The 86754-nt window shown below is 59.1% G+C and carries 74 protein-coding genes and 1 pseudogene; 46 read left to right on the plus strand and 29 right to left on the minus strand.

Features of this window, described 5'->3' with window-relative positions:
• Positions 1–276 precede the first annotated feature (276 nt).
• Positions 277–1389: an N-6 DNA methylase gene (locus NAV33_RS19890; RefSeq protein WP_255983291.1), complete on the minus strand. Its 1113-nt coding sequence runs from the start codon at positions 1387–1389 to the stop codon at positions 277–279.
• A gap of 120 nt (positions 1390–1509) precedes the next feature.
• On the opposite strand from NAV33_RS19890, the gene NAV33_RS19895 reads away from it, so the two are divergent.
• Together NAV33_RS19895 and NAV33_RS19900 are read left to right on the plus strand one after the other, a co-directional pair.
• Positions 1510–3213, plus strand: coding sequence for a hypothetical protein (locus NAV33_RS19895; protein WP_255983293.1), 1704 nt, complete (start codon positions 1510–1512; stop codon positions 3211–3213).
• A complete protein-coding gene (locus NAV33_RS19900) occupies positions 3210–4043 on the plus strand; it encodes a hypothetical protein (RefSeq protein WP_255983295.1) in 834 nt (277 codons plus the stop codon). Before NAV33_RS19895 ends, NAV33_RS19900 begins: the two co-directional genes overlap by 4 nt.
• Before the next feature lie 368 nt (positions 4044–4411).
• Here the strand turns inward: NAV33_RS19900 and NAV33_RS19905 are convergent, their stop codons facing one another.
• The 4 genes from NAV33_RS19905 to NAV33_RS19920 all read right to left on the minus strand — a co-directional run bounded on the left by NAV33_RS19905 (position 4412) and on the right by NAV33_RS19920 (position 7861).
• Positions 4412–5782, minus strand: coding sequence for a transposase (locus NAV33_RS19905; protein ID WP_255983297.1), 1371 nt, complete (start codon positions 5780–5782; stop codon positions 4412–4414).
• A gap of 263 nt (positions 5783–6045) precedes the next feature.
• Positions 6046–6369 carry a protealysin inhibitor emfourin gene (locus NAV33_RS19910; protein ID WP_255983299.1) on the minus strand — a complete coding sequence of 108 codons (324 nt, stop codon included), beginning with the start codon at positions 6367–6369 and terminating at the stop codon, positions 6046–6048.
• 9 nt (positions 6370–6378) lie between these two features.
• Positions 6379–7437, minus strand: a complete 1059-nt coding sequence (locus tag NAV33_RS19915; RefSeq protein WP_255983301.1) for a M4 family metallopeptidase — start codon at positions 7435–7437, stop codon at positions 6379–6381.
• A gap of 103 nt (positions 7438–7540) precedes the next feature.
• A complete protein-coding gene (locus NAV33_RS19920) occupies positions 7541–7861 on the minus strand; it encodes a hypothetical protein (protein ID WP_255983303.1) in 321 nt (106 codons plus the stop codon).
• 232 nt (positions 7862–8093) lie between these two features.
• Between NAV33_RS19920 and NAV33_RS19925 the strand changes: the two genes are divergently transcribed.
• The 4 genes from NAV33_RS19925 (at position 8094) to phnE (ending at position 11459) form a co-directional block, all read left to right on the plus strand.
• Complete coding sequence (locus tag NAV33_RS19925; RefSeq protein WP_255983305.1) at positions 8094–8945, plus strand: putative selenate ABC transporter substrate-binding protein; 852 nt, start codon at positions 8094–8096, stop codon at positions 8943–8945.
• A 62-nt stretch (positions 8946–9007) separates the two neighbouring features.
• Positions 9008–9868, plus strand: a complete 861-nt coding sequence (locus NAV33_RS19930; protein ID WP_255983307.1) for a phosphonate ABC transporter ATP-binding protein — start codon at positions 9008–9010, stop codon at positions 9866–9868.
• Positions 9862–10695, plus strand: a complete 834-nt coding sequence (locus NAV33_RS19935) for a PhnE/PtxC family ABC transporter permease (protein WP_255983309.1) — start codon at positions 9862–9864, stop codon at positions 10693–10695. Before NAV33_RS19930 ends, NAV33_RS19935 begins: the two co-directional genes overlap by 7 nt.
• Positions 10692–11459, plus strand: a complete 768-nt coding sequence (gene phnE, locus NAV33_RS19940; protein WP_255983311.1) for a phosphonate ABC transporter, permease protein PhnE — start codon at positions 10692–10694, stop codon at positions 11457–11459. Before NAV33_RS19935 ends, phnE begins: the two co-directional genes overlap by 4 nt.
• A 6-nt stretch (positions 11460–11465) precedes the next feature.
• On the opposite strand, the gene NAV33_RS19945 is transcribed toward phnE, so the two are convergent.
• Positions 11466–11783, minus strand: a complete 318-nt coding sequence (locus NAV33_RS19945) for a DUF2288 domain-containing protein (RefSeq protein ID WP_255983313.1) — start codon at positions 11781–11783, stop codon at positions 11466–11468.
• Between the two features lie 201 nt (positions 11784–11984).
• Between NAV33_RS19945 and NAV33_RS19950 the strand changes: the two genes are divergently transcribed.
• The 5 genes from NAV33_RS19950 to NAV33_RS19970 all read left to right on the plus strand — a co-directional run bounded on the left by NAV33_RS19950 (position 11985) and on the right by NAV33_RS19970 (position 17150).
• Positions 11985–13103 carry a branched-chain amino acid ABC transporter substrate-binding protein gene (locus tag NAV33_RS19950; RefSeq protein WP_255983315.1) on the plus strand — a complete coding sequence of 373 codons (1119 nt, stop codon included), beginning with the start codon at positions 11985–11987 and terminating at the stop codon, positions 13101–13103.
• 402 nt (positions 13104–13505) lie between these two features.
• Complete coding sequence (livH, locus tag NAV33_RS19955) at positions 13506–14429, plus strand: high-affinity branched-chain amino acid ABC transporter permease LivH (RefSeq protein ID WP_255983317.1); 924 nt, start codon at positions 13506–13508, stop codon at positions 14427–14429.
• Positions 14426–15682, plus strand: coding sequence for a high-affinity branched-chain amino acid ABC transporter permease LivM (locus NAV33_RS19960; protein WP_255983319.1), 1257 nt, complete (start codon positions 14426–14428; stop codon positions 15680–15682). The genes livH and NAV33_RS19960 overlap by 4 nt, the downstream gene beginning before the upstream one ends.
• Positions 15679–16446 carry a high-affinity branched-chain amino acid ABC transporter ATP-binding protein LivG gene (gene livG, locus NAV33_RS19965; protein ID WP_255983321.1) on the plus strand — a complete coding sequence of 256 codons (768 nt, stop codon included), beginning with the start codon at positions 15679–15681 and terminating at the stop codon, positions 16444–16446. The genes NAV33_RS19960 and livG overlap by 4 nt, the downstream gene beginning before the upstream one ends.
• Positions 16447–16448: 2 nt before the next feature.
• Positions 16449–17150, plus strand: coding sequence for an ABC transporter ATP-binding protein (locus tag NAV33_RS19970; RefSeq protein WP_255983323.1), 702 nt, complete (start codon positions 16449–16451; stop codon positions 17148–17150).
• Positions 17151–17250: 100 nt separating this feature from the next.
• Here the strand turns inward: NAV33_RS19970 and NAV33_RS19975 are convergent, their stop codons facing one another.
• Genes NAV33_RS19975 through NAV33_RS19990 form a run of 4 tightly spaced genes read right to left on the minus strand, consistent with a single transcriptional unit; the run spans position 17251 to position 22063 of the window.
• Positions 17251–18507, minus strand: a complete 1257-nt coding sequence (locus tag NAV33_RS19975; protein ID WP_255983325.1) for an OprD family porin — start codon at positions 18505–18507, stop codon at positions 17251–17253.
• A gap of 49 nt (positions 18508–18556) precedes the next feature.
• Positions 18557–19264, minus strand: coding sequence for a sulfite exporter TauE/SafE family protein (locus NAV33_RS19980; RefSeq protein WP_255983327.1), 708 nt, complete (start codon positions 19262–19264; stop codon positions 18557–18559).
• Positions 19265–19296: 32 nt separating this feature from the next.
• Entirely contained in the window at positions 19297–20682 is a 1386-nt protein-coding gene (locus NAV33_RS19985; RefSeq protein WP_255983329.1) for an amidohydrolase family protein, read from the minus strand.
• 31 nt (positions 20683–20713) lie between these two features.
• Positions 20714–22063, minus strand: a complete 1350-nt coding sequence (locus NAV33_RS19990; RefSeq protein ID WP_255983331.1) for a uracil-xanthine permease family protein — start codon at positions 22061–22063, stop codon at positions 20714–20716.
• A 243-nt stretch (positions 22064–22306) separates the two neighbouring features.
• Between NAV33_RS19990 and NAV33_RS19995 the strand changes: the two genes are divergently transcribed.
• Positions 22307–23338 (plus strand): substrate-binding domain-containing protein, encoded by a 1032-nt coding sequence (locus NAV33_RS19995; RefSeq protein ID WP_255983333.1) that lies wholly within the window; start codon positions 22307–22309, stop codon positions 23336–23338.
• A gap of 209 nt (positions 23339–23547) precedes the next feature.
• Positions 23548–24903, plus strand: coding sequence for an 8-oxoguanine deaminase (locus tag NAV33_RS20000; RefSeq protein WP_255983335.1), 1356 nt, complete (start codon positions 23548–23550; stop codon positions 24901–24903).
• A gap of 1 nt (position 24904) precedes the next feature.
• On the opposite strand, the gene NAV33_RS20005 is transcribed toward NAV33_RS20000, so the two are convergent.
• Complete coding sequence (locus NAV33_RS20005; RefSeq protein ID WP_255983338.1) at positions 24905–25411, minus strand: nucleoside 2-deoxyribosyltransferase; 507 nt, start codon at positions 25409–25411, stop codon at positions 24905–24907.
• A 32-nt stretch (positions 25412–25443) separates the two neighbouring features.
• Positions 25444–26535 (minus strand): calcium:proton antiporter, encoded by a 1092-nt coding sequence (locus tag NAV33_RS20010; RefSeq protein WP_255983340.1) that lies wholly within the window; start codon positions 26533–26535, stop codon positions 25444–25446.
• Positions 26536–26948: 413 nt separating this feature from the next.
• Here NAV33_RS20010 and xdhA point away from each other — a divergent pair, with 413 nt between their 5' ends.
• The 4 genes from xdhA to guaD all read left to right on the plus strand — a co-directional run bounded on the left by xdhA (position 26949) and on the right by guaD (position 33404).
• On the plus strand, positions 26949–28388 hold the full coding sequence (gene xdhA / locus NAV33_RS20015) for a xanthine dehydrogenase small subunit (protein WP_255983342.1): 1440 nt from the start codon (positions 26949–26951) through the stop codon (positions 28386–28388).
• Positions 28381–30774, plus strand: a complete 2394-nt coding sequence (gene xdhB, locus NAV33_RS20020) for a xanthine dehydrogenase molybdopterin binding subunit (RefSeq protein WP_255983344.1) — start codon at positions 28381–28383, stop codon at positions 30772–30774. Before xdhA ends, xdhB begins: the two co-directional genes overlap by 8 nt.
• A 337-nt stretch (positions 30775–31111) precedes the next feature.
• Positions 31112–31945 (plus strand): xanthine dehydrogenase accessory protein XdhC, encoded by an 834-nt coding sequence (xdhC, locus tag NAV33_RS20025; RefSeq protein WP_255983346.1) that lies wholly within the window; start codon positions 31112–31114, stop codon positions 31943–31945.
• 154 nt (positions 31946–32099) lie between these two features.
• The gene (gene guaD / locus NAV33_RS20030; protein WP_255983348.1) at positions 32100–33404 is read left to right on the plus strand and encodes a guanine deaminase; all 1305 of its coding nucleotides are present in this window, start codon (positions 32100–32102) and stop codon (positions 33402–33404) included.
• 327 nt (positions 33405–33731) lie between these two features.
• Here the strand turns inward: guaD and NAV33_RS20035 are convergent, their stop codons facing one another.
• Positions 33732–34487: a GntR family transcriptional regulator gene (locus NAV33_RS20035; protein ID WP_255983350.1), complete on the minus strand. Its 756-nt coding sequence runs from the start codon at positions 34485–34487 to the stop codon at positions 33732–33734.
• A 366-nt stretch (positions 34488–34853) separates the two neighbouring features.
• On the opposite strand from NAV33_RS20035, the gene NAV33_RS20040 reads away from it, so the two are divergent.
• Positions 34854–36200, plus strand: a complete 1347-nt coding sequence (locus NAV33_RS20040) for an NCS2 family permease (protein WP_255983352.1) — start codon at positions 34854–34856, stop codon at positions 36198–36200.
• A gap of 187 nt (positions 36201–36387) precedes the next feature.
• Complete coding sequence (locus tag NAV33_RS20045; RefSeq protein ID WP_255983354.1) at positions 36388–37014, plus strand: LysE family translocator; 627 nt, start codon at positions 36388–36390, stop codon at positions 37012–37014.
• A gap of 252 nt (positions 37015–37266) precedes the next feature.
• On the opposite strand, the gene uraH is transcribed toward NAV33_RS20045, so the two are convergent.
• Positions 37267–37620: a hydroxyisourate hydrolase gene (uraH, locus tag NAV33_RS20050; protein WP_255983356.1), complete on the minus strand. Its 354-nt coding sequence runs from the start codon at positions 37618–37620 to the stop codon at positions 37267–37269.
• A gap of 349 nt (positions 37621–37969) precedes the next feature.
• Here uraH and puuE point away from each other — a divergent pair, with 349 nt between their 5' ends.
• From puuE to NAV33_RS20085, 7 genes are all read left to right on the plus strand, one after another.
• Positions 37970–38902 carry an allantoinase PuuE gene (puuE, locus tag NAV33_RS20055; RefSeq protein WP_255983359.1) on the plus strand — a complete coding sequence of 311 codons (933 nt, stop codon included), beginning with the start codon at positions 37970–37972 and terminating at the stop codon, positions 38900–38902.
• Entirely contained in the window at positions 38899–39414 is a 516-nt protein-coding gene (uraD, locus tag NAV33_RS20060; protein ID WP_255983361.1) for a 2-oxo-4-hydroxy-4-carboxy-5-ureidoimidazoline decarboxylase, read from the plus strand. Before puuE ends, uraD begins: the two co-directional genes overlap by 4 nt.
• Positions 39415–39453: 39 nt before the next feature.
• Entirely contained in the window at positions 39454–40449 is a 996-nt protein-coding gene (gene alc / locus NAV33_RS20065; RefSeq protein ID WP_255983363.1) for an allantoicase, read from the plus strand.
• Between the two features lie 187 nt (positions 40450–40636).
• Positions 40637–41161 (plus strand): ureidoglycolate lyase, encoded by a 525-nt coding sequence (locus tag NAV33_RS20070; RefSeq protein ID WP_255983365.1) that lies wholly within the window; start codon positions 40637–40639, stop codon positions 41159–41161.
• 137 nt (positions 41162–41298) lie between these two features.
• Positions 41299–42579, plus strand: a complete 1281-nt coding sequence (locus tag NAV33_RS20075; protein WP_255983367.1) for a urate hydroxylase PuuD — start codon at positions 41299–41301, stop codon at positions 42577–42579.
• A gap of 203 nt (positions 42580–42782) precedes the next feature.
• Complete coding sequence (locus NAV33_RS20080) at positions 42783–44132, plus strand: nucleobase:cation symporter-2 family protein (RefSeq protein WP_255983369.1); 1350 nt, start codon at positions 42783–42785, stop codon at positions 44130–44132.
• Positions 44133–44261: 129 nt separating this feature from the next.
• Positions 44262–45812: a cation:proton antiporter family protein gene (locus NAV33_RS20085; protein ID WP_255983371.1), complete on the plus strand. Its 1551-nt coding sequence runs from the start codon at positions 44262–44264 to the stop codon at positions 45810–45812.
• A 356-nt stretch (positions 45813–46168) separates the two neighbouring features.
• Here NAV33_RS20085 and NAV33_RS20090 read toward each other — a convergent pair whose 3' ends face one another.
• Positions 46169–46438, minus strand: coding sequence for a hypothetical protein (locus tag NAV33_RS20090; RefSeq protein ID WP_255983373.1), 270 nt, complete (start codon positions 46436–46438; stop codon positions 46169–46171).
• Between the two features lie 38 nt (positions 46439–46476).
• On the opposite strand from NAV33_RS20090, the gene NAV33_RS20095 reads away from it, so the two are divergent.
• The gene (locus NAV33_RS20095) at positions 46477–47301 is read left to right on the plus strand and encodes an outer membrane protein OmpK (RefSeq protein WP_255983376.1); all 825 of its coding nucleotides are present in this window, start codon (positions 46477–46479) and stop codon (positions 47299–47301) included.
• Positions 47302–47465: 164 nt separating this feature from the next.
• On the opposite strand, the gene NAV33_RS20100 is transcribed toward NAV33_RS20095, so the two are convergent.
• The gene (locus tag NAV33_RS20100; protein WP_255983378.1) at positions 47466–49397 is read right to left on the minus strand and encodes a methyl-accepting chemotaxis protein; all 1932 of its coding nucleotides are present in this window, start codon (positions 49395–49397) and stop codon (positions 47466–47468) included.
• A gap of 223 nt (positions 49398–49620) precedes the next feature.
• On the opposite strand from NAV33_RS20100, the gene NAV33_RS20105 reads away from it, so the two are divergent.
• A complete protein-coding gene (locus NAV33_RS20105; protein ID WP_255983380.1) occupies positions 49621–51081 on the plus strand; it encodes a sensor domain-containing diguanylate cyclase in 1461 nt (486 codons plus the stop codon).
• 6 nt (positions 51082–51087) lie between these two features.
• Here NAV33_RS20105 and NAV33_RS20110 read toward each other — a convergent pair whose 3' ends face one another.
• Entirely contained in the window at positions 51088–51915 is an 828-nt protein-coding gene (locus NAV33_RS20110) for a substrate-binding periplasmic protein (RefSeq protein WP_255983382.1), read from the minus strand.
• Positions 51916–52176: 261 nt separating this feature from the next.
• Here NAV33_RS20110 and NAV33_RS20115 point away from each other — a divergent pair, with 261 nt between their 5' ends.
• From NAV33_RS20115 to NAV33_RS20125, 3 genes are all read left to right on the plus strand, one after another.
• Positions 52177–52797, plus strand: a complete 621-nt coding sequence (locus NAV33_RS20115; protein ID WP_255983384.1) for a TetR/AcrR family transcriptional regulator — start codon at positions 52177–52179, stop codon at positions 52795–52797.
• 173 nt (positions 52798–52970) lie between these two features.
• Positions 52971–55031: a putative bifunctional diguanylate cyclase/phosphodiesterase gene (locus NAV33_RS20120; RefSeq protein ID WP_255983386.1), complete on the plus strand. Its 2061-nt coding sequence runs from the start codon at positions 52971–52973 to the stop codon at positions 55029–55031.
• Positions 55032–55100: 69 nt separating this feature from the next.
• Positions 55101–55787 (plus strand): spermidine synthase, encoded by a 687-nt coding sequence (locus tag NAV33_RS20125; protein WP_255983388.1) that lies wholly within the window; start codon positions 55101–55103, stop codon positions 55785–55787.
• 142 nt (positions 55788–55929) lie between these two features.
• Here the strand turns inward: NAV33_RS20125 and NAV33_RS20130 are convergent, their stop codons facing one another.
• Positions 55930–56772 (minus strand): E3 ubiquitin ligase family protein, encoded by an 843-nt coding sequence (locus NAV33_RS20130; protein ID WP_255983440.1) that lies wholly within the window; start codon positions 56770–56772, stop codon positions 55930–55932.
• A gap of 44 nt (positions 56773–56816) precedes the next feature.
• Positions 56817–57389 (minus strand): LemA family protein, encoded by a 573-nt coding sequence (locus tag NAV33_RS20135; RefSeq protein WP_255983390.1) that lies wholly within the window; start codon positions 57387–57389, stop codon positions 56817–56819.
• 186 nt (positions 57390–57575) lie between these two features.
• On the opposite strand from NAV33_RS20135, the gene NAV33_RS20140 reads away from it, so the two are divergent.
• The 7 genes and pseudogenes from NAV33_RS20140 to NAV33_RS20170 all read left to right on the plus strand — a co-directional run bounded on the left by NAV33_RS20140 (position 57576) and on the right by NAV33_RS20170 (position 68976).
• A complete protein-coding gene (locus tag NAV33_RS20140) occupies positions 57576–58916 on the plus strand; it encodes an imelysin family protein (protein ID WP_255983393.1) in 1341 nt (446 codons plus the stop codon).
• A gap of 176 nt (positions 58917–59092) precedes the next feature.
• A pseudogene (locus NAV33_RS20145) lies at positions 59093–60507 on the plus strand (di-heme oxidoredictase family protein).
• 42 nt (positions 60508–60549) lie between these two features.
• A complete protein-coding gene (locus NAV33_RS20150; RefSeq protein ID WP_255983395.1) occupies positions 60550–61623 on the plus strand; it encodes an imelysin family protein in 1074 nt (357 codons plus the stop codon).
• 2 nt (positions 61624–61625) lie between these two features.
• A complete protein-coding gene (locus NAV33_RS20155) occupies positions 61626–62720 on the plus strand; it encodes a DUF1513 domain-containing protein (protein ID WP_255983397.1) in 1095 nt (364 codons plus the stop codon).
• Positions 62721–62841: 121 nt separating this feature from the next.
• Entirely contained in the window at positions 62842–64467 is a 1626-nt protein-coding gene (locus NAV33_RS20160; RefSeq protein WP_255983399.1) for a methyl-accepting chemotaxis protein, read from the plus strand.
• A 284-nt stretch (positions 64468–64751) separates the two neighbouring features.
• Positions 64752–65906 (plus strand): efflux RND transporter periplasmic adaptor subunit, encoded by a 1155-nt coding sequence (locus NAV33_RS20165; protein ID WP_255983401.1) that lies wholly within the window; start codon positions 64752–64754, stop codon positions 65904–65906.
• Between the two features lie 28 nt (positions 65907–65934).
• On the plus strand, positions 65935–68976 hold the full coding sequence (locus NAV33_RS20170; protein ID WP_255983403.1) for a multidrug efflux RND transporter permease subunit: 3042 nt from the start codon (positions 65935–65937) through the stop codon (positions 68974–68976).
• A gap of 75 nt (positions 68977–69051) precedes the next feature.
• Here NAV33_RS20170 and NAV33_RS20175 read toward each other — a convergent pair whose 3' ends face one another.
• The 5 genes from NAV33_RS20175 to NAV33_RS20195 form a co-directional block, all read right to left on the minus strand.
• The gene (locus tag NAV33_RS20175) at positions 69052–69282 is read right to left on the minus strand and encodes a hypothetical protein (RefSeq protein ID WP_255983405.1); all 231 of its coding nucleotides are present in this window, start codon (positions 69280–69282) and stop codon (positions 69052–69054) included.
• 324 nt (positions 69283–69606) lie between these two features.
• Positions 69607–71256, minus strand: coding sequence for a chaperonin GroEL (groL, locus tag NAV33_RS20180; protein WP_255983407.1), 1650 nt, complete (start codon positions 71254–71256; stop codon positions 69607–69609).
• A 57-nt stretch (positions 71257–71313) separates the two neighbouring features.
• Entirely contained in the window at positions 71314–71607 is a 294-nt protein-coding gene (locus tag NAV33_RS20185) for a co-chaperone GroES (protein ID WP_255983409.1), read from the minus strand.
• Positions 71608–71860: 253 nt separating this feature from the next.
• Entirely contained in the window at positions 71861–72325 is a 465-nt protein-coding gene (locus NAV33_RS20190) for an FxsA family protein (protein ID WP_255983411.1), read from the minus strand.
• Between the two features lie 126 nt (positions 72326–72451).
• Positions 72452–73156, minus strand: coding sequence for a HugZ family protein (locus tag NAV33_RS20195; protein ID WP_255983413.1), 705 nt, complete (start codon positions 73154–73156; stop codon positions 72452–72454).
• Between the two features lie 105 nt (positions 73157–73261).
• Here NAV33_RS20195 and NAV33_RS20200 point away from each other — a divergent pair, with 105 nt between their 5' ends.
• Positions 73262–74020 carry an SDR family oxidoreductase gene (locus NAV33_RS20200; RefSeq protein WP_255983415.1) on the plus strand — a complete coding sequence of 253 codons (759 nt, stop codon included), beginning with the start codon at positions 73262–73264 and terminating at the stop codon, positions 74018–74020.
• A 101-nt stretch (positions 74021–74121) separates the two neighbouring features.
• Here the strand turns inward: NAV33_RS20200 and NAV33_RS20205 are convergent, their stop codons facing one another.
• On the minus strand, positions 74122–75126 hold the full coding sequence (locus NAV33_RS20205; protein ID WP_255983417.1) for a DUF481 domain-containing protein: 1005 nt from the start codon (positions 75124–75126) through the stop codon (positions 74122–74124).
• Positions 75127–75272: 146 nt separating this feature from the next.
• Between NAV33_RS20205 and NAV33_RS20210 the strand changes: the two genes are divergently transcribed.
• Both NAV33_RS20210 and NAV33_RS20215 read left to right on the plus strand, forming a co-directional pair.
• Positions 75273–75632 carry an MGMT family protein gene (locus tag NAV33_RS20210; protein ID WP_255983419.1) on the plus strand — a complete coding sequence of 120 codons (360 nt, stop codon included), beginning with the start codon at positions 75273–75275 and terminating at the stop codon, positions 75630–75632.
• A gap of 34 nt (positions 75633–75666) precedes the next feature.
• A complete protein-coding gene (locus NAV33_RS20215) occupies positions 75667–77367 on the plus strand; it encodes an AmpG family muropeptide MFS transporter (RefSeq protein WP_255983421.1) in 1701 nt (566 codons plus the stop codon).
• Between the two features lie 228 nt (positions 77368–77595).
• Here the strand turns inward: NAV33_RS20215 and NAV33_RS20220 are convergent, their stop codons facing one another.
• Complete coding sequence (locus NAV33_RS20220; protein ID WP_255983422.1) at positions 77596–78420, minus strand: mechanosensitive ion channel family protein; 825 nt, start codon at positions 78418–78420, stop codon at positions 77596–77598.
• Between the two features lie 82 nt (positions 78421–78502).
• Positions 78503–78982 (minus strand): YajQ family cyclic di-GMP-binding protein, encoded by a 480-nt coding sequence (locus NAV33_RS20225; RefSeq protein WP_255983424.1) that lies wholly within the window; start codon positions 78980–78982, stop codon positions 78503–78505.
• Between the two features lie 146 nt (positions 78983–79128).
• Between NAV33_RS20225 and NAV33_RS20230 the strand changes: the two genes are divergently transcribed.
• The 5 genes from NAV33_RS20230 to NAV33_RS20250 are packed head-to-tail and all read left to right on the plus strand — an operon-like array spanning position 79129 to position 84693.
• Entirely contained in the window at positions 79129–80094 is a 966-nt protein-coding gene (locus NAV33_RS20230; RefSeq protein ID WP_255983426.1) for a GGDEF domain-containing response regulator, read from the plus strand.
• Entirely contained in the window at positions 80094–81011 is a 918-nt protein-coding gene (locus tag NAV33_RS20235) for a putative 2-dehydropantoate 2-reductase (RefSeq protein ID WP_255983428.1), read from the plus strand. The genes NAV33_RS20230 and NAV33_RS20235 overlap by 1 nt, the downstream gene beginning before the upstream one ends.
• A gap of 42 nt (positions 81012–81053) precedes the next feature.
• Positions 81054–83069, plus strand: a complete 2016-nt coding sequence (locus NAV33_RS20240) for a sensor histidine kinase (RefSeq protein ID WP_255983430.1) — start codon at positions 81054–81056, stop codon at positions 83067–83069.
• Positions 83070–83084: 15 nt separating this feature from the next.
• A complete protein-coding gene (locus NAV33_RS20245) occupies positions 83085–83675 on the plus strand; it encodes a cob(I)yrinic acid a,c-diamide adenosyltransferase (RefSeq protein ID WP_255983432.1) in 591 nt (196 codons plus the stop codon).
• Complete coding sequence (locus NAV33_RS20250) at positions 83668–84693, plus strand: ion transporter (RefSeq protein WP_255983434.1); 1026 nt, start codon at positions 83668–83670, stop codon at positions 84691–84693. The genes NAV33_RS20245 and NAV33_RS20250 overlap by 8 nt, the downstream gene beginning before the upstream one ends.
• On the opposite strand, the gene NAV33_RS20255 is transcribed toward NAV33_RS20250, so the two are convergent.
• Both NAV33_RS20255 and NAV33_RS20260 read right to left on the minus strand, forming a co-directional pair.
• The gene (locus NAV33_RS20255) at positions 84690–85463 is read right to left on the minus strand and encodes an alpha/beta hydrolase family protein (RefSeq protein WP_255983436.1); all 774 of its coding nucleotides are present in this window, start codon (positions 85461–85463) and stop codon (positions 84690–84692) included. The genes NAV33_RS20250 and NAV33_RS20255 overlap by 4 nt on opposite strands.
• Entirely contained in the window at positions 85447–86574 is a 1128-nt protein-coding gene (locus NAV33_RS20260) for a DUF3182 family protein (RefSeq protein WP_255983438.1), read from the minus strand. The genes NAV33_RS20255 and NAV33_RS20260 overlap by 17 nt, the downstream gene beginning before the upstream one ends.
• Between the last annotated feature and the right edge of the window lie 180 nt (positions 86575–86754).

An 86754-nucleotide genomic window follows, 5' to 3' on the forward strand; every position in this document is an offset into this window, starting at 1 on the left:
AAAAGCGGACGTACTTGTCCACCTATCGATCCATTGCTGAGATTCGTAAAACGTTACAATTGAACAGAAATTATTCAATGTCTAGAAATCCTAGGCTGTTCAAATAGTGAACTCCAGCTATCGAGTAACTGCACGATTTGTACAAAAATTTCAGGTCGCTCTAAGCAACGCCAATGAGACCAGCGATATCCTGATAATCGTAGTGAGCGACAATTTAGAGCGGCCATCAGCAGAGCGATGCGGAGAAGCGCTTCACATGAAAAAGCAAGCTAAGCGCTAACGACTAGCTAAGATAGACGCCTGCCCACCCAGCTCAATAAATCCCCTAATATAAGTGCATAAATCCTGAGCAGTAATATACTTGGCACAAGTACCCCTAGCTTGAGATACAACATCTGGATAACAATTATCTATCCAATATTTTAAAAAGTTATTCGAGTCCACCCCATTGGAAAAACGGACTCTGAAAACACAATCCGATACGATATACTCCCCATCACTTACAACAGCACGCCCCACCACTCGGCTTCCAACGCGACCAATAAGAACATCGCCCTTAGATGCAATAACAGGTTTTTTACCTAGAATTACCGCAGAATCCAACGGCATGGGTATAACCCCATCTGCAGATTTAAAGAATCCTGACGTATGATAATACGGCAAACCCAAAGACCTACATTCTTTTCCTGAAAGATTTCCTCGCTTAGCCGAGAACCCATCATCACCCTCTAGTGACAAAGGGCGAGGACGCCCATGCAGACCAGAGCAAAACGCCTCCTGCATCCTAACAGAAACCTTTCCCGCCACATCGGTGTACGAAAATTCATGAGCACCGACTTCCTTTTTAAAGACAACAATATAGGTTTTAGCCTCTGTTCCTTTGAAAGCCCCAACCTCTACTTCCGAAACCGAAACCACACTACATAACTTTAGGAGTCGAGACCGAAATTTCTCCAGAACCGAAGAGCAAACCATTAACTCAGGCAAAATGAAGGCCATATATGATGATTCAGCCATCAGCCTGATATATTGCAAAATAAATAAAACTTCGCTTCGAACACGACGCCCTGAAAACACGTCCAACAAATCAAAATGCCGAAGAACACCGACATCATACTCAGATATTGTCCGCCATGAAAAAGGCGGATTACTAACAGCAAAATCAAAGCTCGAAAATCGACCTTCAAAAACAGTATCAAAATCTTCAGATAAAACGTCTATATTATAATGCTTACCCTGAAACCTCGATTTAAGTATCTTTATATTTTCCGGATCAAGCTCACATGTAGCAATCTTCACATCAGGCCAAATGCGAATAACAGGAAGCAAAAGGGCGCCCTCCCCAGCACTTAGCTCAATGCAATGCTGTGGAGAAATGGAAGGCAGCATTGAGATCAATCTTTCCCCAATGCGCTCTTCAGTGTAATATTGCTCCAATGACACAGTAACGCCCTCAAAAACATTTTGATAAAATACCAAGAAATGCTAGCCCTGTAAAGGAAACAGGAAATGAAAAGCACTCAAGAAGAACTAGATTTTAAAGAGCTGGAATCCCACGAGTTCGAAGAAAGAGCTGACTATCTTCCCGCAAGCTACATCAAGGACAGAACAGCTAAAGGGCAGTATTTCGAAGACATTCAAAAAAAGCTATTCCAAGTCGGTGCAAAATTACTAATTGGCCCGCGCGGCACAGGCAAGACTCACCACATGAGGCTTGCTTACATAAACTGCCGAGAAGACAAAAACAAGCCACTCCCAATATACGTATCTTTCAACCATTACCTTCGCCTAGAAACTTATCTCAACGAAACATCAAATGCCGTCGGAGTGTTCCATGCATGGGTACTCAGCAAAATACTTTTAGACTGCTTCGATAACTACAAAATCCAACCAGACCATACCGAGCTAGAGCCTAAGAAACTGCAAGAATTCATTGAGGCTGTTGAAAAGCAGCAGTATAGCTCCGTACATGACCCGATAGTACAAACTATTTCGGTAGAGAAAACTCAAAACTATATAGAAGATGCAATTCAAACCGAGGGGCGAAAAAGGGCAATTCTTCTCCTAGATGATGCAGCCCTCACTTTAACTCCCGATTACATGGTTGAATTCTTTGAGATTTTTAGAAGCCTGAAAACAGCTCATATATCTCCAAAGGCGTCCGTCTATCCCGGCACAACTCAATATGGGCCACGTTTCCATTTAGGACACGACGCGGAACCGATCCATGTCTGGCTTAGCGTAGAGAATCCTAAATACATCGAATTCATGTCCTCTCTTACAGAGAACAGGTTTGAATCCGACATAACCATTCCCCAGGAAATCTTGACCCTATTTAAATACGCTGCTTTTGGCATACCAAGAGCATACATCATGATGGTCAGGGAATATCAACAACAAAACTCAACCAGCACGCAGTCGAAATTCAATAAAGTAATTTCCGACCGAAAAAAATATATAGTCGCAGAATATTTATCCATTGGGGATAAGCTGAAGCAATACAAAGGTGTCATTGAACTTGGCAATGAATTTCTCAACAACATCGTATCCAATCTGAAAGAGTTCAATCACGCACGAATCGAAAGAGACGAAAATGATTTCGAGAAGGTCATTGCAGTAGGCGTTGCAGGAATACCTCCCAAAGCGGAGCGAATGATTAGATTTCTAATTGAAGCTGGTTTGATTTATGAAACAGATGACATATCACACGGCCCAGGAAGAAAACTGAGGAGATTCATACCTCACACCGTGCTCTTGCTTGAAAGCAGAGTCCTAACAAAGAGCCGAGGATTCAAAACTTCCGAGCTGCTAGAAATATTGAGCAAGAAATCTGCAAAACACCCATCAAGACCGTCTTTTGATTCAATAATTTCAAAAGACAGATTAGTCATGCTCAATCTTAACCTTCCCCCTTGCAGTTACTGCCATACTGAACGCATGACTGAAAAACAAAAATTCTGTCATGAATGCGGCAAGCCATTGGTTGATCATTCAACATTTAAAGAGTGCATGGCGAAGCCGCTTAATGAACTTCCACTAACGGACTTTCAAAAGAAAGCTATTGAGAAATATACAAGCTTTAAAACTGTTGAGGATGTAATTCGCTGCCAAGACCCAGCCAATGAATTACAAAAAGCACATAGGGTCAAGGCAGCCAGAGCTGAGGACATATACAGAAGAATCAACCAATGGATCAATGAGTTTCTTGTATGAAAAACAAACAGACCCCCTACAAGAGCCTGATCTCTGGCCATAGAACATCATCTAAGTTTGATTCCACCATCTATTTTAGAGAGGTCGAGCTAACTGACACATCTCCCATCAAACGGTTTATTAGTCAGCGTGAACTACTCACAAGAATTTTAGGCAGGGAAGACGACTCCTCCGAATGGAGGACAAAAGCTAATTTATCAATAATCGGTATTGTTTCAGGTGTAGAGTCCTATTTCCGTTCAATCATTAGGCGAGTCTTGATCTCAGATGATGACTCAAGAGCACACAGCTATAAAAATAAAGTTTCTTATGGGGCAGTTCTCTTCCATCTCTCACACCTGCTCCCAGAAGCCCTGCTTGAGGACTGCACCTTTGTAAGCAAAGAAACAATTGTAAAGAATACTAATAACTTCCTCGGACTAGCTATTAATCCACAGCAGATACCAGCCTTAGATGCAGCACTTGATGAGTTCGAAAAGGTTTGCCACCTACGACACTGCATAGCTCATCGATCAGGATTATTGGGATCGAAAAATGCAATTGAGCTCGGACTCGACAAATTCTCCACTTATCTCGAAAAGCCTATTTCACCGACACTTGATTCAGTTAACAACGTCTTTAACATTTGCCAAAATTTAGTCCTCGAATTTAACGACCAAATATTTGATCGCATTATCATTCGCTCAATACCAAAAGGCATATGGACAGGTGACCTAAGAAAAGATAAAAAAACCTTCACCCCCCTATTTGAAATATTTTCACCAACACCCAATGATCAAGATGAACTGAGAAAGTCTTATCGCAGCTTCACTAACCACTTCGGCATTTGAGGCTACGACTCAGAATGGTTGGACAGCAAAGCGTGCCCACCTACAAAAAATCATAAAGTGGCTCTGGCTACTATTAGGGTGTGTTTTGTACAAAATGCACAGCTCCGAAGAAAGACATCTATGGCTACCCCCAAGTTGAACGAGAGGCGTATCTGCTTGGCACAGTCAGACGCGTCCATTTTCACATACCGAAAGGCCGCTTTTGGCCGATTCTGTTGAAAAAGTAGGTTCAGCGGCAGCCGGCCGGTCAGGTGTACCTGCTGTCGAAGTGGCTGGAAGCCACTTCAAGTTGCCTTTCGGCGTTTCACTGAGCTTCCTTGCTCAGGTCTGAGGGTTAATTCGAGGGTTTCTGCTCGCCGCAGACGTACCTATCCCGTGAGCGGCGGCCCGTGAGGCAAAAGCTTGGCCATGCGTCGCAGGTTTTGGACGGTCGCGGCCAAGGTGAATTCGTCAGCCGCACCCGTCAGGCCACGGAGCCGCAAGCGGTCGAGTTTCATGATCCGTTTGAGGTGGGCGAAAAGCATTTCCACCTTCTTTCGTTCGCAGCGAGAGACGAGGTATTCCGGTGTTTTGGCGATGCGTCGGGCCACGTCGCGGGCAGCCTCATGGAGGCTGCGGACGATCTTCCGATTTGGCGTGTTGGGGCAGCACTTCGCTTTTAGTGGACAAGTGGCGCAGTCGATTTGGCTGGAGCGGTAGATGATGGTGTTGGCCTTGGTCACCCGCGATCTTTTCTGGGTGAAGGCGCGCCATTCACTGCGTAGCGGTTTGCCGGTTGGACAGCGGTATTCTTTGGCCTCCTGATTCCAGTGGAAGTCGTTACTGGAGAGGCTGTCATCCTTGCGCTCGGTCTTGTCCCACACCGGCACATGCGGCTCGATGTTCTTTTCTTCGACCATCCAGGCCAGCATCGGGGCAGTGCCATAGGCGGTATCGCCGATGAGGCGTTCCGGCGTGAGATCGAACTGCGCTTCGACACGCTCGACCATCGTCTTGGTCGAATCGACTTCGGCGGTACGGTGTGCCGGGGTCGCCTCCACATCCATGATCACGCCGTGCTCAGTGTCGATCAGGTAGTTTGTGGAGTAGGCAAAGAACGCCGGGCCGCCGGGCGCTGCTGTCCAACGGGACTGAGGATCGGTGAGCGAAACCTTCTTGGGAAGAGCTTCAGCCAGCGCCTCTTCATCAAGGGCTTCAAGGTACTCGCGCACTGCGCGGCTGCTGAGCTTTGGATCGTTCCAATCGACTTCATCACCAGCCATCCCACGTTGCCTGCTGGCATCCGCCTTGATGATGCTGGCGTCGACGGCAAAACCTTCACCCTTGACCAGGCCGGCCGCCATGCAGCGCCGCAGCACCTCATTGAACAACCAGCGGAACAAATCGCTGTCACGGAAGCGGCCGTGGCGATTCTTCGAGAAGGTCGAGTGATTGGGGACTTCGTCTTCCAGACCCAGCCGGCAAAACCAGCGATAGGCCAGGTTCAGGTGTACCTCTTCGCACAGTCGCCGCTCGGAGCGGATGCCGTAGCAGTAACCGACGACCAGCATGCGCACCATCAATTCCGGATCTATCGAGGGGCGCCCGATGGGGCTATAGAAATCCGCCAGATAGGCGCGCAGGTCACTGAGATCCAGGCACTGGTCGATGCTACGCAGGAGATGTTGGGCCGGGACGTGATCTTCCAGATTGAACGAGTAGAACAGGCGCTGCTGTCCTCCCGGTAACTGTCCCATCATGCTGTTCGCCCCCACGCTCGCTGACAGAGCAATTTTGCCAACAGCGTGGGGAGGCAGCTACTTTTCAACAGAATCGGCCGTTTTCTGCCTGTCGTGACCGGCTGCTTTGGGTCTTTGCAGCCTGTCGTGACAGATGACAACCGACCTAAATGGAGTACTGCTTGGACTCGTAGTACAGGTCGTCTGCGAGCCAAGCAACGCAAGGCATTGCGAAACGAATTCGCTTCCCACCGTATCGCTCCATTACAAGGTGGATGCCCCGCTCACGTTACCTCGCCCTTGTCCCACAGTCGCACCAGCTCACCAGGCGCCTGCTCTTCCGGCACTTGCAGGACCATTTCGTCGTCACGCTCGTTTTGCCTATAGCGCAGCTCGATCTGGTAATAGCGCCGATCACCCTGCCCGCTATTGCTGGCTGCCAATGGCAGACAACCTTCCAGCACGGAACAGATCTGCCCGCGTTGCTGCTCGTTGCAGTTGGAAAAATCGATTTGGCGCGGACGGCTGAGCGCCTGCAATGTCGCAAAGCCGCCCTGCCGCGAAAGTCGCAAGGTCGTGTCGTTGCCCAACGCCGGTAGCTGTTTCATGGAGCCTCCTCAGTTCTGAATCACGCCTACGTCCGCCCAGGCCTGTTCGACGGCCTGAACCTCGCCGCTGCCCGCGGCAAAACGAGTGACGGCGTTCTCAATGGTGAGCCGGGCGAACGCGGCGAAGTCAGCATCGTTGGCCAGACGACGGTCACACAAGGTGTCATACCAGATGCGCCCGGCCTTTTCCCATGCATAGCCACCCATGGCGGCGGCGACCAGATAGAAGGCGCGATTGGGGATGCCTGAATTCAAGTGCACACCACCGTTGTCGTCGCGGGTATCGATGAAGTCACGCATATGTCCAGGCTGCGGGTCCTTGCCCAGTAGCGGGTCATCGTATGCGCTGCCGGGATTGGCCATCGAGCGCAGTGCGTCGCCCTGAACCTTGTCGGTCAACAGCTCGGCGCCAATCAGCCAGTCGGCCAGATCTGCCGTCTGCCCGAGGCTGAATTGTCGGACCAGCACGCCGAACACATCCGACATTGACTCGTTCAGCGCACCGGACTGATTGAAATAAACCAGCCCAGCCTCGCTTTCGGTAACGCCGTGCGCCAGTTCGTGGGCCACGACGTCCAGCGACAGGGTGAAGCGATTGAAGATTTCCCCGTCGCCATCGCCGAACACCATCTGTGCGCCATTCCAGAAAGCGTTCTCGTAATCCACTCCATAGTGAACCGTGCCGACCAGCGGGAAACCGCGGTTATCGATCGAGTCCCGACCAAACACCTTCCAGAAAAACTCATGGGTCGTGCCGAGCGCATCGTAGGCCTCGTCAACTGCCGCATCGGCGACTGGCGGCTGGCCCTCGATCCGCGCCAGTACGCCGGGCAGAACCATCTGCTGCTGGGCGTCGTGAATACTGCGCCGCGGCTCGCCCGGCTGACCGCGCTCCGGCAGCACGCTTGCCATCGGCTGGCGATTCGGCGGGCCCGGATTGGGCAGTAGATTGCGTACGTGGCTCAGAGTCCCCAGCGCTCGCTCGCGCTGCCGCTGCGAGCCGTTGTCGATGATGCGGCTAAGGATGTAGGGCGGGATGAAGCCCTGGCGCGTGGTTGGATCAAGCATGGAGAGCCCCTTCAAACGACACGGGTGCGGCGTGCACCCATGCTCATCTGATCAAGTCCTGCCAGCTGCGTTTCCTGGTTCGGGATTCTTTTGCGCTAACAATTCAGCTGTCGTTCGCCGCATGACTCAGCTCGCTGGAGACGGGGTTGTTCTCCAGGGCATTGATAGCCTGATCCAATTGTTGAAGGCATAAGTCGATTGCCATCTGACGCAAAGCGTCTGGCCACTCGTGGTCGACAATCGGCTCGACCAGATCCAGGAAACTGGAATAGCCGACTAACATGCCGTGCTCGACCATTAAGTTTTTTCCGTCAGCAAGTATCGTCACCGGGTCGCGCGCTGTGATCATCGCGCCTGCAGCGAGCAACTCATCGATGTGCTTGCGAAGGGCGTGAAGCGTCCGTTTGTCTGGCTGTTGTTCCATAGCAATCGGCCATCATCCATGAAAGGCGGCGATTCTATGCAACCGAGAACTGAATCACAAAAAGATTTTTGTGACAGTCAGATTACGTTGTTTCTTTCGACCACCAACACCAAACCGCCCGTTCTCATTACGTCCCATTGACGATGACTAGCCAACGCGAAGCAATTTGCCCAGGCGCCCCTTTCTACCTCTATAATCCGCGCGCTTTCCGCTATTTAACCGGAGAACCACAATGTTGAAACGCACTTTGGCAGCCGTTACCGGCCTTGCCACTCTCTTCTGTATTGCCACTTCTCACGCTGCCGAGACCCTTCGCGTCTCGGCTATCCCCGATGAAGCCCCGACCGAACTGATCCGCAAGTTCGAGCCGCTGGGTAAATACCTCGAGAAAGAACTGGGCATGCCGGTGAAGTTCACGCCGGTTTCCGATTACGCTGCCGTGGTCGAATCTCTCGCCTCGGACCGCCTCGATCTGGCTTGGCTGGGAGGCTTCACTTTCGTCCAGACTCGTTTGAAGACCGGCGATGCGATCCCATTAGTGCAGCGCGAGCAAGACGAGAAATTCACCAGCAAATTCATCACGGCCGATCCCGAGATCAAGACGCTGCAGGACCTCAAGGGCAAGACCTTTGCCTTCGGCTCGGTGTCATCGACTTCGGGCAGCCTGATGCCGCGCTACTTCCTGATCAGAGACGGTATCGATCCGGAGCAGTTCTTCAAGCGCATCGCCTACTCCGGCGCGCATGACGCCACCGCTGCCTGGGTCGAAGCCGGAAAGGCCGACGCCGGCGTACTCAACGCCTCGGTCTGGGACAAACTGGTCGCCGCGGGCAAAGTCGATACGAACAAGGTGCGGGTAATCTCGACCACACCGCCTTACTACGACTACAACTGGACCGTGCGCGGCAACCTTGACCCGGCACTTATCGAAAAGATCAAGACGGCATTCCTCGCCCTCGACCCGAACAATCCCAAGCACAAGAAAATTCTCGACCTGCAAGCGGCGAGCCGCTTCATCGAAACCCGCCCGGAAAACTACGAAGGCATCGAGGAAGCTGCGCGCGCCGCTGGCCTGTTGAAGTGACCAGTACATCACTGCCCAAATCTGGCGCCGCAACCCGGACAGCACTGATCGAGTGCACATAAATGAGCCTCTCGATATCACGTTCGGGGTCGCTCGATTCTCGGGCGGCCGAGGCTGAGCGCACCTTGAGCCTGAGCGGGGTGGGCCATACCCACGCCAACGGCCACGTCGCGCTGCGCAGTATCGATCTGCAGATTGCCACGGGAGAGCGGGTCGCCATCATTGGTCCGTCCGGTGCGGGCAAGACCACGCTGCTGCGCCTGCTGGCCACGCATCTGCAGCCGAACACCGGCTGCCTGAGTCTGCTCGGCTACGAACCCTGGTCGCTGTCGGCAGCGGCACGCCAGAAACTTCGGACCCGGATCGGCCTGATTCACCAGGCACCGCCATTGCCGCCACGCCAGCGGGTGATCACATCAGTGCTAGCTGGGCGTCTGGGGCAGTGGTCGCTGAAGCGCAGCCTGCTTAGTCTGATCTATCCGTTGGACAAGCTAGGTGCTGCTGAGGCGCTGGGCAGACTGGACCTGGCCGACAAGCTCTACGAGCGCTGCGATCAACTCTCCGGTGGCCAGCTGCAGCGGGTCGGCATCGCTCGCGTGCTGTATCAGCGACCGGAGCTGATCCTCGCCGATGAACCGGTATCGGCGATGGATCCGGTACTCGCCGCCTATTCGCTGAGCGTACTCAACCGAGAAGCCATGCACCACCAGGCCACCCTGCTGGCCAGCCTGCACGCGGTGGACCTGGCGCTGGAGCACTTCCCACGGGTGATCGGCGTGCGCGACGGGGGCATCCTGTTCGACAAGGCCTCGGCCGAGGTGACGCCGGTCGAACTCGAAGCGCTGTACGCTAACGAACAACTGACCAACGATGCGGCTGCTCGGCCGGCGCTTAGTCAGACCCTACATATTCCGCGATGCTGAACCCCGCCTTTGCTCAGCGCGATCCTGCCGCCCGCTCGCGCCTGTTGCTGACGCTGCTGGCTCTGGCGCTGCTTTGGCCGGGACTGTCGTTAAGCGAGCTGGATCTCGGCGTGCTATTCGACGGCAGCAACGCCGATACCATGAGCGCGTTCCTGTCCGGATTCTGGCCACCGGCGCACGGTGAAGACTTTCTCCTGCTGCTATGGCGCGCGACGCTGGAGACGCTCGCCATTGCCACCGCAGGCATGGCGTTGGCTTTGTCCGTCGCCCTACCCTGCGCCTTGCTGGCGACTCGCGCTTTATCGATTTCCGCACTCAGCCGTGGCGGCCATCCGCATTGGTGGGCGCAGGCGCTGCGCTGGCCGGTGCGGGGCCTCTTGATCGTGCTGCGCAGCGTGCCCGAAATAGTCTGGGCGCTGCTGTTCGTCCGTGCGGTGGGGCTCGGGCCGACCGCCGGCGTGCTGGCGATCGCCATCACTTATGCCGGCATGCTCGGCAAGGTGTATGCGGAAATCTTCGAATCGGTCGACCCGCTGCCGACCCGCGCAATACTCGGCGCGGGCGGCTCGCGCCTGCAGGCCTTCGCCTATGGCGTGCTGCCACAGGCGACGGGCGAAATGCTGTCCTACACCGTTTACCGCTGGGAATGCGCTGTTCGCGCTTCGGTGGTAATGGGCTTTGTCGGAGCTGGCGGGCTGGGCCAGCAGATGGATCTGTCGATGCGCATGTTCGCCGGTGGTGAAGTGGCGAGCATGCTGCTCACCTTCCTGTTGCTGGTGCTGATGGCGGATCTGCTCAGCCAGTCGCTGCGCCGGAGATACGTGTGAAGGTCCTGTCGCGCTATGTCGTGCCGTTACTGCTTCTGACGGTAGTGATAGGCGCATTCGCCTTCTTGCAACTCGAAGTGAGCGCCCTGTTCAGCGCCGACGGAATCGGCCAGATGGCCGCGTATGCGTCGGGCTTTCTCAACCCGGACCTCTCGCCCAATCATCTTCGCGCTATCGCTTACGGTGCGCTGGAAACCCTGGCGATGTCGGCCATCGGCACGCTGCTGGCGGCGCTGCTCGGCCTGCTGCTGGCACTACCGGCGGGCGGTCGTTTCGGCCTGTTGGCCAAAGGCGGCTCGCGTTTGCTGTTGAACGGGTTGCGGGCGGTCCCGGAGCTGGTGTGGGCCGCGCTGATGGTGCTGGCTGCCGGCCTGGGTCCGAATGCCGGCACGCTGGCGCTGGCATTGCACACCGCCGGCGTGCTCGGGCGGCTGTTCGCCGAAGCACTGGAAAACACGCCGAGTGCACCCAGCGAAGCGCTGCGGTTATCCGGTAGCGGGCGTATCTGCGCGTTCTGCTACGGCACCCTGCCGATGCTTTGGCCACAGTTGCTGGCTTACACGCTGTATCGCTGGGAAAACAATATCCGCATGGCCAGTGTGCTCGGTTTCGTCGGTGCCGGTGGCCTGGGGCAGATGCTCTATATGAGCCTCAGCCTGTTCCAGGAAGCCCAGGCCTCGACGGTGATCCTCGCCATGCTGCTGATGGTGCTGGCCGTCGACGCCCTGAGTAGCTGGGCACGTCAGCGCTGGGTGCGTGGCTGACCTGAGTCAGTGCAAGCTGGGCTTCGCTGCCCGTTCCTGAACCAGCACCCACGGCGCAACCACGACAGCCCAGAGAGACGGATCGCGCGCCAGCCAATCTTGCGCCTGCTCGGGCTCAAGCTTGCCCATACGGCCTTCTGCCAGCCAACCCGCTACCTTTTCTCGATCGTCCTGCGCGACGGCCTGCGCCGCTTCGATCAAATCGAAGTCGCTGGCGACCCACAACAACGCTCCTCTGGCGAAGAACGGTTGCAGCTCTTGCCAGGTAATCGACGCGGTTTCGCCCAATAGCTTGGCATAGAGAGTGCTTGGATCTTCGCTCATGGGACTTACTCGTTAACGAAAGGGCGCAATGATAGCGTCCGAGCGAGCCTCATAAAAATGGATGGAATCCTGACTGTGCAAACAGGTGCTGACGCTTCTACACTGTGCCGGTACAGTTGCCGTACCGTTTGGGGATGTTTGCCTCTTAACGACACTGCAGCCCGCAGGATCCAAACAATAATGAATGCAAGTGGAGCGCATATGAAGACCACGCAGCGTCTTTCTAAACTTTTCATGGCTATCGCGTTGACAGGCGCAGCGAGCTATACGCTTGCCGCCGACACTATCAAGATCGGCTTGGCCGGCCCGGTAACAGGGGCTGTTGCGCAGTACGGGGAAATGCAATTCATCGGTGCCCAGATGGCCATCGAGCAGATCAACAAAGAAGGGGGCGTCAACGGACAACAGCTCGAAGGCGTGGTTTATGACGATGCCTGCGATCCGAAGCAGGCCGTGGCGGTTGCCAACAAGATCGTCAACGATGAAATCAGCTTCGTGGTAGGCCACCTGTGCTCCAGCTCGACCCAACCGGCTTCGGACATTTACGAAGACGAAGGCATTCTGATGATTACCGCGGCTTCGACCAGCCCGGACATCACGTCGCGCGGTTACGAGCTGATCTTCCGTACCATCGGTCTGGACAGCCTGCAGGGCCCGACCGCCGGCAACTTCATCGCCGATCACATCAAGCCTAAGAACGTTGCCGTCATCCACGACAAGCAGCAGTACGGTGAAGGCATCGCCACCGCAGTTAAAGAAACCCTGGAGGAGAAAGGCGTCAAGGTCGGTCTATTCGAAGGCATTAACGCTGGCGACAAGGATTTCTCTTCGATGATTTCCAAGCTCAAGCAGGAAGGCGTCGACTTCGTCTATTACGGCGGCTACCACCCGGAACTGGGCCTGCTGTTGCGCCAAGCCAAAGAGCGCGGCCTGAACGTGCGCTTCATGGGTCCGGAAGGCGTTGGCAACAAGGAAATCTCGGCAATCGCCGGTCCGGCTTCCGAGGGCCTGTATGTCACCCTGCCGCAGTCCTTCGATCAGGACCCGCGCAACCAGAAGCTGGTCGAGGCGTTCAAGGCCAAGAAGCAGGACCCGAGCGGCCCGTTCGTGTTCCCGGCCTATGCAGCCGTACAGGTCATTGCCGAAGGTATCGAGAAGGCTGGCAGCACCGACACCGACAAGGTGGCCGAAGCGCTACGCAGCAATACGTTCGACACGCCGACCGGTAACCTCTCGTTCGACGAGAAAGGTGATTTGAAAGACTTCAACTTCGTGGTTTACGAATGGCACCAGGACGGCACCAAGACCGAAGCCAAGTGAGCCGATAACCACCCAACCGAAGCCCACGGCATCCGCTGTGGGCTTTGTTTTAGCTGATCGGGGCTAACCCGGCCACAAGCAATGGGCCACCCCAGCAACACCTTCAACCAAGCGAGTGGCCTGCAGAACTGGCCCGCCTCGAACAGGTAAGTGCGCGATCCGCACCGAGCCCTTGGCGCTGCATTCTCCATGCAGCGTTTTCGAAGCAGGCCCGCATTGGCGGCCGAGCAGAACGTATGAAAAACGTAAGCGAGGCAGGCAAGACGAGGCAAAAACAGCCGAAGAAGCGCAGTTTAGGTTTTCTAAATGAGCATTCTGAGGCTGTTTTTAACGACGTATTGCCAACGCAGATAGTTTTTCAGCGGCCTGCTAGCACGGATGCAGGGTGTTCAGGAGACCGTAATGCCTGAGCTTTACCACTACTTCCAACAGTTGATCAACGGCCTGACCGTTGGCAGCACCTACGCCTTGATAGCCATCGGTTACACGATGGTCTACGGCATCATCGGCATGATCAACTTCGCCCATGGCGAGGTGTACATGATCGGCTCCTATGTCACCTTCATCGCCATCGTCGGGCTTACGATGATGGGGCTCGACTCTCTACCCATTCTGATGATCGGTGCGTTTGCCGCAGCCATGATCGTCACGAGCGCCTATGGGTACAGCATCGAGCGGGTCGCCTATCGGCCGTTACGCGGGAGCAACCGGCTGATCCCGCTGATCTCCGCGATCGGCATGTCGATCTTCCTTCAGAACGTCGTATTGCTGTCTCAGGACTCGAAGGACAAGGCCATTCCCAACCTGATGCCGGGCAATTTCATCTTCGGTGAAAGTGCCATGAACGGCGTGGTGATTTCCTACATGCAGGTGCTGATCTTCGTAGTCACCATCCTCGCCATGCTGGGCCTCACGATGTTCATCTCCCGTTCTCGCCTGGGCCGTGCCTGCCGCGCCTGCGCCGAAGACCTCAAGATGGCCAACCTGCTGGGCATCAACACCAATAGCATCATCGCTCTGACCTTTGTCATTGGCGCTGCGCTGGCGGCGATTGCAGCCGTACTGATCAGCATGCAGTACGGAGTCATCAATCCGCATATCGGTTTCCTGGCCGGAATCAAGGCCTTCACCGCCGCGGTACTTGGCGGCATCGGCAGTATCCCTGGCGCAATGCTCGGCGGCCTGGTACTCGGCGTTGCCGAAGCCTTCGGTGCCGACATCTTCGGCGATCAGTACAAGGACGTGGTGGCCTTCAGCCTGCTGGTGCTCGTTCTGCTGTTCCGCCCGACCGGTATTCTCGGCCGCCCGGAGGTGGAAAAGGTATGACTCGCAATCTGCGCACCGCCTTTTTCAGCGCGCTGCTGGTATTCGCCGTGGCGGTACCGATATTCGGCCTGAAACTCACCACCGTCGGCATCCGCCTCGAAGTTCATGGCAGCGACGCCAACACCTTCTGGATCATCGCCGCCTGCGCCGTGGCAATGTTCTTCTGGCAACTGTTCCGCCACCATCTGGCAGCAGGCTGGGCAGCCAGCCCCAACCTGCCGACGATTCCTGCCGGAGCCGGAAATTTCCTGACGCTACCGTCGACCCAGCGCTACATCATCATCGGGCTGATCCTGGTGGCGCTCGCCTGGCCGTTCTTTGGCTCGCGCGGCGCTGTGGACATCGCCACGCTGATCCTGATCTACGTGATGCTCGGCCTCGGCTTGAACATCGTCGTGGGCCTGGCTGGCCTGCTCGATCTCGGCTACGTCGGCTTTTACGCGGTCGGCGCCTATACCTACGCCCTGCTGTCGCATTACTACGGCTTCGGGTTCTGGACCGCCCTGCCCATCGCCGGCGCGATGGCCGCACTGTTCGGCTTCCTGCTGGGTTTCCCGGTACTGAGATTGCGCGGCGACTATCTGGCAATCGTGACCCTGGGATTCGGTGAAATCATCCGTCTGCTGCTGCGCAACATGACCGATCTGACCGGAGGCCCCAACGGTATCAGCGGCATCGAAAAGCCGACCTTGTTCGGCCTGTCGTTCGACCGCCGCGCCGCAGAAGGCATGCAGACCTTCCATGAGTTCTTCGGCCTGGATTACGCCTCCATCAACAAGGTGATCTACCTCTACCTGATTGCCCTGCTGCTGGTGTTGTTGACCCTGTTCGTGATCAACCGCCTGCTGCGCATGCCGATCGGCCGCGCCTGGGAAGCGTTGCGTGAGGATGAGATCGCCTGCCGTGCGCTGGGCATGAACCCGACCGTGATCAAGCTCTCGGCCTTCACTTTGGGTGCGAGCTTTGCCGGTTTCGCCGGCAGCTTCTTCGCCGCGCGCCAGGGCCTGGTATCACCGGAATCGTTCACCTTCATCGAATCGGCGATCATCCTCGCCATTGTGGTGCTGGGCGGCATGGGCTCACAGCTGGGGATAATTCTCGCAGCCATTGTGATGATCCTGCTGCCCGAGCTGATGCGTGAGTTCAGCGAGTACCGCATGCTGATGTTCGGCGCCATGATGGTGCTGATGATGATCTGGCGTCCGCAGGGCTTGCTGCCTATGCAACGTCCCCACCTGGAGCTGAAACGATGAGCCGCCCGATTCTTGAAGTACGCGGCTTGACCATGCGTTTCGGCGGTCTCTTGGCCGTCAACGGGGTGGGCCTGAGCGTACAGGACAAACAAGTGGTTTCAATGATCGGCCCCAATGGTGCCGGCAAAACCACCGTATTCAACTGCTTGACCGGTTTCTACCAGCCGACCTCGGGCGAGATACTGCTCGATGGCGAAGCGATCCAGGGCCTGCCGGGCCACAAGATCGCCCGCAAGGGCGTGGTCCGCACTTTCCAGAACGTTCGTCTGTTCAAGGACATGACAGCCGTTGAGAACCTGTTGGTGGCACAGCATCGGCATCTCAACACCAACTTCTTGTCTGGGCTGCTGAAGACCAAGGCGTTTCGCCAGAGCGAGCGCGAGGCGATGGATTTTGCCGCGCACTGGCTCGAACAGGTCAACCTTACCGATGTGGCCAACCGCCCGGCTGGCACGCTCGCCTACGGCCAGCAACGCCGCCTGGAGATCGCCCGCTGCATGATGACGCGCCCGCGCATCCTCATGCTCGACGAACCAGCCGCTGGCCTTAACCCAAAGGAAACCGAGGACCTCAAGGCGCTGATCGGCATGTTGCGCGACACGCACAATGTGACGGTACTGCTCATCGAGCACGATATGAAACTGGTCATGAGCATTTCCGACCACATCGTGGTGATCAACCAGGGCTGTCCACTGGCAGACGGCACGCCGGAGCAGATTCGCGACAATCCGGACGTGATCAAAGCTTATCTGGGGGAGGCGTAACCATGCTGTATTTCGAAAACGTCTCGACCTTCTACGGCAAGATCCAGGCACTGCATAACGTCGACGTCGAGGTCCGCAAGGGTGAAATCGTCACTTTGATCGGCGCCAACGGCGCCGGCAAGTCGACTCTGCTGATGACGCTTTGCGGTGCGCCGCAGGCGTCTACAGGCAGCATCCGCTTCGAAGGTGACGAACTGGTCGGCCAACAGACCTGCGACATCATGCGCAAGGACATCGCCGTGGTGCCGGAGGGGCGACGCATTTTTGCTCGCCTGACCGTGGAAGAGAACCTCGCCATGGGCGGCTTTTATACCAACAAGGCGGACTTTCAGGAGCAACTCGACAAGGTGCTGCTGTTGTTCCCCCGTCTGAAGGAACGCTTCCAGCAGCGTGGCGGCACCATGTCCGGTGGTGAACAGCAAATGCTCGCCATCGCCCGGGCATTGATGAGCAAGCCCAAGCTGTTGCTGCTCGACGAACCGTCGCTGGGGCTGGCGCCGATCATCATTCAGCAAATCTTCGAGATCATCGAACAGCTGCGTGAGGATGGCGTGACCATCTTCTTGGTTGAGCAGAACGCCAATCAGGCGCTCAAGCTGGCTGATCGCGCGTACGTGCTGGAGAACGGTCATATCGTCATGCAGGGCAGCGGTGCAGAACTGCTGAGCAACCCCAAAGTCCGCGACGCCTATCTGGGCGGTTGATCGAAGGGAACCGAAGAAGCCGGGCACACGCCCGGCTTTTTTTATGCTCGACGCCCCGTCCTGAATGGGTTTACACCTCACGCCTGTTTCAGGCTGCAAATCAGTACAGATCGAAGGGATAGCTGACAATCAGCCGGTTCTCGTCGAAATCGGTGTCGCCGAAATCACGCCGCACGCTGGCGTTGCGCCAACGCAGGTTGAGGCTTTTGAACGTGCCGCTCTGAATGGTGTAGGCGATATCGAAATCGCGTTCCCATTCCCGTCCATTGCGTACCCCGGGCGCCTCGATGTGGTCGCCATGGCCATAGCGGACCAGGGTCGTCAGGCCCGGTATGCCAAGAGCCGCGAAGTCGTAGTCGTAGCGCAGTTGCCAGGAACGTTCCCCGGCGAAGACGAAGGTATTGGCGAACATGTCGTTAGCCAAAGTGCTGCCCAAAGAGCGATCGATGGTGATCCAGCCGTCATCGCCGTACATGCGCTGCAAGCCGAGATAGAAGGTATGACCGCCCCGGTTGGCGGATACCAGCAGCGAAGCTGCCTGGTTATCCAAGCGGCCCGCAAGCGCGCTGCCATCCTCGCGTCCGTTAAACAGTCCCAGCGTGCCTCCTAGCAACCAGTCACCGATGCGCTCGGCGTGTTTGAGGCTGTAATAATCCTGGCGGTACACATCTTCCAGGTGAGCGGTCCAGGCTCCGATTTGGGTATCGTCGTCGAGGGCGTATTCAGCTCCCAGATAGTTGAAGCGGTCAGAGCGAGCATCAACCATGGTGCGACCGCCCACAGAGACGTAAAGATCCTCGCTATCTGCGGCGCTGCGCGGGCTGAAGGATCGGATCTGTCCCGCATGCAGGGTCAAACCATCCCATTCCCGTGAGGTGAGCATGCCGCCCTGGAATGTCTGCGGTAGAAGGCGGCCGTCGTTATAGCGAAGGATCGGCAGGCTCGGCAGCAGCTCGCCGATGTGCAGCTCGGTTTGCGACAGGCGCAGCTTGAGAGTCACGCCGAGACGGCCAAAGGTATCCGGTGCGCGGCCATCGTCATGGTCATAGGGAAGCAGTTCGCTACCCGTGCGGTCGGGGCTGCTATCGAGTTTGACGCCCAGCAGACCGAGCACATCCAGACCTACCGCCAGCGTGCCCGGTGAATAACCAGTCGAGGCTTTGAAGATGAAGCCTTGGGCCCATTCTTGGCGTTGGCTCTGCTGCGCACCTGAGTCGTGATAATCGCGATCGAAGTAGAAATTACGCGTCAGCAGCGAGACGTGCGCGTCGTCGCTCAGAGCGGTCGCGGCGCTGGCGTGCCCGGCAGCGGCGCACAGCAGGGCCACCCCGCGTATTAGGGAACTTGGACGAGACATGGTGGATTCCTTTATTGGGCTTGTTATGGAATGAGGCGGTGAGTCGAAGTCATTGCACGAGAAGCAATGCTCCCGAGACGAAGGCGAACAGCAGGACGAAGCGGCGCAGGCGTTGTTCATCAAGAATGTTTCGAGCCCAGTGGCTGGCTAGCAGGCCCACCGCCAGCGGTGCACACAGCCCCAACAGCGGCGACAACTGTTCCGCATGCAGATGGCCTCCGGCGGCCAGGACTACCAACGAAACAATCTCGCCAATCAGAAAGCACAGCGCTACCGAGCCGCGCAGCGTGGCTACGGGCGAATGTTGGTAAACCAGAGCCAGAGGCGGGCCGCCGATTCCGGTCGCGGTTTCGGTGATGCCGGTGATGAGGCCTGTGGAGACGAACGCGCTACGGCCCGGTACGAACGTAGGCGCCAGCCAGGTCGCCAGGCAGGCGGCAATCGTGGACACGCCGATGAGTATGTTGAGCTGTGATAGCGGCAGCCAGAACAACACCCAGACGCCACCGAATGTCCCGAAGATCCGCCCCAGTGTGATCCAGGAAGTACCTCGAAGATCGATGGCGTCTCGCTCCCGCCAAGCAATGATGGCGTTCAGCGGCAGCATCAATACCAACAGGCAGATGGGCAGCAGCTTCGGTTCCAGTAGCCCCATGACGGGAGCCACGACGAGGGCGAAGCCCATGCCCGTGGTCCCCTGAATGAGGGCGCCTGCGGCGACGGCAAAAGCAATGATGTAAATAGATTCGATGGGCATGGCAGTCCGGTACTTTTTAGAAGATGTAAGCGTCAGCGAACCAGCGGGCTGGGGTTCACTTTATGGATAGGGGCCTGCGCGACCACGTCCCTGGCCAGTGCATCCACTTCGCGCATGAGCGCGCGGGCGTCCCAATCGGTGGGCCAGCCTTGCCACAGACGCAAACGGCCTTGCACCACTACCGCCTGAATCTGGTCGCGGTTGACCAGGCGTACCAGTTCCCACGACAGATCCCAGGACGGGATCAGCTCGGGAACGTCCAGGTCGACTAATAAGAAGTCCGCCGCGAGCCCTGGAGCGATGCGTCCGGTGACGTCGTTCAAACCAGTGACTTGGGCGCCACTCTGCGTGGCCATATCGAGCCAGAGCGATCCGCCGCCGCAGACCGAGTCCCCCACGGCGATGCCATGAGCGAAGCGCTGGGCCGCTTCGGCGTAGTCCAGCAGGCGGAAGCCGTCACCGCGGGTGCCGTCCGTGCCCAGGCCGAGCGGAATTCCCAGCTCGTGCATTAGCAGTGCCTGGGCCACGGCATTGCCTTTCCAGGCGCTGGCGACCGGGTTGTAGCTCACCGCCGCACCGCTGTCGCGTAACAAAATCAACTCATGCGGGGTTAGCAGTGTGGCGTGAGCCAGCAGAGCAGCGGGGCCCAGCGCACCTGCTCGATGCAATTGCTCGAGCGGGCGTAGGCCACAGTGCTCCAGCGACCGCTCTACAGCGACCAGATGCTCGTTGACATGGGTCTGGAACACTCTGCCGGCTTCGGCGCACAGGCCATACACGGCGGCCAAAGTAGTGTCAGTCGCGATCTCGGGAATCGGAATGGCGAGAGATGGAGTAATCAGCGGATCGCTTTCCCATTGCGCCAGATGGCGTTCGGCCTGGGCCAGGATGGGCCCTGAGTCCAATATCTGCACGCCGCGTTTGTCATTACAGACTCTGGCTAGCACACAGCGAATTCCCGCTTCCCCGGTGGCCTTGGCTATAGCATCCAGCCCTTCTTCGGCGCGGGTTCCGGCATCGCAAACGGTGGTGAATCCGCCGCGTAGCGCCTCTAGCGCTGCGAGCTTGGCGGTGAGGTAAAGCAGATCTGCATTCAGGCTGCCCTCCAGCGGGACCCAGATACGCCGGAAGATTTCCGATGGCTCGCCGAATACCAAACCCTTGCCGAAACTCTGGCTGAGGTGGTGATGGGTATCGATAAACCCCGGCATCAGCAGCTGGCTGTCGAGATACAGCACCTGATGATCTGGATGCCGGCTCTGCAACAAGGGCAGCGGACCTACTTCGACGAAGCGGCCATCGGCCACCAGCACCGCCTGGCCTCTGCGAGGGCCTTCTGGAAGCAACAGCCATTGAGGCGCTAGCAACTGATTCGGAGCCAGCAACTGGTCGGGCTCGATTTTGGGACGATTGTTCATGATGGAGTCCATAACGGGTCTTAGAGATGACTTAGGGATTTGCCCGAGAGGGCTCGGCGGCAGGAACAGCGGGACGTTGGCCCACGCAGTGGAACAGGAAGTTCATCACCGCTGCGGTAAGGGCACCCATCGCAACGCCATTTCCCAGCAGGCTGGCGAGCCCGGCAGAAAAGTGGCTATAGACGCCGGGAACCAGGATGGGCAGCAGTCCCACTGCCAAGGCCACGGACACGACATACATGTTGCCGTGGTCGCGCAGATCCACCTTGCGCAGCATGTCGATGCCCATGGTGCCGACGATGGCGAACACCACCAGGCTGGTCCCGCCTACGACCGCTTCGGGCACGCCCTCGATCAGGCGGGCCAAGGGAGCCAGCAGGGCGAAGCCCAACAGCAGCAACCCGGAGACCGCCGTGACATAACGGGAGCGAACGCCGGTTGCTCGTATCACGCCGATATTTTCGCCACTGGTGATGATCAGCGAGGTGCCCATACAGCCGCCCAATAGCGAGGCCAAGGCATCGCCGCGAATGGTGCGCACTACATCGCGGTCTTTATCCAAGGGCTTGTCTACGGCCTCGCTGATGGCGACCGTCTGCCCCGTAGCCTCGACCATGGAAACCAAGCAGAAAAGCATCAGCGGCAGAGACGCCAGCAGGTCGAAGCGAGGCATGCCGAAGGGAAGCACAGCAGGTAGGCTGACCAGCGGAAACAGCGTCAGGCGAGTGGTATCGAACGCTCCCAGCGCCACCGCCAGTAGGCTCCCGCCCACCAGACCGAGAAGAATGGAAAGTTGACCCAGGGTTCCTTTCAGCAACCGCGAGCACAGCACGGTAAAACCAATAGTGGCGAAGGCGAGCAGGAGTTGCTGGGGCTCGGCGAACCCTTCGCTGCCTGGCTGGCCCACGATCAGACTGCCGGACAGCTTGACGAGGTTGACCGCCACCAGCAGGAGCATCGTGCCCACCACCACGGATGGAAAGAAGCGCAGCAAGCGTCGGAACAGCGGCAGCACCAGGAAATAGAACACGCCGGTCAAGATGACGGCGCCGGAGGCTGTGGCGGGACCGTTCTGCTGCGCGATGAGAATGAACAGCATGATGGGCGCGCCACCAGGCAGCATGATGAACGGCAGTCGCGCGCCGCAACCGCGTAAGCCCAGCGACTGCACCAACGTCCCAAGCCCGCATACCAAAAACGTTGCGCTCAGGAGTCGCAGGGTCAGATCGCTGGAAAAACCCAGAGCGGTCGCCATCAAAAAGACCGCGGCGATGGGCGAAGCCGCCATTACAAGTACGTGCTGCGCACCGAAGATCAGCAATTGCCGCCAGGGCAAGTGCTCGTTAACAGGTGTTACGGGTTTGCTGGTGTTTTCCATCATGACCCACCTCTTTGTTGCCGGCTGCACCGGCTGTTCTGATTGTTTTAGGGCGTTGTCTTGCTGAATTCTTCTGCACCGAAACGGTAAGAACCGGTGCCAAAAAATCGATTTGGCATTCTGCCCAAATCGATTTGGGTGAAACTTAGTCTGATCAATTGGACCTGTCAACTGAGGTGTGTCGACCGCTGGTCGTTCGGGCTGCTACTATCGACCGGCCTATGCCGGCGGTGCCGAGATTTGTTAATGCCCCACCCTTCTTCCGCTTCGCGACGCCTTACCATCGCCGATGTTGCTCAAGCGGCTGGGGTCTCCCGAACGACCGTTTCCCACGCGCTAAACGACAGGGGGCAGGTAGACCCTGAAACCCGAGCACGCATCAAGACGATCGCTGCGAACTTGGGCTACAGCCCGAATCTGCGGGCTCAGCGACTGCGCACCGGGCGCGCCAACTCCATCGCGTTGCTTTCTTCCATGCCGTTCGCTGTAGCCGGTGGGCCTTCGCGGCTGGGTTTTCTTATGGAAATTGCAGCCACGGCGACCGAGGCGGCACTACGTCAAGGTCTGGCCATGGTTCTGGTACCGCCTCTCGATGAGGCGCAGAACCTTCTGGATTCCCTGGATATCGATGGCGCAGTGATTATCGAGCCGGTGGCAGACGATCCGCAGGTAGAAAGGCTGCGTAAGCGCGGCGTAGCGCTGGTGTCCATCGGCCGACAGCCGGAAATGAATCCTCCTCTGGCTTATATCGATCTTCATGGCGAGGAGGCTGGCGAGCTCCTGCTGGAGCATCTATATGCGCAGGGAGCGCGGCGTATCGGGCTTCTTATCGGTTCCCAGCCCAGGCATTCCTATCTGGACATGAACGCCGCGTATCAAAACTTCTGCGCTGCTCGAGGGCAGATCCCCATCATCGAACACGCAGACGAGGCTGGTGGCGAAGCGGCTGGCCAGGCCGCCTGCCTGCGTATGCTGGAGGCACACCCAGACATGGACGGACTCTGTGTGCCCGTCGATGCTTTCGCGATCGGGGCGGTCCAGGCACTGCTGCAGCGCAAGCGACGCATACCTGAAGACGTGAAGGTTGCAACGCGCTACGACGGTTTGCGCGCACGCCAGTGCGACCCTCCCTTAACCGCACTGAACCTTCATTTGGAGCAGGTCGCCGCATTGGCCATCGACCTGCTATTTGAGCAGATAAACGGTGATGGCAAGCGGCTGCGAGTCGCAGCGCCTATGGCAAGCCTGGTACCGCGCGTATCCACCCAGACTGTGTGATGCAGCGGACGGCAACCGCGCCCGAGGATTGCACCCAGCGAAGTCCACAGCGCATCCCATCGCCTTTACTCGGCCCGGCATGGTGACAACCCGACCGCAAGCCATTAATGTGTTGCCCAGGTCTGGCCCCCGCTAGACGTCCCCTGGATCAGCAGACAGGGCATAACTGAGCTGGCTCATTTCTGAACTCAACTCAGGAGAAGCCGGCCATGACTGCCAGCCGTATCTGGATCAAGAATCCCCTCGCCATTTTCACTGCCAACGATCAGGACGCCTCAGGCGGACTGGTGATCGAAAACGGCGTCATCGTTGAACTGCTCGCTGCTGGGCAGACGCCAAACACTCCCGTCGAGAGCACGTTCGACGCCCGCGAGCACGTCGTGCTGCCGGGGCTGATCAATACGCACCATCACTTCTATCAAACCCTGACCCGCGCCTGGGCACCGGTGGTGAACCAGCCACTGTTCCCTTGGCTGAAGACGCTCTATCCGGTCTGGGCTCGCTTGACACCGGACCGACTCGCCCTGGCCAGCAAGGTTGCGCTGACTGAGCTGCTGCTCTCCGGCTGCACCACCGCCGCCGATCATCACTACCTGTTTCCGGGCGGCCTGGAAAATGCTATCGACGTGCAGATCGAGGCAGTCCGCGAGCTGGGCATGCGCGCCATGCTCACTCGCGGCTCCATGAGCCTGGGCGAAGCCGATGGCGGCCTGCCGCCGCAGCATACGGTGCAGACCGCCGAAGCCATTCTGGCCGACAGTGAACGCCTGATCGGCACTTATCATGAACATGGTGCCGGCGCGCAGATCCAGATTGCCTTGGCGCCCTGCTCGCCGTTTTCGGTGACTCCGGAAATCATGCGCGCCAGCGCCGCGCTGGCCGAACAACACGACGTGCGCCTGCACACCCATCTGGCCGAAACCCTGGACGAGGAGGAGTTCTGCCTGCAGCGCTTCGGCCTGCGCACCGTGGACTATCTGGACAGTGTCGGCTGGCTGTCCGAGCGCACCTGGCTGGCTCATGGCATTCACTTCAATGACGAAGAGATCGAACGCCTTGGGGCTGCCGGCACCGGCATTTGTCATTGCCCGAGTTCGAATATGCGCCTGGCGTCTGGCATTTGCCCGACCGTGGCCCTGGAAGCTGCTGGCGCGACCATCGGTCTGGGTGTGGACGGTTCGGCGTCCAATGACGCGTCCAACATGATTCTCGAAGCGCGTCAGGCGTTATACATCCAACGCCTGCGCTATGGTGCGGAGCAGATCACCCCTGAGCGGGTACTGGGCTGGGCGACGCGAGGTTCGGCGCGCCTATTGGGTCGGGACGATATCGGTGAGTTGAGTGTCGGCAAGCAAGCGGACCTCGCGCTGTTCAAGCTCGACGAACTGCGCTTCTCCGGCAGTCATGACCCCGTTTCGGCGCTGCTCTTGTGTGGTGCAGACCGTGCCGACCGGGTCATGGTCGGCGGACAATGGCGAGTGGTTGACGGACACGTCGAGGGACTCGACGTTGCGGGACTGATCGCCGATCACAGCCAGGCTGCGCGGGAGCTGCTGGCAGGCTGATTCAGCGGCGCAATGCTACTGTCAGCTGCTGCAAGCAATCATGCGGGGTTCCGGTGATCACGGTTACCGGAACCCCGAGCATCAGGTTGACCGGCAGGTCGAAGGCTTCCAACTGCAAGCCATCGCAATCGAAGCCGGGCAATCCACAGAGCTGCGGATGTTGGTGGCGAAGCCGTTCGGCGTAGCTGCCGGCTCCCTCCAGGTAACCAAAGACCGGTTTACCTCGGGCCACGGCATAGCCGACTTCAAAAGAGGTACCGCTGTCCGGCTCGCCGCCACGAAAGAAATTGAGGTCGGCCAGCACAGCATCGGCCTGTTCGAGCAATTCGAGATTGGCACGGTAGATCCAGGCGGCCTGCTCGCGCGTGTCAGTGATGTGTGCGGGCACCTGTTTGTCCAGCGGATATAGGCCAGTGAAGCCGAACTCCGCGCAAAGCGTCTTGAGCCGCTCGCCATGCTCCTGTGCGTCGGGGCGGAACACACCGGGACCGGCCAGGTAAATGTTCAATCCATAAGCTCCTGTTCGGGGCGCTGCAGCCGCTACAGCCCAATCAGCGACAGCATGATGAAGGTAGCGAACAACACGAAGTGGGTCATGCCCTCGATCGCGTTGGTTTCGCCGTCGTTCAAATTGATGGCAGCGACGATAAGGGTAATGAAGACCATCATGGTCTGTAGCGGCGTCATCGCCATCTGCAGCGGCTGACCATTGTAAAGCGCCAGCGCCTCCATTACCGGCACCGTAAGAATCACCGTAGACAGCGAGGCACCGAGCGCGATATTGACCACCGACTGCATGCGGTTGGCCAGCGCCGCACGCAGCGCGGTAAGGATTTCAGGGCTCGCTGAGATCGCCGCCACCAGCAAGGCCGCCACCATGGGCGGCGCGCCACTGCCCTCCAGTCCCACACCGAGGGTTTGGGCCATTACCTCGGCGAGTGCTCCGATGAGTACCACGCCGGCACACAAGAATCCGATCGCCAGACCAAGACTCGCTGACGCAGGTGGAACATCGGGGCTGTTTTTACGCCGACGCTTCTCCGGGTAGCTGTAGCTGAAAAAGTAGCTGTGCGCACCCACCTGCATACGAAGAAACACGCCGTAAAGCAGCAGCATCGCGCCAATGGTAAAGGCCGAGTAGAGATGCCAGTCTTCGCGTGGAATGAACTCCGGTACGACCATCGACACGCCCATGGCGGTCAGGATCATCACGCTGTAGGTCCGCGCCGAATCGTCGTTGTACGACTGCTCGCCATGGCGCAGGCCGCCCATCAGCGCAGCGAGGCCGAGAATGCCGTTGAGATCGAGCATCACGGCCGCGTAGATGGTGTCACGTACCAGCGTCGGCGAGGGCTCATGGGTCATCATGATGCCCAGCACGACGACCTCAACCAGCACCGCCGAAAGGGTAAGAATCATCGTCCCGTAGGGATCACCGACCTTTTCAGCGAGCACTTCGGCATGGTGCGCGACGCGTATCGACGCCAGTACGATGGTGGCGACGAGCACGCCGACGGCGGTCAATGCAATCACACGCCCGCCATGCAGCAGGCTGCCTTCGAACGTATAGGCAAGGACCGCGACGAGCAGCGCGACGACGAGAAACCTCTCTTCCTTCAGCATATGCAGCATCATCAATCTCCGGACGTTCACTGCCTCGACGCACCAAGCCGCGGCATATACGGGAACAACAAAAAAGAGACCAACAATCCGCGGGGACGTCCCCTATATCGAAGTGGAAGGGAGTTTCTGCTCTACAGTTTCGCTGCGAATCAGCCCTAAATTGGTCTCCGCGCTGCCGCTGGGATCGCCTACTCAGGGCAGACGCTTTATCGAGCCCACGCCTATCGCCGCGTGCGGCAATTCCTGCCCATGTGAGCCACACTGAACCCATCAGCAACCAAGCCGCAGCGGCGTGGGTCATCACCCCTGGTATGCGCCGCCGAGCACATTGACTTTTGAGTCAAGTATTTGTTGACCAGAAAGTCAGATAGGGCTAATTTCCTTCACCAGAGCCCAGAACAAAAACTCCCCGGAGGCCCTCCTTGATCCAGTTCCTACTCAATCGAGAACTGCGCCGTGAGCAGACACTCGATCCGAATACCACCGTGCTGAATTACCTGCGTGAGCATCGCGGTAAATCCGGCACCAAAGAAGGCTGTGCCTCCGGTGACTGCGGCGCCTGTACCGTCGTGGTCGGCGAGCTGGACGGCGATAAGCTGCGCTATCGCACGCTTAACTCCTGCCTGACGTTCGTCTCCGCGCTGCATGGCAAGCAACTGATTACCGTCGAGGACCTGAAGCATCAGGGCCAGCTGCATAGCGTTCAGCAAGCAATGGTCGATTGCCATGGATCGCAGTGCGGCTTCTGCACGCCGGGCTTCGTCATGAGCCTGTTTGCCCTGCAGAAGTCGGCGGACGGCTTCGACAACGCCGACACGCACGAGGCGCTGGCTGGCAACCTCTGCCGCTGCACCGGCTACCGGCCAATTCTCGAAGCCGCCGAGCAAGCCTGCTGCGGCAAGCAGCCGGACCAGTTCGACGCGCGCGAAGCTGAAACCATCGCCCAGTTGAAGGCCATCGAACCACGCGAAACCGCTGAGCTGAACAGTGGCGACAAGCGCTGCCTGTCACCACTGACAGTGGCCGATCTGGCCGATATCTACGGCGCCAATCCCGACGCCCGCCTGCTTGCCGGCGGCACCGACCTGGCGTTGGAAGTTACCCAGTTCCATCGCGAACTACCGGTGATGATCTACGTCGGCCATATCGCCGAAATGAAGAAAGTCGAAGTTACTGCCAATACCATCGAAATCGGTGCGGCCACTCCGCTGACCGATTGCTACGAAGTGCTGGCCCAGGAATACCCGGACTTCGGCGAGCTGCTGCACCGCTTCGCGTCTCTGCAGATTCGCAACCAGGGCACCCTCGGCGGCAACATCGGTAATGCCTCGCCCATTGGTGATTCGCCGCCCCTGCTGATTGCGTTGGGTGCGCAAGTGGTGCTGCGCAAGGGCATCAACAGCCGCACCCTGCTGCTGCAGGACTACTTTATCGATTACAAGGTGACGGCCCGCGAGCAAGGCGAATTCATCGAGAAGATCATCGTGCCGCGCGCCCAGCCGAACCGGGTGTTCCGCGCTTATAAGGTATCCAAACGCCTGGACGACGATATTTCCGCTGTGTGCGCAGCCTTCGACTTAAAGATCGAGGACGGCATAATCGAAGATGCCCGCGTTGCTTTCGGCGGCATGGCAGCGATCCCCAAGCGCGCCGCTGCATGCGAGCGTGCTCTGATCGGGGCGTCTTTCACTCACGAGGCCATCGAGCAAGCCTGCCAGGCGCTGGAGAAAGACTTCACGCCGCTTACCGACTTCCGCGCCAGCCGCGAATACCGTTTGCTGGTTGTACAGAACCTGCTGCGCAAATGCTTCCTTGAGCAACAAAGCCCGGAAGCCGAGACAAGGGTGACCGCATATGCATAAGCCAACCAAGACCCAGGAAGAACTCGCCGCCCTGTTCACTCAGGATCTCGTTAGCGGCGTGGGCAGAAACGTCAAGCACGACAGCGCGCCCAAGCACGTCACCGGCGAAGCGGTGTATGTCGACGACCGCCTGGAATTCCCCAACCAGTTGCATGTGTATGCACGCATGAGCGATCGCGCTCATGCCCGCATCGTCCGCATCGATACTGCGCCTTGCTACAACATTCCCGGCGTCGCCATTGCCATCACCGCCAAGGATGTTCCAGGGCAGCTGGACATCGGCGCGGTCATGCCCGGCGATCCGCTGCTGGCGGATGGCAAGGTGGAGTTCATTGGCCAGCCGGTAATCGCCGTGGCCGCTGACAGCTTGGAAACCGCGCGCAAGGCAGCGATGGCCGCGATCATCGAGTACGAAGACCTTGAGCCTGTGATCGACGTAGTCGACGCGCTGCGCAAGAAGCACTTCGTGCTCGACAGCCACACCCACAAACGCGGCGATTCGGCCGGCGCGCTGGCTACCGCCCCGCGCCGCCTGCAGGGCAACCTGCACATCGGCGGTCAGGAACATTTCTATCTGGAGACTCAGGTTTCCTCGGTGATGCCCACCGAAGACGGCGGCATGATCGTCTACACCTCGACGCAGAACCCCACCGAGGTGCAGAAGCTGGTCTCGGAAGTACTCGGCGTCTCGATGAACAAGATCGTCATCGACATGCGCCGCATGGGCGGTGGCTTTGGCGGTAAGGAAACCCAGGCCGCGGGACCCGCCTGCATGTGCGCGGTGATCGCGCACCTTACCGGGCGGCCAACCAAGATGCGTCTGCCGCGCATGGAAGACATGACCATGACCGGCAAGCGCCATCCCTTCTACGTCGAGTATGACGTCGGTTTCGATGACGACGGCTTGCTGCACGGCATCGAGATCGATCTGGCCGGCAATTGCGGTTACTCGCCAGACCTGTCCGGCTCCATCGTCGACCGCGCCATGTTCCACTCCGACAACGCCTATTACCTGGGCGATGCGACCATCAACGGTCATCGCTGCAAGACCAACCTGGCCTCGAACACCGCCTATCGCGGCTTCGGCGGCCCGCAGGGCATGGTCGCCATCGAGGAGATCATGGACGCAGTAGCGCGCGAGCTGGGCAAGGATCCGCTCGACGTGCGCAAGCGCAACTATTACGGCAAGACCGAACGCAACGTCACGCCGTACTACCAGACCGTCGAGCACAACATGCTTGAGGAGATGACCGCCGAGCTCGAGGCCAGCAGCGAGTATGCTCGCCGCCGCGAAGAAATCCGTGCGTTCAACGCCAAGAGTCCGATTCTCAAGAAGGGCCTGTCGCTGACCCCGGTGAAATTCGGCATCAGCTTCACCGCCAGCTTCCTCAACCAGGCCGGCGCGCTGGTACACGTCTATACCGACGGCAGCATCCATCTGAACCATGGCGGCACCGAGATGGGCCAGGGCCTCAATATCAAGGTCGCTCAGGTCGTGGCTGAGGTGTTCCAGGTCGATGTCGACCGCATCCAGATCACCGCTACCAACACTGACAAGGTGCCGAACACCTCTCCGACCGCTGCATCCAGTGGCGCGGATCTCAACGGCAAGGCTGCCCAGAACGCTGCGCAAACCATCAAGCAACGTCTGATCGAGTTTGCTGCACGGCATTACCAAGTCACAGAAGAAGACGTCGAATTCAAGAATGGTCAGGTCCGCATCCGCGACCAGTACGTCTCTTTCGACGAGCTGATTCAGCAGGCTTATTTCGGCCAAGTGTCTCTGTCGTCCACCGGTTTCTACCGCACCCCGAAGATCTACTACGACCGCAGCCAGGCACGCGGCCGTCCGTTCTACTACTTCGCTTATGGCGCGGCGTGCTCCGAGGTAATCGTCGATACCCTGACCGGCGAATACAAGATGCTGCGCAGCGACATCCTGCACGATGTCGGTGCCTCGCTGAACCCGGCCATCGATATCGGCCAAGTGGAAGGCGGCTTCGTCCAGGGCATGGGCTGGCTGACCATGGAAGAGCTGGTCTGGAACGACAAGGGCAAGTTGATGACTTCCGGGCCAGCCAGCTACAAGATCCCGGCAGTGGCCGACATGCCGCTGGATCTGCGGGTAAAGCTGGTGGAGAACCGAAAGAACCCCGAGGACACCGTGTTTCATTCCAAGGCCGTCGGCGAGCCGCCGTTCATGCTCGGCATCTCGGTCTGGTGCGCGATCAAGGACGCGGTGGCGAGCCTCGCTGATTACCGTGCCCAACCGAACATCGACGCCCCGGCGACGCCGGAACGGGTTTTGTGGGGCGTGGAACAGATGCGCAAGTTGAAGCGGGTTGCCAAGGCTGCGCCTGTATCGGCAACCGAAACCATCGCCTGACCTGTAGGAAGCGAGAGGAGCGCCTAGTTCCTGCACGCGAACAATCACCGAAGCGAAACGCTTCGCCAGCAAGCTGGCTCCTACAAAGCCAGGCAACACCCCGAGGTAGACAATGCTCTGCTTGTCCACCTCGGGCGCAACACGAATGTTCCGGTGTAAGACGCTTCGCCGTTTTCTACGGGGTGGCGATCACCGACGGAGTCGACCCGTAGGAGCGAGCTTGCTCGCGAAGTTTTTTGGTACTACGCCCAAGCAGCAACGGGGAAGGCCATATTCGCAAGCAAACTCGCTTTTACAAGAGAACAATCGCATGCCTCTAAGGCATCGGAGAACATACATGAACAGCTGGATCGACGCCCTCGCTGACCTGCAGCAACAAGGCGAACCTTGTGTGCTGGTGACCATCATTGAGGAGCGTGGCTCGACGCCGCGCAATGCCGGCTCGAAGATGGTGGTCAGCCGTGAACGTTTGTACGACACCATCGGCGGCGGCCACCTGGAATACAAGGCGCAGCAGATAGCTCGCGAAATGCTCGAAGATCGCGTGCGCGAAACCCGCCTGGAGCGCTTCTCCCTCGGCGCCAGTCTGGGCCAGTGCTGCGGCGGCGCGACAGTGTTGCTGTTCGAACCCATGGGTCAGCCACAGGCGCACATTGCCGTGTTCGGCGCTGGCCACGTTGGACGCGCATTGGTGCCGCTGCTCGCCAGCCTGCCGTGCAAGGTGCGCTGGATCGACTCGCGCGAAAGCGAGTTCCCGACTCATATCCCGGCAGGCGTCGAGAAAGTGGTCAACGACGAAGTGGTCGATGAAGTGGAGAACATGCCTGCCGGCAGCTATTTCATCGTCATGACCCACAACCATCAGCTCGATCTGGAACTGACCGCGGCGATACTCGAGCGCAACGATTTCACCTACTACGGGCTGATCGGCTCCAAGAGCAAGCGCGCCAAGTTCGAGCACCGCCTGCGCGACCGCGGCTTCCAGCCCGAAACCGTGCAGCGCATGCGTTGCCCGATGGGTATCGCCGAGGTGAAGGGAAAGCTGCCGATCGAAATCGCCGTGTCGATCGCCGGTGAGGTGATTGCCACCTACAACGCCAACTTTGGTGAGAAGACCGGCGACGGCGAAAAGCCCGTGCCGATGCTGGTCCCGGCTTCGCGCCGGTCCTAGAACCGCCTTGATCCGCCCCGTTTTTTTGTAGGAGCGAGCTTGCTCGCGAAGCCATACCGAGTAGAGCTTCGCCAGCAAGTTGGCTCCTACAGCAAGATTGCGCGCCGGGAATTCAGGCCCACACGACCTACACACAACGATTCCGAGAACCACCATGTCCCAACGCAAAGCCTACCGTGCCGCCATTCTTCACAGCCTCGCCGATCCGCGCGAGGTAGGCGTGGAGAAATCCTATGAATACTTCGAAGATGGCTTGCTCGTGATCGAAGACGGCAAGGTTGCTCAGATCGGCGCGGCGCAATCGCTGCTGGCCTCGCTGCCGACTGGCACCGAGGTGACCGAGTACCCGGATGCGCTGATCACGCCTGGCTTCATCGACACCCATATTCACTATCCCCAGACCGGCATGATTGCGTCTTATGGCGAACAACTGCTGGACTGGCTAAACACCTACACATTCCCCACCGAGCGCGCTTTCGCCGACAAGGCCCATGCGAGCGAAGTGGCCGAGGTCTTCTTGGGTGAACTGCTGCGCAACGGCACCACCACGGCGCTGGTCTTCGGCAGCGTGCACAAGGAATCGGTGGACGCCTTCTTCGAGCAGGCCGAAAAGCTCAACCTGCGAATGATCGCTGGCAAGGTATTGATGGACCGCAACGCGCCGGACTATCTCACCGACACCGCCGAGTCCGGCTATGCCGACAGCAAGGAATTGATCGAACGCTGGCACGGCAAGGGCCGCCTGCATTACGCGGTCACGCCTCGCTTCGCACCTACCAGCACTCCGGAGCAATTAGCGCTGGCCGGCAAGCTGTACAAGGAATACCCAGACCTCTACATGCACACCCACCTGTCCGAAAACCGCAAGGAGATCGAATGGGTGCGCGAGTTGTTCCCCGAGCAACGCGGTTACCTGGATGTCTACGACCACCACGGCCTGATCGGCGAGCGCTCCGTATTCGCCCATGGTGTGCACCTGTGCGACGACGAATGCAAGCGCCTGGGCGAAACCGGCTCGGCGGTAGCTTTCTGCCCCACCTCCAACCTGTTCTTGGGTAGCGGCCTGTTCGATCTGGCGAAAGTAGAAGGCCATGGCGTGCGCGTCGGCCTGGGCACTGATGTGGGCGCTGGCACCAGCTTCTCCCAATTGCAGTCACTGAACGAGGCCTACAAAGTGATGCAATTGCAGGGTAAGAAGCTGGACCCGTTCAAGTCGCTTTACCTTGCCACGCTGGGCGGCGCCCGGGCGCTTTATCTGGACGACCGCATCGGCAACTTGCAGCCGGGCAAGGATGCCGATTTCGTGGTGCTCGACTATAAGGCCACACCACTGATTGACTACCGCATGCAACAGGCCAAGACGCTGGAAGAGCGGCTGTTCGCACTGATGATGCTGGGTGACGACCGCGCGGTGAAGGAAACCTACGCAGCTGGTGTTTCAGTGCACAAGAAAGGATAAAGACGAAACAACGCGGGAGGCTGGATAGCTGAACGAGAAAGCCGCGGCGGCCGTAGGGCGGGAGAACAATCCCGTAGGGTGGGCTTTAGCCCACCGTGGCGGAGTACAAAGTGAATCGGTGGGCTGAAGCGGAACGCCGCCCGGCCCACCCTACTTTGCACTGTGATCATCGCCAAACACCGCGTCATCAAGCAGACCCACGCGGCGGGTGTCAGTACGCAGCAGTCACGTAGGGTGAGCTTCAGCCCACCGCAAACAGTCTCCATTCGTGCCGGAAGCCCACCCTACGCCACTAACCGCGAATGCTCGGCGCCCCGCATTCGAATCTCAGCGCAGTACGCGCGGCTTCTTCTTGCCAAGCACCAGATGCGAGAACACGGCATGCAGATCATCCGATGCGCTGTCTTCGTCGAGGTTGAGCTTGCTGTCGATGTGATCCATGTGGTGCATCATCAGCCTCACCGCTTTCGCACTGTCGCGGGCAGCGATGGCATCGATCAACTCGTTGTGTTCGTCGAAGGAGCAATGCGAGCGGTTGCCGCTTTCATACTGGGCGATAATCAGCGAGGTCTGGGATACCAGGCTGCGCTGGAAACTCACTAGCGGTGCATTCTTCGCCGCCTCGGCCAACTTCAAGTGAAACTCTCCAGAGAGCCGGATACCGGCACCGCGATCACCGCGAGCGAAGCAGTCCTGCTCGTCCGTCACCATCTGCCGCAACTCGGTCAATTGTTCGGCACCGGCGTGCTGCACAGCCAGTTCGGTGATGGCGCGCTCAACCAGCCGGCGGGCGAAGAAGATTTGTCGGGCTTCTTCGACGCTGGGACTGGCGACCACTGCTCCACGGTTGGGGCGTAGCAACACGACGCCTTCGTGAGCAAGCCGCGACAGCGCGCGCCGGATGATGGTGCGGCTGACCCCGAATATTTCGCCCAGCGCTTCTTCGCTGAGTTTGGTGCCCGGCGCCAGCCGCTGTTCGAGGATAGCGTCGAAAATGTGGGCGTAAACGATGTCGTCCTGGGTCCCGGTTCGGGCCTTGCCGTTTCGTGTCGGCTTTTTCAGAGGCTGCAACTGTTCGTTCATGGTGACTCGCGTCGGAAGTATCGGCAGACCCGAACTTTACTGCCTTTCAGCGCCTGGCTGGCAGTAGCCATTAGTGAAATAGCAAAATAAAGTGACTTAATTGTGCACAATCAAGCTTCTGACTACTATCGCCGCTCCGCTTTTACCTTGGCGCTGATCGAACCGGCTATCGCCAAAGCACATGAAGACTCACCTGAAAGACTGAATCTATGCAAATCAAGTTGCAATTCTTGTATACAAAAGCATAATCGCGTCAAGCCTTCCTGACCCTTCGGTCAACAAACCGAACAGGACGAGCCTCACCATCACCTGCCCTCGAGAGCGCCGCTCTGGGTGATAGACAACAAGAACGATGAGGAACACCTCGTGGATACCACCAAACAGGAACAGCAGACCCTCGGGCTGCAGCCGAAGAACGCGGGCTTGCTCGATCGATTCTTCAAGCTCAGCGTCCACCGCACCAGCATCAAAACCGAACTGCTCGCAGGCCTGACGACTTTTGTCACCATGGCCTACATCATCTTCGTCAACCCGAACATCATGGCCGAGGCCGGTGTCGACCACGGCGCCGCCTTCGTCGCAACCTGCATAGGCGCAGCGCTTGGCTGCTTCCTGATGGGCCTGTATGCCAACTGGCCAGTAGGTTTGGCACCGGGCATGGGCCTCAACGCGTTCTTCACCTATACAGTGGTCGGCGAGATGGGCTACAGCTGGCAGATCGCATTGGGTGCCGTGTTCATCTCCGGTGTGCTCTTCGTGTTCATGAGCCTGTCGCGAATCCGCGAGTGGCTGTTGAACAGCATCCCCATGAGCCTGCGCTTCGCCATGGGCGCGGGCGTCGGTCTGTTCCTCGGCCTGATCGGCCTGAAGACCGCTGGTATCGTGGTCGACAGCCCGGCAACCCTGATCACCATGGGCTCGTTCGGTGAACCCACCGCACTGTTGGCAGCGCTCTGCTTTCTGATGATCGCTGTGCTTAGCCACCGCAACGTGTTCGGCGCGATTCTGCTGAGCATGCTGGCTGTGACCGGCATCGGCTGGGGTATGGGCCTGGTTGAATTCAACGGTCTGGTCTCGATGCCGCCGAGCCTGGCACCGACGTGGTTGGCAATGGACATTGCCGGCGCACTGAACGTGACGATGGTCAGCGTGATTCTGGCGTTCCTCTTCGTGAACATGTTCGATACTGCCGGCACGCTGATGGGCGTGGCGCACCGGGCCAACCTGGTGGATGAAGATGGAAAGATCCAAGGGTTGTCTCGTGCATTGAAGGCCGATAGCACCTCGAGCGTGGTCGGTGCACTGGTCGGCTGCCCGCCAGTCACCAGCTATGTGGAAAGCGCCTCAGGCGTCGCCGCAGGCGGTCGCACAGGATTGACGGCCATCACGGTGGGTCTGTTGTTCCTCGCGGCGATGTTCTTCGCCCCGCTGGCCGGCATGATTCCCGCCTACGCCACCGCTGGCGCTCTGATCTATGTCGCGATGCTGATGATGAGCGGCATGGCTAATATCGATTGGAAGGACCATACCGACACCATCCCGGCTATCGTAACCGTGGTGATGATGCCGCTGACCTTCTCCATCGCCAACGGCATCGCGCTGGGCTTTCTGACCTATGCGACGCTGAAGCTGCTGACCGGGCAGCGTGACAAGGTATCCGTCAGTCTGTATGTGCTTTGTGTGATCTTTATCGCCAAGTTCGCCTTCCTTTAAGGCTGGCGAATCGATCGGCCCCATCGTTTCGGCGGTGGGGCCTTTTGACGTTTTGACCTACCGAACGTCTTCTTGCAAAGGCGAACGGCGGCACCTGCAATCCATGTGATCAAGACGATTACAGCGCGCATCATGACCAGCGCCAACGGAGAAACCCTGAAACACAACACTGCCGAGGAGCACTGAAATGAGCCTGGAAACCTGGTTGTTATTCGCGAGCGCAGCACTGGTGGTGATCCTGATACCTGGCCCGCTGTCGCTGCTGATGATCAGTAACAGCCTCAACTACGGGCTGCGCCGTTCCTGGCCCGCGTTCGTTGGGGGCGTCAGCGCGTCGATCTGCCTGCTCAGCGCGTCCGCGCTCGGGCTCGGCGCATTGCTGCTGGCATCGGAACAGGTTTTCAGCCTACTGAAGATCGTCGGCGCCTTCTATCTGTTCTATCTCGCCTGGCAGAGCTGGCAGGACTCGCGTCGTCCACAGAACGACCCCAGCGTCGCCACTACCGAGGTCAGCCCGCGCTTTCGCCAGTTGTTCTGGCGTGCGTTTGGACTGGGCGCTAGCAATCCCAAGGACATCTTGTTTTTCGCCGCGTTTCTACCTCAGTTTCTCAGTGCCGATCGGCCCTTCATGCCACAGCTGCTGGTGATGATCCTGACCTGGGCGGCGTTGGATTTATGTTGCAAGCTGGCTTATGGGCTCGGTGCCCATGGTGCGGCGCGTTACCTGCGCACCGGTAAAGGTCAGGTCTGGTTCAATCGCATCAGCGCCGCCCTGTTCGGCGGGGCCGGCACCGCGTCATTACTGAGTCGTTGAGCGTATTCCGCTGTTTGGCAGCGTTGTGCTATAGCCGCGACGCTGATCCCTCCCGTTTCGCGCGCAAGCTCGTTCCTACAAGGCGGATACCTGCGTCTGGAGTGAGCTCGCTTGCGAACAGCATTGCCATCAGCGCTTAAGTTTCGCCCAAAAAAAACCCGCCATCAGGGCGGGTCGAAGACTCAGAGAGTCAAGCTTTACGCATGGGAGCAGAAACCTGCCGCGTCGTTGTGTCGGCGACAGGCAAGCCGGTTAGCTACCGCGATAGGTCGAGTAGCTGTAAGGCGAAATCAATAGCGGCACATGGTAATGATCCTGCTCGGCACTGATGCCAAAACGCAGTACCACCACATCAAGAAATGCCGGTTCGGGCAGCTGCACACCGCGACCGCGATAGTAGTCGCCAGCGCTGAACTGCAACTGATAGACACCAGAACGGTATTCGGCGCCTTCCAGCAAGGCTGAATCGCAGCGGCCGTCGGCATTGGTCTGGCGCGTAGTAATCAGCTCGAGGCGCTCGCCGTCGACCCGATAGAGCTCGATGCGAATATTGCTGCCCGGGCAACCGTGGGCGGCATCCAGTACATGAGTAGTTAAACGTCCCATAGATTCCGGCATCGTGGCTTGCCGCCGATGCCTGCCTCCTCTTGTGATTGGTGTGGACCTGAATCGAGCATAGCACGCCAGCTAAAAGATTAAAGACAGTTTTTGATAAAATTGTACACAATTTCAAATCCGGACTAGAGAATCGCTCCTGCTAGCCTAAGCCTAGTTCAACGCTCAGCCCGCTAATATTGGTCGATGGCCATGGCTGGGTCGCACCACAGCAAAACCCGCTTGATAGATTTTCCTCGAAACGTCATTTACAAAGTGCAAAACGTTTTGTATACAATTACTCCATGGCGGGCGCACAGTAATCCACGGCGGCGACCCGAGATCGAATAAGGAATGACACGTGAGCGCCGACTACCCTCGTGACCTCATCGGCTATGCCGAAAACCCACCCCATCCGCAATGGCCGGGCAACGCCCGCATCGCACTGTCCTTCGTGCTCAACTACGAAGAAGGCGGTGAGCGCTGCGTATTGCACGGGGACAAGGAGTCCGAAGCCTTTCTCTCCGAGATGGTTTCTGCCCAGCCGTTTCAGGGCGTGCGACACATGAGCATGGAGTCGCTCTATGAATATGGGAGCCGGGCCGGGGTCTGGCGCCTGCTCAAGCTGTTTCGCAAGCACAACATTCCGCTGACGATCTTCGCCGTGGCCATGGCCGCGCAGCGTCATCCGGACGTGATCAAGGCAATGGTTGCCGACGGCCACGAGATCTGCAGCCACGGCTATCGCTGGATCGACTATCAATACATGGACGAAAACCAGGAACGCGAGCATATGCTCGAGGCCATCCGCATCCTGACTGATATCACGGGTGAACGCCCGCTGGGCTGGTACACCGGCCGTACCGGGCCGAATACTCGCCGTCTGGTGCGCGAGGAAGGTGGCTTCCTCTATGACTCCGACACCTACGATGACGACCTGCCCTACTGGGATTCGGAAAGTACGCAGGAACATCCGCATCTGGTGATTCCCTACACCCTGGATACCAACGACATGCGCTTCACCCAGGCGCAGGGCTTCAACAAGGGCGACGACTTCTACGAGTACCTCAAGGACGCCTTCGACGTGCTCTATGCCGAAGGTACAGAGGGCGCGCCAAAAATGCTGTCCATCGGCATGCACTGCCGCCTGCTCGGTCGCCCTGCGCGTCTGGCCGCACTGCAGCGCTTCCTCGAATACGCTCAGGGTCACGAACAGGTTTGGTTCGCCCGCCGTGTCGACATCGCCCGCCACTGGCATGACACCCACCCTTTCAAACAGGAACCTGCCGCATGAGCCGTTTTCAGACATTGCAGCCTTCCAGCCTCGACCGCGACGCCTTCGTCGCTGCCTTCGCCGACATCTATGAGCACTCGCCCTGGGTCGCAGAACAGGCGTACGACAAAGGTGTCGATGAAACGCTCGATGAGATCGAAGTGCTGCATCAGCGCATGTCGGACGTGTTGCTGAGCGCACCGCGCGATACGCAACTGGCGCTGATCAATGCTCACCCCGATCTCGCCGGGAAGGCCGCAGTGCGTGGCGAGCTGACCGCATCGAGTACCTCCGAGCAGGCCGGGGCCGGTATCCAGGAATGCACGCCGGAAGAATTCACCCGTTTCACCGAGCTGAACGACGCCTACAAGGACAAGTTCGGGTTCATCTTCATCATGGCGGTAAAAGGCAGTAACCGGCACCAGATCCTGGCAGCCTTCGAAGAGCGTATGCACAACTCCCCGGAGCAGGAATTCGCTCGCGCCGTCGCCGAAATCAACAAAATCGCCCTGTTCCGTCTGCAGGCGATGTAAGCAAGAGACCACTCAGACGACTCGAAGAGAAAAACACGTATGAAGAGCTACGCCGTACCTTTCGAAAAATACGTCAACCTGGCCGATGCCCGTCTGGGCACCAAGGCCATCTCCGTCACTGACGACTGGTTCGCCGACGTCAATCGGCTGTTCCAGCCGACGCCGGCCGTATGGAAGGAGGGCGTTTTCGATGACAACGGCAAGTGGATGGACGGTTGGGAGTCGCGCCGCAAGCGCTTCGAAGGCTTCGACCAAGCGGTTATTCGCCTCGGCGTGCCCGGCTCGATCAAGGGTATCAACATCGACACCAGCTTCTTCACCGGTAACTTCCCACCGTCCGCCTCGCTGGAAGCCTGCTTCCTCGCCGAAGGTGACCCAGATGACAACACCGTCTGGACCGAAATCCTTCCGGCCGTGGAGTTGAAAGGCAACAGCCATCACTATCACGAGATCGCGTTCGACAAGCCGGTCAGCCATTTGCGCTTCAACATCTATCCCGATGGCGGCGTGGCGCGTCTGCGTGTACACGGCATTCCGTTCCGCGACTGGAACACCGTCGGTGACAACGAGCAGCTCGACCTGGCCTCGGCGCTTAATGGCGGTCGCGCGCTGGCGTGCTCCGACGAGCATTTCGGCCGCATGAGCAACATTCTTAACCCGGGCCGTGGCATCAACATGGGCGATGGTTGGGAAACCGCCCGCCGCCGCACGCCGGGCAACGACTGGGTCATCGTCGCGCTGGGCACGCCCGGTGAGATCGAGCGAATCGTTGTCGACACCCTGCACTTCAAGGGCAACTACCCGGACAGCTGCAACATCCAGGCGGCGTACGTCAAAGGCGGCACCGACAGCCAGATCGAAACCCAGAGCCTGTTCTGGCGTGAACTGCTGCCGAGCCAAAAGCTGGAAATGCATGCCGAGCACGAGTTCAGCGAGCAGATCGCCAAGCTTGGTCCGATCACCCACGTGCGCCTGAACATCTTCCCGGACGGTGGCGTCAGCCGTCTGCGGTTGTTTGGCAAGGCGGTGAAGTAACCCGGCGACGCCATTTGGCGTAATAGCCGCCGAATCGGCCGTAGGGTGGGCTTTAGCCCACCAGCCCCGAAAGCTGGCTTAGCCCATATTAGCCACGGAGCCAAGGTGGGCTGAAGCCCACCCTACGGTCCTAACCGCCTCAACGACACCGCCCCCACAAATCAGCAATTCAGATAACGAGCACAGCATGCGCACACTCAAGATCGAACCGTTGACCAAGGAAGCCTTCGCCCCTTTCGGTGATGTAATCGAAACCGAAGGCAGTGAATATTTCATGATCAATAACGGTTCCACCCGCCGCTATCACAAGCTGGCGTCGGTAGAGACCGCGCAGCCGGAAGACCAAGCCATCATCAGTATTTTCGCGGCCGAAACGCTGGAAATGCCGCTGGTCATTCGCATGCTGGAACGACATCCGCAGGGCAGCCAGGCTTTCATTCCGCTGCTCGGCAATCCTTTTCTGGTCGTGGTCGCGCCACTTGGCGATGTACCTGTACCGGGTAACGTCCGTGCCTTCCGCAGCAACGGCAGGCAGGGCGTCAATTACCACCGCGGCGTCTGGCACCATCCGGTGCTGACGATCGAAAAGCGGGATGAATTCCTGGTGGTCGATCGCAGCGGTTCTGGCAACAACTGCGACGAGCATTTTTTCACAGAGGAAGAGCTGGTTCTCCTCGCCCCCCACCGGGACTCCGAACAAGCGACCGACTGATCATCGAAGGCCATCATCAACGCGGCTGCGAAGACAACCGACGCCGTGATGCGTACTTCAGAACAAGCGGAACCTTGCGAAGAGTCGAATAAGAAGAAACAGCGGTCGATACGCCGGCCGTGCAAGAGGTAATTATCGTGGAAGCACATCTGACCGAATGGCTGAACCTGAGTATTCGCTGGATTCACATGATCGTCGGCATCGCCTGGATCGGTGCCTCGTTCTACTTCGTCTGGCTGGAAAACAACCTCAACCGTGCCAATCCCCGCGACGGCCTCTCGGGTGACCTTTGGGCAATTCACGGCGGCGGTATCTACCACCTGGAAAAATACAAGCTGGCCCCGCCGCAGATGCCGGACAACCTGCACTGGTTCAAGTGGGAGGCCTACACCACCTGGCTGTCGGGCGTGACCCTGCTGATGGTGGTCTATTACCTCAACCCCACTCTCTATCTGATCGCTCCTGGCAGCGACATGGCACCCGCCATGGCAATCGCCATTGGCTTCGGCTCGCTGATCGTCGGCTGGTTCGTTTATGACCTGCTCTGCGACTCGCCACTAGGCAAGAAGCCAGCGCTGCTCGGCTTGGTGCTGTTCGTCCTGGTGATCTTCGCCGCCTGGGCCTACTCGCAGGTATTCAGCGGCCGCGCCGCGTACATCCACACCGGTGCGCTGATCGGCACCATCATGGTCGGCAATGTGTTCCGTATCATCATGCCGGCACAGCGGGCGCTGGTCGCCGCCATCGAGCAAAACCGCACGCCGGACCCGGTCCTGCCGGCCAAGGGCCTGCTGCGTTCGCGTCACAACAACTACTTCACGCTGCCAGTGCTGTTCATCATGATCAGCAACCACTTCCCGAGCACTTATGGCAGCCAGTACAACTGGCTGATCCTGGCTGGTATCTCGGTGTTGGCGGTTCTGGTACGTCACTACTTCAACACCCGCCACGACAGCAACCGCTTCGCTTGGGCGTTGCCTGCTGCAGTGGTAGGCATGATCTGCCTGGCCTTCGTCACTTCGCCGAACCGTCAGCCGACCGCTCCGAACCTGGCCCCCACCTCTCCTGAGCAAGCGAGTAAGGCCGCTCAGCAGGGCGCTGCCGCGCCGAACGATGTAAACGTTGAACAGGCCAAAGCCGAACCCGAAGCTGGCAATACAGAGTTCGCTAAGGTGAGTAGCGTGATCCACGAACGCTGCACGGTCTGCCATGCGGCCCAACCGAGCAGCCCGCTGTTCAGTGCTGCGCCGGCGGGGGTGATGTTTGACACCCCGCAGCAGATCCAGCAACAGGCGGCGAAGATTCATGCGCAGGCCGTTGCTAGCCAGATCATGCCGCTGGGCAACATGACCAACATGACCCAGGAAGAGCGCGATCTGCTCGGTGCCTGGATCGACAAGGGCGCGCCGATCGATTGATCGCCGCTCACCGGCCGCGCTTTCGAGCGCGGCTTTTTTTTGCCCTTTGATTTGCAACCCATCCACTCACGAATAGCCGAAGAGCAGTCACGAGAGCTGTAGCAGGACTCTATCCCGGTAGAACCACAACACGAATACCGGCCCCGCACGTTCAGCGGGGCTACCGCGACCATCCAATAACAAAAGCGTCCGAGGTGTTTTGCATGAACGATGTGAGCAAGCGGGAAGCCGCGCCAGCCACCGAGAAGCGACTTCCCTTGCTACAGATGTTGCTGGTGAGTTTCCAGCATGTGTTGCTGATGTACGGCGGGGCGGTTGCCGTGCCGCTGATCGTCGGCCAAGCGGCCGGACTTTCACGCGAGGAGATCGCATTTCTGATCAACGCCGACCTGCTGGTGGCGGGCATCGCGACCGTCGTTCAGTCCATGGGCATCGGCCCGGTTGGCATCCGCATGCCGGTGATGATGGGTGCCAGCTTCGCCGCGGTCAGCAGCATGGTGGTGATGGCAGGCATGCCCGGCGTGGGTATGACCGGTATTTTCGGCGCAACCATTGCCGCAGGCTTCTTCGGCCTGCTGATCGCCCCCTTCGTCTGCAAGATCGTGCGACTGTTCCCGCCGCTGGTGACCGGTACGGTGATCACCGCAATCGGCCTCTCATTGTTCCCTGTAGCGGTGAACTGGGCCGGCGGCGGTAGCGGTGCTGGCCAGTTCGGCGCCCTGCCCTACCTCGGCGTGGCAGCGGCGGTACTGACTGTAATTCTGCTAATCAACCAGTTCATGCGCGGATTTTGGGTCAACGTCTCGGTGCTGGTGGGCATGGCGCTGGGCTATGTACTGGCGGGCAGCCTGGGGATGGTCGACCTATCGGGGATAAACGCGGCGCCAGCATTTCAGGTGGTCACACCGAATCACTTCGGCGCCCCACAATTCCTCCTCGCGCCGATTCTGTCGATGTGCCTGGTGGTAGTGATCATCTTCGTCGAGTCCGCCGGCATGTTCCTCGCGCTAGGGAAAGTCACTGGTCAGGAAATCGATCCCAAGCAGCTGCGTCGTGGTTTGTTGTGTGACGCCGGGGCGACCTTTTTCGCCGGTTTCCTGAACACCTTTACCCATTCCTCTTTCGCCCAGAACATCGGCCTTGTACAGATGACCGGCGTGCGCAGCCGCTACGTCACGGCCGTCGCAGGGCTGTTCCTGATCAGCCTGAGCCTGCTGCCCAAGGCCGCGTTCCTCGTAGCCTCGATTCCCGCCGCAGTGCTTGGCGGTGCCGGCATCGCCATGTTCGGCATGGTCGCCGCTACCGGTATCAAGATCCTGCAGGAAGCCGACATCGGTGATCGTCGCAATCAATTGTTGGTCGCGGTGAGCATCGGTCTGGGTATGGTGCCGGTCGTGCGACCCGAGTTCTTCGCCCACTTGCCGCACTGGATGGAGCCCATCACCCACAGCGGCATTGCTGTGGCGACGATTAGCGCAGTGACCCTGAACCTGCTGTTCAACGTGCTCGGCGGGGCGGAACGCAACGCTCTGACCGGCGCCGCGCAACACTGACCGACACAGTCTGCACACCCCAGCCAAGCCCGCCATGTGCGGGCTTGCTTTTTTCGCCGCCCAACAGTCGACAAGCACGGCACACCCGTTAAAATTCGGCGCCCGCCCGATGCCGAGAAGGACTGACAGATGATCGAAGCAACCTGGATAGCCTTCGCATTCATTCTTGGCCTCGCCTCGCGCGCGATCGGCCTGCCGCCATTGATCGGCTACCTCGGCGCCGGCTTCGCCCTTGCCGGATTCGGTGACCTCGTCGGCGTCGGGCCGAAGGACAGCGAAATCCTCGAGCACCTGGCGCATCTGGGCGTGTTGCTGCTGCTGTTCACCGTCGGCCTCAAACTCAAGATCAGCAACTTGGTACGCCGCGAAGTGATCGGCGGCAGCCTGTTGCACTTCGGCATTTCAAGCTTGGTGGTATTGCCGGCAATTTTCGTTTTTCTTGATACCAGCTGGCGCGAAAGCTTGCTGCTGGCCATCGCGCTTTCCTTCTCAAGCACCGTACTGGCCGCCAAGGTGCTGGAAGGTAAGCGCGAATTGCGCGCCTTCCATGGGCGTGTCGCCATCGGCGTTTTGATCATCCAGGACCTGATCGCCCTCGTCGTGATGAGCATCGCCAGCGGCAAGGTGCCCTCGGCCTGGGCTCTGCTGGTATTCGGCCTGCCATTGCTGCGCCCGTTGCTATTCCGCCTGCTCGATCACAGCGGCCACGAAGAGCTGATGGTGCTGCTGGGACTGATGCTGGCATTAGTGGCCGGCGGCCTCGGCTTCGAGTACGTGGGACTCAGTTCGGAACTGGGCGCGCTGGCGTTCGGCGCCATGCTGGCCAAGCACAAGCGCGCCACCGAACTATCCAATTCGCTGTGGGCGATCAAGGAAGTATTCCTGGTCGGCTTTTTCCTGCAGATCGGCATCGGCGGGCTGCCCGATATGGATGCCATGCTTTTCGCCGCTGCGGTGGCGCTGCTCTTGCCACTGAAGGGCGCGCTGTTTTTCTTCCTCTTCCTGCTGTTCCGCCTGCGCGCTCGCAGCGCCTTTCTCAGCGCATCGAGCCTGACCAATTACAGCGAATTCGGACTGATCGTCGCAAGCGTGGTGCTGCCGCAGTGGCTGACACCGCTGGCGATTACCGTGGCACTGTCCTTCGTAATCTCCGCGCAGCTCAACCGCATTTCCCACCCGCTTTACGATCGGCTGGCCAAACGCCTGATCCCTCTCGAACGCAACACCCGCCACCCCGACGAGCAACCTGTATCCCTGGGCGATGCACAAATCCTGATCATGGGTATGGGCCGCACCGGCCGCGCCGCCTACGATCATCTGCAGGACAAGGGTTGGCGTCTGATCAGCCTCGACTCCGACCCGGTCACCGTCGAGAAAAGCAGCGAGAAGGGCCGCCACGTCCTGTTCGCCGATGCGGAAGATCAGATGTTCTGGGAGAGCCTGGAAATGAACAAGGTCGAGGCAGTGATTCTGGCGATGAACGATGCCGAGGCGAAAATCATCTCGACCCGTAAATTGCGCGGTAAGGGCTTCGGCGGCCTGATCGTTTCCCACGCGATGTACGAAGACATCGCCCAGCAGATCGAAGACGCCGGCGCTGACCGCACCTACCTCACCATGTCAGAAGCCGGTGCCGGACTCGCCGAAAACGTGGTTCGAGAGCTGCTGATCAAACGCTGAATCGGTAGCACCGCCTCTGTGCAATGCAGACTGGCGGTGGCTCGTCTGGGTGATCTTCGTCAGAATTGTGCACAATCTTTAAATTAATTGTTTAAAGGTGTGTTCACAGATTGTTATAGTCAGGCACATCCTGACCGCACGAACAACTTTTTCGGGCTCAGTGAAGAGGTCCGTGCAACCTCAAAAGCCCATGACCTAACAATAACTAATGGCAGGCTTGACCATGACCGCAACCGAATCCAGGAGCGGTGACACCCCCAACCAGGATTTGATCTATCGGCTCGATGATTGCCCGGGTTCGCTTCCGGTCACCTTCTTCGCCATACAGCACGCGCAGGCCAGCTTCGTTGGCATCATCACCCCGACGCATCACCAACAGCGTATCGGGTCTGGGCGATCAGTTGCCCTACCGAATAAGCATGGTACTGCTTGTGTCTGGCCTCAGCCTTCATCCAGGCCCGATCGGCGCCGGCATGCTCTGCCTTTAGGACGCCAGCTTCGGCCTTCTCAGCGTGACGCTGACGACCGGCGTTGTCTTCAAGAGCAACGACGATATTCCACGCACCTGGCACCGACGGGCTGATCAGCTCCCAACGTCTGGGTGCAACGAGGCCTAGACGCGACATCGACATTCATCACAACAACAAAACCAAAGGGTATCGACATGAACTTCAAACTCGCTCCACTCTCGCTTGCGCTGGCCGGCAGCCTGCTCGCCGCCCCAGCCTTCGCCGAAGGCATGCTGCAATGGCAGAACAACAGTCTTACCTACCTGTACGGTAAGGATTTCAAGGTCGATGCTGGCGAGATTCAGCAGACCGTCACCTTTGAGCATGCCAGCGGCTGGAGCTGGGGCGACATGTTCCTGTTCGTCGACAACAAGTGGTACAACGGCCTCACCGGCAATGACGGCCACACCTACTACGGCGAATTCAGCCCGCGCCTGTCGCTGGGCAAGATCACCGGTCAGGAAATGTCTTTCGGCCCGATCAAGGATGTGCTGCTCGCCGCCACCTACGAGCGCGGCGAAAGCACTGACGGAGTACCAAACCAGAACTACCTGCTCGGCCCGGCTGTCGACCTAGCCGTACCCGGTTTCGATCGGTTCAACATTAACGTGTATTACCGCAAGCCCGACGGGACCACTGGCAAGCCTTCCGGCCAGTGGCAGATCACGCCAACCTGGGCCATGACCATTCCAGTCGGTAAGTCCGACATTCTGTTCGACGGATTTATCGACTGGGTGGTGAACGACGCCGGCTCCGAGCGCCGTGGTGACTTCGTCTCGAAGAACCTGCACATCAATCCCCAGATCAAGTACGACCTGGGCAAGGCGCTCGACGGCGAGCCAGGCAAGCTTTACGTGGGTATAGAGTACGACTACTGGTCCGATAAATACGGCATTGAGGACGGCGGTTTCGTTAGTGAGAACTTTGTCGGCCCAACCGACCAGAACACAGCTAGCGTGTTGGTAAAAGCCCACTTCTAACGAGAAAAGTCAAAAGTGGAAAACGAAAAAGGCAGCCGGTGGCTGCCTTTTTCGTATCTGCATGACTCAGTTGCCGGACATTCCTAGGTCGTTGCGCGGCCGCAACTGCGGGGTTACAGCTATCCTAAAGTGCAGGGCACCAGTTCTCACCAGCCCCCCCCTCATCACAACTTGAAGCTGCCCATCTGCCGGCTCAGGTCATCAGCCAGGCGGCTCAGCGCCTGACAATCCTCGCGACAACCCTGAACATCGCTCGCGGTCGCCTGTGCCAGGTCGGCGATCCCCTGAACGTTGTGAGTGATCTCCTCGGTGACGCTGCTCTGTTCTTCGGTCGCAGCCGCAACCTGAGCGTTCATATCGCTGATCGCTTCAACCTGCTCGGTGATAGCGCGCAACGACTGCCCGGTGCGCTGGCTGGCCTGAACGCCGGCGCCGGTGGCAGCCTGCCCCGCATGCATCGAATTCACTGCGTTTTCCGCACCACTCTTGAGGCCCTGAATCATCTGCTGGATCTCGTCGGTCGACGCTTGGGTGCGGCTGGCCAGCGTTCTCACCTCATCGGCGACCACCGCAAAGCCTCGCCCCATCTCACCGGCACGTGCGGCCTCAATGGCTGCGTTGAGCGCGAGCAGGTTGGTCTGCTCAGAAATGCTGCGGATCACTGCCAGCACCTTGTCGATGGATGCCACCTGCTGTGCAAGATCGGTGACCGACTCTGCCGCATGGCCGATCTCGCCTGACATCTTTTCGATGTGCGCGATGGAGTCTCCCACCACCTTGCGGGCCTGCATCGCTTCATCTTTCGCGCCCTGAGAAGCCTGCGCGGCGCTGCTGGCGTTACGGGCAATCTCCTGCACCGTCAATCCCATCTCATGCACCGCAGTAGCGACCATGTCAGTCATTTCGTTCTGGCGGCCGGCACGATCTGCAGTGTTGTCGACCACTTCCGCCACTTGGCCCACTGCGGTGCGCAGTTGCTGGCTGGTATTCAGCACATCGCCAATCAGCCCGCGCAGGCTACCAATGAAGCGGTTGAAGCCACGCGCGAGATCGCCTAACTCGTCGCTCCGGCTCTCATCCAAACGACGCGTTAGATCGCCGCCGCCACCGCCGATTTCCACCAGCGCGGTGGTCACCTGACGAATCGGTTTAACCAATCCCCGCGCCAGCAGCACCACAAGTCCCAGAAAGAACAGTGCAATACAGGCCCCAAGCAAGCTAATGGTCCACAGGGTGCGCTGTGCCTCGCCGAAGATCTCGGCCTCAGGAACTTCACTGACCAGAATCCAGTTCAGGCTTTCCAACGGTTGCGCCAGTGCCAGGAAGGTTTCGCCATCGCGCTCGAACCTTACCGCCTCGTGCTCGCCCGCCAGCAGCCGGCGCGCAGCATCGTCGCCGGTCAGCGCTTTCAGCTCGGCGCGACCGTTATACTCGGTACGCGGATGAACTTTGATCTGGCCGCCGGCATCAATCAGATAAACCTCGCCCCGCTCGCCAAACTTAAAGTTACTGATCAACTCGGACATGCTTTTCAGGCTGTAGCCCAGACCGGCAACGCCTAGTGTCTTGCCATCAGCACTGATACGCTGGTTGATGAACAGCGTGGGCAGACGCGACGCCTTGTCGATATCGATCTCGAAGCGGCGCTCAATGCCGCCGTCGATCAGACTGTAGAACCAGGCGTCACCTGGTGCACTGCGCTGCAGGGTACGTGAAAGCCCGCTTTCGGAATGATAGTTACCGCTGTCCAGCGCCACGACAGAAGTAGTCAGAGCATTCTGTTGCGCCTTCACCCCATTCAGATAGCGGGCGATCGCAGCGGCTTGCTCCGTGCTTTCGCCATCACGCAGCCACTCCTGCACCAGCGTATTGCCAGCGATCCCGGCAGTAGCGGTAATGGGCGCCGCCAGCGTGCGCTCGATGTCGTTCCGAATCGAGGCGATGTTGGCCGGCAGAGCCTGGCCAAGCAGATAACGTTCAGCCAACCCGTTGAGCGTCGATGAATAAATCAGGATGACGATCAGAAGGCTAGTGAGCAAAGCCGCTCCCATGCTGACGATCAATTGCCACTGGATACTGCGTTGCATGAAGGACATGGTACGACCTCGATAGTTCGCTTGATAACTGTACACAATTTACTACAGTCCATGTATACAAACATCAAACTCCTATTCTTGGTTTTTCTATCGGCCTCGCCAAGAAACTCTTGAGCGACCATTGGGCGGATTCCGTCGCCGTTTTAATAGGCGCCATGGCAGGCGCAGCGGATAGAATGTCCCTTCGTAATGTGCCGCCTGACCCGAACGGCCGGAGTAATCGATGCGGCAATTGACCGTGAAGCAAAGCACTCTCCTCACTCTGCTAGCCCTGATCATCGGGTTGGGCTTCGTGATTACCAGCCTTGCCAGCTACTACGCGTCACGTGAAGCCATCCGCAAGAGCATCATCGGTACCGAGCTGCCCTTGACTGCAGATGTCATTTCAGGGGAAATCCAGAAGGATCTGGTCCGTCTGGTGCAGGTCTCCTCTGCCATGGCCGAAGACCCTTTCGTAATGGACTGGGTCGATCAGGGCGAACCCAACGCAGCGCTCATCAGCCGCTACTTGCAAGCCATCCGCCAGCGCTATAACACGTCGAACGCCTTCTTCGCCTCGGCTGGCTCGCAGACCTACTACACCGACGAGGACATCCAGCCGATACAACCGGACGACCCGGCGGATCGATGGTTCTATCGATTCGAGCAAAGCGGCGTCCCCTGGGAGATCGTCGTCGACGTGAATCGGCTTACGATGTTCATCAACTATCGGGTAACCACGGCCAAGGGTGACTTCCGCGGCGTTGCGGGAGTCGGGCTGACGCTTGAGCGGGTGGTCGATCTGCTCGATACCTATCAGCGTCGATACCAGCGCAACATCTATTTCGTAGACGCCAGTCACCGCATCGTGATGACCGGCCGGCAAGGCGGGCCGGACGGGCAGCCGCGTGAAACGGCGTTGAAAGACATCAAGGCCCTGGCAGACCTCAATCGTCAGCTGCCGCAGTTACGTCCGGGCTCGTTCGACTACCAGAGCGAGGGCGAGCAGCATTTCATCAACATCCGCTACATTCCCGAGCTGAACTGGTTCCTGATGGTCGATAAACAGGAAAGCGGCGTGATGGCCCCAATGCGGCGGGCGCTCTGGGTGAATCTTCTGATCTGCTTCAGCGTAACCGTTATCGTATTGGGCCTGGTGGGCTCGATCAGCCGACGCTATCTGCAGCGCATCGAAGCCATGGCTACCCACGATGCTTTGACCGAACTGCTCAATCGGCACGGTTTCGGCCTTGTCGCCGAGCAGGCCGTGCTCGAAGCAAGGCGTCAGCGTAGCGACCTTTGCGTGCTGATCCTGGATATCGATCACTTCAAGGCGTTTAACGATACCCATGGCCATCTCGGCGGCGATTTTCTGTTGCGCAGCTTCGCTAGATTGCTGGCCCGACAGATACGTCAGTCCGACTTGATATCGCGCTGGGGTGGCGAGGAGTTCGTCATCATGTTCAAGGAAACCGATCTAGCCACTGCATTGGCTCTAGCGGAAAAAATTCGTGCTGCCACGGAGGCCGCAACGTTCGATTTCGAGGGCACACCGTTGCGCGCTACAGTCAGCATAGGCGCGGCTCAACTGCCACCAGACGGTAACCTGGAGTCTCTGTTAGATGACGCAGACCGGGCGTTGTACCGGGCGAAAAATGGCGGACGTAACCGGGTCTGCAGCGCAGCGGGTGTTCCCGCCGATTGATCACTCCTAATGCTGGACCCCCGACTCTAGCTCCTTGGCCTTCTGTCGCTCGAGAAACTCGATCTTCCACTGCTCCATGCCGACGTACTCCGAGAACAGGTTTTTCTCGACCTGATGCTTGGCTTTGAGCGTGGAAACGGCAGACTGTTGGTTCTTGAGATAGCGGTCGAAACTTTCGATGAGTTCAGGATGATTTAAGCTGGACAGGTTGAAAGTGCTACGTGTGTGCGGCAGGTCAGCATCGAACACTAGCGCTCCCGGCTTGGCGCGCACGTTGTTCAGGTAATGCGCCGCCACCACCACGTTGTAGTAGGCGCCATCGCTATCCTTGAGCAGTGCCTGACGCACCATGCGCGGCAAGTTCTCACTACTGACCAGCAGGATTTGGTTGGTGGCGACCCGGTCTTCATAGCCCCAGGGCGTCCAGCCATCAACGACCGCCAGCCGCCTGAGCTCATCGATACCCCGCCCTACGCGTCGCGGCGCCACCATCACCCCGTCGACATAATTGACCACCGCTTGGCTGTAGTGCAGTCGATGTCCTGCTTTGGCGGGCTCGGACCAGTTGGGGTTGTCTGGGTATTTGGCATCGACGCGCCCGTCCAGCAACGCAGGCAACAGCTCGTCTGCCGGGAGCACCTTGTACACCAGACGCACGCCGCTATGCGCGGCGAAACTATCCAGCAGTTCACGGGCGAAGCCCTGGTAGTTGCCCTGCGCGTCGCCGCTGTAGTGCGGCAGAAAAGCCGCTTGTTCGACGCCTATTGTGTAGATTTGCTCGGCAGCTACAGGCATTGAAAGCGCCAGCAAGGCGGCCGCAAGAAATTTCTTCATGTGGAACTCCTTGGAGTGTTGGACGACCCGCTCGGCAGGCCCGGGATGGCCGGCGGAAACGCGAAAAGCGATCCTATCGGCCCGTTCACACTGCATTGATGGCAATACAGTAGCAGGGTCTTTTCCAGATTGTGTACAAAGTTTTACGTAGTTGTTCACAGACAGGCAGATCGGAGCGCCCGCCTTGAGGCGGTCTGGAGGCCGGTGCTAGCATGCCGCGGCGGGCCACCAGGCTGGGTGGTCGTGAATTGAACAGGCCCTATGTCCAGTATCCGCGAGCGCAACAAAGAATTGATCCTGCGCGCTGCCAGCGAAGAGTTCGCCGAAAAAGGCTTCGCCGCCAGCAAGACCAGCGACATCGCCGACCGCGCCGGGCTGCCCAAGCCCAACGTTTATTACTACTTCAAGAGCAAGGAAAACCTCTACCGCGAGGTGCTCGACAGCATCGTCGAGCCGCTGTTACAAGCATCCGCTCCTTTCAATCAGCCCGGCGAACCAGCCGATGTGCTACGTGCCTACATCCGCACCAAGATTCGCATTTCAAGAGAACACGCCTGCGCGTCTAAGGTTTTCGCCAGCGAGATCATGCATGGCGCTCCCCATCTGCCAGCCGAGCGGGCTGAACAGCTCAACGCCCAGGCCAGTCACAACGTTGCCTGCATCCAGGGCTGGATCGACCGAGGATTGATGGCGAAGGTCGACCCCAACCACCTGATGTTCAGCATCTGGGCCGCTACCCAGACCTACGCCGACTTCGATTGGCAAATCTCCACCGTGACGGGTAAGGCCAAACTCGACGATACCGACTACGAAGCCGCCGCCGAGACGATCATTCGGATGGTCATCAAGGGTTGCGAGGTAAGAGAAGCGGTCGCGACCTGAGGTAGCCCAAGCCAAAGGCATATTACGTGCAATGAGCGATATCGACGGAAGGTTCTGCAGTCCAGTAGACGTTCTGATAACGTTTTGCCTCATCGGCACGGCTCTGCCTTTGACGTTTCAGCCATGACTACTAATACTTGCGTTGAGCACCGGCCTGGAAAAAGGAACGTCTTTTGACCGAACTGCGCAACAGCCTGTCGCGACAACTGTTACGTATTGTCTTGTTGTCCGCGCTGGCCGTAGGACTGGTGTTGAGCTGCGCCCAAATCGTTTTCGATGCCTACAAGACTCGACAGCTGATCGATGCTGAAGCGCAGCGAATCCTGCGAATGACCCGCGACCCTTCCACCCAGGCGATCTACAGCCTGGACCGAGAGATGGGTGCGCAGGTCATGGAAGGCCTGTTTCAACACGAGTCGATTCGTAAGGCATCGATCGGTCATCCAAGCGATGAAGCTCTGGCCTACAAATCCCGACCGCTGATGCCGCTGCCTTCGCGCTGGCTGACGGACCCGATATTGGGCCGGGATCAGGCGTTTTCGATCCCGCTGATTGGTCGCCCTCCTTACAACGAATACTACGGCGATCTGCGTATCACGCTTGACACCGCCCCGTACGGAGCGGAGTTCGTCAAGGACTCGGCAGTAATCTTCGTCATTGGCATTCTCCGTGCTCTGGCGCTGGGCCTGCTGCTCTATCTGATCTACGAATGGCTGCTGACGCGACCACTAACCAAACTCATCGAGCACCTGTCACACATCAATCCGGACCGCCCCGGCGAGCACACGTTACCGATGCCAAAGGGTCACGAGAAAAACGAACTGGGCCTCTGGGTCGATACCGCCAACGCTCTGCTCGCTTCTATCGAACACAACATGCAGTTGCGCCATGCCGCCGAAAGCAACCTGCAACGCATGACCCAGTACGATTTTCTCACCGGGCTGCCCAATCGCCAGCAATTACAGCAGCAGCTCGGCAATATCCTCAGCGAGGCCGGACGGCTGCAACGCCGTGTCGCTGTGCTCTGCCTCGGGCTGGATGATTTCAAAGGTATCAACGAACAGTTCAGCTACCAGAACGGCGACCGTATGCTGATTGCGCTGGCTGATCGCTTGCGCAGCCTGAGCGGGCGCGTCGGAGCGCTGGCGCGTCTCGGCGGCGATCAGTTCGTGCTGGTGCTGTCCGGCTTCGAGCAGCCCTACGAAACTGCGGAACTTGCGCAGCGAGTACTCGATGATCTGGAGCGCCCAATCGACCTCGACCAGCAGAGCATCCGTTTGCGAGCGACCATCGGCATTACGCTCTATCCGGAAGACGGCGATAGCACGGAAAAGCTGCTGCAAAAAGCCGAGCAGACCATGACACTGGCGAAAAACCGCTCGCGCAACCGCTATCAGTTCTACGTGGCGAGCATCGACAGCGAAATGAGAGCGCGCCGCGAGCTGCAAAAGGATCTGGCAGAAGCTGTTCAGCGCGGCGAGTTCCACCTGGTCTATCAACCGCAGATCGACTATCGCCGCAAACGCATCACCGGCGTCGAGGCGTTGCTGCGCTGGGCCCACCCGAGCGGCAAGATAGTTCCGCCAGATGTATTCATCCCCCTTGCCGAACAGAACGGCAGCATCATCGCGATCGGTGAGTGGGTCTTGGATCAAGCCTGCCGACAGTTGAGCGAGTGGCATCAGCAAGGCTTCGATGACCTGCGCATGGCGGTCAATCTTTCCACGGTTCAGCTGCACCACGCCGAATTGCCATTGATGGTCAGCAACCTGCTCAGCACCCACCGGCTTCCGCCCGAGACGCTGGAACTCGAAGTGACCGAAACGGGGCTGATGGAAGACATTGGCGCTGCCACCCGCAACTTGCACAGTCTGCGCCGCTCCGGGGCACTTATCGCCATCGACGATTTCGGCACCGGCTATTCCTCGCTCAGCTACTTGAAAAGCCTGCCCCTGGACAAGATCAAGATCGACAAGAGCTTCGTCCGCGACATGGCGTTGGGCGATGGCGATACCACCATCGTTAGCGCCATCATTCAGTTGGGCAAAAGCCTCGGCATGCTGGTGATCGCCGAAGGCGTGGAAACCGCCGAGCAGGAACGCTACCTCGTCGACGAAGGCTGCAACGAGGGCCAAGGCTACTTCTATAGCAAACCCCTGCCTGCGCCCGAGTTGACCGCCCTGCTACGCCAATCTCTGCGTTTCGAGCGCAGACTCAACTCCGAATCATTGTAATTGCGAGCCCCGCCGCGCGGCGTTCGAAGCGCCGCGCACCCTCCTGCTGCCAAGCCATGAGCGCCACGCATGAAGCGTTTTGTACTGATCGACACCGCCGAAATCCCTGATAGCGGGGGTGCTCTCTGCCTGTTCGAATATGGGGATGACTTCGTCATCAAAATCAAGGGAGGCAACGGCAATCAGCTGATGAACACCCGTACACACGGTTCCGAGGATGCCCTTGCCGAGATACCCTGCCGAAAAATCGCGCAGCGTCCGCAGCCACGAGTGTTGATCGGTGGGCTGGGCATGGGCTTCACCCTAGCCTCGGCGCTAAAGCATTTGGGCAGCGACGCCGAGGTTCAGGTCGCAGAGCTGGTGCCCGGCGTGATCGAATGGAACCGCGGCCCGCTGGGAGAAAAGGCCGGGATGCCGATCAACGACCCGCGCACCCGCATGCTCAACAGCGATATCGCCGATGTTCTTCGGGGCGCGTCTCAGGCTTTCGATGCGATCATGCTCGATGTAGACAACGGCCCAGAGGGCCTGACTCAACGGAGCAACAGCTGGCTCTACTCAATGGCCGGCCTCGCCGCTTGTGCCCAAGCCCTGCGCCCCAAAGGACTGCTAGCCGTATGGTCAGCCAGCGCCGATCAAGGGTTTTCGGCCAAGCTGACCAAAGCGGGGTTCAGAGCAGAAGAAGTCCAGGTATTCGCACATGGCAACCGCGGCACCCGTCACACCATCTGGATTGCCGAGAAGCGCGGCGGCTGATTCTTTGCCAACCGAAGTCCGCAGCCATCGGACGATGTAATCGAATCACTCGCCGCATCATTGTGGCTGGCTTGATACGGTGCTCTCGAACCCGCCTCGACGCTACTGTCTGTTCGGAGCGTTTCGACTATCGAGCGAGTTATTAGGTCAGCTGTGACGCCAGCACAACGGCACCGAAGATGCACAGTACGGCGCCACCGACGGCGTGCCAGCGATAGCGACGCGCGAGTTCTTCCTCACCATGACTCGACAGCACAAACGGCAGGCTTTCAGCCGGGCGTGCCAGCCGGTGTTGCGCAGGACGAGCACTGGCGAGACGGTGGCGTTCTTCCGCCTCGAGTCCGGCAGCGAGTCGTACCCGGCCCCACTCGGCCTGGTCAAGCTGGCCATCGCGATTGTTATCGAAACGTTGCAGCAGCCCGGCGTAATTCTCTTTCCATTCCCGCACTACCTGGCCCTGAGCGGTCTGGAGGTCGAGGCCTTGCCGGCCGCCCTCTGCGGTACGGAAATCGCCGATGGCATAAAGGGGCTCGTCGGCATGCAGACGCTCCTCGGTATAGCGATATCGGCGATTGCCATCGAGCCAGGCAAACATTCCACTTCGTGGCTGGCCTCTGGGATGGCGCAGATCGCCGGACCAACGCTCGCGCCGAGCCGGCAGCACATCGGCACCACGCGGATCAATCAGGCAGTCTCCAGTCGCATCGCACAGACGCAACGGCCTTTCACTGCAGCCCTTTTCGATAATTCGCCAGCTGCTGCGCTTGCCACTGGAGCGGTATTCCTCAATGCGATAGCGCCACCAGAGACAGGGTTTTTCCGTCAGGGGCGCGAGCATTGCCGGCACGTCGGGAAGGTCACGCAACATCCCGGCGAGCTCGACATAACCTTGCGCCGCCGAACGAATCCTAGAAGTCGGCGTATCCAACAAATGGCGCACCTTTGACCAGCGGCTGACCCACAGCCAGCCACCCGACAGGCACATCACGACGCCCGCGCCGAAAAGCAGCACCGACCCGATACTCCTGGTCAGCCGAACAGCGGTTTGAGGTCAACGTTGGCCTTCTCCGCGTCGCTGAATTGCAACAACGCGGCCTCACGGAAACCAAAGGCGCGCGCCAGCAACACATCGGGAAACTGCTCGATACGCACATTGTTCAGATTGACTGACTCGTTATAGAGCTCGCGTCGGTCGGCTATGCCGCTTTCCAGACCGCTGATGCGCTGTTGCAAATGGCGGAAGCTCTCGTTGGCACGCAGCTCCGGATAGTTCTCAGCGAGGGCGAACAGACGTCCCAGACCGGCGCGCAACCCGGTTTCGGCCTGCCCTAGAGCGTTTACATCACCCTGCTCGCGCGCCATGGATACGGCGTTGCGGGCATTGATGACCTGCTCCAGGGTGTTGCGCTCGTGCTGCATGTATTGCTTGCAGGTCTCGACCAGCTTTGGCAGCTCTTCGTGTCGCTGACGCAGCAGCACGTCGATATTCGACCAGGCTTTGCTCACGCCATGTTTGAGGCGCACCAGACCGTTGTAGAGAACCACCGCATAGGCAGCGACGAGAAACAGCACAACCAGTGCAACTACAGCGTTCATGCTCATCAGGCTTGTCCATGAAGTCCGGATATCGGGATGGCATTCTAACGGCACCGCTGAAAGCGAAGCGCGACATGCTGCACGCAATTTCTTTGCACAAAATGCAAATCTTTCGCATTATGACCCGCATCGGATTGTCGCACCCCATCTGCCGGCGTCCCCAATACCACTCTGCAAGCAAAGGAACCCGCCATGCTACGCACTCCCGTCTGGGCCACTGCCAGCCTTCTGGCTGTCGCCATTTCACTCGCTGGTTGCGGCGAAGACAAAGCGCCAGCCGAACAGGCCGCCGCTCCGCAAGCGACCACCCAGAGCGAGCCGGCCGCGAGCGCGCCAGAGACAGTGAACAGCGAGGCCGCGCAGGCCGTGGTCAAGCATTACGCCGACATCGCGCACGCCGTATTCAGCGATGCGCACAGCACCGCGCTGAAACTTCAAGACGCCGTCAACGCCCTGCTCGCCAATCCGAGCGACGAAACCCTGCAAGCCGCCAAAGACGCCTGGCTGGCCGCGCGCGTGCCCTATATGCAGAGCGAAGTGTTCCGCTTCGGTAATCCGGTAGTCGACGATTGGGAAGGCCAGCTCAACGCCTGGCCGCTTGACGAAGGCATGATCGACTACGTCAAGGGCGACTATCAGCATGCTCTCGGCAACCCTGGCGCTACCGCCAACATCGTCGCCAACAAGGAACTGCAGATTGGCGAAGACAAAATCGACGTCAGCGAAATCACCGGCGAGAAGCTTGCAAGCCTGAACGAACTGGCCGGCTCCGAAGCCAACGTGGCCACTGGTTACCATGCGATCGAATTCCTTCTTTGGGGTCAGGACCTGAACGGTACCAATCCCGGTGCTGGCGAACGCCCCGTCAGCGACTTCGTCGAGGGTGACGATTGCACCGGCGACAATTGCGACCGTCGTCGCGCCTATCTGAAGGCCGCCACTGAATTGCTGATCAGCGACCTTGAAGAAATGGTCGGCGAGTGGAAGGCCGGCGTTGCCGATAATTACCGCGCCAGCCTGGAAAGCGAATCCGCCGAAAATGGCCTGCGCAAGATGTTCTTCGGCATGGGTAGCCTGTCGCTGGGCGAGCTGGCCGGCGAGCGTATGAAAGTCGCGCTGGAAGCCAATTCGCCGGAAGACGAGCATGACTGCTTCAGCGACAACACCCACAACTCGCACTTCTACAATGCAAAAGGCATCCGCAACGTTTACCTCGGCGAGTACAAGCGTGTCGACGGCAGCACACTCAGCGGCCCGAGTCTAGCCTCGCTGGTCGAAGATGCCGCTCCAGAAGTCAACACCACAGTGAAGACCGATCTGGAAGCTACCGAAGCCAAACTGCAGGTGCTGGTTACCAGTGCCAAAGAAGGCGAAGCGTTCGATCAGCTGATCGCTCCCGATAACAGCGAAGGCCAGGAAAAAGTGCGCGCCGCAATCGGTGCGCTGGTGCAGCAGACTGGCTCTATCGAGAAAGCCGCTGCCGCATTGGGTATCAGCGACCTGAACCCGGATACGGCCGATCACCAGTTCTGATTTAGCGTCGTTATGTAGGGGCGGTGCAATGCCGCCCTCTTATGACGTGCCCTTTCGACGGCAGCATCCTGCGCTCGTTCGAACGGCCCAGCCCTATCAGTAAATGCAAATTGCTCTTATTCAAGCTCCATTAGCCTGCTAAGATCGCCGCCCTGTTACAGGATCAGGTATACCCGATGCACCCGTTTTCCCGCTCTGCTACTGCCCTGCTGCTGGCCTTCGGCCTTGCCGCCTGCGGCGAGCAGGCGCCACGCTTCGAGCGGGCAGAGCCGGGCGAAGCGCTTTCCGCGGGCAGCGCAACCGTAATGCAGTTCGACCAGAATGCTTTCTCAATGCCTGCTGCCAACCTGGCTCCGGTCCGGCGACTGGACTTCAGCGTCGGCAACAGTTTTTTCCGAAATCCCTGGGTCATCGCCCCGCTTCCACCACGGCTCGCGACGGCCTCGGCCCACTGATCAACACCAACGCCTGTCAGAGCTGCCATATCAAGGATGGCCGCGGTCGTCCGGCAGAAGCCGAGCGCGGCAATGCCGTATCCATGCTGGTGAGGCTTTCGATACCTGCTGGTGCCGAGCATGCGGAGGTCGTCCGGCAGCGCGGCATCGCGCCGGAGCCCACCTATGGCGGTCAATTACAGGACATGGCGATTCCGGGCGTGGTGCCCGAAGGCAAGGTCCGGCTCAGCTACGCCACGCGGACCGAGCGATTTAGCGACGGTTTCGAGGTTGAGCTGCGCATGCCAGAACTGAACATTACTGAACTAGGCTACGGTCCGATGCATCCGCAGACACAGTTCTCCCTCCGCGTGGCACCGCCGATGATCGGCCTCGGGCTGCTGGAGGCGATTCCCGAATCTGCACTGTTGGCCAACGCCGATCCTGAAGATAGCAATGACGACGGTGTTTCCGGTCGGCCCAACCGGGTCTACGACCAGCTCACACACGAGGCGGCAATTGGCCGCTTCGGCTGGAAAGCTGGGCAGCCGAACCTTAACCAGCAAAATGCCGATGCGTTCTTCAATGACATGGGGCTCACCACCAGCCTGTTCACTGGCAGCAGCTGCACCGACCGGCAGCAGGATTGCCGGAGGATGCCCGATGGCGGTGAGCTTGAGGTCAGCGACAACATCCTTGCCCAGGTGCTGTTCTATACCCGCAACCTTGGCGTGCCGGCGCGTCGCAACGTTGACGATCCCCAGGTGCTGGCGGGCAAGACGCTGTTCCACCGCGCCGGCTGCCAGAGCTGCCATGTTCCAACATTCACCACTGGCGATGCCGCCGAGCCTGAGCTGGCCAACCAGGTAATCCGTCCATATACCGATTTACTGCTGCATGACATGGGCGAAGGGCTTGCCGACCACCGTCCGGAGTTCGAGGCCAGCGGCAGCGAATGGCGTACGCCACCGTTATGGGGCATCGGCATGACCGAGACGGTCAGCGATCACACCCAGTTTCTCCATGACGGACGTGCGCGCAACCTGCTCGAAGCCATACTCTGGCATGGCGGCGAAGCGGAAAAAGCCAAGCAGACTGTGCTCGGCTTCGACAGCGATGAACGCAGCGCCTTGCTGGCCTTTCTCGAATCACTCTAGTGCCGGACCAACCACCGGTGTCCTGCCTTGCCGAGGAGCAACATGTACCCCAACCGCTATTTTTCAGCATTCACCGCCACCGCCCTGGGTCTGCTGCTGAGCGCCTGCGCGCCGTCCGATCCCTTTGCCGAGACGAGCAAAGCACTGGTCGATGAAGTCCTGCTTCCGGCGTATACCCAGTGGGCCGAAACCAACCGGCGCATGGCCGCAAGCAGCATTGCTTTCTGCGCTGGCAACGAAGAGCTGGAGGATGCGCGCAAAGCCTTCCTGCAAGCGCAGTTCGCCTGGGCGGGCCTGCAGCCGTTGCTGATCGGCCCGATGGGCGAAGGCAACCGCGCATGGCAAGTGCAATTCTGGCCTGACAAGAAGAATCTGGTCGGTCGCCAGGTCACCGCCCTGCTGAAGAACAAACCCGAGCTGACCCAGGCCGATCTGGAAGATGGCAGTGTCGTGTTGCAGGGCTTATCGGCGTATGAGTATGTGCTCTATGACAAGGCAGTCGACCTGAGCGACAGCACTACCAAGGCACGCTACTGTCGGTTGCTGGTGGCAATTGGTGAACACCAGCAGAAGCTCGCCGCTAACATGCTGCAGCAGTGGGAAGCCGAAGACGGCATGGTCGCGCAACTCAGCGAGTTTCCCAACGAGCGTTACGTGGAGTCGCAGGAAGCGATAGCCGACCTGTTGCGCGTGCAGGTCACGGCACTGGACGGTCTGAAGAAGAAGCTCGGCGCCCCGCTGGGTCGTCAGAGCAAAGGGTTCCCGCAGCCCTTCCAGGCCGAGGCCTGGCGCAGTGATGCGACACTCGGCAGCATCGATGCTGCCCTCGCTGGCGCCCAATATTTATGGCAGGGCAGCGACGACAACGGCTTCAAGCAGTTGGTACCCGCCGATCAGGCCGATCTGATCAAACGCATCGACGTCGCCTATGCGACAACCCGCAAACACTTGGCAGACATCATGCTGCCGTTCAGCGAACTGATCGCCGACGAAGCCGGCCGTGAGCGGCTGGATGCGCTGTACCAAGAGATCGACGTGTTGCACCGCCTGCATCAGACCGAACTGGCCCGGGCACTCGGTGTACAGATCGGCTTCAACGCCCACGACGGAGACTGATCATGAAACGCCGTGCTTTTATAGGTCTGGGCAGTGCCCTGGCTGCAGCCTCCGCAGTCGGTGGTTGGACACTCACACGACATACTGAGCAGCCGCTGCTTCTCTCTGCACGCGACGATGCCGATGGCCGTCACTATGCGGTTGGTTATCGGCTCGATGGCAGCCGTGTGTTCGCGACGCCGGTTAGCGAGCGCTGCCATGACGTCTATGCCCATCCACATCTACCCCTGGCGGTATTTGTCGGACGTCGACCGAGCCGCGAGAGCTATCTGATCGACAGCCGTGACGGCACGCTGTTGCAGGTTCTTGCCTCGCCGCCTGACCGCCATTTCTACGGCCACGGCGTGTTCCATGCCAGCGGCGACTGGTTCTACACCACCGAAAACGACACGGCCGATGCCGGCCGCGGCGTACTCGGCATCTACCGCGTCGAAGAACGCCGACTGGTTCGCAGCGGCGAGCACTCGACCCATGGCATCGGCCCGCATCAGCTGCTGTGGATGCCAGATGGCGAGACGCTGGTGATCGCCAACGGTGGTATCCGCACCGAAGCCGACAGTCGGGAAATGATGAATCTTGATGCCATGGAACCCAGCCTCGTCATGCTTCGACGCGACGGCACGCTCCTAAGCAAGGAGCAACTGCCCGAGCAGATGAACAGCGTGCGTCACTTGGCGGTTGCGGCGGACGGCACGGTGGTTTCCGGACAGCAGTACGAAGGCGACCCTATGGATCAGGTGCCGCTATTGGCGATCAAGCGTCCGGGCGAAGCCTTCCAGGCATTCCCGTTGGGTGAAGCACAACGCCAGACGATGAATCAGTACACCGCCAGCCTGGCGATCAACGACCAGCTGCGTCTGCTGGCTGTGACGGCGCCACGCGGCAATAAAGTGTTCATCTGGGATCTGGACAGCGCCGCCTTGCGCGAGGAAGTCCATCTGCCGGATTGCGCCGGTGTAGCAGCTGTCGAGCAGGGTTTCGTGGTGAGTTCCGGCCAGGGGCGCTGCAGGCTGGTTGACTGCAGCGGCGAGCGCTTCGTCAGCACCGCACTGCAACTGCCGGCAGGGCTCTGGGACAACCATTTGCGCCTGGTCTGAAAGACCTCAAGTATCGAGGCGCCGCGCCGAGAAACAGAACGACCGAGCGGTCATTCACGTGACCGCTCGCTTCGTTCTTGCCATTAGCGCAAACGCACCCCACTTGATCGAGAACGCTCTGATGTTTCTGAAGAAATCCCTACGGGCTCAGTTATTGGGACTGATCGGTGCCAGCCTGCTGGTAATGCTTGTGATCGCCCTCACCAGCTTCTCCTTTCTGTCCGATGGAGTCTCCGCCTATCAGAGACTACTGAAAGGCCCGATCGAGGCGTCGCGATTGGTCGATGAAGCCAACCTGGAATTCAAGATACAGGTGCAGGAATGGAAGAACGTGCTGCTGCGCGGCAAGTCATCTGACGCCCTGAACAAATACTGGAACAGCTTCGAAAATCAGGAGCGCAAGGTTCAGGACCTGCTCGCCACGCTCGTACAACTAAGCCAACACGACCCGAAACTGTCGAGCCAGATCGAAGGGCTGCGTACGGAACACCGCAATCTGGGTACGGCCTATCGATCAGGCCGCGATGCCTACATCGCTGCGGGTCATGATCCGGTGGCAGGCGACAAAGCCGTTCAGGGAATCGACCGCGCGACCAGCGAACAACTTAGTGCACTGGTCGAACAGCTGCGTGATTCCGCGCTGCGCAGCTCCGATGACATCAGCCATGCCGCCGACCAGGCCATTATCACCGGATCGCTGATCATGGTGGCCGCTGGCGCGCTGGTCGCTCTCCTCAGCCTGTGGCTGGTCAATCGTCATTTGATCGACCCGATCCGCCACCTGATCGACCACATCGCCAAGCTCAGCCAGGGCAATTTCAGCGAGCGCGTCGACACGAGCCGAGCCGACGAACTGGGACGTCTCGCGGTCGCTGCCAACGTTTTGCGCGATTTTCTCGCTGATACCTTTACCCGCCTGCAACGCAGCACTTCCGATCTGGACAGTGCCAGCGGCGAACTGAACGCCATCGCGGCGCTGATGGGCCAAGGTACTCGTGAACAATTCTCGCGTACCGATCAGGTCGCAACCGCCATGCATGAAATGTCCGCTACGTCTCAGGAAGTGGCCCGCCATGCGGCCGAAGCAGCACGCGCCGCGGATACAGCCGATCACTCGGCGCAGCAGGGCGAAAGCATGATGCGTTCGACCATTCAGACGATCACTCACATGCGTGGCGAGATCAGCAATACTGCGGAGGTCATCCGCCGCCTGGAAGCCGACAGCGGTCGCATCGGCAAGATACTGGAGGTAATCCGTGGGATCGCTGACCAGACCAACCTGCTGGCATTGAACGCAGCCATCGAGGCGGCCCGTGCCGGTGATGCTGGTCGTGGCTTCGCCGTCGTTGCGGACGAGGTACGCACGCTGGCCCGCCGCACCGCGGACTCTACAGCCGAAATTCACCAAATCATCGACACGGTGCAGACAGGCGCAGTGGATGCGGTGCGTGCAATCGAAAGCGGGCAAAGCCGTAGCGACGAAGGCGTCGAGCGGGTCACGGAAGCGGGCAGCATGCTTCAACGCATCACCCTAGAAGTCGAAGCGATTCGCGACATGAACCGGCAGATCGCCACGGCCGCTGAGGAGCAGACCTCAGTGGCGGAAGATATTTCGCGCAACCTCACCGAAATTACCGCTATCGCCACCACCAATCAGGGCAATGTCGAGCGCACCGAAAAAGCCAGTCAGAACCTGCATGGCCTGTCTGCCCAACTCAGCGAAGTGACTCAGCGCCTCGTAGGCTAACGCAACGGGCTCTCCACAGCAGGGGGCCGTTGCAAGCAAAACCCCGACATGTCTCGCAACGCGGCGTCGTATCTCGCTAGTCCCCGTCCCGCCAAGCATATTGGATGCATGTCCCTTTACATGCGTCTGGTTCGCGGCTAACTTCGCTGCCTCAGGCCATCTGGTCGAATAGATACAAGCCGAGGCCGCCGCAAGGCCGGCTATTGGTCGTTTGTCGTGCATCCAAAACGGCTGCCTCATTTCATGGCAGTAGCCAGCCGGCTCATCTCCAAGGAATACGGAAAATGTTGCGCCGCATGCTGCTCATGCTGGGCGCGGTGATCGTCGTTGTTTTGATCCTCGCCGCCCTTAAATTCAACTCCATCTATTCACAGATTCAGCAGTTCAAGGCGCCGAAACCGCCGATCAATGTCGAGGTTGCCGAATCGCGCCGACAGCCATGGCAGCGTCGGCTTCCGGCAATCGGCACGCTCACGGCGTCACAGGGCATCGATCTGTCCGTAGAAATTGCCGGAACCGTCAGCGATGTGCAGTTCCGCTCGGGCGAAAAAGTGAGCAAGGGCCAGCCGATCGTTCTTCTCGACAGCGAAATCGAACAGGCAAGCCTGGCAGCGGCTCAGGCCGATCTTCACTTGGCGAAGGTCGAGTTCGAACGCGCCCGCAGCTTGGTCGGCAGCCAGGCCATCTCGCGCAGCGAGTTCGACCGACTCAACGCCGAGTCGCAAAAAGCCGCGGCCGCGGTCGCGCAGCTGAAGGCCAGCCTGGCGAAGAAACGCATTCTCGCGCCGTTCTCCGGGACCATCGGGATCCGTCAGGTAGACGTCGGTGACTTCGTCGCCGCCGGCACGCCCATCGCCACGCTACAGGACCTGTCCACCTTGTTCGTCGACTTCTATCTGGCTGAGCAGCAGGTTCCTCTACTCGCCATCGGCCAGTCCGTACGCATCCAGGTGGCCGCTTTCCCCGGTGAGGCTTTCGAGGGCACGATCGTCGCGCTGAACCCAAAGGTGGAAATCACCACCCGCAATGTCCAGGTCCGCGCAGAGCTGGCCAACCCTAGCGAACGCCTGCTGCCCGGCATGTTCGCCGACCTGCAGGTTCTATTGCCCGAGGAACAGTCCCAGGTCGTAATACCGGAAACCGCAATCACCTACACCCTGTATGGCAACTCGGTGCTGGTGGTGAAGGAAGGCCAGGCGCCTCAGCCTGAGGAAAACACCGAAGCGCCCGAGCGCAGCGAACCCTATCTGGTAGTGGAGCGACGTTTCGTCAAGACCGGCGAGCGTCGCGACGGCCGCGTGGTGATCCTAGAAGGGCTCGAAGCCGGCGAACAGGTGATGATTGCCGGCCAGCTCAAGCTGGACGCCGGTGCTCACGTCGCCGTTGCCGAAAAACGCACGCTCGAGCTCGAGCCCAACAGCGGGTCCGACGCCCGCTGAGGCAACGCCAACAGGGATAAAGATCGTCATGGCTTTTACTGATCCATTTATTCGCCGTCCGGTGCTGGCCAGCGTGATCAGCCTATTGATCGTGCTGCTCGGCTTCCAGGCCTTCAACAGCTTGGTGATCCGCCAGTATCCACAAATGGAAAACGCACTGATCACGGTGACGACCGCCTACCCTGGCGCGAACGCCGAAACTATCCAGGGCTATATCACCCAGCCGCTGCAGCAAAGTCTGGCCAGCGCCGAAGGCGTGGATTACATGACTTCGGTGAGCCAGCAGAACCTCTCGGTCATCTCAGTGTACGCACGCATCGGCGCCGACACCGACCGGCTCTACACCGAACTGTTGAGCCAGGCCAACTCAGTGAAGAACCAGCTGCCGCAAAACGCCGAAGACCCGGTACTGAACAAGCAAGCCGCCGACTCCACCGCGCTCATGTACATCAGTTTCTACAGCGAGCAACTGAGCAATCCGCAAATCACCGATTACCTGTCACGGGTCATTCAACCGAAGTTGGCCACCCTGCCCGGCATGGCCGAGGCGGAGATTCTCGGCAATCAGGTCTTCGCCATGCGCCTGTGGCTGGATCCGGTGAAACTTGCCGCGTACGGCCTCTCTGCAAGCGATGTGAACGAGGCGGTGCGTAAGTACAACTTTCTTTCTGCGGCGGGCGAAGTGAAGGGGCAGTACGTCGTCACCAGCATCAACGCAGACACCGAATTGAAGACCCCCGAGGCATTCGCAGCCATACCCTTGACGACTCAAGGCGATAGTCGCGTGCTACTCGGAGATGTCGCGCGGGTCGAGATGGGCGCCGAAAGCTACAACGCCATCAGCTCATTTGACGGCATCCCTTCGGTCTACATCGGCATTAAGGGCACCCCGAGCGCCAATCCATTGGATGTCATCAGCGAAGTGCGTGCGGTGATGCCGGAGATTGAATCGCAGCTCCCACCAAGCCTGAAGGTAACCATTGCCTACGATGCCACGCGCTTCATCCAGGCTTCGATCGACGAGGTGGTGAAAACCCTCGCCGAGGCGGTCGTCATCGTTATCGTCGTGGTCTTCCTGTTCCTCGGCTCACTGCGCTCGGTGCTGATTCCGGTGGTGACCATACCGCTGTCGATGATCGGCGTGATGTTCTTCATGCAGACCATGGGTTACTCGATCAACCTGCTGACGCTACTGGCGATGGTACTGGCGATCGGCCTAGTGGTGGACGATGCCATCGTCGTGGTGGAAAACATCCATCGACACATCGAGGACGGGAAGACGCCGTTCCAGGCGGCCATTGACGGCGCCCGCGAAATCGCCATGCCGGTCGTCACCATGACTATCACTTTAGCTGCGGTGTATGCGCCGATCGGCTTTCTACAGGGCCTGACCGGGGCCCTGTTTCAGGAATTCGCCCTGACGCTGGCCGGCGCCGTGCTGATTTCCGGCGTAGTGGCACTGACGCTGTCACCTATGATGTGCTCACGACTGTTGCGCCATGAAGAAAACCCTTCGGGCTTGGCACATCGGCTGGATCTACTGTTCGACCGGCTTAAGTTGCGTTATCAGAACGCCTTGCACGGCACGCTGAATACCCGCCCTGTAGTGCTGGTGTTCGCGGTAATCGTTCTCGGGCTGATTCCGGCGCTACTCAAATTCACCGAAAGCGAACTGGCACCGGATGAAGACCAGGGCATCATCTTCATGATGGCCAGCGCGCCGCAAACGGCCAATCTTGATTACCTGAACGCTTACACCGATCAGTTTCTGGAAATCTTCAAATCGTTTCCCGAGTACTACTCGTGGTTCCAGATCAATGGTTTCGACGGTGTGCAGAGCGGTATCGGCGGGTTCCTGATGAAGCCTTGGGATGAGCGCGAGCGCACCCAGATGGAAGTGCTGCCGGAACTTCAAACGCGTATCGACAACATCCCTGGCTTGCAGGTATTCGGCTTCAACCTGCCGTCCCTGCCCGGCACCGGCGAAGGCCTGCCGTTCCAGTTCGTGGTCAATACGGCGAACGACTACGAGTCGCTACTGCAAGTGACCGAACGCATTAAGGAGAAAGCTCAGGCATCCGGCAAGTTCGCCTTTCTCGATGTGGACTTGGCATTCGACAAGCCCGAGATCGTCGTCGACATCGACCGCGAAAAGGCCGCGCAAATGGGCGTGACCATGGAAGACCTTGGCGTGACGCTGGCCACCCTGCTCGGCGAGAGCGAGATCAATCGTTTCACTATCGAGGGCCGCAGCTATAAGGTAATCGCCCAGGTCGAACAGGCGTACCGGGACAATCCAGGTTGGCTGAGCAACTATTACGTGAAGAACGACCAGGGCGAAATGCTGCCGTTGTCGACGCTGATCGAGGTGCATGACCGGGCTCGTCCGACCCAGCTGAAACAATTTCAACAGCTTAATGCGGCGACAATTCAGGGCTTCCCTATCGTCAGCATGGGCGAGGCCATCGATACACTGCGCAGCATCGCTCAGGAGGAAGCGCCGCAGGGCTTCAGCTTCGATTACGCCGGCGCATCGCGCCAGTACATTCAGGAGGGTAGCGCCCTGTACACGACCTTCGCGCTCGCACTGGCAGTGATCTTTCTGGTGCTGGCGGCGCAGTTCGAGAGCTTCCGCGATCCGCTGGTGATTCTTGTCACCGTGCCACTGTCGATCTGTGGCGCACTGGTGCCGCTGTTTCTGGGTCTGTCGAGCATGAACATCTATACCCAGGTCGGGCTGGTGACATTGATCGGCCTGATCAGCAAGCACGGCATCATGATCGTCGAGTTCGCCAACCAGCTGCGCCAGGAGCGCGGCATGAGTCGTCGTGCGGCGGTAGAGGAAGCGGCGGCAATTCGCCTGCGACCCGTATTGATGACGACGGCAGCGACGGTGTTCGGCATGGTTCCACTGATTCTGGCCAGCGGTGCCGGCGCCGTCAGTCGCTTCGACATCGGCCTGGTAATCGCCACGGGGATGACGGTGGGCACACTTTTTACCCTGTTCGTGCTGCCGGCCGTTTACACGATGCTAGCAAGCCCGGACCGCGCGGCTTCAGCCGATAGATAGTTTGAGCGCGACTGATCGCCCTCTTCTAAGGTCGCGCTCCCTCCCCTATCGATAGGGCAAGGCCTGTAGCGGAAATCAACCTCGACCCACCAAGCTTTGCGACAAGCCGTACATGAACAACAACAGATCGTGATCGGGTCGTATTCCCGATGCCGAAACCCTGTCCATACGTGGCACCGGGCAATGCTCACTGAGCGCACTGCGCGCCACGACCTTGGCATCCGGCTCGCTCCAAGCTGCCGCGCACAGCGAGGCAACGCCAAGCGCGCCGATAAAAAACAATCCTCGTGCAATTTCAAGCTTCATCGCGCAAGCCCTTGTTATTACGTGAGCCGAGGAGCTCAACATAGTCCACAAACGGGTAGCGTGCCGAAGAAAGATGACAAGCGGTTACTCAATAGCAAAAGCGTCTGACGCATAGCAAAAAAGCCGCCCGTCAGCAGCATCTCGCGGGGTGCAACTCATCGTCTGTGCGCGATGGACTTCGCCCATCCGAGCGAGAAGCACGACCCTGCTGCCAACGAAACCCGCCCAAAGCCGATAGAACGCTGCCAATTCCCTAAGGCATCCACAAGCGCACAAAAAAGCCCCGCACGAGGCGGGGCTTTTTTACAACTCGGAACGGCTGGCTTACATCATGCCGCCCATGCCACCCATACCGCCCATGCCACCCATGTCCGGCATGGCTGGAGCAGCCTTATCGTCGATGCTTTCGGCGACCATGGCTTCAGTGGTAACCATCAGACCGCCGATCGAGGCAGCAGCCTGTAGTGCGGAACGGGTAACCTTGGCCGGATCGAGGATACCCATCTCGATCATGTCGCCGTAGGTGTCGGACGCAGCGTTGAAGCCGAAGTTGCCTTCGCCCTGCTTGACCTTGTCAACAACCACACTCGGCTCGCCGCCAGCGTTGGCCACGATCTGGCGCAGCGGTGCTTCGACAGCGCGGCGCAGCAAAGCGATACCGACGTTCTGGTCTTCGTTCTCGCCCTTGAGCTCGGAGATGGCCTGCAGCGCGCGAACCAGCGCGACACCACCGCCAGGAACCACGCCTTCTTCGACGGCCGCACGAGTAGCGTGCAGGGCGTCTTCAACGCGAGCCTTCTTCTCTTTCATCTCGACTTCGGTACCGGCACCGACCTTGATCACGGCAACACCGCCAGCCAGCTTGGCCAGACGCTCTTGCAGCTTCTCTTTGTCGTAGTCGGACGTGGTGTCTTCGACCTGCTTGCGGATCTGCGCAACACGGGCTTCGATGTCAACCTGCTGACCGGCACCATCGATGATGGTGGTGTTTTCCTTGTTCAGGACGACACGCTTGGCGTTACCCAGGTGCTCCAGGGTAGCGGTTTCCAGGCTCAGGCCGACTTCTTCGGAGATCACGGTACCGCCAGTCAGGATAGCGATGTCCTGCAGCATGGCCTTGCGACGATCGCCGAAGCCAGGCGCCTTGACCGCAGCAACCTTGACGATGCCGCGCATGTTGTTGACGACCAGAGTCGCCAGCGCTTCGCCTTCGACATCTTCAGCAACGATCAGCAGCGGACGGCCAGCCTTGGCGACAGCTTCCAGCACCGGCAGCATTTCGCGGATGTTAGAGATCTTCTTGTCAACCAGCAGCAGCAGCGGGCTGTCCAGCTCGGCAACCATGGTGTCCGGCTTGTTGATGAAGTACGGGGACAGGTAGCCGCGGTCGAACTGCATGCCTTCTACGACGGACAGTTCGTTTTCCAGGCCCGAGCCTTCCTCAACGGTAATGACGCCTTCCTTGCCGACCTTTTCCATGGCTTCAGCGATGATCGCGCCGATGGAAGTATCGGAGTTGGCGGAGATGGTGCCGACCTGCGCAATGGCTTTGAAGTCGGTGCACGGCTTGGCCAGATTCTTCAGCTCGGCAACAACGGCGATGGTCGCCTTGTCGATGCCGCGCTTCAGATCCATCGGGTTCATGCCGGCAGCGACGGCTTTCAGGCCTTCGTTGACGATGGCCTGGGCCAGAACGGTAGCGGTAGTGGTGCCGTCACCGGCTTCGTCGTTGGCCTTGGACGCAACGTCCTTGACCAGCTGCGCGCCCATGTTCTCGAAACGATCCTTCAGCTCGATTTCTTTGGCAACGGAAACGCCGTCCTTGGTGATGGTCGGAGCGCCGAAGCTCTTTTCGAGAACCACGTTACGGCCTTTCGGGCCGAGGGTCGCTTTTACCGCGTCAGCCAGGGTGTTGACACCAGCGAGCATCTTCTTGCGAGCGGAGTCGCCAAATTTAACTTCTTTAGCAGCCATGTTGATTCTTCCTCAAATTCTGTTGATGGAGCGCAGTTCGCTTTGAGCGAGCGCTGATCAGGCTTCGACGACGGCGAGAATCTCGTTCTCGCTCATCACCAGCAGATCTTCACCGTCAACCTTGACGGTATTGCTGCCGGAGTAAGGGCCGAATACGACCTGGTCGCCAACCCTGACGGCCAGCGCGCGTACTTCGCCGTTGTCCAGAACGCGGCCAGTACCAACTGCGACGATTTCGCCACGGTTCGGCTTTTCTGCAGCGGAGCCCGGCAGCACGATGCCGCCTGCGGTCTTGGTTTCTTCTTCGCTGCGACGAATCACGACGCGGTCATGCAGAGGACGAAGCTTCATTGTCGATCTCTCCTAAGTACAGTGGTTTCCATGCCGATGCATCACATCGGCGGGTTGGCAAATCCGGCGGTGCCGGTTGCGGCCCGCAAGGCGAGCCGCAGAAGACGGACTGTCAAAACTCGACAGCGACCTTTCGGTGACCGCTACATGCGGGCGCGCAAAAGGATTTCAAGGGGAAAGGGGCGATTTTTTACATCTTAAAAAATTAAAAGACATGCCTGTACATGCTTGTTTTCTGACCGAAAAAGCGGGGTCACTTATCGCGACGCTCCCACTCGCCCTCGATCACGTTTGGACGCTGTGGCCCGGCGCGATGCTCTTGCTGTTGGCGCAAATCATCGGCAAACGCGCGACGGCGCTCTGCCTGAGCTTCGACGCGGCGGCGGACGATGCCCAGAAACAGCTTGCGCGACGGTGGAAACAGCACCAGTAATGCGATGATGTCGCTGAGAAAGCCCGGCAGGAACAGCAAACCGCCCGCGACGGCCATCATCAGGCCCTGGAGCATTTCCCGCTCCGGCAGTTCGCCGCGAGCCAGCCGCTCGCGCGCACGCCAAGCGGTGGCAAAACCTGCCAGACGCAACAGCAGAATGCCGGCCATGCCGCTGATCAGCAGCAGCAGGATGGTAGGTATCACACCGATGGAGCTGCCGACCTTGATCAGCAACGCCAGCTCGGCCAGCGGAAACAGGAGAAACAGCAATAAGAAAATGCGCATCGATAGTCCTTGACGGAAGAACGGCTTCCGATCTCGTGTAAATGACGGCAGTCTGCGCCGAATTCAACCCGTTCGTGAAAGAGGCTGTAACCGAATTATTCGCCCCTACGCTTACGTCAGGCTGAATCAGTTCCGGGCCATCGCCACCAGCGCCTGTCGCACCGCGCCTGGGTTGCGGCAAGAAGCTGGGAACGCCAGCCAGTGGATGGCCTGACCGATGCGTAGATGAAAGCCTTCGCTATCAATACCGACCATTGAGGCCTCAGGAGCTGGCGGCAACCCTGCCCGCTCGACGTAATGGGCGATCGCCGCAGCATGGTCGCTATTCATATGCTCGAGCATTTCGCCTTCGCCACCATCAGCCTGGGCGAACGGATTGGCCAGAGCAACGCCGTCCAACCAGTGAATCGCACCGAAGCCACCGATGTAGCGCCAGCGCACCGGTTGCAGGACGCAGAAATCGAAATCGTGTACGCGGTGGTAATCGCGTGACTCGGGGAAGTAGCGGTAGTAGCGCTCGGCTGCCGCGTCGATGGCCAGCGATTCGGTGAGCAGCCGCGCCTCGGCCAGCATGGTCAGACGGCCGGTTGCCTGCACGTCTTCAGCGCCGCGCTCTGCGATTAGCAACGAGCAACGCGGATCGGCTTTGAGGTTTTTCGTGTGCTGGGCAATGCGGCTGATCAGGATCAGCGGACAGCCGTCCTCACTCAGGCAGTAGGGTACCGCCGACCCGAAGGGATATCCGGGCATCGCCTGGGAGTGCGTAGAGAGCACGCCACGGTATTCCTTGAGTAGGAGTTGTCGGGCATGCTTGACGGCTTCAGCGCTCACAGGGGCTCCTCGATAAGTTTGTTTGATTCAACGGGGTGCTCAGCATAACGGTTTCACCTGCTGGGGCGTCGTTTCTCGCAGCAGAACTACCAAAAGGAGATTCGCATGCAGCTCAAAGACAAGGTCATCATTATCACCGGTGGCGGCCAGGGCCTCGGACGCGCGATGGGGGAGTACCTCGCTGGCAAAGGCGCACGGCTGGCATTGGTCGACCTCAATCAGGATCGTCTGAACGAAGCTGTAGCGGCCTGCAAGAGCGCCGGTGGCGATGCGCGAGCCTATCTGTGCAACGTCGCCAATGAAGAACAGGTCAGCCACATGGTGAGCCAGGTCAGCGATGACTTCGGCGGCCTCGATGGCCTCGTCAACAATGCCGGCATCCTCCGTGATGGCCTGACCATCAAGGTAAAAGACGGCGAACTGTCAAAGATGAGCCTGGCGCAATGGCAGGCTGTAATCGACGTCAACCTGACCGGGGTATTCCTCTGCACCCGTGAGGTAGCGGCAAAGATGATCGAACTGAAGCGTCAGGGCGCGATCGTCAACATCTCCTCGATCTCGCGCGCCGGCAACATGGGCCAGGCGAACTACTCGGCTGCCAAGGCCGGTGTCGCTGCCGATACAGTGGTTTGGGCCAAGGAACTGGCGCGCTACGGCATACGCGTTGCGGGTGTTGCGCCGGGCTTCATCGAAACCGAAATGGTCGCCAGCATGAAACCCGAAGCACTCGAGAAGATGACGGCCGGCATTCCGCTCAAGCGACTCGGCAAGCCCATGGAGATCGCCCACTCGGTCGCGTACATTTTCGAGAACGACTATTACACCGGGCGAATTTTGGAGCTGGACGGCGGGCTGCGCCTGTAAAGACGCAAGTAAAAAGCGACGCTTGACTGGGCGTCGCTTTTTACATTTGCTGTCACTCCGCTGGCTCGTCCAGCCTCCGGCTTTTTCTTGCAGTTTGAAGCTTACCAACCTATCCCAAAGCCGATGCTGTAGCGCGTCTCGTCGAGATTGCTTTCCGCGCCACTGACGATATCTTTTTCGGCTTTCATATTGAGCGATGCCCAGTCGGTCACCTTGTAGCGCAGGCCCACCTCGGCATCGAGTTCGTAATCAGCGACATTCTCCAGCGGCTTGCCGATTTCGCCGTTACTGAACAGCTCGAACGTCTTGCCCACCAGATAACGGTTGTAGTCCCACTTCATGGCCAGCGAGTAGAAATTTTCCTTCTCTCCGCTCGCAAATTCGTAGTCACTGCGGTTGACCAGCGAAGCCAGGGAGAAAGCACCCAAGTCGTTGTCCCAGAACTGATAACCCGGACCGGTACCTATGGTGCGCTGACGGCGAATATCCTCGACCTTGTCGCGCTTGTATTCAAAGCGCCCCTGCCAGAACCAGTGCTCATCGATAAAGCGGTCCAGCGCGTATTCGGCATCCCAGTTGTCCGTCGCGGTGACGCCATCGCGGTATTCACGGTTGTAATTGGCGATTGCGTTGTGGCGCCAAAGGCCATGACGCGCCGAGGTATCGAAGGATACGTCGTAGTCGTCAGTATCGGTTTCAGCGCGCTTGTAGTCCATTGCGACATCCACGTTGCCCTTCCAGGTCAGATCCTGGATCAGCGGCTTCGGATGGATGATTTGCGAGATGCTGGCAAGCTCGACCGTGCGCGGTGCGCCGCCGTTGGTCAGAGTGACCTTGCCATCGTCGGCGGCCTGCAGCGATTTCGCCACTTCGCCTGTGACATCGTCCTGTTTGACCAGTAGTTGCTGATTGCTTTCCAGCGTTGCGACCTGACTCCATTTCACTGGAATCGAGCCGCCATAATCGGTCTCGATAAGTAATTTTCCGCCATCGAGCACGCTGATCTTTCCGGTCAGGCGATCACCATTTTTCAGCCATACGGTATCTGCGAGCGACGGCAGGGAGAATACGGAAAGGGACACGCAAAAAAGAGTTTTGGAGAACATAAAGTGCTGAAATTCTGGGTAAGTGCGGTTAAAAGGCTGGCATTATCCCTATGCTTTTAATTACAGCAAGCACTGACCGCTGAATGGGAGCCTAGTTCATGTGCTGCTCTGAACGACAAGCCAGCCGTACATAGGAAGCATCTAGCATGATTGAGCAACCGCCTCTGTTACCGCCCGGTGCTGATGCCGAGTCCCGTCGCTCGGCCGTCTATTTGGTCATGGCACAAATACCTGAAGGCAAGGTCGTGAGCTATGGCGAACTGGCCGCCATGGCTGGGCTCGGCCGTGCAGCACGCTGGGTCGGCAGGCTGATGTCGCAACTACCCAATGACACCAGCCTGCCCTGGCACAGAGTGATCGCCGCCGGAGGGCGCCTAAGCCTGCCAGCCGGCAGCGCTGCCGGGCACGAGCAGCGCATGCGCCTGCGCGCCGAAGGAGTGACCATCTTTAACGACCGCGTGGACATACGTCGGCACGGCTGGCATTCGGCGGAGTACAGCGGGTAGAGTGCGCGCTTCATGTTTATCTCCGTCCCGTCATATGTCCCGTGAAACCTGGCGCTCCGCCCTCGCCGCCTATGCCAGCCCTGCCTCGCTGACGTTACTGGTGCTCGGCTTCGCCGCAGGCCTCCCGGCAATCCTGGTGTTTTCAACGCTCTCGGTATGGCTGCGCGAAGCAGGCGTATCACGCGAAACCATCGGTTTTGCCAGCTGGATCAGCCTGGCCTACGCCTTCAAGTGGGTCTGGTCGCCGATGCTTGACCAATGGCGCCTGCCCTGGATCGGCGCGCTGGGCCGGCGCCGCTCCTGGCTGGTGCTGTCACAGGCGGTGATTGCCATTGGCCTGGTCGGCATGGCGCTGTGTAACCCGCAACACAACCTGACCATGCTGATCGCTTTGGCCGTCGCGGTCGCCTTCGCCTCGGCGACCCAGGACATCGCCATCGATGCCTACCGCCTGGAGATCGCCGAAGACAAGCTGCAAGCGACGTTGGCAGCAAGCTACATGACCGGTTACCGCATCGCCATGCTACTGGCTAGCGCCGGCGCGTTATTTCTCGCTGAATGGCTAGGCTCGACCAACCTCGAGTACAGCCAGACCGCCTGGGCGACCACCTATATCGCCTTCGCCCTGCTGATTCTGCCGGGGCTGATCACCAGTCTGCTGATTCCGGAGCCCCAAGGTGCGGCTCCGTTGCCCAATGAGCCCTCGAAGTTCAGCTTCAACCACCAGTTGGCAGCGGTTGGCCTGTTGCTGGTGTTGCTCATTTCCGTGCCGGCGATGATCAACGCCCTGATTGCCCAGGCTTGGCCGCGCGCAACTCTATATCTACTGTTTATCATCGGTTCGCTGTCGCCTTGGGGCCGCTCCTTGCTGGTTCCGGTGCGACAAATGCTGCATCAGGCAGGTCAGCGCCAGCGCCCTGCTCGGTTCGATTTCGTTCACCAGGCGGTCTCGGTGATCGTGCTGATCATCCTGATGGTATCGACCACCGGCATGTTCCAGTCCTACTGGGGAGGTTACTGGCCACGCGGCACCATGTACCTGCTGATCTGCTGGGGCTGCCTGTCTGGGCCCGGCCGGGTGCTGATGGGCCCGGTCCTTACACCTATCACCGACTTCATCCTGCGCTATCGCTGGCAGGCTTTGCTGTTGCTGGGGTTGATTGCCACGTACCGGATGTCCGACACGGTGATGGGCGTCATGGCCAATGTCTTCTATATCGACCAAGGCTTTAGCAAGGATCAAATCGCCAGCGTCAGCAAGCTGTTCGGGTTAATCATGACCTTGCTCGGTGCGGCTTTCGGTGGTCTGTTGATTGTACGTTTCAGCATCCTCCCGATCCTGTTCCTCGGCGGAGTTGCATCCGCGGCAACCAATCTCATGTTCATGCTGCTGGTGGAAATGGGCGCGCACCTGAACATGCTGATCGTGACCATTTCCTGCGATAACTTCAGCGGTGGCCTGGCCTCCACCGCCTTCGTGGCCTACCTGTCGAGCCTGACCAACCTGAAGTTCTCGGCCACCCAGTACGCCTTGCTGAGTTCGTTGATGCTGCTGTTGCCACGCCTGCTCGGCGGCTACTCCGGTGTCATGGTGGAGCATCTCGGCTACAGCGACTTCTTCCTGGTTACCGCGTTGCTCGGCGTACCGACCCTTGTGCTGATCGTCTGGCAATGGTCACGCAGCCGCCGGCAACTGGATACGGCCGATCCGCAGGCCACCACCGAGCGAAGCTGAAAAAAAACCGGCACTTCAGGCCGTGTGTAAACGTAGCGAGCGAAGGTTAGGCAAGAACTAGGCGTCCCCACAAAAACAGGCGAGGAAGCGGACTGGGCTCGCACTCGAGTTTACGAGCTGTAAATGAGCATTCCGACTGGGCTCGCATCCGAGCCTGCTTTTAACGCGGCCTAACCGAGCGCAGTAGTTTTCACACAGCCTGACTTGCCGGTTTTTTCTGATTGAACCTCAACTCTGAACCAGATGCACCACACGCTGCGGAAACGGAATACCGATCCCCGCCTCGTCGAAGCTTTCCTTCACCCGCTCGGTAAATTCGAAAGTCACTGGCCAGAAGTCACCGGTTGCCACCCACACCCGTAGCGATAGATTCACCGAGTTATCAGCCAGGGCGGTGACATAGACCACCGGCTCTGGATCGCGCAGCACGCGTTCGTCATCGGCGATTTCCAACAGAATCTTGCGTGCCAGCTTGATATCCGAGCCGTAATCGATACCGATGTTGATATCGGCGCGACGACGCGGTTCACGGGAATAATTGGTGATGTGGCCGTTGGACAGGCTGCCATTGGGCACCACGATGGTCTTGTTGTCGCCGGACTTGAGGATCGTATGGAAGATCTGAATTGAATGCACAGTCCCGGCGACACCCTGGGCTTCGATCCATTCACCCACGCGGATCGGGCGAAACAGCAGAATCAACACCCCGCCAGCAAAATTGGCCAGGCTGCCTTGCAGCGCTAGACCAATGGCCAGACCGGCCGCACCGATTACCGCGATAAACGAGGTCGTTTCCACCCCGATCATCGATGCCACGCTGACCAGCAGCAGGATCTTCAGCACGATACCCGAAAGGCTCTCGATGAAACCGTGCAGCGAAGGATCGACCTGGCGTCGCTGTAGCAGACCGCCGAGCTTGCTGACGAGCTTGTTGATCAGCCACCAGCCAATCAGGAAGGTCGCTAGCGCCAGCAATAGCTGAGCACCGTATTGAAGAACGATCGGCAACCATGCCTCGGAAAGATCGACCAGATAATCGACACTGAAATCCATCAGTAGGAATCTCCTTAAGACACCGAACGATCCGGGAGGACCGCTCGGTTAAAGCGGGAACGGCACGCTAGCGTGCAGGTAATCAGTCGCGGAAGTTGTTGAATTGCAGCGGCATACCGAAATCCTTGGCTCGCAGCAGCGCGATGGCTTCCTGCAAATCGTCGCGTTTCTTGCCGGTTACCCGAACCTGCTCACCCTGGATAGCTGCCTGGACCTTGAGCTTGGCCTCTTTGATATAGGCGACGATCTTCTTCGCCAGCTCCTTGTCGATACCCTCGCGCAGCACGACGTCTTGCTTGACTGATTTTCCGGAGGGGAACGGATCCTTGAATTCCAGACACTGGATATCGATCTTGCGCTTGACCAGGCTCAGCTTGAGGATTTCCAGCATCTGCTCAAGCTGGAAATCGGCATCCGCAGTCAAATGGACCGTCAGTTCCTTGAACTCGAAACTGCCTTTACCGCGCAGATCGTAACGCCGATCCAGTTCCTTGACAGCGTTGTCGACGGCGTTGGTGACTTCGTGCTTGTCCAATTCGGACACCACGTCGAACGAGGGCATGGGCTTCCTCCAGATAGAAAACGGCGCGACGGTGTGATCCAGCGCGCTTAGCTTGACGGTTCAAATGCGCCATCATTATAACTGTTCAGGCCAGTAACGCCCGACCACCCATGTTATGGCAATCCCCCTCTTCACTGAGCTCCTGCATGCCCAACCCTCAACTCAGCATCCTGGTGGTCGACGACGCCAAGTTTTCCAGCGTGATGATCGGTCGCGTCCTGTCCAAGGCCGGTTATGAAGATGTCCGCTTCGCCAATAGCGCCAGCGCCGCGTTGGAGCTGATCGAGCAGCGCCCAGCCAATGTTCTGCTCGCCGACTGGTTGATGCCTGAAATGGACGGCTTGGAACTAACCGGCCAGGTGCGCCAGCAGGACGAAATGTCCGATCACTACACCTATATCATCCTGCTTACCGGGCGCGACGGTCAGGACGTATTGAGCAAGGCTTTCGATCACGGTGTGGATGACTTCATTGGCAAGTCGGCTATGAACGACCAACTGGTGCCACGGATTTACGCCGCTGATCGCATCTGCGGCTCCCTGCAGCGACTGATGCGGGAAAACCGCCTGCTGACCGAAAACATCGCCAGTCTTGAACAGCGCAACCTGATCGACCCGGTCACAGGCCTCGGCAACACACGTTATCTCAGGCAAAAACTCGGCGACAGCCTGCGTCAGATCGAAAGCCGTGGCGGAGCACTGTGCTACCTGGCGATCGGTCTTCCGGAAATCGCCAGCCAGCGGCAGCGCTACGGTGAACATTTCCATCATGAACTGCTGCGCGGTGTGGCGCGGCGCCTGCAGCAGCTGGTACGACCGCTGGATATCCTCACCCGACTGGATGACAACCACTTCGGCCTGCTTGCTCTGGTCGACGATCTGCAAGGTTGCTCGCCAAGCAGCTTCAAACGTCTGCACGAGGGGCTGAACCTCAAGGCCTTCAAGACCAGCGAAGGCTTCATCTCGGTCAAGGCCGGCATCGGTCTGGTCAGCCTCGACGCAGGAGCTCTGCCCGTTGACCCGCGGCTGGTGTTCGAACGCGCCGAGGCTTTGCTGCCCGATGCATACACCACGGGCCGTATCGTCCCCCTGCGTTACAGGCAACCCGCCTGATGACCGTTACCTGGCACGTTCTCGGCGCTGGGAGCCTCGGAGGGCTCTGGGCAGCGCGCCTGTTCCGCGCCGGCATGCCGCTGCGGATCGTTCTGCGCAACCCTGGACGACTTGCCGATTACCACGCCGCCGGTGGCCTCAGCCTGACCGAGGATGGCATGACCAATCTCTATCCAGTGCCCGCCGAGCTGCCGGATGCTGCCGCGCCGATACGACGGCTGCTGGTTGCCTGCAAAGCCTACGATGCCGAAGCCGCAATCGCCGAGGTGGCGCCACGGCTGTCGAATGGTTCGGAAATCCTCCTGTTGCAGAACGGTCTGGGCAGTCAGCAAGCCATCGCGGCGCGCTGGCCAGAAAGCCGCTGCGTCTTCGTTTCCAGTACCGAAGGAGCCTACCGTCAGGCGGATTTCCAGATCGTACACGCCGGCCAAGGGCAGAACTGGCTTGGCGAACCCAACCATCGAAACCCACCGCCATGGCTGGATGAATTGGTCGCCGCAGGCATTCCGCACGACTGGACCGCCGACATCCTGGGCAAGTTGTGGCGCAAGCTGGCACTCAATTGTGCAATCAATCCGCTGACCGTTCTGCATGATTGCCGCAACGGTGAATTGCTGATTCACCGCGAACAGCTACACACGCTTTGCAATGAGCTCCGCGAAATACTCACGGCGTGCAATCAGGGCGATGCGGCCCGCGGGCTCGAAGAAGAAGTGCTGCGCGTAATCGAGGCCACTGCCAACAATTACTCGTCGATGCATCAGGACGTGCGAAGCGGGCGTCGGACCGAAATCAGCTTTCTGCTCGGCCAGGCCTGTCAGGCGGCTCGGCAGCATGGTCTGGCGGCGGTCGAGCTGCACAAGCTGCTGGAGCAGCTTCAAACTTTCCTGCACCGTCACGGATTGCCCGCGGACTGAGGCACCGCTACCCTGCTGAAACACCCCTCGCCCGTGCCTGCCATGACCCTGCGCCAGCGTCTCGAAAATCTCCCGGTCGGCCGCAAGTTGCTGATCGCCCTGCTCGTACTGCTTGCTACGGTACTGCTGGTTTCCAACCTCGCGTTCATCAGTGCCGCTTACTGGATCTCCCGTCAGAGCGTCGCGCCCCAGGCCATGCATACCCTCGGGGCACTATTTGCAACACCCGAACTGAGCAACCGCGCCCTCGAATCCGAAGCGGCTGCCAACGAACTGCTGCAGAAGTTGAACGACTACGCCCCGCTACGTGCAGCCATGATCTACGACAGCACTGGCCGAAGCCTGGCGCAACTGTATCGCGGCGACCCGCTGGACCTGCCGCAGCATATCAGCAAGCTTCCGGCATGGCAGATGACCGAAATGCGCGCCAACCTATTGGTTGAGCTGCCGCAAGCAGCAGGCCCGCCGGGTCACTTTCTAATCGTCGCCAGCAGCGAATTGCCTGGCGCTTTCTATACCGGCACCCTGACCGCCAGCGTTGCAATTCTCGTGGCCAGTCTGTTGCTGTGGGTCTTGGTCGCGCGGCAGATACGCAGGTTGATCACCCGCCCGATCCGCGACCTTGAAGCCCTGTCCCGTCAGGTGACGCGTGAGGAAAACTACTCATTGCGGGCGACGCCCAGAAACCAGGACGAGATCGGTCACCTTGCCGATGCGTTCAACACCATGCTGTCGCGTATGGAGGCCCGCGAGCAGCAGCTCAAGCGCGCCCGAGACGATGCCCAGGACGCCTTTGACCATGCCCAGGGGCTGGCGGAGGAAACCCGTCACTCCAACCGCAAGCTGGAGCTGGAGGTTCAGGTCCGCAGCAAGATCGAAAAAAAGCTCACCGGCTTTCAGAACTACCTGAACAGCATCATCGACTCGATGCCATCGGTCCTGATCGCGTTAGACGAGCAACTCTACGTGACCCAGTGGAACCAGCAGGCCAGCGCGCTCTCCGGCACCTCTATCGACGATGCGCTGAACCAGCCGGTATTCATTGCCTTCGAGCCGCTTAAGCCCTTTCTCACACAGATTCGCCGTACATCCGAACGGCATCAGGTGGAGAAGATCGAGCGCGTCACCTGGACGTTCAACGATCAGCCCCGGCATTACGCGCTGACGCTCTATCCACTGATGGGAGGCGGCGGCCGCGGCGTGGTAATTCGCATCGACGACATCACCGAGCGCATCAATATGGAAGAAATCATGGTGCAGTCGGAAAAAATGCTTTCTGTGGGCAGCCTGGCCGCCGGCATGGCGCACGAGATCAACAACCCTCTCGGTGCAATTCTGCACAACGCACAGAACATCCGCCGACGCCTGTCTCCCGACTTGGAGCGAAACCGCGAGGCGGCCGATGAAACCGGCGTGTTGCTGGAAGCAGTCAACCAATATCTGCAGCGGCGGGAAATACCGCAGCTGCTCGATGGTATCCAACAAGCCGGCTCACGTGCGGCGAAGATCGTCAGCCATATGCTGAGCTTCAGTCGTCTGAGCAACCGGCAACTGGCTGAATGCCAACTGACCGTGTTGATCGACCAGGCGCTGGAGATCGCAGGCAACGACTTCGCCCTGATCGATAGCTTCGATTTTCGCTCCATCGAAATAGTCCGCGACTTCGATCCACAGGTAGATCGCGTGCCCTGCATCGGCAACGAACTCGAACAGGTATTGCTGAACCTGCTGAAAAACGCTGCGCAGGCCATTCACCAGAAACCCGAGCGGACGCGAGGGCAGATCATCCTGCGCACGCGGTTGAACCCGCCATGGGCCGAAATCCAGGTGGAAGACAACGGTGTCGGCATACCCGAACACATCCGCAAGCGAATCTTCGAGCCTTTTTTCACCACCAAGGAAGTAGGCCAGGGAACCGGGTTGGGACTTTCCGTCTCGTATTTCATCATCACCAACAATCACAAAGGCCAAATGGAAGTGCAGTGCAGGCCGGACCAGGGCACCACCTTTACCCTGCGTCTGCCGCTGGTATCGCCGTCCGAGGCCAACGACACCTGAACCAAGGAATCGCAGATGGGCAATCGACTTTCGAAAATCTATACACGCACCGGCGATACCGGAGAAACCGGACTGGCCGACGGCCGTCGCGTGCCCAAGGATCACCCGCGGGTCGAAGCCATGGGCGAGATCGATACGCTCAATAGCCAGTTGGGCCTGCTACTCGCCGAGCTTGCCGAAGCCCAGGTGCAATGGCCGGATCTGGCTGAGCTGATCGAGGTATTAGCGCCTTGCCAACACCGCCTGTTCGATCTGGGTGGTGAACTGGCGATGCCGGAATATCAGGCGTTGACGGAAGCCGAGGTAGCCCGCCTGGAGGCCGCAATAGATCACTGGAATGCCGAACTCGGGCCGCTCGAAGACTTCATCATGCCCGGCGGCTCGCGACTGATTGCCCTCGCCCATCTATGCCGCAGCATGGCCCGCACCAGCGAAAGGCGCTGTCAGCAGCTCAACGCCGTCGAGCCGCTGCGACCGGTTGGGCTGGCCTATCTCAATCGTTTATCGGATCTACTGTTCGTCGTCGCACGACTGATCGCGCGTCGCCAGGGCTGTGCGGAAATTCTCTGGCACGCCGCCAACGCACCCATCAATGCCGATGGCTGAACGCGCCGCAGACCAACGCCGATCCCTCGACGGGCTGCACGCCGCCTGGGAAACGTTCATCGTTCTGTTGGTCTGCATCAACCTGGGACTGATCCTGTTCGACAGCCTATTCATCGTGCAGCCGATCAACCAAATGTTCGCCAGCTGGTTGCCTGGATTGCATCAGCAGTACGAGACGATCGTCCACCGCAACTTTCAACTGATCGATCTATGTTTCGTCGCGGTATTCATTCTCGATGTGATCCTTGGCTGGACCGTTGCGTTGTTCGAGCGGCGCTATGCCCGCTGGTACTACTACCCCTTCGCACACTGGTACGACGTACTCGGCTGCATTCCGCTAAGCGGGTTCCGCTGGTTACGTGTGTTGCGGGTAGGCAGTTTGCTGATCCGGCTTCAGCGGCTGGGCCTGATCGACATTCGCAGCTGGGCCGTCTATGGACTGGTCAAACGCTACTACCTGATGCTGCTGGAAGAGCTTGCGGACCGGGTTATGGTGCGCCTGTTCAGCCGCCTGCAGCAGGAGATCGGTGCCAGCGATGACCTATCCCGACGCTTGCTGCAAGAAGTCGTGCGACCGCGCAAGGATCGCTTGCTGAATGATTTGTCACGGCGGTTGCAGGGGATGCTGGAGAGCGGCTACCGCGACCATCGTGGCGCCATCGAAGGTTATGTGGGCGGATTGATTCACCAGGCACTTGCGAACAACCCCGAGGTGGCCAGCCTGCGCCGCCTACCATTGGGTGGCAGAGTCGCCGACACCTTGGACGAGGCGCTCGCCGATATTGCTGCACGGCTGCTGCAAGGTGCGGCCGACGGGCTGCAAAGTCCGCAATTCCAGCGATTGGCACGCAGCCTGGCCGACGAGTTTTTCGAAGCCTGGGTCTATCAGGATGAGGACACTGACTTGGCCCTGGAAGAGCTGCTGGTGGACGTTATCGAGGTGCTCAAGCAGCAAGTGCTCGATCGCCGCTGGAGCCGCTTCGTCGGTCCGATCCAGCCGCCTACTCCGCCAGGCTAGGATCTTGCGGCAGCCGCAGCGCCTTCCTGCTGATCCAGGCGCGCACCAACCACCATCTCGGTCGCCCACTTGACCAGGATGTCCGTATAGGCCTTTTGGCAACAATCGCTGGTCAAGGCGTGATCTGCACCCAGGATGATGCGGTGGGTCAGCGAGTGAGTCTGATGGAACGCCGCACGGTAGTTCATGATCGTCGTATGCGGGACCAGATGATCATGCTCCGACTCGACGATCAGCACGTCGCCGTGAAACGAGGCACAGGCCGCTAGCGCCCGATTCTCTTCGGCAACGACACGCCGACCGCGCAGCTGATTGAGCAAATCACGATTCAGTTGACGCTTGGGCACCATCCAATCGTCGTCCGAGTACAGCGCCGGTACGCGCATGGCCAACCATTTCACGGGTCGCAAGGAGGTGAGTAGCGCCGCCAGATAACCCCCATAGCTAGTGCCAACCACGGCGATGGCCGATGAGTCGATGTTCGGATGCTGCACCAACAGGTCGTAGGCGGCCAATAGATCGTTCAGGTTCTGCTCGCGCGTGACGGTCTGCTGTTGCGCCAAGGTCAGGGCATGCCCACGCAGGTCGAACGACAGACAAATGCAGCCGAGACCGGCGATGCCTCTGGCGCGCGTCAGGTCGCGTTCCTGGCTGCCACCCCAGCCATGTACGAAGAGCACACCGGGTAGCTTGGTCGGAGGCGACAGAAAGGTACCGGCGATATGTTCGTCGTCAACCAGGATGTCTACGCTTTCACTGTGGGTTGCCATGATCCCTCACCGTTACGTACTTGGTTATGAAGCCCACATCGGCGTCTTCATCGCGAAACAGCACGATTGCGCCAGGCGGGACGCTTTGCGCCTCACCGTAAAGCTCTACGGTGGAGGCCTGAACTACACCGCTCGCGCCCTTACTGAAGGCTTCGAGCGCAGCGATTTCCGCCCCACTGGCGCCGCCGATTCGCCAGGATTGCTCCAGCACACCGGAACAGGCACGCCCGCGCCCGTCGATGCCCTGGGCGACATCGTAGTTGCGGCGGGACGCGAAAAAGCCCCGGAAGCACGCTGATGCGGCTTCGTCGTAGACCTGCGCCTGCATCACTGCCAATCGAGCCTTTTCCGGCAGATCGAGCCCCAACAGGGTGTCGTAATCACCGTCACAAACCACCAGATCCGACCCGCCGTAAACCGTTTCGCCACTGTTGTCCTGCGTCAGACGCTGGGTGCCGTAGTAGCTGACGGTCTTACCGGCAACGCGAATCTGCCCAACGCTAAAGGTGGTCACATGCTCCAGATTGGCTTCGAGGACCAAACCGTGACGAGCCAGCTCCTGCTCGTCGATGTGCTCGAGTGCCTGATCCAACTCTTGCTCGGTGCTGATCTGCGCCTGCCCTCGGCCTCCGGTGGCTAACACAGGCTTCAGCCGCAGCGGGCCTTCGTGCAGCAGTCGCCGCCCGGCCTCGCGTGCGTCAGGCAGCGAAAAAACGCTATAGCCAGGCAGTACACTGCCCGTCACTCGGCTGGCGAAGTCGCGCGACCAGCCAAAGGGCGCGTCGGCATCGGGCCGTACCAGCGGATGAGTGATGGCCTTTGTCTCGATGAAGGCCTGCGGCACCACGCCACCGAACAGGTCTTCCTCGCTTTCGAGGCCCAATTCGCGCGCGGCGTCCGTGCCGACAATGGTTCCAGGCGGCACGAAGTAGAGCGGATGTGAATAGTCGATGTCGCAGTCGTATTCGCCCATGAACACCAGCCCCTGAAGCGCGGCAAGTCTCCTTGCGAGCTGCTCGTGGACGACCCTCTCGTGTTCCGGGTAATTGGATCGATTGGCCAGGGTGACTACGACCCGGCGGGGCGTGTGCGGCGCATCCGCATTGATCATCTGTGGGCTCGCTCCATGGACTGCTGGTACATGTACGACGGCTGGACGATCGCCACCCGTTTCGCTCGTTACCACCCGAGCCAAAGCGGATCCGGTGTAACGGGATAGACCCCTGATATTGGCTATCTATCCTTTTGCAGCCGGCCAGATCGAACATTGGAAAATCGATGGAACGAAAAA

The organism is Stutzerimonas stutzeri (genome assembly GCF_024448715.1).
Classification (GTDB): Bacteria; Pseudomonadota; Gammaproteobacteria; order Pseudomonadales; family Pseudomonadaceae; genus Stutzerimonas; species Stutzerimonas stutzeri_AR.

Excerpts from the sequence above, each read along its gene's own strand:
- NAV33_RS20210 (WP_255983419.1), top strand. The coding sequence starts at position 75,273 with ATGATTGAGCAACCGCCTCTGTTACCGCCCGGTGCTGATGCCGAGTCC.
- NAV33_RS19920 (WP_255983303.1), bottom strand. The coding sequence starts at position 7,861 with ATGGAACAACAGCCAGACAAACGGACGCTTCACGCCCTTCGCAAGCAC.
- livH (WP_255983317.1), top strand. The coding sequence starts at position 13,506 with ATGCCTGAGCTTTACCACTACTTCCAACAGTTGATCAACGGCCTGACC.
- NAV33_RS19905 (WP_255983297.1), bottom strand. The coding sequence starts at position 5,782 with ATGATGGGACAGTTACCGGGAGGACAGCAGCGCCTGTTCTACTCGTTC.
- NAV33_RS19935 (WP_255983309.1), top strand. The coding sequence starts at position 9,862 with ATGCTGAACCCCGCCTTTGCTCAGCGCGATCCTGCCGCCCGCTCGCGC.
- NAV33_RS19895 (WP_255983293.1), top strand. The coding sequence starts at position 1,510 with ATGAAAAGCACTCAAGAAGAACTAGATTTTAAAGAGCTGGAATCCCAC.
- uraH (WP_255983356.1), bottom strand. The coding sequence starts at position 37,620 with ATGGGACGTTTAACTACTCATGTACTGGATGCCGCCCACGGTTGCCCG.
- NAV33_RS20240 (WP_255983430.1), top strand. The coding sequence starts at position 81,054 with ATGACCCTGCGCCAGCGTCTCGAAAATCTCCCGGTCGGCCGCAAGTTG.
- NAV33_RS19985 (WP_255983329.1), bottom strand. The coding sequence starts at position 20,682 with ATGAACAATCGTCCCAAAATCGAGCCCGACCAGTTGCTGGCTCCGAAT.
- NAV33_RS19960 (WP_255983319.1), top strand. The coding sequence starts at position 14,426 with ATGACTCGCAATCTGCGCACCGCCTTTTTCAGCGCGCTGCTGGTATTC.
- NAV33_RS20200 (WP_255983415.1), top strand. The coding sequence starts at position 73,262 with ATGCAGCTCAAAGACAAGGTCATCATTATCACCGGTGGCGGCCAGGGC.
- NAV33_RS19950 (WP_255983315.1), top strand. The coding sequence starts at position 11,985 with ATGAAGACCACGCAGCGTCTTTCTAAACTTTTCATGGCTATCGCGTTG.
- NAV33_RS20010 (WP_255983340.1), bottom strand. The coding sequence starts at position 26,535 with ATGCTGCATATGCTGAAGGAAGAGAGGTTTCTCGTCGTCGCGCTGCTC.
- NAV33_RS20080 (WP_255983369.1), top strand. The coding sequence starts at position 42,783 with ATGAACGATGTGAGCAAGCGGGAAGCCGCGCCAGCCACCGAGAAGCGA.
- NAV33_RS20090 (WP_255983373.1), bottom strand. The coding sequence starts at position 46,438 with ATGTCGCGTCTAGGCCTCGTTGCACCCAGACGTTGGGAGCTGATCAGC.
- NAV33_RS20220 (WP_255983422.1), bottom strand. The coding sequence starts at position 78,420 with ATGGATTTCAGTGTCGATTATCTGGTCGATCTTTCCGAGGCATGGTTG.
- NAV33_RS19990 (WP_255983331.1), bottom strand. The coding sequence starts at position 22,063 with ATGATGGAAAACACCAGCAAACCCGTAACACCTGTTAACGAGCACTTG.
- NAV33_RS19890 (WP_255983291.1), bottom strand. The coding sequence starts at position 1,389 with ATGCTGCCTTCCATTTCTCCACAGCATTGCATTGAGCTAAGTGCTGGG.
- NAV33_RS20085 (WP_255983371.1), top strand. The coding sequence starts at position 44,262 with ATGATCGAAGCAACCTGGATAGCCTTCGCATTCATTCTTGGCCTCGCC.
- NAV33_RS20095 (WP_255983376.1), top strand. The coding sequence starts at position 46,477 with ATGAACTTCAAACTCGCTCCACTCTCGCTTGCGCTGGCCGGCAGCCTG.
- NAV33_RS20125 (WP_255983388.1), top strand. The coding sequence starts at position 55,101 with ATGAAGCGTTTTGTACTGATCGACACCGCCGAAATCCCTGATAGCGGG.
- NAV33_RS20185 (WP_255983409.1), bottom strand. The coding sequence starts at position 71,607 with ATGAAGCTTCGTCCTCTGCATGACCGCGTCGTGATTCGTCGCAGCGAA.
- NAV33_RS20245 (WP_255983432.1), top strand. The coding sequence starts at position 83,085 with ATGGGCAATCGACTTTCGAAAATCTATACACGCACCGGCGATACCGGA.
- NAV33_RS20150 (WP_255983395.1), top strand. The coding sequence starts at position 60,550 with ATGTACCCCAACCGCTATTTTTCAGCATTCACCGCCACCGCCCTGGGT.
- NAV33_RS20110 (WP_255983382.1), bottom strand. The coding sequence starts at position 51,915 with ATGAAGAAATTTCTTGCGGCCGCCTTGCTGGCGCTTTCAATGCCTGTA.
- NAV33_RS20250 (WP_255983434.1), top strand. The coding sequence starts at position 83,668 with ATGGCTGAACGCGCCGCAGACCAACGCCGATCCCTCGACGGGCTGCAC.
- alc (WP_255983363.1), top strand. The coding sequence starts at position 39,454 with ATGAAGAGCTACGCCGTACCTTTCGAAAAATACGTCAACCTGGCCGAT.
- NAV33_RS20205 (WP_255983417.1), bottom strand. The coding sequence starts at position 75,126 with ATGTTCTCCAAAACTCTTTTTTGCGTGTCCCTTTCCGTATTCTCCCTG.
- NAV33_RS20140 (WP_255983393.1), top strand. The coding sequence starts at position 57,576 with ATGCTACGCACTCCCGTCTGGGCCACTGCCAGCCTTCTGGCTGTCGCC.
- NAV33_RS20130 (WP_255983440.1), bottom strand. The coding sequence starts at position 56,772 with ATGTGCCTGTCGGGTGGCTGGCTGTGGGTCAGCCGCTGGTCAAAGGTG.
- NAV33_RS20155 (WP_255983397.1), top strand. The coding sequence starts at position 61,626 with ATGAAACGCCGTGCTTTTATAGGTCTGGGCAGTGCCCTGGCTGCAGCC.
- NAV33_RS20225 (WP_255983424.1), bottom strand. The coding sequence starts at position 78,982 with ATGCCCTCGTTCGACGTGGTGTCCGAATTGGACAAGCACGAAGTCACC.
- NAV33_RS20045 (WP_255983354.1), top strand. The coding sequence starts at position 36,388 with ATGAGCCTGGAAACCTGGTTGTTATTCGCGAGCGCAGCACTGGTGGTG.
- NAV33_RS19945 (WP_255983313.1), bottom strand. The coding sequence starts at position 11,783 with ATGAGCGAAGATCCAAGCACTCTCTATGCCAAGCTATTGGGCGAAACC.
- guaD (WP_255983348.1), top strand. The coding sequence starts at position 32,100 with ATGTCCCAACGCAAAGCCTACCGTGCCGCCATTCTTCACAGCCTCGCC.
- NAV33_RS20160 (WP_255983399.1), top strand. The coding sequence starts at position 62,842 with ATGTTTCTGAAGAAATCCCTACGGGCTCAGTTATTGGGACTGATCGGT.
- NAV33_RS20175 (WP_255983405.1), bottom strand. The coding sequence starts at position 69,282 with ATGAAGCTTGAAATTGCACGAGGATTGTTTTTTATCGGCGCGCTTGGC.
- NAV33_RS20260 (WP_255983438.1), bottom strand. The coding sequence starts at position 86,574 with ATGATCAATGCGGATGCGCCGCACACGCCCCGCCGGGTCGTAGTCACC.
- xdhC (WP_255983346.1), top strand. The coding sequence starts at position 31,112 with ATGAACAGCTGGATCGACGCCCTCGCTGACCTGCAGCAACAAGGCGAA.
- NAV33_RS20105 (WP_255983380.1), top strand. The coding sequence starts at position 49,621 with ATGCGGCAATTGACCGTGAAGCAAAGCACTCTCCTCACTCTGCTAGCC.
- NAV33_RS19915 (WP_255983301.1), bottom strand. The coding sequence starts at position 7,437 with ATGCTTGATCCAACCACGCGCCAGGGCTTCATCCCGCCCTACATCCTT.
- xdhB (WP_255983344.1), top strand. The coding sequence starts at position 28,381 with ATGCATAAGCCAACCAAGACCCAGGAAGAACTCGCCGCCCTGTTCACT.
- NAV33_RS20100 (WP_255983378.1), bottom strand. The coding sequence starts at position 49,397 with ATGTCCTTCATGCAACGCAGTATCCAGTGGCAATTGATCGTCAGCATG.
- NAV33_RS20070 (WP_255983365.1), top strand. The coding sequence starts at position 40,637 with ATGCGCACACTCAAGATCGAACCGTTGACCAAGGAAGCCTTCGCCCCT.
- NAV33_RS20165 (WP_255983401.1), top strand. The coding sequence starts at position 64,752 with ATGTTGCGCCGCATGCTGCTCATGCTGGGCGCGGTGATCGTCGTTGTT.
- NAV33_RS20255 (WP_255983436.1), bottom strand. The coding sequence starts at position 85,463 with ATGGCAACCCACAGTGAAAGCGTAGACATCCTGGTTGACGACGAACAT.
- NAV33_RS19975 (WP_255983325.1), bottom strand. The coding sequence starts at position 18,507 with ATGTCTCGTCCAAGTTCCCTAATACGCGGGGTGGCCCTGCTGTGCGCC.
- NAV33_RS20135 (WP_255983390.1), bottom strand. The coding sequence starts at position 57,389 with ATGAGCATGAACGCTGTAGTTGCACTGGTTGTGCTGTTTCTCGTCGCT.
- groL (WP_255983407.1), bottom strand. The coding sequence starts at position 71,256 with ATGGCTGCTAAAGAAGTTAAATTTGGCGACTCCGCTCGCAAGAAGATG.
- NAV33_RS19980 (WP_255983327.1), bottom strand. The coding sequence starts at position 19,264 with ATGCCCATCGAATCTATTTACATCATTGCTTTTGCCGTCGCCGCAGGC.
- NAV33_RS19900 (WP_255983295.1), top strand. The coding sequence starts at position 3,210 with ATGAAAAACAAACAGACCCCCTACAAGAGCCTGATCTCTGGCCATAGA.
- NAV33_RS20000 (WP_255983335.1), top strand. The coding sequence starts at position 23,548 with ATGACTGCCAGCCGTATCTGGATCAAGAATCCCCTCGCCATTTTCACT.
- livG (WP_255983321.1), top strand. The coding sequence starts at position 15,679 with ATGAGCCGCCCGATTCTTGAAGTACGCGGCTTGACCATGCGTTTCGGC.
- NAV33_RS20230 (WP_255983426.1), top strand. The coding sequence starts at position 79,129 with ATGCCCAACCCTCAACTCAGCATCCTGGTGGTCGACGACGCCAAGTTT.
- NAV33_RS19995 (WP_255983333.1), top strand. The coding sequence starts at position 22,307 with ATGCCCCACCCTTCTTCCGCTTCGCGACGCCTTACCATCGCCGATGTT.
- NAV33_RS20235 (WP_255983428.1), top strand. The coding sequence starts at position 80,094 with ATGACCGTTACCTGGCACGTTCTCGGCGCTGGGAGCCTCGGAGGGCTC.
- NAV33_RS20115 (WP_255983384.1), top strand. The coding sequence starts at position 52,177 with ATGTCCAGTATCCGCGAGCGCAACAAAGAATTGATCCTGCGCGCTGCC.
- NAV33_RS20190 (WP_255983411.1), bottom strand. The coding sequence starts at position 72,325 with ATGCGCATTTTCTTATTGCTGTTTCTCCTGTTTCCGCTGGCCGAGCTG.
- NAV33_RS19925 (WP_255983305.1), top strand. The coding sequence starts at position 8,094 with ATGTTGAAACGCACTTTGGCAGCCGTTACCGGCCTTGCCACTCTCTTC.
- NAV33_RS19910 (WP_255983299.1), bottom strand. The coding sequence starts at position 6,369 with ATGAAACAGCTACCGGCGTTGGGCAACGACACGACCTTGCGACTTTCG.
- NAV33_RS20170 (WP_255983403.1), top strand. The coding sequence starts at position 65,935 with ATGGCTTTTACTGATCCATTTATTCGCCGTCCGGTGCTGGCCAGCGTG.
- NAV33_RS19930 (WP_255983307.1), top strand. The coding sequence starts at position 9,008 with ATGAGCCTCTCGATATCACGTTCGGGGTCGCTCGATTCTCGGGCGGCC.
- NAV33_RS20215 (WP_255983421.1), top strand. The coding sequence starts at position 75,667 with ATGTCCCGTGAAACCTGGCGCTCCGCCCTCGCCGCCTATGCCAGCCCT.
- uraD (WP_255983361.1), top strand. The coding sequence starts at position 38,899 with ATGAGCCGTTTTCAGACATTGCAGCCTTCCAGCCTCGACCGCGACGCC.
- NAV33_RS19970 (WP_255983323.1), top strand. The coding sequence starts at position 16,449 with ATGCTGTATTTCGAAAACGTCTCGACCTTCTACGGCAAGATCCAGGCA.
- NAV33_RS20035 (WP_255983350.1), bottom strand. The coding sequence starts at position 34,487 with ATGAACGAACAGTTGCAGCCTCTGAAAAAGCCGACACGAAACGGCAAG.